A 112,166-nucleotide genomic window follows, 5' to 3' on the forward strand; every position below is an offset into this window, starting at 1 on the left:
CTCCCCCGCCCCACGATAAGGATTGACCATGAATGATCGTCTGAAAATGCAGGACCCGCGCAGCCAGTATCCGCAGCCCCCCTTCCCCGCCCAGCCGCAGCCGGTACCGGGCAAGGCGGCAGACATGGACCCTGTGCCGGACCACGGCGAAACCAGCTACCAGGGTTCGGGCAAGCTGAGCGGACGCCGGGCGCTGATCACCGGTGCCGACAGCGGCATCGGGCGAGCTGCAGCCATCGCTTACGCCCGTGAGGGGGCTGACGTTGCCCTGTCCTACCTGCCGTCCGAAGCCTCGGACGCGGAGGAGGTCTTTGCGCTGATCAAAGCCGAGGGTCGCAAGGCGCTGGCGTTGCCGGGTGACATCACCGACCCGGAGTGGTGCAAGGCACTGGTTGAGCGCACGGTGGAAGCGTTCGGTGGCCTCGACATCCTGGTGGTGAATGCGGGCCGCCAGCAGTACCGGGAAAGCATCGCCGAGCTGAGCGCGGAGGACTTCGACAAGACGATGAAGACCAACCTCTATGCCATGCACTGGATCTGCCAGGCAGCCGTTCCGCACCTGCCGCCGGGCTCAGCGGTCATCACCACTGCTTCGGTGCAGGCGTATGACCCCTCGGCGATCCTGCTGGACTACGCCACCACCAAGGCAGGCATCGTCGCCTATACCAAGGCTCTGTCGGCACAGCTGGTCGAAAAGGGAATCCGCGCCAACGTGGTTGCGCCGGGTCCGTTCTGGACCGCGCTCCAGTCTTCCGGTGGGCAGCCGACCGAGGCAGTGACCAGGTTCGGCACCCAGGTGCCGATGAAGCGCCCGGGCCAGCCGGTGGAAATCGCGCCGATCTATGTGCTGCTGGCCAGCCAGGAAGGCAGCTACCTGACCGGTGAAGTGTTCGGCGTAACCGGCGGTGCAGGTATTGCCTGACCAGTTGCGGAGGCGCAGGCAATCGTCTGCGCTTCCGCGCAGGGCTAGCATTCTGTAGTGATCGAGTGAAGCCCTGAAAGTGCTTTCTGAATTGTTAATGATGAACGCGGTCACAAATTTCTGGTTGTGGCATCGTGTGCGACTTCAAACGCTCCAGCGGTTGGACGGAGCAGATTCCCCGCTGCTAAAGGACGTGCGTGTCGAACGATCAATTCAAGGGCTTTCCATCCCCCTCGGTCAGAAGCCATCAGCAAGCGGCCGTAGGTGACAAGCGCTCGGACATCTTCTTCAGCGCCGTGGAAACCACGCGGATGCCGATGATCATCACCGACCCGCACCAGCCCGATAATCCGATCATCTTCGCCAACCGGGCCTTCGTAGAGATGACCGGCTATGAGCGTGACGAGCTGCTTGGCCGCAACTGCCGGTTCCTGCAGGGACCGGAAACCGACCCTGATGCGATCGCCGAGATCCGCGAAGCCATTGCTGAGACCCGCGAGGCGGCGACCGAGGTTCTGAACTACCGCAAGGACGGTTCGACCTTCTGGAATGCGCTTTTTGTGTCGCCGGTGTTCGATGACGACGGCACGCTGGTGTACTTCTTCGGCTCGCAGCTGGATGTATCGCGCCGGCGTGATGCAGAGGATTCGCTTCGCCAGGCACAGAAGATGGAAGCCCTTGGCCAGCTCACGGGCGGCATCGCGCACGACTTCAACAATCTGCTGCAGGTCATGTCCGGCTATCTGGAGATGATCACCGGGACGTCTGACAAGGAGCTTCCGTCCGACAGCTTCGTCAGGCGCGCCGCCACCCAGGCGCAGTCCGCCGCCAACAAGGCCGCGGTGCTGACCCAGCAGCTGCTGGCGTTCTCGCGACGGCAGAAACTGGAAGGCCGTACGGTCAATCTGAATTCCCTCGTGTCCTCCACGGTGGAGCTGGCCGCGCAGCGGGTCGGTGCGGACGTGGAGCTGCAGATGAACCTCGCCCCCGCGCTGTGGAACTGCAGGATCGATACGACCCAGGCCGAGGTGGCCATCCTCAACCTGGTCATCAATGCGCGCGATGCGCTGAAGGGTCGCCCGGACCAGCGCGTGCTGCTGAGTACGCGAAATGTGGAGGTCTCCAAGGCTGCGGCCGCCAACGAGCTCGATCACCTGCCCGCAGGTCGTCTGGTCTGCATCTCGGTGCAGGACAACGGCAGCGGGATGTCGCCCGACATTGTTCGCCGGGTGATGGACCCGTTTTTCACCACGAAGGAGGAAGGCGAAGGTACCGGGTTGGGCCTGTCGATGGTCTATGGCTTCGTCAAGCAATCCGGCGGCACCGTGCGGATCGCCTCTGAGCCAGGCGCCGGCACCACCGTCAGCCTGTACTTCCCTGCCACGACCGATGCGCTGACCAAGGATGCCGCGCCCTCCAATATGGCCATGGATCGGGGTGGCAGCGAGCGCATCCTGATTGTCGAAGACCGAGATGATGTCGCTGAACTGGCGCAGATGCTGCTTGAAGCCGGCGGCTACCAGACCCGCATCGCCAACGATGGGGCATCGGCGCTGGCGCTGCTGGAACAGGGTGAGGTGTTCGACCTGCTGTTCACCGATCTGATCATGCCCGGCGGCATGAACGGCGTACTTCTTGCCCGCGAGGCCAAGCGCCGCCTGCCGAAGCTGAAGGTGCTGCTGACGACGGGCTATGCCGAAGCCGGGATTGAACGTACAGATGCAGGTGGTTCGGAGTACGAGGTGCTGAACAAGCCCTTCAACCGGCAGCAGCTGTTGCGCAAGGTGCGCCTGGTTCTGGAAGGGCCGACCGGCGTTGGTTGAGTGATCATGCAATCTGCGTGGGGCAACCTGCGCTGAACTCCGGCACCGAAGTCCATTGCAAGCGCGCCGTGCGGCACCCACCTGATATTTGCGCCCGAGCATGGGCGCTCTCAGGAGAAATACATGCCGCACCATGAAAAGATCGCCTTGTCCGGCGTTGTTGAACACGTGTTCGCCCACCGCTTCACTCTGCTCGCGGACGGCCAGCATTACCTGGCCGATCTGGGCCCGAAAGGCGCTGAAGCTTTCGCCATCAAGCCCGGCTTGGCCGTCACGCTGGAGGGCGAACGTCGCCCTTCGGAGATCAAGGTACTCAGCATTGCCCGCACCGGTGGCAAGCGGGTGCAGATCGAGCACAAGAAACCGCACCATGGGCCGGGCCATCATGGCGAAAAGCACCTTCAGGCAGATCCGGCCCTCGTTCTGGCTGCCGTGAAACAGGCAGGCTGGACATCTGCAGGGCAACCGCAGCGTCACCCCAAGCACTTTGAAGTGCTGGCCCGCCAGAAGGGTGGCGACTGGATGGAGCTGCACGTGGACTTCGCCGGCGGGATCTACAAGCAGAAGCCCGCCGCTGCGGACAAATGGGATATTGCGTAAACAACAGAAGCCCCGCGAAAGCAGGGCTTCTTTGCATGGCTCAGCCGGCTGCCGCGGCCCCGCAACGGAAGACGGTGAGACTGCGCGGTGGGGCGAGGAAGTGACCGGCGCCCAGCACGTCCTGCTCACCCGCAAGCCCAGCATCGGTGGACAGCAGCATCGACCAGCTGAGCGAGGCCCCCTCGTCATCAGGGAGCGCGAAATCCACACCCTCGTGGTAGGCGTTGATCACCACCAGCAGGCTGGCGTCGCTGGCATGCTCGCGCACGCCAGATGCCTGTGCCCTGCCCTCCAGCAGCAGCCCGACCGAGCGCGCACCCGCGTCATTCCAGTCCTCATCGGTCATCTCCCTGCCTGTGGGATTCAGCCAGGTCAGGTCGCGTACATCGGCCTGTTCGTTGTACTGGCCGTTGAGGAAGCGGCCGCGGGTCAGGATCGGATGGCTTTGGCGCAGGGCCAGCACATCGCGGACGAACTGGGCCAGCCGGCCCTCGGTGGTGTCGCGTTCCCAGTCAATCCAGGCCGTGTCGTTGTCCTGGCAATAGGTGTTGTTGTTGCCGCCCTGCGTCTGCGCGCGCTCGTCGCCGGCCAGCATCATCGGTGTACCCTGCGAAAGCAGCAGCGTGGCCAGCAGGTTGCGCATCTGCTGCTCGCGCAGCGCGTTGATACCTGGATCGTCGGTTGGTCCCTCGGCGCCGTGGTTGCAGGACGAATCGTTGTTGGAGCCATCACGATTCTCTTCGCCGTTGGCATCGTTGTGCTTTTCGTTGTAGCTGACGAGGTCGTTGAGCGTGAACCCGTCGTGCGCCGTGATGAAGTTGACCGATGCCCACGGCCGGCGGCCGCGTCGGTCGAACAGGTCCGCCGAGCCGGTCAGCCGGGTAGCAAACTCGGCAAGCTTGCCTTCGTCACCCTTCCAGAAGCTGCGCGCGGTGTCTCGGAACCTGTCGTTCCACTCTGCCCAGCCCGGCGGGAAGTGCCCGACCTGGTAGCCGCCGGGGCCGCAGTCCCACGGCTCGGCAATCAGCTTGACCTGGCTGAGCAGCGGATCCTGGCCGACTGCATCGAGGAAGCCGCCACGCTGGTCGAAGCCCGTGGGCTCCCGCCCCAGAATGGTCGCGAGGTCGAAGCGGAAGCCGTCGACGTGCATTTCCTGCGCCCAGTAGCGCAGGGAGTCGCAGACGAAGCGGATGGCCTGCAGGTTGCTCAGGTTGAACGTGTTACCAGTGCCGGTATCGTTGATGTAGTAGCGCTTGTCCTCGGCCAGGCGATAGTAGCTGGCATTGTCGATACCCTTGAACGACAGCGTCGGACCGAGCTCGTTGCCTTCGGCGGTGTGGTTGTAGACCACGTCCATGAAGACCTCGAGGCCTTTCGCGTGCATGGCCTTGACCATGTCGCGGAATTCGTCGCGGTGGCCACTCGCCAGATAGCGGCGCTTGGGCGCGAAGAAGGCCAGCGTGTTGTAGCCCCAGTAATTGCGCAGGCCCTTTTCCAGCAGGTAGTTGTCGTCCAGATAGGCGTGGACCGGCAGCAGCTCCACGGCGGTCACACCCAGGCCGTGGATGTAATCCAGCACGGCAGGCTGGGCGAGGCCGGCACAGGTTCCACGCACGTCCGCGCCTACCTCGGGATGGCGCTGGGTGTAACCGCGCACGTGGGTCTCGTAAACGACCGTGCGGTTCCAAGGCGTGAGCAGGCGCTCATCCCCTTCCCAGTCATAGGTGTCTTCCACCACCACGGCTTTGGGCATGAACGCTGCGCTGTCACGTTCATCAAAGCTCAGGTCACCGTCGGGGTGGCCGATGGTGTAGCCGTAAAGCTCATCCGCCCAGGTCAGATCGCCATCGATCTCGCGTGCGTAGGGGTCCAGCAGCAACTTGTGATGATTGAAACGGTGGCCGTCGGCCGGGGCGTACGGTCCGTGCACCCGATAGCCGTAGCGTTGGCCGGGTTTTACCTCGGGCAGATAGCCGTGCCAGATCTCGTTGGTGTACTCGGGCAGCTCGATGCGCTGCTCGTTGCCCTGGTCGTCGAACAGACACAGCTCGACTTTGGTGGCGTGCGCGCTGAAGAGCGCGAAGTTCGTGCCTTGGCCATCGAAAGTGGCGCCTTGGGGGAACGGACGCCCTTCGCGGACGCGGGACGGGGTGGCGTAGCGTGTGGATCTGACCTGGTCGCGCATGGGGGATGCTCTGTGTTCCGGTTGCGGGCTTGCAGCCGGGGAGTCGGGAGCATCCCGGTCCGTCTGTAGAGGCCGTGTGGCGGCGGCATCACGCGGATTTGCAGTGGATCCAGATTGCTGAAGATTTCAGGATCCCGATTCTCCCGATGCCGATGGACGCCCAGAGGTGGGCAGGCTGTCAAAGACGCCCTGGCCTATGGCCTGGCGATTGCTGCAATGGGTGCAGCTGATCACGGCGCCACCGGAAATCGTGGTCAATCCAAGGGGCTCGCGCGCGACGAAGTCGCTGTCGCAGGTATGGCAGTGTGCGTGCACCTGGACGATACGTTGTCCGGCCCCGCGCTCTGTATCCCCGCATTCGACGCGATCCAGTCGAAACCGGCCTGTTTCGCCGGCTGCACCGCAGCTGTAGTATCCCTCTCGTTCGCACATATGATGTCCAGCCGTGATGTTTGGCGCAGCATCCCGGTTATGGGGAGAACGTGGCGTGCTGCATCGTTGATCCCCGTGTGAAACCGGGTGGAGCGAAAGCGGACCGTTGAACGGAAATAGACAAGCGTGGCCAGGCAGGAAGGAGTACCTTGATTCCTCGAACCTGACCGGACTGATCCATGCTACGTGCTGTTGCCTATCGAAGCTTCGCTGTGCCGGGCATTGATGCCCCCCGCCTTGAACGCATCGTGCACGGCGCCCAGCGCTTCAACCGGATGGCGGGCGTCACCGGTGCAATGCTGTTTGATGGCGCACGGTTCCTTCAGTACGTCGAAGGGCCAGTGGACGGCATCGAGGGTGCCATCGGCCGTATCAGGGCCAGCAGTGCCCATGAGCGTCTGCATATGCTGGGTGACAGTGTGATCGAAACCCGTCGATTCCCAGCCTGGGATATGAGCTGCCTGATGCAAACCAATACCGTACTCGATCGCCTGTTCGTTGCGCCTTGGGGAAGCATGGACCGTTCGCTGGATCCCGCAGGTAACCCGGTCGGCGGTCTGCTGCTTCTGCGTCAGTTGCTGGGATGATCCTCGACCGGTAGAGGCAGATCGACGTTCTCGCCGTATGCCAGTCCCACGATCGCGGCGAGAGCGTCATTGGTAGGGATGCGCTCGCCATTGGTGGAATAGGCGATGGCCGTGCCGTCATCCGGGTTGTAGATGACCCGCGAGTGCGAGCCCAGCACATCGCCGCCATGGCCGAGGAAGTGGCGCTCGCCATAGGGAAATGCTGCCAATCCCCTGCCCCACCCCTTGCCGGGCGAAGGAATCATCTGCTGCAGCGATGCCTGGCGGAGGATCTTCTGCTGGAAAAGGCCGGTGATCAGCTGGTTCAGGTCATGGGGTGTGCCTGCGATATCTCCTACCCCCACGACATTGGAGTAGTCGATGTCCTTGATGGCGGCCCAGCCTCCCTTATACGCATAGGAGAGGAACCTGTCGGGCTGGGGAATGCCGGCTGAAACAAAATTTCTGAGGCCCAGTGGTCCTGCAATGTCCTGGGCCACCATCTCGGCGTAGGTGCGACCGGATTGCTTCTCAAGGATCATCCTCAGCAGCAGGTACGCGGAATTGGAATAGGCCGTGTCCTGCCCCGGCGCAAATGAAACGCCCTGCTCCCTGATCTCATCAAGAATCGCCGGCTCGCTGACCCTGCCCAGCACCCAGACCGTGCCGTCCTTGATGGCGAAGTTTCCCAGGCCGCTGGTGTGCTCGAGCAGATTGGCGATGGTGATTGCCTGGGCCGACGGCATGTCCGGGAACCACTTCGAGAGCCGGTCATCCAGACTGAGACGCCCCTCTTCAATCAGTTTGAAGGCGAGGATCGCCGTGACCATTTTGGTGACGGACGCGATTTGATACTTGGTGTCGGCGCTGTAGCTGACGCCCGTCAGCTGCTTCTGGCCGAAGCTGCGCGCGTAGACCTCACGGCCATGCCTGAAAATGGACACGCTGCCGATACCGGCGTTGCTGTCTTCCACCTGGTCGAGGAATGCGTTGAGCCGTTCCGCGTGCACCGCCTGCGATGCTGCGGGCGCGGCGCCGACTGCACCGGCAAGCAGGAGCGCAGGGAGAAGCAGCAGGGCGGCCAGTCTTTTCATGGTGCTCGCTTTGGGGGCGGCGGATGCCGCGCAGAGTTGCTGAATGTACGCGCAAACGGGTTCCGCAGAGCATACGGTGTTGAAGTGTCGCCTCCGGCCGCACGCAGCGCCCTACACTCTTGAAGCAGCACTTTCACTGCCACGCCTGAGCGCCCCATGCCCTTGAAGACCTATCTGCACACGCATTTCGTCACCAAACCCGCACTTGCCGCGTTGTGCAATGTATCCGGGGAACGGCTCGATGCGCTCATCACCCGCGGCGCCGCGCCTCAGGCCACCTACGTCTGCGGCAGCGGCCGTATCCGCTCCGCCGTGTTCGGTGAGCTCCCCGCGGATGAAGGTATCGAGGGTGAGTACTTTCGCCCTGAGTATGCCCGGTGGATCAGCATCGCTGACGCCGCTCCTCCCGGCCATGAGCGCGACGCACTGGTCACAGCGCTGTGCAGGGAGCTGGAGGCAGCGCTTGCCCCTGCACTGGATGATCCGGCCCTGGCCAGCCAGAAGGCACAGGCCTTCCTTCCGTACTTCTTCAACGGCACCTTCGGTCTCTGTGTCGCAGATCCTTCCTCGGGTGCAGGCATCGCGGAGAAGGAGCTGTTGCAGGAGCGTCTGGTGGAACTGACCGGAAATGGCAGCAGGGTTGCGGACACGGCTGACGAAAACCACAAGCTGCTGGCGCTGATTGACGCCTATGCCCGGTCGTCCATGCCCTTCTCGCCTGCCGAGTACCCCCGTAGCAGCAGGAAGCGGCTGGTGGATGATCTGCGCCTGAAGGTGCGGACCGCTACCGAATCGGTGTAATGGCTGCGTTCGCAGTCCATGGGCCGAATAGCGGCTCTATTCGGCTCACCGGATGAGCCGAATACCTATTGCCCCGCCCTAACCCTATTGAGAATGCGGGCAAGGACGAGTCCCCGCTCGGGCGGGGCCTCATTTCACAAGCAGCTGCTCGGCCATGCCGCGATAGATCGGCACGGGGCAGACCAGCCCGGACACGGCGCGGGCGATCAGCACCGTGGCCAGGATCGGCAGCAGCAGGTCACCGCTGTCGGTCAGTTCAAGCGAGATGACCGCCGACGTCAGCGGCGCCTGGGTCACGCCGGTGAGATAGGCGCACATGCCCAGCAGGACAAACGCGCGTGGGTCGACCGCGGGCATCAGTGCGGCCAGGTTGTGGCCGATGCCGGCGCCCACGGCCAGTGCCGGCGAGAACAGGCCGCCGGGAATGCCCGCAATGTATGAGGCCAGGTTGGCGAGCAGTTTCATCAGACCAAACTCGTGGCCCACCTCGGCGTGGCCCTGCACCAGGCTGCGTGCCTGCTCATAACCGGTGCCATACGCACCATCGCCGAATGCCGCAGCCAAGCCAACCACCACCAGCCCGCAACCTGCGGCGAGGAGCACCGGGTGCCGTTGCCGCAGCGTGCCCAGCCAGCGCGGGCGACCGGCAACACTGGCAAGCACCATGCGGGCGAACACCCCGCCCAGCAGACCGGCCACCACCCCGCACATCAGAATGGCCAACCAGGCCTGGCCCAGCGGCATGCGCGCGGTCACGTGGCCGAAGTAGGTGTAATTGCCCAGCAGGCCCAGCGAAACTACGCCGCCCACGATGACCGCGGTCAACAGCGTGCCCGAGAACCGGTGCTCGAAGCGCCCGCTCAACTCTTCAATGGCGAACACGATGCCCGCCAGCGGGGTGTTGAAGGCCGCAGCGATACCGGCCGCACCGCCTGCAAGCAGGAAGTGCGACAGCTCCTTCGGGTCCTTGAAGCCGAACCAGCGGCCGAACAGATACATCAGGCTGGCGCCGACGTGGACGGTGGGCCCCTCGCGGCCGACCGATGCGCCACCGAGCAGCGAAAGCGAGGTCAACAGGAGCTTGCCGGCGGAAACGCCGGGCGAGAGATTGATCTGCCGGAAGGTCTCATCGGGCTTTTCCAGCGCGGCGATGACCTGGGGAATGCCGCTGCCCCGGGTCGGGCGCAGGGCGCCGCTCGTCAGCCAGGCCAGTAGCGCGAAGATGCCCGGCGTAAGCAGCAGCGCCCACCACGGCGAGTGGTCGATGGCGCGCTGGAACAGGCCGACCGCTGCATCGCTGGCCTTGGCGAACAGGATGGCGACCAGCGCGACGGCTACTGCGCCGATCCACAGCGCGGCGCGGCGACGCCAAGCCTCGCTGCGCAGGTGGCCGGCCAGAGAGGCCTGGATGCGGCGAAACGGGTTCATGCGGACCAGTATGGTCAGTCTGGCGGGCCCGGGAAAGCTGCCGCCGTGGCGGATGACCTTGCGGCATGCGGCGGCTGGGCCGGGTTCGGCTTGCGCACCGGCATTGCAGGTGTAGAGCCGAGCCTACGCTCGGCTGCTCAACACAATAAGCAGCCGAGCACGGGCTCGGCTCTACAGGAGCGATGTGTCGAGCAGGCTCAACTCTACCCGCGCGTTGATCCACTGCTCTAGCGCGTCCTTCGGCATCGGCTTGGCAAAAAGATAGCCCTGGAAGTGATCACAACCCAGACCCACCAGCAGGTCACGCTGCGCGCTGGTTTCCACGCCTTCGGCCAACGCGCTCATGCCCATCACCTGGGAAATCTCCACGATCTTGCCCAGCAGGTGCTGCGCGCGCTCCTGGGTGGTGGCCTCGTCAACGAAGTTGCGGTCGATCTTCAACTTGCGTACCGGCAGCGTGCGCAGCGTGGACAGGCCGGAGAAACCGGTGCCGAAGTCGTCCAGCGCCCAGGTCACGCCGAGTGCTTCCAGCGCCTTCATCTTCTCGATCGTTTCAGCGGTCTCCGCCGACAGCGCGGACTCGGTCAGTTCCAGCTCGATCAACGACGGGTTTACCCCCGCATCGCGGATGACGGCGCTGATGGCTGCGACGAAGCCGTCGTCCAGCAACTGGATGGGGCTGATGTTGACCGCGACCCGCAGGTCGCGGGTCTCTGCCTGGCCAGACCACTGCGCCAGCAGGTCGCAGGCCTGGCGCAGCACTTCAAGCCCGATGTCACGGATCGCGCCGCTTTCCTCGGCCTGCGCAATGAACGCACCCGGCGGCAGCAGCTCGCCCGACGGACGCCGCCAGCGCACCAGCGCTTCCACGCCGGTCACCACGCCATTGCCGCGCACCTGCGGCTGGTAGTGCACTTCGATCTCACCGTTGCGCACTGAACGGCCGAGCTCGCGCTCCAGGCGCAGCCGGTTGCCGATGTCCTTGCGGTAGATCGCAAAAATCGCGGCCAGCAGGGTCATCGAGATGACCGTATTGGAGCGGGCGCCCCACACGCGCACTTCGATTGGCGGCGAGGTGCCGGGGGCCAGGAAATCCAGCGCGCCGATGGCAAACGCTGCGAACGTGGCCAGGCAGACCAGCGGGAACACCAGTGAGCCATAGCGCTCGCGCGCATCGAAGGTGAAAGCTGCACCCGCCGCAAGCGGCAGCAGGAACAGGTGCCCCGAGCGCGGCACCCAGGCAATCGGGGCATCGATCACCGCCACGCCCACCACGGACAGGAAGACGCCATGGGCGACGATCAACAGGGACGTGGCATCGGCACGACGGCTGCGGGCCAGGGCGAGAACGCCGACCGCCATTACGCCAAGGAAGGGCGCGGCCAACTCGGCGCGGTCAACGTAGAGGTAGCACGCCGTCCAGCCCAGTCCCAGGAGAATGCATGAGACGCCGGCCAGCTTCAAAATAGTGCCGATCTTCCTGCGGCGCGGTGCCTCCTGGAACTTCGGCAGGCCCTGCCATTTCCGCGCTGCTCTGTTGGGCATCTACCGAAGCATCCTCTTGGCATCCGGAGCGCGCGTGGTCGCGCCCCGGACGAAGGGTAGCAAAGCCCGCGCCCGGGCCAAATAGTGTCGATTTTCTGGCGCGGCCCCGCCCTGCGCCCGCTGATTCTCGTCACGCCTCGTCAACGTCGTTGAACCATTCAAAAGACGCTTGAAATCCGCCGCATCCAACCGGCCTCGATGACACGTAGAGGTAGGCACAACGCGCTGCAACAGCTGCCACTGGCGCGTTATCCGCAGGCACCCCTGCATTCATCAAGAGGCCAAACGGCCTCGTCCAGTGAGGATACGAACATGCGTAGCCAGATCCAGCGTCTTGCCATTGCCGCGGGTATCGCGGTCGCCTGTACCGCACCTGCAGTGTTTGCCGCCGACAACCCGATGGTGGGCGGTGCACCGATGTATGCCAACAAGACCATCGTGGAAAATGCCTCCACGGCCAAGAACCTCAGCACTCTGGTGGCTGCGGTGAAGGCTGCCGGCCTGGTCGATACGCTGAGCGGCAAGGGCCCGTTCACCGTGTTCGCACCCGCCAACGAAGCCTTCGAAAAACTGCCGGCCGGTACCGTGGATACGCTGCTGAAGCCTGAAAACAAGGCCAAGCTGACCAAGCTGCTGACCTACCACGTGGTATCGGGCACCTACACCTCGACCCAGCTGACCGCCGCCGCCCGCAGCCACGGTGGCACCAGCACGCTGAAGACCGTGCAGGGCGAGCCGCTGACGGTGAAGCTGCAGGACGGCAAGGTTTGGGTGATCGATGCCAAGGGCGGCAAGGCCTCGGTGACGACCGCTGATGTCATGCAGTCCAACGGCGTGGTGCATGTGGTCGACAGTGTGTTGATGCCGAAGTGACACCTGCCGGCGGGGCCCATGCTCATGCATGGGCTCTGCTCTTCGGCAACCGCGCTCAGTGCGCCTGCTGCGGCCGGCGCGCGTCCAGTGCTTCCTTGATGCGTGCAATATCGCGTCCGCCCGCGTCGGCAAGACGACGTACCTGCTGCCGCTCTTTCGGCGGCAACGGCGCTGCCTGATCGTGCGGGGCGGCTTCCACCAACCTGGCCACCGCTTCGCGCAACGGCAGCTCGGGGTACAACCGCGCGGCACACCAGCGCTCGGCGAAGCGTTTGCCCTGGCGGATGCTGGCGGCACGCACATCCTTGGTCTGCCACATCTTCTGCCCCTTCATCCAGAGCCGGACGCCCGGCCGCCCGTCCGGAATGACCGCAGCCACCTCGCGCGCGTTCCACCACAGCGCCCAGCGCTCGCCGGTCTGCACCCAGCCGGATGGGGTGGGTGCGCGCTGGAAGCCGTGATGTGCGGAGGAGGTAAGCATGGCCCAGAGAATACGGAGGGCGGTCTCACGGTCTGCGACGTCTGCGCTACGGCTGCATTTTCCGCTGCAGCGCCTGCCGGACCCGCTGCGCCGGCACCGCATCCACGCGCGCCTCCAGGGTGTCCGCCAGCTCGGCCAACGCGCCCTGCTCGACGCCGATGTTCATGCTCATCCCGATATGGGCGAATACCTGCGCCTCCGCGCCCTCGATCATGGACAGCATGCTGAGCGTTGCCAGTTCGCGGCTCTGCCAATCCAGGTTGTCGCGCACGAAGAGGTCGCCGAACAGGTGGGTACGCAGGTACGTATTGGCCTCGGGCGCGAAATCGAACAGCGGACCCGCCACCGGGGCACCCGCCAGCCGCGTCTGGTTGTCCGTGCCGACCTTCAACAAGACCTCGCCCTGCGGCGCGGCTGTGCTCGGTTGGCGCCCGGGGTCGTCGTGCAGGCCACGCGCCGCGCGTGCCTGCACGACCTCCATCAACTGCCCCAGTGCGTTGAGGCTGCGGGGAAAGCCCGCGTAGGCGTACAACTGCAACAGCACCTCGCGCACCTCACTGATGCTGAGGCCCGCATCCAGTCCCTCGTTCAGCGCCGGCTTCAGGCGTTCGAGATTGCCTGAGGCCGCGAACGCTGCAATCGGAACCAGCGCCTGCTGCCGGGGGCTCAGCGACGCAAGGGCCGGCATTTCGTTACGGGTCGGGTTATTCATGGGCAATGGCTCCCGTGCGTTCGTGGCGGGCAGCCCCGCCAGGATGAGGGTGGCGAGCAGCAGCCACGCGGTGGTTCTAGCGGGCGTTGTACTGCGCATCGTCCACCTTCTCCATCCACTCCACGTTGCGGCCGTCGATCGTGCCGGTCACGGCCAAGTGGGTCATGGCGGTACCGGGGGCGGCGCCGTGCCAGTGCTTTACGCCCGGCGGGCACCAGACAACGTCGCCGGGACGGATGACCTGTACCGGCTGGCCCCACTCCTGCACCAGCCCCACCCCGCTGGTGACCAGCAGCCGCTGGCCGGCCGGATGAGTGTGCCAGGCCGAACGCGCGCCCGGCTCGAAGGTGACCAGGCCGCCGGATGCAGGAATGCCGCCCTCGGCCGGCCAGACCGGATCGATCCGCACGCGGCCGGTGAAGTACGCCTCTGGGCCGGGCTGCGACGCCTGCTCGCCAGCGCGGGCGATGGTCTGCTGGCCCGCGTCGGCTGCGTCGGCATGCGCGGCAGGCAGCGCGGTGGCGCCAAGGGCGAGCATGAGGAAGGGAGTGTTCATGGTGTTGGCTCCTGCGTGGAGGATTCAGCCTGAACGTTCAGGCGGGCTCGGATTGACTGCGGGTTACATGTGGCGACAGCCGGCGTTGACCCGCCGCGGTGCGCCAGGCCAGGACGGCGGCCACGCCAAGGACGCCGGCGCTGGCGGTAAAGGTGCTGCCGTGGCCGCCGTGGTCGTACAGTGCGCCGCCCAGAGTGGAGCCCACTGCGATGGAGCACTGCACGACCGCCACCATCAGGCCGCCGCCGGCCTCGGCGTCGTCCTTGAAGGTGTCCGCCAGCCAGCTCCACCAGCCCACCGGTGCGGCGGTGGCGAGCAGGCCCCACACCGAGAGCAGTGCGGCCACCGGCCAGAGCTTGGCGCCGAACGGCACCAGCAGCACGGCGATGGCCGCCATCAGCATGGGAGTGGCCACCAGCGTGCGGTACAGCCCGTGCGCGAGTGCGCGGCCGACCAGTACGGTGCCGATGAAACCGGATGCCCCGATGGCCAACAGCACCATCGATACCGCGGTGGCGCCCGCGTGGGTGACGGTTTCCAGGAACGGACGGACATAGGTGAACAGCGCGAACTGGCCCATGAAGAAGGCACCACAGGCGGCCATGCCCCATCGCACCGGCCGGCGCCGCAGCAGTGCCAGCACGTTGCCTGGCGCGGCGGCGGTGCGTGCAGGCATGCGCGGCAGGCTGGCCCACTGCCAGGCGAACGCCAGCACCGCGACCGGAAGCAGGCACAGGAACGCACCGCGCCAGCCGATGATCCCACCGAGATAGCTGCCCAGCGGCGCCGCGACCACCGTGGCCAGCGCATTGCCGCCGTTGAAGATGGCCAGGGCCCGTGGGACCTGTGCGGGGGGAACCAGGCGCATGGCGGTCGCCGCCGACAGTGACCAGAAGCCGCCGACGACCACGCCGATGAGCGCGCGCCCGGCCATGTACTCCGCGTAGCTGTGCGCTGTGGCCACGACTACGCCGGACACCGCCATCAGCGCAGTGAGCAGCAACAGGACCGTACGCCTGTCCAGCCGCCCTGCCAGGCGCGGAATCGACAGGCTGGTGAGCACGGCAAACGCGCCGGAGATGGCGATGCCATAGCCCGCCAGCCCCTCGCTCACCCGCAGATCGGCGGCCAGCGGCGTGAGCAGGCTGACCGGCATGAACTCCGAGGCGATCAGTGCAAACACGCACAGGGTCATCGCGAAGACGCCACCCCAATGTGCGCGTGCCGGTGCGTTCTGGGCGTCGGCCATCACGGTGCCGCCAGTCCCTTCTGGAAGAACGTGGCCAGCCGGGTGAAGGGAATCAGCTGGGTGCGGTCGTAGAGGTCCACATGCCCTGCCCCTTTCACCCAGTAGAGCTCCTTCGGCTCGCCCGCACGGCGATACGCGTCTTCGCTGAACTCACGCGAGTGGGCCTGGTCGCCGCTGATGAACAGCATCGGGCGCGGCGCGATGGTTTCGATATCGTTGAACGGATAGAAGTTGAGGAACTTCACCAGACTGCTGAACAGCGGCATGGTGGTCTGGTCCGCCTGCTGCCCCGGCGGGGTGTAGGCGCCCCGCGGGGTCCGGTAGAAATCGAAGAACTCACGCTGTACGTCCGGCGTATCCGCGCTGATCTCGGTGACCGTGCCCGGCACATAACGTGGTTGGGCACCATTGAATTCCGCCTGGCGCTGTTCGATGGCGGACTGGATCATCGCCTGGCGCTGGGCAAGGCTCTGCGATGCATTGAGGCCGTTGCGCATGGCCGCGCCCATGTCGTACATGCTGACGGTGGCGATGGCCTTGATGCGCGGATCGATCTTCGCCGCGCTGATCACGAAGCTGCCGCTGCCGCAGATGCCCAGCGCGCCGATGCGGCGGGCATCAACGGTCGACTGGGTCGCCAGGAAGTCCACGGCTGCACTGATGTCATCGGCGTAGATCTCCGGCGCGACCATATGGCCCGGTGCCCCTTCGCTCTCGCCCCAGAAGGAAAGGTCGATGGCCAGGGTGACGAAGCCCTGCTCGGCCAGCCTCTGCGCATAGAGATTGGAGCTCTGCTCCTTCACCGCGCCCATCGGGTGGCCGACCACGATGGCCGGGTACTTCGTGCCGGGTGTGCGGTCCTTGGGCAGGAACAGGTTGCCGGCCACCTTCATCTGGTACTGGTTGTGGAACGTCACCTCCTGCGAGGTGACGCGCTCGCTGCGGTAGAAATTGTCGGCGCCGCGGGAGAGGTCCTGCGCGGATGCTGTCATCGAGCCGGCCAGCAGGCCGGCAAGGAGGAGGAAGTGCTTCATGGTCGGGGTCTCTTCAGGCCGAAAGCGTGGCGGTGTCCATCACGAAGCGGTACTTCACGTCGCCCTTGAGCATGCGTTCGTAGGCGTCGTTGATCTCATCGGCACGGATCAGCTCGATATCGGCGACTACGCCGTGCTCGGCGCAGAAATCAAGCATCTCCTGCGTCTCGGCGATGCCGCCGATCATGGATCCGGCCAGCGTGCGGCGCTTCATGATGAGGTTGAACACCGCCGGCGACGGATGCGGGGTTGCCGGTGCACCGACCAGCACCATGCCGCCATCGCGCTTGAGCAGGACCAGGTAGGCGTCGAGATCGTGTGGGGCGGCCACGGTGTTGATGATCAGATCGAACGATTTCGCGTGCCCGGCCATTTCGTCCGCCGAACGGGACACGACCACTTCATCGGCACCGAGCGCCAGGGCCGCTTCGCGCTTGCTTTCCGAGGTGGTGAACGCCACGACGTGTGCACCCAGCGCATGGGCCAGCTTCACGCCCATGTGGCCCAGGCCGCCGATGCCGACGATGCCGACCTTGCTGCCCGGCCCGGCGTTCCAGTGCTTCAGCGGTGACCACGTGGTGATGCCGGCGCACAGCAGGGGGGCGACGGCGGCCAGCTGGTCTTCCGGATGGCGGACGTGCAGCACGTAGCGCTGGTGCACGACGATCTGCTCCGAGTAGCCACCGAGGGTATGGCCCGGCGCGTCGGCGGTGGCGCCGTTGTAGGTGCCAACCATGCTGTCGCAGTAGTTCTCCAGGCCATCGCCGCAGTCCTGGCAATGCCGGCAGCTGTCGACGATGCAGCCGACGCCGACCAGATCGCCCGCTTTGAAGCCCTGCACCTGGGCGCCCACGTCGACCACGCGGCCGACGATCTCGTGCCCGGGCACGCAGGGGAACAGGGTGCCGGCCCACTCGGCGCGGGCCTGGTGCAGATCCGAGTGGCAGATGCCGCAGTAGGCGATGGCGATCTGGACGTCATCGGCGCCGGGTGCGCGGCGGCTGATATCGATGGCTTCAAGGGGGCGATCGCCCGCGTGGGCGCCGTAGGCTTTGACGGAGAGGGTCATGGCCGGTGCATCCTGGGATGGGGAGTGGTCACCATTCTGACCAGACCCCATTGCCTTGATTAGCCAATGGAACCTTTTAGGGTCTATTAGCGCTCCTAATCAATTCGTCATGCCACACTGGCCCCATGGCCAGACGCAACCTCAACGATCTCCTTGCCTTCGTCACCGTCGCCCGGGAAGGCAGCTTCACCCGCGCGGGGGCCGTGCTGGGGGTCTCCCAGTCGGCGCTGAGCCAGGCCATCAAGGCGCTGGAGGAGCGGCTGCAGATCCGACTGCTGACCCGCACCACGCGCAGCGTCTCGGCCACGCCCGCGGGCGAGCGCCTGCTGGAGGCAATCGGAAATCGCTTTGATGAAATCGAGGCCGAGCTGGATGCGTTGACCGAGCTGCGCGAGAAACCCGCCGGCACCGTGCGCCTCACCTGCGGCGACCACGTGCTGCGGACAGTGCTGCTGCCGCGGCTGCTGCCACTGATGCAGCGCTACCCGGACGTGAACATCGAATTCGACGTGAACTACGGCCTGCGTGACATTGTTGCCGATCGCTTCGATGCCGGGATCCGCCTGGGCGAGAGCATCGACCGCGATATGGTCGCACTGCCGATCGGGCCACCGCTGCGCATGGCCGCGGTGGCGACGCCGGACTACTTCAACCGGCACCCGGCGCCGAAAGTGCCGGCTGACCTGACTGCGCACAACTGCATCAACATGCGCTTCCCCACCACTGGCGGCCTGTACGTCTGGGAATTCGAGCGCCGCGGCCGACAGGTGAATGTGCGGGTGGATGGACAGGCGACCTTCAACAGTTCGCCGCACATCGTGCTGGCAGCGCTGCAAGGCCTCGGCATCGCCTTCCTGCCCGAAGAAGAGTTCGCGCCGCACCTGCAGGAAGGGCGGCTGGTGCGCACGCTGCAGGATTGGTGCCCGCCCTTCTCCGGCTACCACCTGTATTACCCGAGCAGGAAACAGCACTCCCCGGCTTTTGCGCTGGTCATCGAGGCGCTGCGGGTTGCGGCCGATTGACAGACCGGGCCCCGGCAGAACCGGGGCCCCTGTCGCTTACTTTTCCTGCAGGAAGGTCAGCAGGTCCTGGTTGACCTTGTCCTTGTGGGTATCGGTCAAGCCGTGCGGCGCACCCGGGTACACGATCAGCTTCGCACCCTTGATGAGCTTGGCCGACTGGCGGCCGGAGATGTCGATCGGCACGATCTGGTCGTCATCACCGTGGATGACCAGGGTCGGCACGTCGAACTTCTTCAGGTCGGCGCGGAAGTCGGTGGCCGAGAACGCAGCGATGGAGTCGTAGGTGTTCTTGTGGCCACCCTGCATGCCCTGGGCCCACCAGGCGTCGATCAGGCCCTGCGAGACCTTCGCACCCGGGCGGTTGAAGCCGTAGAACGGGCCCGACGGGATGTCCTTGTACAGCTGCGCGCGGTTGTCCATCTGCGCCTTGCGGATGCCGTCGAACACTTCGATCGGCAGGCCGTTGGGGTTGTCGGCGGTCTTCAGCATGAAGGGCGGCACCGAGCTGATCAGCACGGCCTTCTTGACCCGGCCGGTGCCGTGGCGGCCGATGTAGCGCGCCACTTCGCCGCCACCGGTGGAGAAGCCGACCAGGGTCACGTCGTGCAGGTCGAGGGTGTTGATCACCGTGGCCAGGTCGTCGGCGTAGTGATCCATGTCGTTGCCATCCCAGGGCTGGCTGGAACGGCCGTGGCCGCGACGGTCATGCGCGATCACCCGGTAGCCATGGTTGGCCAGGAAGATCATCTGCGATTCCCAGCTGTCCGAGTTCAGCGGCCAGCCGTGGCTGAAGGTGACGACCGGGCCGTCCTTCGGACCCCAGTCCTTGTAGTACAGCTGCACGCCATCGGCGGTGGTGATGTAGCTGGCGGTGCGCGCGATGCTGGTGACGGCGGCCGGCGTGGCCGGTTCGGCAGCCTGGGCGGACAGGCCGGCCTGGACCGACAGGGCCAGCGCGGCAGCGGCCAGGGTGCGGGTGATCGTTTTCATGGGGGAGCTCGCTTGGGTGGGTGGTGTGGGACGTACTTTGCGCCGATGCTCGGGCGTTTCGGTGATGTATGGTCCGTAATACTTGATAAAGCGTCTTGCACCGATGTGCGGATCAGCGCCGCGTGCAGGCGGCTGCATCGCAACCACTGGCGGCGATGCGCCCCCTCTCCAGCACCAGGATCCGGTTGGCCGCCCACAGCGCGCACGACATCGCGATGCAGGTGCAGCCGGCAGGCGCCTTCGGCTTTTCCCAGAGCAGTTCAAAGTAGCCTTCGCCGATCCGCCCGCGGATGGTGCCGGCGTCTTCGTGGTGCACCGACCCACTGCAGGTCAGCCCACGGTGCAGGCCCCAGGTCTGCAGTTCGGGCAGTGACTTCGAGCGCAGCGCTTCGTCGACCAGCTGCGTGAGGCCTGTGGATGAGTGGATTGCCAGGGACTGCATCGGAGAATTCCGGAAGGGCTCATGTGCGCAAGGCGTCCATTGGGGCGCCCTGCGGTCTAACGCATTGCTGCAGACAACGGCGTTGTCAGATGTCCTGGTGGTGGTGTGCCAGCGGGGTCACCGGTGCATCGCCGCCGCCCACGAAGTGGCGGACCACGGGAGCACGTTCGCCCTTGTGCAGTGCCCGCAGCGCTTCCTGGATCTGCTTGTCGTCGGCGGTGATGCGTTCGTGCTGGCGCAGGTGTTCCAGCCAGGACGCCGCAACGAAATACTCCAGGTGGATGTCCGGGCTGGCGACATCCTCGACCACACCCCAGACCACCGCACCATCGCGGCGGCGGATGATGCCCAGCTGATGCATGTGCTTGTGGAAGGCCGCGCGGTCTGCATCGTCGATGCGGTACTCGAGGGTGACCAGCACCGGGCCGCGATCATGCGAGACGGCCACCGACAGCTCCGGTGCGGGCCAGTGCCCGGCCGGACGCAGGTTCAGTTCCTCGGTGCCGGCAATGCGCACGCGCCACACCAGCAGGCCACCGACCGCCGCACCGATGGCGGCCACCAGCAGGGCCAGCTCCGGCGAGGTCTGCTGCGCCAGCGCGCCCCAGCTCAGGCCACCGGCGGCCATGCCGGCCGAGAAGATCATGATGTACAGCGCCAGGGCGCGCGCACGCACCCAGGCCGGCACCGACGTCTGCGCTGCGATCTGCAGCGAGGACAGCACGGTGATCCAGGCAAAGCCATTGATCATCATCACCGGCGGCAGCAGGTACCAGCTGCGCAGCAGCGCCAGGCCCACCAGGCTGCCTGCCAGGGCGAGCGTGGCCAGCAGCACCAGCATGTCGCGGTCGAGTTTGGCACGCAGCTTGGGCAGCAGCAGTGCGCCACCGACCGCGCCGATGCCGATGCAGCCCAGCAACATGCCGTACTGCCCTGCCCCGCCGTGCATCTGGCCGCGCACCACTACCGGCAGCAGCGCGTTGGCGGCGGCGGCAAAGAAGAAGAAGCCGACCGACTTGATCAGCACCGCCTGCAGCTTGCCGGCCTTGGTGGCGTAACGGATGCCTGCCTTAAGGCCGGCACCGAAGCCTTCCGGCGGCAGGCTGGACGCGGTCGCGTCGCGCTTCCACGCCCACACCACCGCCAGCATGGCGGCAAAGGTGATGGCGTTGAAGGCAAACGCGTACATGGCACCGAGCTGGGACACGATGACGCCGCCGATGGCCGGGCCGATCGAGCGCGCGATGTTGATGCCGATCGAGTTGAGTGCCACCGCCGACGCCAGCATCGGCTGCGGCACCAGTTCGGACACGATCGCGGCCTGGGCCGGCATCGCCATCGCCGCGCCGCAGCCCATGCAGAACGTCAGCAGTACCAGCAGTTCCGGGCTGAGCATCTGCAGGTGGGTCAGCACGGCCATCACCAGTGCTACCAGCAGCATCCAGCCTTGGGTGAATATCAGGTACCTGCGGCGGTCGACGATGTCGGCAAGCGTGCCGGCGGCCAGCGCCAGCAGCACGATCGGCACCGTGGTGGCTGACTGCACCAGGGCCACCATCAGCGGCGAGCCGGTGCGCTCGGCCATGACCCAGGCCGCAGCCACGTCATTGACCCAGGTGCCGATGTTGCTGGCCAGGATGGCCAACCACAGCGATCGGAACATGCCGATCTTCAGCGGGGACCAGGCACCGGCCTGGGAAGAGTTCTGTGATGCGGCTGCAGTCACCATTGCCATGCTCCAACGATTGAGGCGAACAGCGTGTCCTGGCCGCCGGCCTGCTTCAGTGCAGGACCCGCATCCATCCAGGCCAGCTGCAGCTGCCATTGCCAGTGTTCGCTGGCCTGCCAGCGTGTTTCGGATTTGTATTGATTGCCGATGCGACGGGGGCCGCCTGCCGTACCGGGCAGTGCCACCAGCGGCGCCGGCGTGGTGTAGACCGCGTCAGCGCGACGGTGCTTCCAGGCCAGCTGCACGCCCAGTTCGGTGGTCACCTTTTCATGCAGGCGCAGGGCCAGCGTGGGTTGGATGTCCATCAGGTTGGCCGGCGCCAGCAGGCTGGCTTCGCTGAAGTACGCCGACTTCGGGTACAACGCGTTGAACGTGCCCAGGCGACCATCGTGCAGGTTGCCATCGCCGCTGGCGATATCCGCCTTGACGCCCAGCCGCGGCTGCAGCGGCACGTTCTGCCACTGCCAGCCGGTGTCGGTGGCGACCGTCCAGGCACGGATGTCCAGGTCGGCCGCCGCCGTACGCAGTTCACCGCCCTGGGCGACCAGTTCGGTGTTCCAGTCCAGGGCGCCTGCATGGCCGAACCAGCGCGCACCCACGGTCTGCCGGCGCTCGATGCCGCTGCCGGCGGCGAAGCGGCCTGCCTCCCGGCGGTAGTCGAGCAGGTACAGGTCCCACTGGCCCGGGCCGTGGCCGGGGGCGGTGGTGGCGTAGGCGCCCCACAGATGCGCACCGTGCTCGCCACGGTCATCGAAGGCACCGGGGCGGTTCTCGACCGCGCGCAGCGCCATCAGGTCCAGCTTGCCCAGGCGACCGGCCCAGCCGACGCGTGCACCGTCGAACGCAAGGCGGATGTTCGGCCCGTCTCGCACCGACAGCAGCCGCGAGCTGCCATAGCCGGCTTCCTGACGGCCGAGCTGCACGTGCATGCCGTTGTTTTCCCAGCGCCAATAGGCCTGCTGGATGTCCAGTGCGCCGCGGTCGGTCTTGCCCGGGCCGCCGGCCTTGCCCTCTTCGGCATGGGCGCCCAGCTGCAGCATGGCCTGCCAGTTGTCCTGGCGGTACCGCGCCGATGCGAGGGCGCGCAGCAGTCCATAGCCGTCCTCGCTTTCGCCGATGCCGAACCGGGTCGGGTCGTAGTACATGCCGCGCAGGCGCAGCGAGGCATCCAGCTGCAGCTGGCCATCGCCGACGTCGGTGCAGGCGCCGCCATCACAGGCCAGGGCCAGTGACGGCGTGGCCAGCAGGGCCAGGGGCAGAAGTACCGCACACTGGCGGGCAGCCTTCGCTGGCCGCGTGGCTTCGGAGGGAACGGTGTGGGCCATCGACCGCAGGGGTTCGTGGGGGCAGCACAGCTTGACGGTGCTTCGCGTGGCGGCGTAGCCCTGTTGGATGGCCGCGTTGATTACTCTTTCGGGTTACGTGCGGCGCCAACCAGGTCGATCACGCGCCGGCCAAAGGAGCAGGCATCGAGGGAATACGCGCCCGGCCCAAGCAGCAACAGGCCCAGCGGAAGCAGGACCAGAGCGGTCAACGGCCCGCTCCAGAGCATCACGCCGGTTGCCAGCAGCAAGGCGAACAGGGTGAGCCATCCGGCCGCGACCAGCGCCGAGACCAGCAGCGAGACGGCGGTGTGCCACGGGTCATCGCCGATCGACAGGCACAGCGACGCGGCCAGGCACAGGCGCATCCAGAGCAGCCCGATGCCGGGCGCCCTGTCAGGGAACATCACGTAAAGCCGCTGCAAGATCGCTCCCCCTGAGCCATGAAGCGCATTAGTAGCCGGTGTAATCGGTTTCCGCCTGCCCCGAACGGGGTATATCGCGCCCATGCGCGGCACCGGCAGCTACTGCCAATGCGTTATGGCTGCCCTCTGCAACCGGGTGCTAAGCTCGCCCCGCTCCTGCTGGCTGGCCGCTGTCCGCGCACCGGGAGCCCTCCCCTACCTCGCCGCATCCCCGCAGTATTTCCGCATGATCCTCTGCCGCGCCGTCACCCGCCGCGCCATCCGGGTGCTCATCCTGAGCGCGCTGCTAGCCGTGTGTTCCGTTGCCTGGGCCACGCAGCATCCGCCGGTCCACGTAGGTTTCAGCGGTTACAACCACACCGCGTGGCGGGCCGGCCAGGGCGCACCGGGCGATATCTGGGATATCCAGCAGGACGAAACCGGCAAGCTCTGGCTGGCCACGGGCTCGGGTCTCTACACCTTCGATGGCCAGCGCTTCGAGCGTCAGGAAAGCGTGGCCGGGGCCGACGCGCCCTCGCTGAACATGATCACCCTGTTTGCCGACCGCCCGGGCAGCATGTGGATCGGCTACTACCACGCCGGCATCGGCCACCTCACCGGCGGGCGACACCTGAAAACGTACCAGCGCGCCGAAGGCGTGCCCCCCGGCGTGGTCTCCAGCTTTGCTTATGACGACCAGGGTGTGCTTTGGGCCGCCGTGGAACAGGGCCTTCGCCGCTTCATCAACGGCCGCTGGGAGAAGCTGCCGGCCTCGATGGGCGTGCCCGAGCGACGTGGCCATTGGCTGCTGAATGACTCACGCGGCACCTTCTGGGCACTGGTGGGGCAGCAGGTCTGGTACATCCCCAAGGGCGGCGCGCGATTCATCGCCACCGGCATCGGCGTTGCACAGATGTCCACGCTGGCCGAGAGTCCGTCCGGCGAAATCTGGCTGGCCGACCGCGGCCGCGGCACGATGCCGATTGCCGATGCCCACGGCATGCTGCCGGAGACCGAGCGTGAGGCGCGCCGCCTTCCCGATATCGTTGCCAGCCGCCTCGTCTTCACCTCCGATGGCGTGATGTGGGCGCCGATGCGCGGCATCGAAGGCATCGGTGGCACCGCACGGGTGATCTTCAACGGCAAGACCGCGGTGTCGATGGAAACCTTCAACGTCGCCCAGGGCCTGACCTCGCCGGCTGCGGTGCCGGTGTTCGAGGATCGCGAAGGCAACATCTGGATCGGCACCAATCTCGGCCTCAGCCGCTTCCGCGCGCAGAGCGTCCGCACGCTCACCGAGGGGCCGAATGATCCGTATCGTGTGGTCAGCCGCAATTCCGCGGGCGACCTGCTCGGTTATGGCGAAGATCCCGTGCCTTACGCGCTGCAGCGGCAGACGGTGGGCTTGTCGCGCGCCGGCCTGCAGGCCGCGGCGCTCGGCAATAGCACACCGTTCTGGCAGTTTGAATGGACCAACCTGGTACTGCGGCGCGGGCGCGAACTGCAACGCATCCCGTTCCCGGGTACGGCCGGAGGCCTGCAGCCGCAGGCGCTGTATTTTCCCAATGCGCACGAAGCCTGGGCCTGCGTGCAGGGCACTCTGCTCAGCCACTACGACAATGGTGCGTGGCGCAGCCCGGTAGACCTCCAGCGCAACAGCTGCAGCGCCTTGGCGCCGGATGGTCGCGGCGGCCTCATCGCCGGGTTTGCCGATGGCGCCGTCGCGCTCTACGACGGTACGCGGCTGCAGACCCTGGGCAAGAAGGACGGCTTGGATGTCGGACCGATCACTGCGATCCTGGCGGAGGGTGAGCTGCTGCTGGTCGCTGGTGAAAAGGGTCTGGCCATCCGCCGCGGCGCTTCGGCATTCGGCGCGGTCCGCACCGATATTGCCGGCGTGCTGGAAGGCATCACCGGCATCGTGGTGGATCGGTCACGGCAACTCTGGCTCAACGGCGGCCGCGGCCTGGTGCGGCTGGATCTTTCCACCGCACTGGAAAGCGCGACCCAGGGCATCGTGGTCTCCCCGCGCCTGTTCGATGATGTCGATGGCATGCCGGGCGTTGCGCTGCAGAGCGGGCCGCTGCCCACCGCCCAGCTTGCGCCGGATGGCCTGCTGTGGCTCGGCACCAACCAGGGCCTGGCGTGGCTGGATACCTTGAAGCCCAACCGCAGCCGCTCGGCACCGGTCACCAGCATTGGCAACGTCCACTATGGCGACGAGCAGGCGCCGCTGGCGGACGGTGCGACGATCCCCGCAGGCATCACCCAGCTGCAGATCGATTTCATCGCCCAGTCGCTCGCGCGGCCGGAACGCAACCGTTACCGCTACCGCTTGTCGCGCGTCGATGCGGGCTGGCGCGATGCCGGCAGTGCCACCACCGCCTACTACACCAACCTCGGCCCGGGCACGTATACGTTCGAGGTCATCGCGGCCAGCGAGGATGGCGTCTGGGGCACCGCACCGACCACTGCCAGCTTCACCATCGAACCGCTGCTGACGCAGACATTCTGGTTCCGCAGCCTGGTGGCCATCGCCCTCATCCTGCTGATTGCCGCGGCTGCGCGCATGCGCGCACGCAACATCACCGCGCTGGTGAAGGCGCGCTACGAGGAACGCCTGCATGAGCGCGAGCGCATCGCCCGCGACCTGCACGACACGCTGCTGCAGGGCAGCCAGGGCCTGCTGCTGCGCCTGCATGCCATCAGCGTGATGCCTGCCCTGCCCCCCGGCGCGCAGGAACGGCTGGAGTCGGCCATGCAGGCCGCCGAAGACAGCCTGCGCGAAGGTCGCGACCGGGTCACTGCGCTGCGCCAGGAGGCGGACAATCGCGCCGACCTCGCCACAGCCCTGTCGGAAGTCTTCAGCCAGCACACGCAGCCCGATGACCGCCGGCTGCGCGTGACCGTGGAGGGCGAACCCACGCGCATCCGCACCGAGGCGCTGGAAGAGATCTACCTGATCGGTCGCGAGGCGATCCGCAACGCCATCGAACACGCGCACGCGTCTGCGATCGAGGTCGAGATTGCCTACGGCACCACTTTCCGCCTGCATGTGCGTGACGATGGCCAGGGCATGGAGCCGGACCGGGTACGCGAAGGCCATTGGGGACTGCAGGGCATGCGTGAACGTGCCCTGCGCCTGGGCGCTGCGCTGAAGATCTGGTCGCGGCCGGGGCTGGGCACCGAAGTCGCGCTGTCCATTCCCACGCACCGCTTGAACCAGACCCGCGCGGCGACGCCGTGGTCACGCCTGCTGAAACGGCTGAGGAGCTGACATGAACACCCCGATCCGCATCCTGGTGGTGGACGATCACCCCCTGCTGCGCGAGGGCCTGCTGGCCCTGCTGCAGAGCAGCCCCGACATGGAACTGGTGGCCGAGGCCGGTGATGGCGTGCAGGCCGTCAGCGCGTACCTGGAGCACCGCCCGGACGTGGTGCTGATGGACCTGCAGATGCCGCGCATGGATGGCATCGAGGCGATCGCCCGCATCCGCGCCACCTCGCCGGAGGCCCGCATCATCGTGCTGACCACCTACAGCGGCGATGCCAAGGCGGTGAAGGCACTGCACGCCGGTGCAAGCGCCTACCTGCTGAAGGACATGCTGCGCCACGAACTGCTGTCGACCATCCGCCTGGTGCACTCGGGAAAGCGCGTGCCGCTGCCGGCCGAGGTGGCCACCAATATCGCCGCGCATATCACCCACGACGCGCTGTCACCGCGGGAAATCGAGATCCTGGTGCTGGTGGCTGCCGGCAGTTCCAACAAGCGGATTGGCGATCAGCTGGGCATTTCCGAGCAGACGGTGAAGGCCCACATGAAGAACGCCATGAGCAAGCTGGGCGCGCGCGATCGGACCCATGCCGTGACGTTGTCGCTGCAGCGCGGGATCCTCAGCCTGGGTGAGGACAGCGTGGATCAGGGCTGAGCGGCGGATGGCAGCGAGCGCCTCGTCAATCCGAATACCAGTAACGATTGAACCGTCTGGTCTTCCGGTCGTACACGAAGTAAGAGGCAGCACTGCCGAACCTGAAATAGTCCAGCACCTGGGCGCGGCTGCACACCTTGGCCTTGACCTCGGGCCCATCGTTCAACGCGAAGTAGTCGTAGCATCCTGCGGGCTCGACCAGCAATCCCATCACGTCGTATCCCAGTGCGTCGTCGACCACGGCCAGCACGTGGCACTCGCGGGACGCCTTCGGGTGCTTCGATGCAAGGCAGATACGCAGCCCTGAGCGATGGCCGACAGGATCGGTGACAAGCATGGCTTCGTCCATGAGGCCGTCGCCATTCATGTCGAGCGTTGCGCTGGCAAAGGCGGTAGGTAGATCGTTGCGCCATGCGTCCTGCCTGAGGTGGTCAAGGTCGGCTGGCATCCAGGCGTCGGCGCGGGTTGCGGGCGGGCCCGCCGCAGCGGATCCCGCAAGGAGGATGGCGGAAAGAAGCACGATGCGCGTTCTGGACATTGCCTTTCCATTCCCTGGACGGTTGTGCGGATTCTGCGCCGTTTTCCGTCGGTCTATGGGGTAGGAAAACTACCCATTCGAGAGTAGGAAAACTCTGATCTACGTCGTTCCGGCGAAGCGGGGGGTGCGATCCCTTTATAGTTCCACCCCTCAGAGCGAACTGCCGGCACACCATGCCCTACATCGGAATCGGACTCCACTTCATCGCGGCCATCTACTTTGCCGTGCATGCCATCCGCTCAGGCCAGAGCCTGTACTGGCTCCTGCTGCTGTTCTCGTTCCCGTTGCTGGGCAGCCTGGTCTATTTCGTGGCGATCTATCTGCCGGAAATCCGCCATTCGCGCGGCGCCCGCCAGGTGGTTCATTCGGCGAAGCAGTTCATCGACCCGGGGAAGGGCCTGCGCAATGCGAGGGCGGAACTTGACCGCACGCCGACCGTGCAGAACCGCGTGCGCCTTGGCATGGAACTGCTGGGGTCCGGCCAGCCCGATGAAGCCAGGACGCTGCTGGAGCAGGCCGCCAGTTCCCCGCTGGGCGATGACCCCTACATCCTGACCGGCCTGGCACGTGCTCGCCTTGAATCCGGGAACGCCGCGCTGGCCGTGGAGACGCTGGAAGGTCTGTTCGCCCGACACCCGGATGTCCGCCGCAAGCCCGAGCAGACCCTGCTGTACGCGCAGGCCCTGGCTGACAGCAACGCCCCGGCCGCCCGGGCGGCCTTCGAACGTGCCGTGGAATGCGGCAATGATGCTGCGGCGCGCTGCCTGTACGCCGAGTGGCTGCTGGCCCAGCCGGATGCGGCGGACCGCGAGAAGAGCCGGAGTCTGTTTGCCAGCATCCTGGACGATGCCCGCCATTGGTCGCGCCATGCGCGCAGCCACAATGCGCCGTGGCTGGAGCGCACCAAGGCGAGGATGAAGGAGCTGGAACGGGCGCGATGAGTGCCCTTACCTGCGGCCCCGATAGGGCTCGCACCCTACCCCGTCATTGTCGCGGTCCAGATGGGGGCCGTAGCCTGGGTCACCACGGCGCACGGGCGCTGCGCCTGCGGCACGGGCTTCGGCGCAGTTGGCGAAGGGGCGTGATCTGCCTGCGGGGCTCGGCGTGAGATTGTTGCGCGCTGGTTGAACGTTCCGCGGCGCGGCAACCGGTGCGCCGCGATGGCAGTGGTAGTCGCCGGTCTTGCGATTGGTGTGGCAGCCGTTCTTATCGAGACCGCCGCCGTGGGCGACGGATGTCATTGGCACGACCAACGCGACGAATGCGAATGACAGTCGCGCGATGAGTGCGCGGGTACGGATATCCATGCCTTCCCCCTGTCAGGCGTGTTTTCCTGGTGGGGAGGCTAGCATGGAGGTGTCGTATCGGTGGCTCTGGTCGAGCAAGCTCGACCGCTACCAAAACCATGCGCCAGTGCGGAAGCATGCGGCCGCCGCACTGGCGATGGTCCCCCAGCCTTTCGTCTCGCAAAAGCCAGTCGAGCATGGCTCGACTCTACAAATTGGCGTCAGCGCTGGTTGTCCTTGAGGAACAGCCAGGTGATCAGCGTGGCATCCGGCCCCTGCGGGTCGGTGAACGGCAGGCCGGACTGGCTGCCGCTCCAGGCATGGCCCATGCCCTGCACCACGTAGTGCTGGGCGAGGATCCTGCCGTTGTAGGCGTAGGTATCCACCGTGTACGCGCGGCCGCCCGGCACCTGGCCGTGGTACGTGCTGGTCGGCACGTGCTTCACCGAGTCGTTGTCCACGCCATCGTCGGCCAGGTCATTGGTCTGCAGGAACTGGCGCACCGCCTGCTGCCCGTTGATCGGGTTGACCGTGGAATCGGCCGTGCCATGGAACACCAGCACCGGCAGCGGTCGCGGCTTCGGCGAGCCCGAGCACTGCCAGGCCAGCCGCCCGTTGCTGTCCGGCGAGTAGATGCTGCCGGCCAGCAGCGCATACGCACTGCCGGAAATGGTGGTGGCGCCCTTGTACATGCCACCGGAATGGATGGCACCGGCCGCGAACACATCCGAGTAGCAGGCCAGCATGATCGAGGTCATCGCCCCGCCGGCGGAAATGCCGGTCACGTACACCCGGTGCGGATCGACCGCGTAGCCGGCTTTCACTTCATCCACGATGCCGGCCAGGATCGATGCCTCACCACTGCCCCGCGCCTGGTTGACCGGCAGCTGCCAGTTCCAGCAGCGCGTGGGGTTGGCGGTGACGTTCTGCCGCGGGTAGACCACGATGAAGCCTTCGGTGTCGGCCACGTCGTTGAAGCCGGAGGCTTCGCCCATCAGGTTCGGGCCGGTCACGCAGCCGTGCAGCACCAGCAGCACCGGCAGCGGCTGGCTGGGTTGGTAGTTGGCGGGCACCCACACCTGGTACTCGCGGGCGCCATAGGCGTTGCCATACAGGCCGAAGTCCCAATGCCCCGGCGTATCCGCTGCGAACGCGGTGGCGCTCAGCGCCAGCCACGTGCACAGTCCCACCAATGCTGCCCTGATCGATTCGATTCCAGAGTTCATGCCCAGATCCTCATGCGTGAGTCGTGGATGAAGTGGTAGCTGGAAGCGGCGCCGTACGGCACCGTCGTGTGGGGATGGGGCCAGTATCCGCATCTGCGCGGCCGTGCCGACTGGACCTAGGTCCACTCGCGGCGGGGGCAAGGGCGCGGCTAGCCTAGGGTCATGGGTGGCAATGGGCCACCTGCAATGGACATGCCCTCTGGGGGGGAATGAATGAAACGGAATTGCTTGAGCCTGATGATCGGCGTGCTGCTGGCCTCCGGGCCGGTGCTGGCACAGGACGCGCCGCAGCCCGCATCGACGGCCGGCAAGGCCGCCGCGGCCACCAACCTGGACAGCATCGTGGTGACCGCGCGCAAGCGCGAGGAAACCCTGCAGGAAGTACCGGTGGCGGTCACCGCGTTCACCTCCGAGGCGCTGGACAAGTTGAACGTACAGGACATCAGCGCGCTCGGCCCGCAGGTGCCCAACATGACCATCTATGCGGCGCGTGGTGCCAGCAGCACGGTCACCGCCTACATCCGCGGCGTCGGCCAGTCTGATCCCACCTGGGGCTCCGACCCGGGCGTGGGCATCTACCTCGATGACGTCTACATCGCGCGGCCGCAGGGTGCGCTGCTGGACGTGTTCGATGTCTCGCGCATCGAGGTGCTGCGTGGCCCGCAAGGCACGCTGTACGGCAAGAACACCATCGGCGGCGCCATCAAGTACATCTCGCGCGGCCTGCCCACCGAAACCGAGGGTTTCGCCCAGATCACCGTGGGCAACTACAGCCAGCTCGATGCCAAGGCGGCCATCGGCGGCCCGATCGGTGGCGCCGACAGTGGCCTGCGCGCCCGCGTGGCAGTGGCCAGCCTCAACAATGATGGCTTCGGTGAGAACACCTTCAACGGCCAACCGGTCAGCGACAAGCAGATCAGCGCGGCGCGCTTCAACCTGGCCGCCTATGCCGGCGACGACTTCGACGTGCAGTTCGCACTGGACTGGACCGACGACAAATCCGGCATGCGCGGCTCGAAGATGCTGGCGCCGAACCCGTTCCTGCCCGGCTACCCGCCGATGGACAGCCGCTACGACATCCGTTCGGGCATGCGCAACCTCAACAACGTGGAGAGCAAGGGCGCCTCGGCCACGGTGAACTGGCGGCCGAACGAAGACGTTGCAGTGAAGTACGTGATCGCCAAGCGCGAATCGGACAGCCAGGGCAACGTCGACTTCGACACCACGCCGGTGAAGCTGGCCGACGTCAGCGGTACCTACGACGACAACCAGGTCAGCAACGAGCTGCAGCTGAACTACGATGCCGGCGGCCGCGTGCGCGGCGTGGTGGGCCTGTACCAGTTCAAGGGCGAGGCCGGTGGCCAGATCCAGAACAACTACTTCAGCGTGCAGTTCGCCGACAACCAGGGCAAGGTGCTGACCGACAGCATCGCGCTGTATGCCGACTGGACCTTCGACCTCACCAACAAGCTGAAGCTGGACGTGGGCGCGCGCTACACCGACGAGGACAAGCGCGCGATCGTGCTCAACCGCCTGTATGCCGACCCCGGTTTCACCCGGCCGGTGGCGGTGACCGCGGACTTCGACAAGAAGACCAACTTCAGCAACGTCTCGCCCAAGGTGTCTCTGGACTATCAGATCACCCCGGACGTGATGGTCTACGGCCTCGCCACCCGTGGCTTCAAGTCGGGCGGCTACAACATCCGCGCCAATGCCGTGGCGGTGCCGCGCTCGGCTGAGCCCTTCGATGACGAGACTGTCGACAGCTTCGAGATCGGCAGCAAGATGGGCTTCTTCGACCAGCGCCTGTTCCTCAATCTGTCGGCATTCCACAACAAGTACAAGGACATCCAGTTGTCGGTGTTCACCGGCATCGACACCAATGGCGATGGTATCGACGATTCCTTCTTCGGCGACTTCACCAACGCCGGCAAGGGCACGGTCAATGGCCTGGAGATCGAGTACCAGTACCTGCCAACGAAGCACTGGCTGATCTCGGGCAACCTCGCCTGGCTGGACGCCAAGTACGACGAGTACATGGACCGCGGCATCAACGTGGCCAAGCAGATGAAGTTCACCAATGCGCCGGAGTACTCGGGTGCGGTGAACCTGGAGTACCGCACCGACCTGGCCAACGGCGGCAACCTGTCCGCGCGGGTGAGCTACAGCTACCAGAGCGAAGTGTGGCCGACCACCGACCTTAGCCCGGTGATCCGCCAGGGCGGCTACGGCCTGGTGAATGCCGGCGTGGTCTGGCGCGTGGACGATGCCTGGACGCTGTCCCTGCAGGGCACCAACCTGGCCGACAAGGAATACCGCACCACCGGCTACAACATCCCCGCGGTGGGCACGCTGATCGGTTTCTACGGTGCGCCGCGCCAGTATAGTCTCAGCGCCCGTTACGATTTCTAGGAAGCTTCTGCATGACGCAGTCTTACGACGATCTGTACTGGAACAGTGATGATGGCCTGCGCCTGCACGCGCGCGACCATGCACCGGTCGCGGGGCAGTCGCCCCGCGGCGTGGTGGTGTGCATTCCGGGGCTGACCCGCAATGCGGCCGATTTCGATGCGCTCGCGCAGACCCTGACCGACGAGGGCTGGCGGGTGATCGCCGTCGACCTGCGCGGACGCGCCGGCTCGGAGCGCGCGCACGACCCGACCAGCTACAACGCACGCACCTACGCCGATGACATGGTGGCGCTGCTGCGCTCGCAGGGCATCCCCAAGGCGGTGTTCGTGGGTACGTCACTGGGCGTGCTGGTCACCCTCACCGTGGCCTCGCGTGCACCGGACCTGGTCGCAGCGGCAGTACTGAACGATGCCGGCCCACGGGTGCCGCGCGAAGCACTGGCGCGCATCGGCAAGTACGCCGGCAAGCCGGTGCCGCCGATGGACCTGCAGCAGGCCGCGGCCTACATGGGCACGATCGGCAAGGCCGCATTCCCGCGCTATACCCCGGACGACTGGCGGGCGATGGCGCTGCGCACCTTCCGCCACCGCAGCGATGGGCTGATGGAGCTGGACTACGATCCGGCCATCATCCGCACCACGCGGCCGTGGGTGCTGTGGCTGCTGCGCCCGGTGCTGTGGCGCGCGGTGCGCAAGCTGACCGCACGGGCCCCCGTGCTGGTGGTGCGTGGCGCGCTGTCGGACATCCTGCCGGCCGACGTGGCGCGGCAGATGGCGGCCACCTCGCCCAGCGCCAGCCTGGTGGAAGTGCCGGATGTCGGCCACGCGCCGATGCTGTCCGAGCCCGAAGCCCGCGGCGCGATCCTGGGCCTGCTGGCGGGCGTGCGGTGACGACGGCTGCCGCAAGCGAAGCGCTGCCGGCCGCCCTGCGCCCTCTCCAGCACTGGGCGGCCGGCGAGCGGCTGGGTACGCCGACGCGTATCTCGCAGGCGCGCATCGATGCCTTCGCCGAGGCCACCGGTGATCACAACTGGATCCATGTCGATCCGGCCCGCGCACAGGCGCAGCTGCCGGGTGGGAAGACCATCGCCCACGGGTTCCTGCTGCTGTCGATGACCGTGGACGAGGATGTGGCCGCGCTGACCGGTTTTGCGGGCATTGCGCATGTACTGAACTATGGTTTGAACAAGGTGCGCTTCCTGGCGCCGGTGCCCAGTGGCACGCAGGTGCGGGTGCGCTCGCAGCTGGTTTCGCTGGAGCCTCGCGGGCCTGGCCAGTGGCTGCTGACCCAACGCAAGGCCGTGGAGTGCCTGCCCGACGGCGAGGTGGCACTGGTAGCCGAGCAGCTGGCGCTGGTGGTGCTGGCGGCCTGACCGCGCGCCGCCTCGCTGCACGCAGGCGGCGGTTCTCTCTACACTGGAGCGATGTTGACGCCTTCCATCGTCCTGTTCGCCTGTATTGCGTGGACCGTTCTGCTGTTTGGCGTGGCCCTGTGGGGCGAGCGCCAGGGGCACCGGCTCGCGCGCGTGTGGCCGGCCATCTATGCGCTGTCACTGGCCGTGCACTGCACCGCCTGGACCTACTACGGTGCGGCGTCGCAGGGCGTGCAATGGGGCTTCCCGATTCCGCCGACGCTGGTGGGCATGGCGCTGATCTTTGCCTTCGGCCTGCCCTTCCTGGCCCGTCTCGGCCGCCTTGCCAAGCAGCACAACAGTGCCACCATTGCCGATCTGGTGGTGGCACGGCTGCGCGCCGACCAGGGCCTGGGCGTGACCATCACTGTGGTCGCTCTGTTCGGCATCATTCCGTACATCGCGCTGCAGTTGAAGGCGGTCAGCCAAGGGCTGGGCGCACTGCTGGGTGACCGCTTCACGCCGGCCGGCTGGCAGCTGGACATGTCGTTCTGGTTCGCGCTGACAATGGCGGCGTTCACCCTGCTGTTCGGCGCACGCAAGGCCTCGGCCACCGAACACAACCGCGGCATCGTGGTGGCGCTCGGGCTGGAATCGGTGTTGAAGCTGGTCGCCCTGCTGGCCATCGGCCTGTACGCGGGGCTGTCGGTGCAGCAGGCCGGTGGCCCGCTGCTGGAGAAGATGGCCACGCTGCCGCCGCCGGCGGTGGTGCCTGATTATCTGACCATGGTCGCGCTGGGTGCGATCTCCGCCTTCACCCTGCCCCACCAGTTCCATGTGGGCGTGGTCGAGCTGCGCCAGCCGTCGGACCTGAAGACGGCGCGCTGGCTGTTCCCGATGTACCTGCTGCTGATCGGCCTGCCGTCGGTGCCGATGGCCCTGTACGGCGCCTCACAGTTGCCGGCGTTGGTATCGCCGGACCTGTACGTCCTTGCCCTGCCGCTGGCCGGCGGCCACCACCTGCTGGCCCTGGTGGCCTACCTGGGCAGCTTGAGCGCGGCCACTGGCATGATGATCCTGTCCGGCCTGACGCTGTCGATCATGCTGGGCAACCACGGCGTGGGCGCGCGCCTGCTGGGCGGTATCGACGGCGGGCTCGCGGCAGGCGATCTGCGCCCGCGCGTGCTGGCGTTCCGTCGCGCCGGCATTCTTGCGGTGTTCCTGATGGCCTGGCTGTACAGCCGGGCGATGAGCGATACCGAAGCGCTCAGTGACTTCGGCCTGATGTCGTTCACCGCGCTCTCGCAGCTGGCACCGGCGGTGCTGCTGGCGGTGTACCGGCCGCGCACGCCGTCACCGGCGATCATTGCCGGCATCGTGGTCGGCTCGCTGGTGTGGCTGTGGCTGGTGCTGCTGCCGATGATCGTGCCTGCCGTGCCACACGGGGCGAGCACCGATGGGGTGCACTGGCTGGCCCTCCTGTCGATGCGGCTGCAGCCGGGGCATATCGCCATCAGCATGGGCGCCAGCCTCGCTGCCAACCTGCTGGCGGTGGTGCTTGTGGCACGCGCGGTGCGTCCGTCGCTGCCGCGGCAGCGCGATGCGGTGGCAGCAGTGTCGCTGCGCAAGACCGCCGGCCGCTTCCTTGGCCCGGAGCGGGCCCGGCAGCTGATGGATGGCCACGCCGGGCAGGTGCTGGATGACGAGCGGGTCACCGCCATCGAGCGCGAGCTGACCGCTGTGGTCGGTGCCGGCATGGCACGGCTGCTGGTGGAGGCGGCACGCGATGGCGGTGCGGCTCCGCTGGACGCGGTCACCCGCGCGGTGGGCGAAGCGACCCAGGTGCTGCGTTTCAATCAGCGCCTGCTGGAAGCAGCATTGGAGAATATGAGCCAGGGCATCAGCGTGGTCGATGCGCAGCTGCAGCTGGTGGCCTGGAACAGCCGTTATGCGGCGCTGTTCAAGTTCCCGCCGGAACTGCTGCAGGTCGGCCAGCCGGTCGCCAACCTCACCGCATGGGCGCTGGGCCAGCTGCGAATCGGCCATGTTCCCGGCGACAGCCCGGAGAAGGCCCTGCAGCGCCGCGTGGTGCACATGCGCCGGGGCACCCCGCACCTGTCCGAACGGATCTTCCCGGACAACACCATCGTCGAGATCCGCGGCAACCCGATGCCGGGCGGTGGCTACGTGGCCACCTTCACCGATGTCACCGCCTTCCGCCGTGCCGAGGATGCGCTGAAACGCAGCAACGAAACCCTCGAGCGCCGCGTGCAGGACCGCACTGCGCGGCTGGAACAGGCGGTGCATGAGGCCGAACGGGCCAACGTGGCCAAGACCCGCTTCCTCACCGCGGTGGGCCACGATCTGATCCAGCCGCTGCATGCGGCCCAGCTGCTGACCGATGCGATGTCGCAGCACATCGAATCGGAGTTCCTGGACAGTTTCCTGCGGCAGATCCGTGGCGCGCTGGATTCCACTGACGACCTGCTCTCCGGCCTGCTGGACATTTCGCGGCTGGAAGCCGGCGGCCTGGTTGCCGATCCTCGCCCGTTCGCGCTGTCCAGCGTGCTCGATCCGCTGGCGCAGGAGTTTGCGGTGCTGGCCGCCGCGCGTGGGCTGCACTTCGGCTATGTCGGCACCCGCGTCTGGGTCCACAGCGATCCGCTGCTGCTGCGCCGCGTGCTGCAGAACTTCCTGGCCAATGCCATCCGCTACACGCGCAGCGGCGGCGTGCTGCTCGGTGTACGCCGCCATGGCGATCGGCTGTCGATCGGCGTGCATGACAGTGGTCCCGGCATCGCACCGGAGCAGCAGGCGGTGGTGTTCGAGGAGTTCCACCGGGTCGACCGCAGCAACGGGCAGGGCCTGGGATTGGGCCTGACCATCGCCCACCGCATTGCAGCGCTGCTGCATGCACCGCTGCAGCTGCGCAGCGTGCCCGGCCGTGGGTCGGCCTTCTCGATCAGCGTTTCGCGGGCAACGCCGCCGGAGGTGCCGCGCAGCACGCCGGTGAGCGGCGGCAGCAGCACCATCAAGGGCCTGCGCGTGCTGGTGGTCGACAACGATGCCGAAGCACTGGAGGCCATGCGGCAGATGCTGCTGGCCTGGGGCTGCGATGTCGTTGCGGTGGCCGATGCCGCTGCGGTGCAGGATTCGGCCGGGGACGCGGCGCTGTGGCTGTTCGACTACCACCTCGATGACGGCGACACCGGTGTGGCGCTCTGGCAGCGCCTGGTCGCGATGCATGGGCCGCAGCCGACGGTTATCCTCAGCGCCGATACCGGCAGCGACACGCGCGAGGCGGTTCGCGGCGCCGGGCTCTCGCTGTTGAACAAGCCGTTCAAGCCGCTGGCGCTGCGCTGGGCGATCAACCACCTGCTGGCGGCGCCGAACACCCTGCCCGCCTGATCGCTCAGGCGTCCTGCGCGTCTTCGATATGCCGGGAAGGGTCGCTCAGGCCCATTTCATGCAGCACACGAATGGCCTGGGCACGATTGCGCACGCCCAGCCGCTCCATGATGCGGGTCATGTGCGCCTTGACCGTGCGCAGCTGCACGCCAAGGCGGTCGGCGATCTGCTTGTTGAGGAGGCCCTCGGCCACCAGCCCCAGTACCTTGTACTGGTGCGCGGACAGGCTGGCCAGGCGCGCGGCCAGGTCGGCATCCTTGCTGAAGGGCGCCACGCGTGCGACCGGCTCACGCAGGATCGCGGGAATCCAGCGCTCCCCCTCCAGCACCGACTGCAGGGCCAGCTGCAGTTCGCTCAGCCCTGAGCTCTTGGGCAGGTAGCCGGCGGCCCCCAGATCGATCGCGCGGCGGATGACCTGCGGTTCCTCGTTGGCCGAGACGATGATGATCGCAAGCCCCGGCTGCAGGGCGCGGATCGTGGCCAGCCCGGCCAGGCCGTGGTTGCCCGGCATGTGCAGGTCCAGCAGCATCAGGTCGATCGACTGGCGTTCCAGGGTCTCCAGCACGCTGTTCAGCGAATCGGCTTCGCTGATCTGCAGATCCGAGACGGCTTCTTCGGCCGCGCGGTGCAGCGCAGCGCGGAACAGGGGATGGTCGTCGGCGATAAGCAGGGTTGGCATGTTCAAGCGAGATTAGCAAAACATCCGCGGCCGGGCACGGGTACCTAGGTACGCTGGTGCGCGTCTACCGGGTTGCTAACGTGGCCGCATGAAAAACGGCCGCTGATGCGCCACCCACAAGGACCGTCCATGTCATCGACCCCCGCCGCACACCCGTCCGCCATCGAGGCCCACGCCTACCCGCTGCTGATCAAGCAGCTGCTGCTCACGCCACTGGCGGTAAACCCCGGGCAGGAAATCGTCTACGGCGACAACGTGCGCTTCGACTACCGCACCCTGCAGGCGCGCATCGGCCAGTTGGCCGGCCTGCTCACCTCGCTGGGGGTGAAGCCCGGCGACACCGTGGCGGTGATGGACTGGGACAGCAACCGCTACCTGGAGAGCTACTTCGCGGTGCCGATGATCGGCGCTGTGCTGATGATGGTGAACATCCGCCTGGCGCCGGAGCAGATTGCCTACACACTCAACCACAGCGGTGCGCGGGTGATCCTCGCCAACCGCGAGTTCCTGCCGATGCTGGCCGCCATCGAGGAGCACCTGCCCGACCTGCGCACCCGCATCCTGCTCGACGATGCCGAGGGCGAACTGCCCGCCGGTTTCGTGACCGAGTACGAGGCCGGCCTGCGCGCGGCCACGCCCGTCACGGCGTTCCCGGATTTCGACGAGAACACCCGCGCGACCGTGTTCTACACCACCGGCACCACCGGCCTGCCGAAAGGCGTGTATTTCAGCCACCGGCAGCTGGTGCTGCATTCGCTGGCGGCAATGGCGGCGCTGGGCAGCGCGGCCAGCCAGGGGCGCATGCATCGCGGCGACGTGTACATGCCGATCACCCCGATGTTCCATGTGCATGCGTGGGGCGTGCCTTACGTGGCGACCCTGATGGGCATCAAGCAGGTCTATCCGGGCCGCTACCTGCCCGGCAACCTGCTGGCCCTGATCGACCGCGAGAAGGTGACGTTCTCCCACTGCGTGCCTACCATCCTGCACATGCTGCTGGAACACCCCAGCGCGGCACAGATCGACCTGAGCCAGTGGAAGGTGATCATCGGCGGCGCGGCCCTGCCACGGGCACTGGCGCAGCGTGCGCTGGCGCTGGGCGTCGACATCTTCGGGGGGTATGGCATGTCCGAGACCTGCCCGCTGTTGACGCTGGCGCAGATCGATGTGGACGCGCTGGACGATGCGGAGGAGGAACTCTCGCTGCGGACCAAGGCGGGCATTCCGGTGCCGCTGGTGGACCTGCGCATCGTCGATCCAGAGATGCAGGACGTGGCCCACGACGGCGTCGCCACGGGTGAGGTGGTGGTGCGCGCGCCCTGGTTGACCCAGGGCTACCTGCACAACCCTGATGCATCGGCCGCGCTGTGGGCCGGTGGTTACCTGCACACCGGGGATATCGGCAACATCGATGCCGGTGGCTACCTGCGGGTGACCGACCGCATCAAGGATGTGATCAAGACCGGTGGCGAATGGATCTCTTCGCTGGCACTGGAGGACATCATCGCCCTGCACCCGGCGGTGAACGAGGTGGCGGTGATCGGTATCGCCGACACGAAATGGGGCGAGCGTCCCCTGCCCCTGGTGGTGCGGCATGCGGGACGCGAGGTGAGCGAAGCCGAGATCATCGAGCTGATCGCCGCGCGCAGCCGTGCGGGTGATCTTTCCCGCTATGCGATTCCCGAACGGGTTGCGTTCGTGGAGTCGCTGGAACGAACCAGCGTGGGCAAGATCAACAAGAAGAAGCTGCGCGGGCTGCATGACCCAAGCACCGTCTGACGCCAACCAAACCGCGTGGACCGGCCGGTTCATCCACGCATGGCGTGGATCTACCAAGGCGGAACTCCCTCAGTAGATCCACGCCGTGCGTGGATGCGTTCCGTGCAACGGGGTCGGAGCCCTTTCCTGCGGAAAGGGATCCGACCCCTGCCCTGCTTACAGGAAGTCGTAGCTCAGGGTGAAGCGCACGTTGCGGCCCGGCTGCGACCAGCGGCCGATGCCATCAGGGCTGGTTGCACCCTGGAAGATCGCGGTACCTGCACCCGCCGTACGCACGCGGTTCCACAGGTAATACTCCTTGTTGAACACGTTGTAGACGCCGGCCGTCAGGTTGATCTTCGGGGTGATGGCGTAGCTGCCGAACACATCCAGCAGCGTGTACTCGCGTGCCTTGTAGGCGTAGACCGGCACCACTTCAACGCCGTAGCTGCCGTTGGTGATGCTCTTGCCGTAGTCCGACGGGTCCTTGCGCTGCTGGTGGGTGATGTTGGCGGTGACGCTCCAGCGGCGCGACGGCGCGTTGTAGGTCAGGCCGCCCACGGCCTTGGCCGGGATGATGCTGGCCAGCGGCTCACCGTCGTTGTCGGTGCCTTCGTTGTACGAGTAGGCCACGCGGGCCAGCCAGTCGTCGGCCAGCAGCCACATGCCCTCGGCTTCCACGCCCTTCACTTCCACGTCGCCGCGGTTGATCGGCATGGTGTAGGTGTAGCCGTTGCTGACCACGCCGCGGCTGTTGCGGTACTGGATGCCTTCGTCGGCCAGGTACTGGGCGGTGTCGATGAAGTTGCTGTACTTGTCACGGAACACCGACACGCCCACGCGCAGGCGATCGCTCTGGAAGCGCCAGCCCATTTCCAGGTTCAGGCTGCGCTCGGCGTCCAGGTCCGGGTTGCTCCTGCCATCGGGCAACGACACGGTGGCGCCGTCGGACACGCGGGTGTAGTCGGTGCTGGATGCGCTGCCGTACATGTCATTCACGCCCGGCGCGCGGAAGCCGCGGCCGCCCTGCACCCACAGCGACTGGGTATCGGTGAACTTGAACTCGGCGCCCAGGTTCCAGGTCGGCGAAGAGAACTTGGAGACGCCGACGCTGCCTGCGTCGTCCTCGTAGCCCGACTGGCCATTGCCACCGGCCGAGGTCTCCGGGGTGTACTTGTAGCTGTCGTAGCGCAGGCCGCCGGTCAGGCTGAGGCGGTCGTCGAGCAGGCGCACGCGGTCACGCACGTAGGCGGTCAGGTCGGTCTCGCGGGTGTCCGGCCACAGCGACGGATCGGTATCGCGGGTGAACAGGCTGCCATCGTTGCCCCAGCGCGAGTCCACGGAGTTCCAGTGGATTTTCGCCTGCTGCCAGGCGGCACCGTAGACGATGTCATGGCGCAGGCCGGCGGCTTCAAGGCTCTTGTCGAAGTCCAGGGCGACGCGGTTGCGCTTCTGCGTGTCCCAGCGGTTTTCCTGGCGCGAGCACGGATCGGTGGTCGAACAGCGGGTGCCATAGGTGGCCGCGGTGCCGTTGGCCACCAGCACGTTGGTCTGGCCCTGGATGTAGTTCTTCTGGTAGTCGGCGGTGGCTTCCATGCTGTCGAACAGCGCGTTGTCCGCGCGCCAGGTGTACTTCAGGCCGTAGCGGTCGCGATCGCTGCGGTCTTCGGCGCTGCGGAAGAAGTACGAGCCGGTGCCGTCGCTGCGGGTCCAGTTGTCGACATCGTTGGTGGAGCGCGCGCGCTCATACACCACGCCCAGGGTCTGGGTGTCGGTGGCCAGGAAGTTGACCTTGAACAGCAGGTTGTCGCTCTCGCGGTCGACCGGATCAGGCGTGCGGCGGCCCGGGCCAAGGCGGTCGATGGTGGTGTCGTACCAGGATTCGGTCTCGTGGCCATCGCGCTTGGTGTAGACCAGCAGCGATTCGAACCTGCCGGTGCGGTTGGCCAGGGTCAGCGAACCCATGTTCTCGTCGCTGGAACCGGTGTAGCCGTACTTCACCGAACCGAAGCTGTCGTTGCCGCTGGCCTTGAGGAAATCGGCCGGGTCCTTGGTGGTGAACATCACCGCGCCGCTGAGCGCACCACTGCCGGCAGTGATCGCGTCGGCACCCTTGATGATCTCCACCGTCTTCACCGCTTCCAGATCGACGCTGCCGCGGCCGGAACGGAAGAATTCATAGGGCTGGTAGGTGCCCGGGTCCATGCTCTGCGGGAAGCTCAGGCCGTCCAGGGTGATGGACACGCGGTCGGCTTCCATGCCGCGGATGTTGAAGCCATTGAAACCGGCGCGACCGAGATCGACCATTTCCACGCCGGGCACGTACCGGATGGCGTCCTCCATGCTCTGCGCGCCCTGCTGCTGCAGGTTCTTGGCCGACAGCGTGGTGACGTTCTGGTTGTCGGACTTCTTGCGCGTCTCGGTCACCTGGATGGTGTCGAGGGTGCTGTCGGCTTCAAGCGCGGCCGCACGGGCGAGGGCCGGCACGGCGAGGCTGGTGGCGACGGCCAGGGCCAGCAGTGAGGGTTGCAGTTTCATCGGGAACTCCGCAGTTGTGGAAGGTGGTTGTGCCCTTGGGCGATGTGGCCCGGGGCGTTCCTGGCTGCGGAGCGCCGGGGTGCGGCGCGGTCTGCGTTGCTGGGAGTAAACGGGAATGGGGTGTGGCTAGGGCCTTGAGACCTGCAGGCTGCCGATCTCGCTGCTGCCCTGCGCCTTGGCGGGAAGACCGCCGCCCTGGCCGGTATCGATCGGCACGGACAGGAATTCGTGCCCCCCGCCCTGCCGCGCGGCCTCGATCTGCACGCGGTACGCACCCGGCGGCAGCGCCTGGCCGCGATCATCGCGACCATCCCAGGCCACCGAATAGCGCCCGGGCATGCGGGTCGGCCGGGCGATGCCCTGGATGGCCGGCAGATCGTCGCGGCCGTAGCGGCGCCACCACTGCGGCAGATCCTGCAGATAGCGGGAGCGCCCGCCCAGCACCAGCAGCTGGCGCACCGGGCTGCCATCCTCGCGGGCGATCCACATCGCCAGATAGGGCGCGTGATAGCGCTCGCTGGCGAGGTTGGGCACCTGGTAATCGATGACCAGCTGCTCAGGCGCAGTGGCTGCACCGTCGGTGGCCGCCAACAGGGCCGGCCAGCGCTGCGAGGCGAAGGCGGTACCGGTGTCGCTGAGGATGAGTGCGGCGACGTCCGCCATCGCATCCGCCAGCTCCAACCCGGAACGGATCGGCATCACCGACAGCGCGGTGGCCAGCGCATCGGCGCTGCTGGCATCGGGCGCCACCACCGTCGCCGACGGTGCGAACTGCATGGGCCAGCCCGACCAGGGGTCGAGAATGTGGCTGTACTGGCGACGGCCGACCGTGTAGCCACGGGTGGCATGGCCGCTCGCAGCGATGGCCCGCGAGCGCAGCGCGACGGTGGCGAGCGCGGGCCGGTTGTCACGCGGTGCGCGGGCATCGGCCACACCCACCGGCCAGGGCTGCCCTGCCCCGCTGGCCTGCCAGTAACGGGCATCGCCGCCGATATCCAGAGCGATCGCGGTGGCGGCAGGTGCCGCTGCACGTGCAGCCGCCATGGCGTGATCGATGATGTAGCCCTTGGCCAGGGCATCGACATCGAACACCACCGCCTGCGGACGGGTCACCGGCGCGCGGTCATCAAGGATGACTTCCGCACTGGCGGCAGCCGATGCCAATCCACGCAGCTCCTCGCGCGTCGGCAGCACGCCGCTCTCCTGTGCCTGCCGCCAGCGCTGTGCCAGCGCACCCAGGCGGCAGCTGAAAAGCCCTTCGGTACGTACCCGCCATTCCTCGCACAGACGCAGCACGGCGCGCAGATCGCCGGTCAGTTGCTGGGGTCCAGTGGAGGCATTGAAGCGACTCAGCTCGCTGTCCGCGCGCCAGCGGCTGAGCACGGCATCCAGCCGCTCGATCTCGGCCAGCGCCGCCTGCTGGGCAGCCGCCGCCTGCGCTGCAGGCCCGTCGATGCGCAGGTCCAGCGAGGTGCCGAGCACATCATCGCGGTGCAGTTCGGCAGCGCTGGCGCTGCCGGCATGCAGTCCGCACAGCGTTACGCAGGTCGCCAGCAGCAGGTTGGAAAAGGACGTCATCGAGGGCTCGATCAGGCACGGGGCCTCCCGGACCACCTGATGCAGCCGGCCCGGTCAGCAGAAAGAACAACGGTTGCAACGACGGGTCACCCGCGCGGGTGACCCGGGCAATCAACGGCGCGGTGCGGGTGCCGGCACCTTGGCGTCGGCCGCATCGACCACGCCATCCTTGTTGCGGTCGGCGGTTTCGAACAGTCGCTTGCCCGACACCTGGTACTCGGCGAAGGTCATGTGGCCATCCTTGTCACCGTCCAGCACGCCAAAGCGCACGTGCACCTGGCGGTCGCCGCCCTGGTCCAGCGCATCGATGCGGCGGTCCACGCGGGTCTCGAACTCGGCAAGGTACTCATCCAGGCTCAGCTGGCCATCGCCACTGCTGTCGGTGCGGGCGAACTGCGCATCGCGCACGCGCTGGTATTCGGCGCGGTCGACCTTGCCGTCACCGTTCTCGTCGTACAGCTCCAGGAAGCCGGCCGCGGTGTGGCTGGTCGGCATGCCCAGGCGGCTGCGCTGCTGGTTGTCGAAGCGCTGCGCGCCGGCCGCGGTCTTCGCTTCGCGCTGCGGTGCGGCCTTGGCATCCGCGCCCTTGCTGGCCAGCGCCTTCTGCCCACCCTGCCAGGTCTTTTCACCGGCGGCATCGAACTCGGCGCGCGAGACCTGGCCATCCCTGTCGGTGTCCAGCGCAGCGAAACGGGCCTTGGTCTGCTCGACCTGGGCGGCGCGTTCGCGCTCGATCTCGGCGGCCACGCGGGCATCGAACTCGGCCACGTACTCGGCTTCTTCGATAGTGCCGTTGCGGTCGGTATCGGTGGCGTCGAAGCGGGTGCGACGGAAGGTCTCGAACTCTTCCCAGGTCACCCGGCCATCGCCGTTGTCATCGTGCTCGGCGATGAAGGCCAGCACGTTGTTGCCGTGGCCTCCCACCAGCGGGCGCGGGCCGGGCGCGGTCTGTGCGGAGACAGCGGAAGAAAGCAGCAGCGCGGCAACGCACGCACTGGCAAGCACGGTGGTTTTCATGTCGACCTCGAAGGCGGTGTTACGGGGAAATCAGGGATTCAGCACGCGGAACGAGAGCGTGACGCTGTTGCTGTACTCGGCCACCGGCGCGCCGGCGGGCGCAGCGGTGCGGTGGCGGGTCAGCGCGATCCAGGTGCCGGCTGCGGACAGCGGCAAGCGCACGTGCCCGGCGGCATCACTCTTCAGGTTGACCACCTGCGGCGTGCGGTCCGAGCTCCACACCGCCTCGGTGACTTCCACGGCCTGGTCGGCCAGCGGCTTGCCGTCGTACTGCACGATGAAATCGAAGGTCTCGCCCACGTACAGATCGTTGGGATGGGTGACCGGTACCAGCTCCACGCCCTTGTTGCGCGGCGCCAGCGCGGCGCGGTCGGGATTGCCGACGGTGACGTAGCTGTCGGCCTGGGTGAGCGACTGGAAATCGGAGATCACCTTGGCACCGGCCGGAATCTTCACCGCCGGGTCGCGCGAACTCTCGCGCTTGCCATTCTGTTCCCAGGTGCGGAACAGCGCGCCCAGGCGCTGGCCCGTACTGAGGCGGTAGGTGCCCGTGCCTGCTGGCAGCGTGTACTCGGCCACGGTGCGGGTCTTCATCACCTGCGAGGCCAGCGGCGCCTGCTTGCCATCCGGGCTGGTCACGGTGAACTGGCTGTCATCGAACGCGGTTTCAGGGACGAAGAAGGTCTCGGCGAACGAGGCGTCGATGGCAACGGTCTGCCTTGCCCGCGGCGCGAAGTTGCTGGGCACCAGGTAGGGCGTATGGGCGTGTGCCGGCAGGGATGCAGCCATCGCCAGCGCGGCGGCGGCGAGCAGGGAAAGAGTCTTCATGGGGCCTTCGTGTCGGTGAGCGTGGGCGCTGGCGAGACGAAGGTCCGGGGCTGGCGGACGGAATGCTATGCCAAATGAGATTAGTTATCAATTGGTGAAATCTGGCGAAATGTATCGCCGGGCATCGCAGTTCACCGCCCCCCCTCAGCGCACGTTGCCGAGGGCGACCAGGAAACCGATCAATGCCAGCCCGTAGCCGGCCAGCAGTACGCCGGCGAATAGCCTTCGCCTGGGCCCGCCCACCGCAACCGACAGGATGACGCAGGCGATGGACGCTGCCACGCCGAGCAGAAATGCCTGGAACAACCCGGCGCTACCGACCGACCCGCGCCAGGCCAGAAATCCGGCGCATGCCAGTGCGATGGCGGCTGCCAAGGCCCAGAGAATCTTCATGGGGTCACCTGGGATTCGCTCCGGACGGCTATGCGCGCACCAGCGCCATCCACCGGTAGCCCACGTACACGGCACCAGCGGCAATGGGCAGCAGGCTGATCCAGCCCGGCAGCTTCAGCACGAAGAACAGCACGACGCTGGCGACCAGTACCACGACCGAGACAGCGATCACCCAGCCGTTGAACACCACGACATCGGCCGCGTCCTCATCCCAGCGGTTCGACGGCCGCCCCTTCACGGCGCGATGGCGGCGCAGCATCCAGACATCGATGAAGAAGTCCGCGATGCCTTCCAGCAGGTCCCCGATGAAGCCAGACATGTTCAATCCTTGAGCGTCGGCGCGTGGTACCGATCTTCAGCGTCGACTGCGCTGGCCGTCAAGCGTGACCGCGCCGCCGCCCCTCAGCGAACATTGCCGACGGCGACCAGGAAGCCGATCAATGCCAGCCCGTAGCCGGCCAGCAGCAGGCCGGCGACAAGCCTTCGCCTGGGCCCGCCCATCGCAACCGACAGGATGACGCAGGCGATGGACGCTGCCGCGCCGAGTAGAAATGTCTGGAACAGCCCGCTACCGCCGACCGACCCGCGCCAGGCCAGGAACCCGGCGCATGCCAGTGCGATGGCGGCTGCCGTGGCCCAGAGAATGTTCATTGGATCGCCTCGGCCCAGATATGGAGCGCTACGCGCGCAGCATCCAGACATCGATGAAGAAGTCCGCGATGCCTTCCAGCAGGTCCCCGATGAAGCCAGACATGTTCAATCCTTGAGCGTCGGCGCGTGGTGCCGATCTTCAGCGTCGACTGCGCTGGCCGTCAAGTGTGACCGCGCGCCTCACGTCGATCCGCCACATACAGCAGCAGCGCCCCGCAGCCCATCAGTACCGCCGTGGCCACCAGCGCGCTCTGGTAGCTGCCGGTCGCCCTGGCCATGTACCCGGCGATGACCGGCCCGATGATCTGCGCCATACCATAGCCGAGGGTAATGCGTGCCATGGCCTTGGAGGGATTGGACGGCACATGGCGCCCGACCAGCGCCAAGGTGAGACTGACGATGCCGACGAACGTGGCGCCGAACAGCCCCGCCGACAGCAGATTGATGGCCGTGCTGGACGATACCGCTGGCAGCAGCATGCCCGCGCCCTGCAGCAGGTAGGCCAACAGCAGCGCCCGGGTCGCACCGAAGCGGCGGGCGATGCGGTCCCAGGCAAAGGTGGACGGCAGCGCGGCCACGCCGACGACAACCCAGACCCAGCCGCCCCTGCCCTGCAGCACGGGCAGCTTTTCAAGGATGGCGACAATGAAGGTGGCGCCGATGACGAAGCCGAAGCCCGCACAGACATAGGCCGCGTTGAGCAGGCGCATCCACGCGACTGACGTGGCCGGTGGTGGTGCACCCTGCTCGACCGCGGTGCTGGGCGCGGATGCCGGCGCGGGCATCCACAGCCAGGCCGGCACGAAGAACAGCAGGCCCAGCACCCCCAAGGCGATCCACTGCCCCGACCAAGTCAGCGCAGGCAGGGTCAGCACCACCGCCGCACCGGACACCACGATGCCCAGCCCCATGCCGGTAAAGTGCAGGCCCAGATCCGGGCGTCGTCCGCGCTGCAGCAGCCAGTTCAATACCAGGCCAGATGCCAGCAGCAGCCCAGCCACGCTGGACAGCCCGGACAGGAACCGCAACACGCCCCAGGCCACCGGGTCGCGGGTCAGGCCCATGGCCACGGTACTGGCCACCGCCACCACCAGGCCGATGCGGTAGAGCACGTACTTCCGGCGAAGATCGCCCGCCGATGCCGCCAGCAGCGTGCCGGCCATATAGCCGGCGTAGTTGATGGCAGCCAGCCAACCGGCGGCGACGTAGTCCAGGCCGGCCTGCGCCTTCATGATCGGCAGCATCGGCGTGTAGGCGAATCGGGCGAGGCCGACGGTCAGCACCAGCGCGCAGATGCCAGCGAAGATGACCCGAAACGGCGTGGTGTTTCCATCAACAGCAGCTTGGTTCATCGCATCGTGTGCCGTCTTCGCCGGATCCGGGGGCGCTGCCGATGGTACAGCGCTGGGCCGCAGCCGATGCCATGCCATTTCGATATGGGATGACTGCATTATGTGTATTGGATGCATGGCTGGCGGGCGACCACACTGGCCATCCCACCCCACGCAGCTGCTGAAATGAACCGCCCGCTCTCCCCTGCTCCCTGCTGGATCCAGCACCATTACGCCGGCCTGCTGCTGACGGCCGCCGTCGCCGCCGTCGCACTCATGCTGGGGCACTGGCTGCCACTGGTCGGCGGCCCGGTGTTCGGCATCGTCCTCGGCATCGTGCTGAAGAACCTGCTCGCGCCGGGCAGCCGCTTCGATGCCGGCATCCGCTTCGGCGGCAAGCAGGTGCTGCAGTGGTCGATCATCGCGCTGGGCTTCGGGCTCAGCCTGGGTGAGGTGCTGAAGACCGGCATGTCATCACTGTCGGTGACCCTGGTGACGATGTCGGTGGCTTTCCTCAGTGCCTGGCTGCTCGGCCGCTGGCTCCGCGTGGACGGCAAGATGACCGTGCTGATCGGCGTGGGTACGGCGATCTGCGGTGGCTCGGCGATTGCGGCGGTCACGCCCATCCTCAAGCCCGACGATCACGAAACGGCGTTCTCGATCTCCACCATCTTCCTGTTCAACCTGGTGGCGGTGCTGCTGTTCCCGCTGCTGGGCCACCTGATGCACATGAGTGACCAGGGCTTCGGCCTGTGGGCGGGCACGGCGATCAATGACACCTCGTCGGTGGTCGCTGCCGGCTACGCCTACAGCGATCTGGCCGGCGGTTACGCCACCATCGTCAAACTGACCCGCTCGACCCTGATCATCCCGGTCTGCCTGGTGCTGACCGTGGTGATGGCGGCCTTCGCCAAGCGCCGCAGCAACACGGCAGGCAGTGCGGGCGGCTTCAATCTCGGCGCGATCTTCCCGTGGTTCATCCTGTGGTTCCTGGTGGCTTCGGGCCTGCGCACCGCCGGTTGGGTGCCGGACGCCGCGCTGCCGCTGCTGCAAACGCTGGCTGAAGTGCTGATCGTGTTCGCGCTGTCCGCCATCGGTCTTTCCGCCAACCTGCGGTGCATGGCCGCCACCGGCGTCCGCCCCAGCCTGCTGGGCCTGGGCGTATGGGTGGCCGTGGCGACCAGCAGCCTCGTGGTGCAGTACTTTATCGGGCAGCTCTGACCGAAACCCACGCACATGAACCTCCATCACCTGGCCATCTTCCACGCCATCGCCGAGACCGGCAGCATCTCCGCCGCTGCGATCCGCGTGCGGGTGTCCCAACCGGCGTTGTCGCGGGAGCTGAAGGATTTCGAGGGGCGCCTTGGAGTGGTGCTGTTCGAGCGGCTGCCGCGCGGCATGCGGCTGACCGAACCGGGCAAGGTGCTGCATGCCTACTCGGCGCGGTTGTTCGCGGTGGCCGACAGCGCGCAGGCGGCGATGCGTGATTTCGCCGATGCCCGCGCCGGGCAGCTGTCGATGGGCGCCAGCAACACCATCGGTACCTATGTGCTGCCGCGTTTCGTCGCGCAGTTCCGCACCCTGTTCCCGCAGGTGGGCATTTCCCTGTTCGTCGGCAACACCGAACAGGTTGCACAGGGCGTGGCGGACCTGCGTTTCACCGTGGGTTTCGTGGAAGGCCCGATCCGCGTCGAAGGCGTGGTTGCGGAGGAATTCAGCCGCGACGAACTGATTCCCGTGGTGGGTGCGCAGCATCCCTTGGCCAGGCGCAGACGCGCCAACCCGGCCGACATCAACGGATTGCCGCTGCTGATGCGTGAGCCCGGCTCGGGCACCCGCGAGCTGATCGGCGAGCTGCTGCAGCAGCTGGACGTGCAGACCGGCAGCATCGTGGAGTTCGGCAATACCGAGGCGCTGAAGCAGGCCGCGATCCATGGCGGCGGCATCGCCTGGCTGCCCAGCATCAGCGTGGTACGTGACCTGCAGGACAGCAGCCTGGTCCGGCTTCCGGTGCGGGCGCTGGGCCTGCAACGGCCGCTGAGCATCCTGCGCCGCGAGGGAGCCTACCAGGTGCCGGCGGTCGAGGCCTTCCTGCAGAGGGTGCGCAAAGGCTGATCTGTAGAGCCGAGCCCATGCTCGGCTGCAGGGCCTGAGTCGAGCATGGCTCGACTCTACATAAACTGGGCAAGCGCACGCGCTTGAGACGGCACTAGACGACCGGTCTAATCGGGAGTATCGTCGCTTCCATGAACCCCGCCCCCGACATTGCAGGCACCGACGTCCGCCAGAAGATCCTGGCCAGCGGCCGCCGCACCATGGGCGGCAAGGGCTTCTCGGCGGTCGGCCTGAACGAGGTGCTGACCGCAGCAGGCGTGCCGAAGGGCTCGTTCTACCACTACTTCGGCTCGAAGGAGGCCTTCGGCGAAGCCCTTCTGCAGGACTACTTCGACGAATACCTGGCCGAGATGGACCAGATCTTCGGCAGCGCCGGCCAGAACAAGGCCGAGCAGCTTGAGCGCTACTTCGCCGCCTGGATGGAGAGCCAGTCCTTCGAGGACTGCCAGGGCAAGTGCCTGGCGGTGAAGCTGGGCGCCGAAGTGGCTGACCTCTCGCCAGCCATGCGTGCGGCCCTGCGCAGTGGCACGGCCGGCATCATCGAGCGCCTGACCCGGGCGATCGAAGGTGGCCAGGCCGACGGCTCTCTGGCCAGCAACGGTGATGCCGCCGCTCTGGCACAAAGCCTCTACCAGCTGTGGCTGGGCGCCAGCATCATGGTCAAGATCGTGCGCGGTCCGCAGCCCTTCGAGAACGCGCGGCTTACCACCCGACAGATCCTGCATCCCTCACGCTGAGCGAGGGATGCATCCGACACACTCCCTGCGGAGTGTTTTTTTACGATCAGCTGCTAGACGACCGGTCTACTGCATCACCCTTCCAACAGGAGCACCCCCATGAAAGTCCTCATCGTTCTGACCTCGCACGACCAGCTTGGCGACACCGGGCACAAGACCGGCTTCTGGCTGGAAGAACTGGCCGCCCCCTACTACGCCTTCAAGGATACGGGCGCGGAGATCGTGCTGGCCTCGCCCAAGGGTGGCCAGCCGCCGCTGGACCCGAAGAGCAACGAGCCGGCGTTCCAGACCGAACTGACCCACCGCTTCGAAGCCGACGCAGACGCCAAAGCGCAGCTGGCCGCCACCGTGCGCCTGGACAGCGTCAACGCTGCCGACTTCGACACCGTGTTCTACCCCGGCGGCCACGGCCCGCTGTGGGATCTGGCCAATGACGCCCACTCCATCGCGCTGATCGAATCGCTCGTTGCCAGCGGCAAACCGGTCGGCCTGGTCTGCCACGCACCGGGCGTGCTGCGCCAGGTCAAGGCGCCCGATGGCAAGCCCTTGGTCGCCGGCAAGCAGGTCACCGGCTTTGCCAACACCGAGGAGGACGCAGTGGGCCTGACCAAGGTCGTGCCCTTCCTGGTGGAGGACATGCTGAAGGACCTGGGCGGTAACTACAGCAAGGGCCCGGACTGGGGGTCGTACGTGCGCCGCGATGGCCTGCTGGTGACGGGCCAGAACCCGGGCTCGTCGACCGAGGCTGCCACGGTGCTGATCCAGGCAGTCGCCAAGGCCTGAGTGCCACGAAGGAGCGATCCGGCGCACACGCCAGGATCGCTCCACTTGGCCGTGCTACGGTGCGCACACAGGCACGCTGCGTATTTCCCAGAGCCTTCCCCACACCGGGCAGTTCCCATGAAGCGCACCCAGGCGACACCCAAGGCGTCCACCGAGACGGTGCCGCCCGATCTGTTCAGCGCCCTGCGCCAGATGCTGCTGCGTCATCGCGATGGCCTGCTCGTGGTCCACGACACGGATCAGCACTTCTACGCCAACTGCCGCACGCCGGGCGCCAACGGCAAAGCACAGTTCTTCGGCGCGGTGAAGGTGTCCGGGCGCAAGCACGCCTTCCACCTGATGCCCATCTATGACCATTCCGAACTGCTGGCGGGCATCAGCCCTGCGCTGAAGCAGCGCATGCAGGGCAAGTCCTGCTTCAACTTCGACCGCTGGGATGAGCCACTGCTGCAGGAGCTGCAGACGCTGGTGGACCAGGGCGCCGCGCGTTACGCGGCCGAAGGCAGGCTCTGACGCCTGCCGGCGCGCCTAGCGCTCCCGGCAGCGCAGCCACCCGCCCGACGGCGAGGCCACCTGTTCCCAGCCATTGGCCAGCCGCCGGAAGGCCTGGCCACCAATGCAGGCGGTGCCGGTCCGCTTGGCTTCGGCCGAACCCAGCGCAGGCAGTTCGCTCACCTCGGTGGAGGGGCCGGGACGACCAGCTTGGCGGGCTTCGTTCTGCAGCGTATTGGCCTCGACCCCATCGCAGTACGCCTTGGCCGCCGGATGCGGATGATTCGGCCACGCGTACTGCGCGCAGTTGAAGGGCGTGGTGCTCTTCGCCATCGAATTGTGGGCCGGCCGTGGCGCGGCCGGCAGCGGTTTGCGCGCGGGGCCGGTCGCGGAGCGGATCTGCTGCGCGGCGGCCGGCAGTGCGGCGACCAGCAGCCACGCCAGCACCAGGGGGCGAACTTCCATGACCTGTCCTCGTTCCTTGAGTCTGCACTGCGCTGGCGCGAGCGTGTGACGCGTCACGCTTCCCATGGATCAACGCGCTGATTCGGCCGCAAACCCCCCGCCTGCCGATACCGGCCCGCGCGCCTGCCATGCGCACGTTTCACCCTGCGGTCTGCGATCTGACACACGCAGGACGCTTGCGCCGGGTCACAACTCCGGACATCCAGCGTTGACCTGAAAGCGACACGCGCTGACGCTTACGACACCGCGCGCCACCTCGGTGGCCAGGGGGCGCGGTCGAGTTCCTCCTGCATGACCGGCATCCGCCGGGTTCCAACCGCAGTCCTCACCCACCCACACGCGCAATGCCTCCGCATGGCGAACGCTTTCGCCGTGAGGGCGTCCTGCGTCCTGGAAAAACCTGACGGAGACACTGCAATGCGCCTTGCCACGTTCCTGTTCGCCCTGGTCCTCAGCGCCTTTGCCGGCGCCGCCCACGCGGAAACGGTCACCCTCAACAAGGGCGGCTTCGTGCTGACCTACGACTGCAGCATCCACAGCGCCACGCGGTACGAATACACCCTGCTGGCCGATACCGGCACGGCCAAGCGCCCGTCCAGCTTCTACAAGGACACGGACCTGCCCACCGGCTGCCTGGGCCAGAACAGCACCGCCTCGTACGCCAGCATCCATGCCGGCTATGACCGCGGGCATCTGGTCACCTCCAACCACATGGACTACGACACCACCTACATCCGCCGCGCCAACTTCATGACCAACATCGTCCCGCAGGTGTCCAGCTTCAACCAGGGCATCTGGGTGAAGGCCGAGAACGTGGCCGAGTGCTACCGCGACATCGCGCCGGTGGACGTCTATGGCGGCGTGGTCTACGGCGATGCCGCCAACGATTACTTCCTGGCCAGTCACGGCATTCCGACGCCGGAGTTCTTCTGGAAGACCATCATCACCCGCGACCCGCAGACCGGTACCGCCAAGGCGATCAGCTGGATCATTCCCAACGAGGCCAACCTGGGCAGCCTGGACAACTACCTGGTGACCATCGCCGATCTGGAAGAACTGCTCGGCGCCAGCTACGTGGCGATCAACGCACCGGTGTCACTGAAGAACATGCTCCCCGCCACCACCTGGCCGCAGCCTGCAGGTTGCGACCTGGGCTGAGGCCCGCACCCTGCCCCGGCCATGCGCCGGGGTACGGGCCGGATGCGGCGGTGGTTCATCCACTGGACGCGGGCGTGCTCTAGCATGAGCGACGACCTTTGACTGCCCAGGATCATCATGACGGATCATTCTTCTGCCGCATTCACTGAAACCGAACGCCAGCACGCGCTGGATGCGCTGCACGTGGTCGGCAGTCTGCCCGAGCCGGCCTACGACGATATCGTGAAGGTGGCGGCCGCCGTCTGTGGTACGCCGATGGCCCTGGTGACCCTGATCGATCGTGATCGCCAGTGGTTCAAGGCCCGCATCGGCGTGGATGGCACCGAAACCGACCGCGACGTGGCGGTGTGCGACCATGCGATCCGCCAGCCCGAGCAGCTGCTGGAAGTGGGCGACCTGAAACAGGACAGCCGCTTCGTCGACAACCCGGTGTTGAACGAGATGGGGGCGCGCTTCTACGCGGGCATGCCGCTGGTCACCCGCGAAGGCGCGGCGGTCGGCAGCGTCTGCGTGGTCGACCTGACCCCGCGCTCGCTCAGCCAGGAGCAGCGCGAGGCCCTGCAGGCCCTGGCCCGGTTGACCATGAACCTGATGGAAGCGCGCAGCCGCGAGCGCGAGCAGGAAGTGGCGACCATCCTCGAACAGAGCCCGCTGGTGGAAGCCGCGCACGCCACAACCGGCACGGCCTGCACCGTGGTCATCCTCGAGCTGCAGGACCTGGCCGGCCTGGCCGAACAGATGGGCGAGCGCAGCCTGGAACGCCAGCTGCAGCAGCTGGACGTGGCGCTGGAGCAGTGCCTGGATGCCGGGCGCGGCGACAGCATCAACCGCGTCACCGGCAGCGGCGAGTTCATTGCGGTGCTGGGCAGCGACCAGGCCACCGCAACCCTGGCCGCCCTGCAGGCCGTGGCCGACGATGCCTCCGCGCGACTGCCGCGGCCGCTGCTGCTGGGCGCAGCGGGCGGCACCGGCGAGGAGAGCACCAGTGCGGTGTTCCTGCGCGCCGACCGTGAGCTGAGCGCGCGCAAGGACGAGCAGCGCTGAGGCTGCGCAGGTCTCAGTCGAACCAGAGCATCGTGGCCGGCCCGCTGCAGTCTGCAGGCAGGGGGTCGGCCAGGCTGCCCGGCAATGCGGACAGTGCGCCGCTGCCAAAAGTATGCGTCGTGCCGAAGGCCACACCCTTGCCGCTCCGTGTGTAGCGCACGCCCACGGCCACGCCGTCCTTTCTTTCCAGCTCGAAGCCGTCCGGCCACAGCGCCAGAAGGCGCTGACCCGATCCAGTAACGAAGTAGACGCACGAGCCGATGGGCTCGATGGTGCCGATGGAAGCCGCGGTCAACCAGACCGTCGACGCTTCAGGCGTCAGCGTTACCGCCCGCAGCTGTGGCGAAGGATGGCGATCACCGCCCCCCGTTGTGCTGCAGCCTGCCACTGCGGACAGCAGCAACAGCACAAGGCTGTTGCGGAGTGTCCGTGCCTGGGTCATCGGTCCCATCTGCCCTCCTGGCTGACTTCGTTGACTGGAGCTTACCCTGCCGCGAACGTGCAGTCTGCGCTGGCGACGAGGCTGACAAACGCCCCGCCCAGCGTGGCGTTGTGATGCTCGACGATGGTCTGCGCCTCAAGCACGGCCGAATCGGTGGTGGTGTGCGCGTCGGCCACCAGCACGGCCGCAACGCCGAGGTCGCGCGCGGCGCGGCAGGTGGTATCCACGCAGTAGTCTGTCTTCATGCCGACGATGACCAGCTCCTCGACGCCGGCCGCGGCCAGTCGCTCGGCCAGGCCGGTCTCGAAGAAGCAGCTCGGCCGCGTCTTCTCGAACATGGTGTCGAGCGCGGGATCGATGGCGAGGTCGGCCAGCAGCTGCGACAGCGGGCTGTCGCTGGCAAGCGGCGAGCCTGCGGGGCCCACGTGCCGTGCGGCAAACACCGGGGCATCGGCGGCATGTGCGCGGTCGATCAGCGCATTGATGTTGACCAGGACTTCGTCAGCGCGGTAAGGGCGATGCGCGCCGTTGAACAGGCCGTGCTGCATGTCGATGACCAGCAGGCCGCGGCGGGGGATTCGGGATGGGCTCATGGTGTTTCTCCTGTGGGGTGGGCACGGACGGAGAAACAGAAGACCCCGTCCATGACTGGCGGGGTCCTGCGGGGTGGCGCTACATCACGTCAAGTAACGACCTCACGACCTGCCAGCGGCAGTCGTGGTGGTAGTGGTGACGGTGGCGGCGCGGAGGACCATGCATCCGATGCTGCGTCACCGCGTTGTGGTGGTCAAGCCCTCATGCCGGCGACAGCGCCTGCAGTGCATCGAACACCGGGGTTTCGCCCTCCGTGAGTTCGATGATGCAGCGGCGCAGCTGCGGGTGTTCGATCAATGCCAGCAGCGTGGCAGCGACGTCGGCGCGGGCGATGTTGCCGTAGGGAATGGCCAGGCCGGCACGCACCCGGCCCGTGCCCGGTTCGTCGGTGAGCGTGCCCGGGCGCAGGATCACCCAGTCCAGCGCGCTTTCTGCGAGGTGCACGTCGGCACGCTTCTTCACCACCATGTAGTTCTCGAACGTATCCGACAGGTGCTTGCCACGACCGGCTTCCGGGAAGGCCGACACCAGCAGGAAGCGCGGCACGGCCGCGGCCTGTGCGGCGGCCACGGCCAGTTCCAGTCCGCGCCCATCGATGGCGTCGGTCATCGACGCGCCGCCCTTGCCGCCGGCACCGGCCGAGAACACCACCACGTCACAGCCTTTCATCAGTGCCGCCAGCGCGGCGACATCCAGCTGCAGCAGGTCGCCCTGAACCGGGCGTGCGCCGAGGGCGGTGAGTTCGGCGGCCTGTTCCTGCGCGCGATGCAGGGCCAGTACGCGGTGGCCGCGTGCGCTGGCCTGCTCGACAAGGGAACGGCCGACCTTGCCGGCTGCGCCGACGATGAATACCTGGCTCATGCTGGATCCTGTGAAGGGGGTGGTCCAGTGTGGCGCGCAGAAAACCAACACAGCGTGATCGCCCGCGATGGCTCCGGTAGATGCCAACCGTGGTTGGCGCCCCGGAAACGCCCGATCTTCGCGCCGCGCACACGGCAGCGAGCCGCTGGCTTGATGCCCGGAAGCGGAACATGGGGGCAACATGAAAATACGAGCACGACCTGCGTATGCAGAAGTACGGAAATGAACAGACGCAGGAGCACTGCCTGTTATTGGTGGAGGATCAGCTGGATCTGGCTGAACTGGTTGAGGATGCGCTGTCCAACGAGGGGAACACCATCACGCACGCTGAAAGCGTATTCGAGGCACTCAGCCTGCTGCGCAACGAGCAGTTCGATGCCGCCATCCTAGATATCGAGCTCGGCGACGGCGTGGTGTTCCCGGTCGCTGACCGGCTGGCGGAGCTGGGCGTGCCCTTCCTGTTTGCCTCCGCCGTCTACGATCAGGTCGTTCCGGCCCGCCACCAGAAGGCGCGCTTCGTCGCCAAGCCGTTCCACATCCCGCAACTGCAGGAAGCAGTGAACCAGACGCTGGCCCAGAGCCGTGCCGGACAACCGTTACAGCGCTGATACCGCACCTGCTGCAAGGAACTCCTTCGATGAGCAAACTACCGTTCAACCCTACGGGCGACGCCAGCGACCAGGACAAGGCGCATACGCCGGACAAGGTCCGTACCGACCAGAGCTGGAAGAAAGGCAAGGACATGCCGGAACAGAACGAGACGGCACATCCGGACGACTACGAGCGACCTGAGGTCGATCCGACGGGAGGTCGTCGAGGGTCGAAAGACTGAGCTGCCTCCCTCCCCTTCAAAGACCGTCGAACCAGCTCGCGTACGGCGTGTTCTTTACCAGGTAGCGGTTGTAGTCCTTGCCACCATCTGTCCACCACACCGGGCCACGCTCGCCGAGACCTCGTTTGGCAGCATCCACTGCGCGGCGCGCACTGCGCAGCGCAGTCGCCTCCCCGCTCCTCATCGCGACCTGCACTGCGCGCCGCGCGTCCATCAGTGCTGCCACCCATCGCGCACGTTCGGTGGCGGTGAGATCCGGATTGGTCGCGCGCCAGAGCCGGCCGCGCACCACGATGTAACGCTTGTCAGGGGTCAGCCGAGCAGCGCTCGCGTGATCGCTTGTCACGGGGTCAGCACGATCTTCCGGCAGTCATCGTCCTTCGCATCGAACATGGCATAGCCCTGCGCGGCTTCGGCCAAGCTCATCCGGTGCGAAATGATGTTGCCGGGGTCCAGCTTGCCCTCCAGGATGGCGGTCAGCAGCTCGGGCATGAGGCCCTGCACATGGGTCTGCCCCATCTTGAAGGTCAGGCCCTTGTCGAATGCATCCCCCAGAAGGAAGCCGTGTATGAAGCCGGCATACACACCAGGAATGCTGACGATGCCGCCGCGGCGAGCGGCAGCAATGCACTGGCGGATCGCCACGCCGCTGCTGCCTTCAAGCTTCACTGCGGTCAATGCAGTTTCAAGCGAACTGCCCTCCGCCTCGAACCCGACCGCCTCGATGCAGGCATCCACGCCTCGCCCGCTGGTCTGGCTGACGATGTAGTCGGCCGGATCGTCCACCTTGCCGAAATCGATCGGCGTGATGCCATAGGTGCGTTGCGCGAAGTCCAGTCGATACGGCAGGTGATCGACCATGAAGATGGTTTCCGCACCCAGCAGGCGGCAGCAGGCAGCGCTCATCAATCCCACCGGGCCTGCACCGAAGATGGCTACCGTCGAGCCCGCCTTCACCCCGGCGTTGAGTGCGGCCTGGTAGCCGGTCGGCAGGATATCGGACAGGAACAGCACCTGTTCATCTGCCACGCCTTCAGGAATGCGCAGTGGACCGACGTTGGCCTTGGGCACCCGCACGAATTCCGCCTGGCCGCCAGCGACCCCACCGTAGAGGTGGCTATAGCCAAACAATGCGGCCGGCGGCATCAATCCCTTCGCATTGAGCGCCGCGCCTTTGCCGGGGTTGGTGGTCTCGCACGCGGCATACTCCGCCAGCTGGCAGTGGAAGCATTCACCACAGGCAATCACGAACGGGATGACCACGCGGTCACCGGGGCGCACCTGGGCCACGCCCCTGCCAACCTCTTCCACGATGCCCATGAACTCATGGCCGAGTACATCTCCGGTGTGAAGGTCCGGAATCTTGCCCCGGTACAGATGCAGGTCGGAGCCACAGATGGCGGTGGCGGTAACGCGCAGGATGAGATCATCCTCGGCGGCGAGCACCGGATCGGGCACGGTCTCAACGCGGACATCCTTGCGGCCGTGATAGGTCAGCGCCTGCATCGTCGTTCTCCTGCCGTTGGGGACTGCAGGGTTGCATGGGCACGGCTGTGCCCACGGTGACCTTGTCGTGTGCGGCGTGTGGATTCCACTGTTGCAGCTTCAGCGGCCTTCGGCATCCACGGTGATCTCTCCCGAGGTTTCCAGCATGGCCAGTTCGATCTGGTGATGGCCATCGCAGCCTGCCTTGCGCATGGCCACGTCCAGGTCCTCCGGCGCCACATTGCAACGGCGCAATTGCTCCCAGAACACCTTGCCGTTGCGCACCAGCACTACCGGCGCGCCCTCCACCCAACGGTGCAGCCGACGATTGCGCGCGGTCACGAAACCGACCAGCCAGTTCAGACCCAGCAACGTGGCGGCAAGGATGAGTCCGCCAAGCAGTGAGGTGTCCTCACCGATCAGCGAGTTCTGCACTGCCGTGCCCAGCAGGACGATCACCAGCATGTCGAACGGTGCGGACTGCCCGATCGATCGCTTGCCACTGAGGCGCGTCAACAGCAGCACCACCACGTAGACGGCGGTGGCCCGTAATACGAACTCGAACCACGGCATGCCCAGCTCGAACAGATCGGTCACGGTATTCTCCCTGCATGGCCTGCCCGGAGGGATACAGAACAGGTCGTCCACGCTGCGTGACTCCGCCTGTGCGGCCTGCTAAAGCGGGTGCAGGGCCCATTGGCCCAACGACAGCCCCTTGCGAAGGATCCGGTACGCGTCGCGGTCGAACACCGGATCACTCCGACGCACGCGCCGGGCAGCGGCCAGGGTCTTCGCGCTGCCGTGATAGAACCATCCATCAACGACGTGGAACTGCCGCATCGCTTCGCCGCGTTCCTCGATGGCCACGGGGCCGGCGTAGGGCCATTCGGCAATCTCCAGCAGCATGAGCGCATCGGCCAGCCGCTGCTGATGCTCGGCAAGGGTCTCGCCGCCGCAGCAGGCACCGGCACACTGGCGCAGCATCGAGCGGAAGCACGGGCGTCCAGAGGGAAGCCGCTCCAGGCCCAGCAGCGAATAGCAGAGCCGATTCTCATCCGCCACGCGGCGCAGTGACTCACGCGCGGCGCGGGCACTCGAATAGATGCCGTACAACATCGGCGTGGTCGTCAGATCCACCTCTGACGAGTTCACCACACTGATCTCGCCCCGGTACAGACGCAGGCTGAACTGACGCGGCAACCGCCGCAGCAGCCGGTTGTACAGCGGGCGCTGTTCTTTCACCATCGCCGCCTCCAGCAGCTGCGCGCCCAGATCGCCCGCCATCGGCAGATGACTGATGCGCTCTGACTGGCGCAGCATCGCAGCCTCCTCAGCCGTCCGCAGATGGTCCATCACCCGCGTGCGCAGGTTGATGCTCTTGCCGATGTAGAGCGGCAGGCCGCCCTCGCGGCCATGGAACGTGTAGACGCCCGGTTGTGCAGGGAGCGCCTGCGCCTGCTCGCGCAGATGCTCAGGAAACACATACCCGGCGGCGCGGGCGGAACGTCGCGCGGCCTGCGCATTGGAAGGCATGAAGGGCAGCAGTCAGGTGCAGTGGAACCAGCGGTGCATGATAGGCAAGCGCCGCAGGACGGCCAACGCGTAGCGGCACACGCCACTGAACGCTTCATGTTGATACCGTGGACACCTGCCATGCACGCCCTCGACGCGGTCGCCTCGACCACTCTGGTGGACCCCCGTAAGGAGAGAGACCATGACGCAGGACAACCCCGGCGCCCTCGGGCGCACGCGCTGGGCCATTGCCGAGGGCTACATTCCCGGTTGGAGCAACGGGCCTGAGCCCGAGCTGCAGAGTCACGAGACCTGCTGCATCCTCAATGCCGGCAGCACCGATGCCCGTATCAGCCTGATGCTGTACTTCGAGGATCGAGCGCCGCAGGGTCCCTACACCTTCACCGTTGCTGCCCAGCGCACCTGCCACAAACGGTTCAACGACCTGCAGGAACCGGCCCCTGTGCCGCTGGGCGTTGGCTTCTCCTGCGTCATCGAGTCCGACGTGCCCGTGGTGGTGCAGCACACGCGCCTGGACTCGCGCCAGGCGGCGAACAGCATCATGACCACCATCGCGCACCCGCTGTGACCCACGCCGTGCACGCCGTGCCGACATTGCTGGGCCACGGCGTTTACTGCGGGGTGCCCACACTGGCAGCTCTCTTCCCCCACACAGGACGCACGCATGCCAGTCCCCAACTACCCGAAGCCGCCATTCAAGGCGCAGCAACAGTCCTTCCCTGGCAAGACCAACAAACTTGACCCGAAACCGGACCACGGTGAACAGAGCTACAAGGGTCACCGCCAGCTTGAGGGCAAGAAAGCACTCATCACCGGTGGCGACAGCGGCATCGGCGCAGCCGTGGCCATCGCCTATGCACGCGAAGGTGCGGATGTGGCGATCGCCTTCCTGGAAAGCGAAAAGGACGATGCCGCCGCCATCGGCAAGCTCATCCAGGAGGCCGGCCAGAAGGCGCTTCTGGTCCCCTGCGATATCAGTGACGAGGCGCAGGCCGAACAGTTGATCCAGCGCGTCGTGCATGAGCTGGGCGGCTTGGACATCCTGGTCAACAACGCCGCCTACCAGCGCTACTACGAGTCGTTTGACGAAATCACGATGGACGACTGGCGCAAGACGTTCGATACCAATGTCCATGCGCTGTTCAACCTGACCCGCCTCAGCGTTCCGCACCTGAAGGACGGCGGCTCGGTCATCAACACTGCGTCGGTGAATTCGAAGAAGCCGACGCCGAACATCCTGCCGTACTCCGCCACCAAGGGTGCGGTCGCCAACCTCACCATCGGCCTGGCAGGACTGCTGGCCGAAAAGGGCATCCGGGTCAACGCGGTCCTGCCGGGCCCGATCTGGACGCCGTTCATTCCTGCCGGCATGGCCGCGGACAAGGTCGAAAATTTCGGCAGCCAGACCCCATTCGGTCGCCCCGGACAGCCCGCCGAGCTTGCGTCCGCCTACGTGATGCTGGCCGCTGACAGTGCCAGCTATACGTCGGGCGCGCTGCTCACCATCTCCGGTGGCGCCGTCACCCTGTAATCCGCTACTCATCTCCCCCAAAGAAACCCCATGAGCCGCAACCAGTACGACATGCAGAACCCCCTCACCCAGTTCCCGCAACCGACCTACCCGGCCCAGGTGCAGACGCCACCGGGTACGGTGCACGAATTGAATCCCAAGGCCGATCACGGCGAGAAGAGCTACGTCGGTCTGGGGCGCATGAAGGGCCGCAAAGCGCTGGTCACCGGCGCTGACTCCGGTATCGGCCGCGCGGTGGCCATCGCCTTCGCTCGGGAAGGCGCGGATGTGGCGCTGAACTATCTGCCTGAGGAAGAGAAGGACGCGGCGGAAGTCGTCGCCCTGATCGAAGCGGAAGGCCGCAAGGCCATTGCCCTGCCCGGCGATCTGCAGGACGAGGCGTTCTGCCGGGACCTGGTGAAGCAGGCCGTGGACGGGCTGGGCGGACTGGACGTGCTAGCGAATGTCGCTGGCAAGCAGCTGGCCGTGGAGAAGATAGAGGATCTGGACACCGAGCAGTTCGAGGCGACGTTCCGCACCAACGTGCACGCGCTGTTCTGGGTCTGCAAGGCCGCCCTCCCGCATCTGCCGGCCGGCGCAACGATCATCAATACCGCTTCCATCCAGGCCTACCAGCCCTCGCCGAACCTGCTCGACTACGCGCCCACCAAGGCCGCCATCGTCAACTTCACCAAGTCGCTGGCGCAGCAGGTGGCCGAGCGCGGCATCCGCGTCAATGCGGTTGCGCCGGGCCCGATCTGGACGCCGCTGCGGCCCGCAGGTGGCCAGCCGCCGGAGGCGATCCCCGATTTCGGTTCGCAGACACCGTTGAAGCGCGCGGGCCAGCCGGTGGAGATGGCGTCGGCCTATGTTCTGCTGGCCACCCAGGAATCGAGCTACATCACCGGTGAGGTGATCGGCGCCACTGGCGGCATGCTGCTGCCGTGACCGAGGACGCAGTGGAAGGAGTGAGCATCGCGCGTGACCGTCAGGGTCACGCGCCAATCAACGCATACGCGGCCATCGGTGACGGGCGGTCTGCCGCACTGATCGCGCCCGATGGGAGCATCGACTGGTGGTGCGCACCCTCCCTGGATGCACCACCCCTGTTCGACCGCTTGCTGGACGCGGCTGACGGCGGCCGTTTTGTGCTGCAGGCGCGCAACATCGAGAACGTCTCCCGCCGCTATCGGCCGGACAGCAATGTGCTGGAAACCGAGGTGCATACCGCTTCGGGCCGTGCACGCCTGACCGAGTCTCTGAACAGCGGGCCGGCCGGACGACTGCCGTGGTCAGAACTGGCGCGTCGCATCGAGGGACTCGACGGACAGGTGACCTTCGACCTGCACTACCTGCCGGGTACCCGCGCCGGCAGCTGCACGCCCTGGATGAGCGATACACCCAACGGCTGCGTGCACCACGTCGGCCCGGTGATGACCATGCTGCGCTATCCCGAGCAGACCCGCATCGAGCAGTGTGATGATCGCGAGGTCAAGGGCAGCATCCAGGTTGCATTGGGCGAGCGGGCGATCATCGCCCTGCTGGCCTCGCAGGACGAAGTGCTGCCGGTACCGCCCTTGCAGGACATCGACACCCGCATCGACCGTTCCGACCGTGAATGGCAGCAGTGGGTGGCCGATCTGCACTGCGAGAGCCGCCAACGCAGCGAAGTCATGTGTTCGGCGCTGGCGCTCAAGTTTCTCTGGTTTGCACCCACCGGGGCGATCGCCGCCGCTGTGACCGCCTCTCTGCCGGAACGCCTGGGGGGAGACAAAAACTGGGACTATCGGTACGGCTGGGTGCGCGATGCGGCGTATGTCATCAAGGCATTCCTGCGCGTCGGCGCCCTGCCCGACGCGAAGGCAGGTTTCAGCTGGCTGATGACCACCATCGGCCGCCACCGTCCAGGCATTCCACCGTGCTACACCCTGCGCGGGGAGCGCGTGGAGCAGGAGCGCTACATCGACATCCCGGGCTACAAAGGCAGCCAACCGGTGCGGGTCGGCAACACCGCCACCGACCAGCTGCAGACCTGTGTCTACGGCGATGTGCTGGAGATGGCCAGCCGCATGATCGAGGCCGGACACATACTGGATCCCGCTACCGCGCGACTGCTGTTCGAACTGGCCGACGAATGCGCCGACCAGTGGATGCGCAAGGACTGCGGATTCTGGGAGCTGGAGGACCTGCAGCACTACACCATGTCCAAGGTGGAATGCTGGATGGCCCTCCGACGCGCCTGCGAACTCGCTGAAAAGGGCCACATTACCCGTGCACGTCTGCCACGCTGGCAGCGCGAGAAAGAGCGCATCCTGGACTGGATCGATGCGCACTGCTGGGATGAGGTAAGACAAGCGTACGTGATGCACGCCGGCAGCGAGCGGCTGGATGCCAGCCTGATGCTGGCCTCGCGGTTCGGCCTCGCCAAGGTCCGCCGTGAGCGCTTCATCGCTACCCGTGACGCCATGCGACGCGAGCTGTGCGATGCCAGCGGCGATCTGCTGTGGCGCTACAGCGGCATGCAGGACTGCGAAGGCACCTTCATCAGCTGCGCGTTCTGGATGGTGGAGGCGTATGGCTTGCTGGGCGAACGGGACGAGGCCGAGCGCCTGTTCCATTCACTGCTGGGGCGGGTACGCAACGATGTCGGGCTGATGCCGGAAATTGTGGGACCCGTCTACTGGACAGGGTCTGGGCAACACACCGCAGGGCTTGAGTCATCTGGCGCTGATCCATGCCGGGTTTGCGGTGGACGGCCATTAGATCTGCGCGGGAGGGTCCCTCAGCTGGCGAGGGCCAGCTGGGGAGTCGGCAACGCCTCAAACGCAGCCAGGCTTGCCAGATGATCGGCAAAGCCACCGACGGCGCGGCCTGACAACCGGCCACTGGTGGTCACCACAGGCGCGCTGGCCCAACGGATCGACGCACCCGCCACCTCCAATCGGCGCACCAGGTCCACATCTTCGGAGCATCGCTGCGCCGCAAATCCGCCTGCCCGCCGGTAGGCGGCGGCGGAGACCCCAAGGTTGGCCCCGTGCACGCGACCATGCCCTTCACCCCAGCGCTCACCGCGCTGGAAGCAGCTGCGCAGCCACGCCTGCTGCGGCGCCAGCTCGCCGAGATCGACGACGCCACAGAATACGTCGGTGCCTGCGGTGCGCTGGGCCACCAGCCAATCGGCTGGAACCTCGCTGTCTGCATCGGTGCTGGCCAGCCATGCGGCGCCGCGCTCGAGCAGCACGCCCGCCGCGGCCGCGCGCGCAGCGCCCACACACCGCGCCTGCAGGCTTAGCGTCTCCGTCGCCATCCGCGCACAGACCTTGGCACTGCCATCCGTGCAGGCATCCAGCGCAACGATGATCTGCACCGGCTCGCCAGCCAGCCCCGGATGCGCTGCAGCGATGGCCAGCGAGCGCAGGCATGCGGCCAGGTGCTCAGCCTCGTTGTGCGCCGGCACCAGCACGCCGATCATCTCAGGCCCTCGTTGCTGGCCAGGGAGAGCGGCCTGCGCGTCCAGCCCTGCAGGATGAAATCGCTGTCGCGGTAGCAGAACGCCTCCTGCAGACCATGCCCGAGCCGCTCGTGGACCAGCGCACTGCGACTGGCCCGGCCCGGGAACGAAGGCAGCCAATGGCAGGCAACCAGCAGGCCGTCGTCCTTCATCGCGGCGTGCAGCCCATCGCGCAGTTCGACCAGCGCTTCCGGACCCAGGTAGTAGCCCATCTCGCCACACACGATCAGATCGAAGCGACCGGCCGGCCACTGCTGTGGGTGCTGCGCACAATGCACCTGCACATGTGGCAGATGGGCCAGCCCGCGACGCGCCTGGAAGGCGGCGCGCGGACTGATGTCGGTGGCCAGCAGGCGCTCGCAGCGGCCGGCCAGGCGCTCGGTGAGCACCCCGTTGGAGCAGCCCAGTTCCCAGCCGCGCTGGAAGGTGGGCTGGGTCAGACTGGCCATCAGCAGGTCGCGTTTGCGCTCTTCGTACCAGCGGGTGCGGTAGCCGAACGGATCTTCGTTGGCATGCAGGTCATCAAAGTACGGCTGGGCGCTCATGCGAAGTAAACCTCGTGATTTCTATAGAAGCGGGTGAGTACGTGGGCCGGCAGGATGGGCTCGGCGTGCAGCCTCGAGACATCGCCGGTCTGGGTGCGGAACTGTGCGATCGCTTCGCGCTTGTGCGCGGCGACAGCGGAAATGTCGAGCAGCTTCGGCTGTTCCCACGCCATGTGGGCGCAACCGGGGTCCAGCCAGTGCCAGCCCCAGACGGGGTACTCAAGACGTCTGCAGCCGACCGCCCGGGCCGCACGCCAGGCGGCGCGGCCGGCCGCTTCGTGATCGGGATGGCCATCGAAGCGCCACGGTGCCAGCACCAGGTCGTCTTCGCGCAGGGTCTGCCAAAGCCAGTCTTCGAGGCCGGCTTCGTGGTCGGTGACGCCCCCATCGGCAATGCCAAGATGGACAATGGCGCCGGCATCAATGGACAGCGCACCCAGCGCATCGCGCAGCTCTTCACGGCGTGCCTGGCGCAGGCGCTGCGGCGTCCACCAGCGCTCGCCCGGGTAGCAGGCCTCACCGTCGGTCACCGCAACGACCTGTACTTCCAGGCCGATGCCTGCGGCCGCACAGAGCAGCCCGCCACACGCGAGCACCTCGTCATCCGGGTGCGGCGCGACCACTACAAGCCGGCAAACGCCTGCACACAGGTCCGCAAGCGCGGTTTCAGGTTGTTGCCAGAGCCAGTCGCAGTGTTCCCACGCACGCTCCTCCGAACCCTGGCCGTGGATGGTGGCTACAGCGACCATGGCATCACCTGTCGGGCGCACTGCTCACCCAGCCACTGCCAATCCTTGTCGGCGTGACTCTGGCGCATGAACACCGTCAGGTCGGCCCAGCGCCGGGCATGGGCATCTTCCATGCACATCGGTGCTGGCCCAAGCGCGCGGCCGGCCAGATCAAGCACGTGCGTGGCGGCGCGCTCGACGACGCTGCGCACGCGTACCACCTGCACGCGGTGTGTCAGCTGCGGTGCTGCGTCGATGGCCATGGCCAGTTCCCGCAGCAGCGCGGCTGCCGGTGCCAACGCCAGATCGACCTTGCCCAGCAACCGCGCGCGCAGGCCCTCGCTGCAGCCGTGCTGCATGCGCTCGGCCAGGGCTGTCGCCGCACCGAACCATACTGCCGCGATGCCGGCGCCGCCGTGCCAGAAGCCCGGTCGTTCCAGATAGCCATCGATCGGACCCACCACTTCGGCTTCTGCGTCATCAAAGCGCACCGTGGTGGACGGCACACCGGCCATCCCAGCGGCCGGCCACGGCTCGCCATCCATGCAGTGCCACTGCGAGGCGTCCACCTTGTAAAGCTGCACGCCCGCCTCGCCGCGCACGGTCACCAGCGCGGTGTCGACCAGATTGCTTCCCGAGCACCACGGCTTGTCGCCGCGCAACCGGCCGTCGTGCTCCGCCCGCAGCGTGCAGGCCGGGCCCTCTGCCGCCCACACCGCCAGAAGTTGTTCTGAAGGCACGGGCACGCGCAATTCGTGCAGGATCGCGATCGCATCGTGATGGGCTTCCAGCACTTTGGCCAGGCACAGGTCTTCATGACCCAGTGCTGCCAGTGCACGCCAGCGTTCAAGGGTGCGGCCCTGGCCCGGAAGCGGAAGATCAGGCACCTGCAACAGGCGCTGCCTGGCAAGGTTGGACAACGGGGGAGGCAGGACGGGAGCAAGCATTTCGTGAACGTCGCAGGGGACAGAACTGGAACGTAGGCCTTCCCCGGTCACGTTGCTGTCTTGCCGATGTATCCGCTGGATGATTGCCGTGGATATGCATCGTCACGGCCGCTGCCCAACGTCACGATGAAGCATTCAGCTGCTGACTGTGATCCAGGTCGGCGCGTGATCGCTGGCCTTGTCCTGCAGGCGCACCCAGCGATCGACCCCGGCATCCTTCAGCCGCGACGCAAGCACCGGATTGAGCAGAAGGTGATCGATGCGCAGCCCGCGGTCGCGCTCGGCATGCTGGCGGAAGTAATCCCAGAACGTGTAGATGATCTTCTCGCCGTGCACCTTTCGCAGCGCATCGGTCCAGCCCTGCGCCAGCAATCGCTCGAACGCATCGCGGACCTGGGGTTGGAACAGCGCGTCACGTTTCCACGCCTTGGGGTCATACACATCCAGCTCAGTGGGGATGACATTGAAGTCGCCCATCAGCACCGCCGGGTGTGGAAGGTCGACCAGCGAGCGGGCATGGTCCAGCAGGCGCTGCATCCAGCGCAGCTTGTAATCGAATTTCGGGCCGGGCTGCGGGTTGCCGTTGGGCAGGTACAGTGCGCCCACGACGATGCCATGCACGGCTGCTTCCAGATAACGGCTCTGGCTGTCCTTGGGATCACCCGGCAACCGGCGACGGCTTTCGATCGGCATCGCGTCGCGCGCGAGCACTGCGACACCGTTCCAGCGCGCTTCGCCGCTCCAGATCGCGCCATAGCCCGCCTGCTCCAGCTCCGCCGCTGGAAACGCTGCATCCGTGGCCTTCAGCTCCTGCAGCGCGACCACGTCCGGCGCTTCACGGTCCAGCCATGCCAGCAGATGCGGGAGCCGCGGGCCGATCCCATTGACGTTGAAGGTCACGATGCGCAACGTTTTCCGACGTGGCATGGCGGAGGCCCCGGCTGGCCCAATGCACGATTCAAGGGTTGCCAGTATCCGCGCGGCCAGATGCACGCGCGGTGCACGGCCATTCACCCCCTGTCAGCGCCCTGCGCGGTAATCCATCGCCTGCAGATCCTGCAGCAGCGTCGGGCCACCCGGCTGCCAGCCAAGGCGTTGCCGGGTCAGCCCACTCGATGCCGGCAGATCCATCCCGGCGAACAGCGCGAACCAGCCAAATATCGCAGCTGCTTCTTCCTGCGTGATGCTGCGCACCGGCACGTCCAGCCCAGCAGCCACAACCTCGGCGATGCGTCGTGCGCTGATGCCTTCCTCGGCCACCGCGTGGTAACGCTCGCCGGTGTGACCGCGCTCCAGCGCCAGGCAGTACGCACGGGCGACGTCGTCCACATGCGCCGCCGACCAGCGGTTTGCACCTTCGCCCACATAGGCGGCCACGCCCTGCTGCCGGGAAATATCGATGAAGTAGCTGATCAGCCCTTGGCGGACGGTATCGTGCACCTGCGGCAGGCGCATCACCCGCACGTCCACGCCAGCCTCCAACAGCCTGTTGCCTGCGCGTTCGGAGGCGATGCGCGGGTTGCCATGGCCCGGATTGAACACGGTCTCCAGCGCCGGCTGGCCGGGCTCCGCTTCACCCATGCCGACGCCGGAGGTGATCAGCAACGGTCGCGCCGAACCCTTCAGCACCTCGCCCATCGCGCCGATCACCGCGGCATCCTGCTCGCAGTTGGCCGCAAAGCGGCTGAAATCGTGATCGAAGGCGGTGTGGATCACCGCATCGGCCGCCTCGGCTCCGGCGCGCAGGCTGGCGAGGTCGCCCAGTTCGCCATGCTGCACGTCGGCACCCGCTGCACGCAATGCCTCCGCACCCGCATCCGATCGGGTCAGGCCGATGACCTGGTGACCTGAAGCCTGCAGCTGTTGGAGTACGCGGCTGCCGATGAAGCCGGTGGCACCGGTCAGGAATACACGCATGAGGTCTGCCTCCACTGGAAAGTTTGCCCAGTATCCCGCTCGCCGCATCCTGTTAAAGTAGTGACGTTATACAGGTATAGCCACTGACAGGCAGGCGGTCACCGGCATGAACCAGCATTCGCTTGGCGAATTCCTCAAAAGCCGTCGCGCGCGGCTGGATCCAGCCAGTTTCGGCTTCGAAACCGGTCGCCGACGCACGCCCGGCCTGCGTCGCGAAGAAGTCGCGCAGCGCGCCAGCATCAGCCCGACCTGGTACACCTGGCTGGAACAGGGCCGTGGCGGCGCGCCGTCCGCCGAGGTGCTGGACCGCATCGCCGCCGCTCTACGGCTGACCGACGCCGAGCGCGAACACGTGTACATGCTGGGGCTGGGCCGTCCGCCGGAAGTGAAGTACCGCAGCGGCGACAGCATCTCGCCGCGCCTGCAGCGGGTGCTGGACGCCCTGCCCTACAGCCCGGCGCTGATCCGCACCCCGACCTGGGACGTGGTCGCCTGGAACCACGCCGCCACGGTGCTGCTGACCGACTACGCGCAGGTGCCGGCCCGCGAGCGCAACATCCTGCGCTTCATCTTCAGCAACAGCCGGGTGCGCGCGGCGCAGGACGACTGGAGCAGCGTCGCCCGCTTCGTGGTGGCGTCGCTGCGTGCCGATGCCATCCGTGCCGGGGCCGAGACCGAAGTGGCCGAACTGGCCGCCGAGCTCTCGGCCAGCAGCCCTGAATTCGCCGCGCTCTGGCGCAGCAACGACGTGGCCAGCGAAGGCGATGGCAGCAAGCGGCTCAAGCACCCGGAGCTGGGCCTGCTGGAGCTGGACTTCTCGACCTTTGCCGTGGAAGCGCGCCCGGACCTGTCGATGATCGTCTACACCGCCGGCACCCCGGAGACGCTGCAGCGGATCGCCGCATTCATCGAGGCGCGCCGATAGCCGTAGAGTCGAGCTTGCTCGACTGCCTTTGCCGCGGCATTGCGTGCAGTCGAGCAAGCTCGACTCTACCGGCAAGCCGGATTGCGGCGTTCATCGAGGCGCGGGGTGCCCGCCCCCGCCCTGTGGGAAAATAGCGCGCAGCTTCCCCCCGTTGGTTGTTGCAAGGAGTTCCTGATGTCCCCCTTCCCCTTCGATGCCGCGCTGTTCGACTGCGACGGCGTCCTCGTCGATTCCGAGCCGCTGGTGGCCCGCGTGCTGTCGGAAATGCTGAGCGAGCGCGGCTGGCCGCTGACCCAGCAGCAGGCCGGTGAAATCTTCCTCGGCAAATCCGTCGCCGGCCTGGCCGGCCTGATCGAGGAGCGTACCGGCAAGCCCTTCACCGATGAATGGCTGGATGAATTCCGCCGCCAGCGCAACGTGGCGCTGGAACGTGACCTCACTGAAATTCCCGGCGCCCCGGCCGCCGTGCGTGCAATCCAGGTCGCGACCGGCGGCAGGATTGCCTGCGCCTCCGGTGCCGACCTGCTGAAAGTGCGCCTGCAGCTGGGCAAGATCGGCATCCTCGATGCCTTCGCCGGGCAGATCTTCAGCGGCCAGGACCAGCCGCGCACCAAGCCGCACCCGGACGTGTACCTTGCAGCCGCCGCAGCACTGGGCGTGGACCCGACTCGCTGCGCGGTCATCGAAGACACCGTGACCGGTGCCACCGCAGGCGTGGCCGCGGGTGCCACGGTGTTCGGCTACAGCCCGGGCGGCCAGTACCACAGCACGCCCGAGGCCCTGCGTGCAGCCGGTGCGCATGTGATCTTCGAATCCATGCACGAGCTGCCGGCCGTGCTGGCCGCGTACGCCGCCAACGCTGCGGCGTGATCGGCGCTGCCGCCGCCCCCACCCGGGCGCGGCGGCATCACGTCACTAGGTGGGCATTACCAAGTGAACCGCGCCGTCGCAGTCACCGTGCGGCCAGTGCCGTAGTAGCACGACGACACGCCGGTGCAGGTCGACACGAAACGCTTGTCGGCCAGGTTGCTCACGTTCAACGACAGCTGTGTCCCCACCGCGCCGTACAGGCCGATGTCATAGCGGATGGCGGCATCCCACAGGGTGTACGACGGAATGCGGTACAGGTTGGCGCTGTCGCCATAGCTCTTGCCGTTGTAGCGCATGCCCGCCGCCAGGCTCAGGCCTTCCAGTGCACCGCTCTGGAAGGTGTAGTCACCCCACAGCGAGGTGGTCCAGTCCGGCACCATCGCCAGCTCGTTGCCGGCGTAGCCGTTGTTGCTGCGGGTCACTTCCGATTCCATCCACGACGCAGCACCGATCACGCTGAAGCCCGGCAGCGGGGTGACGCGGCCTTCCAGTTCGACACCGCGCACGCGCCCTTCGCCATCCTGCACCTGGCACTGGCTGGTGCCGGTGGTGCCGCAGGTGTTGTGGCTGCTGTCCGGGTCGTCGGTCAGCACGTTCTGCTGCCGCAGGTCGTACGCCGATACGGTGATCAGGCCATCAAAGCTGGCCGGCTGGTACTTCAGGCCCACTTCCCACTGCTTGCCGGTGATGGGATCGAATGCCGTGCGCTCGAAGGACTGCGTGGCCGTGCTGCCGGCCGGCTGGAACGATTCGGCATAGCTCAGGTACGGGGTCAGACCGTTGTCGGCCACGTACAGGATGCCGGCGTTGCCGCTGAAGGCATCGTTCTTGATATGGCTCGGCGCACGCGCGCCGTAACGATCGGTGGCCACGGTATAGGCCTGGGTCCAGGTGTCATCCTTGGTCCAGTCGTAGCGGCCACCAACGGTGAAGCGCCACTTGTCCAGCGCGATCTGGTCCTGCAGGTAGGCACCGGTCTGTCGGTTGATGCCGCCGGAATAGCCGATCGAGGTGGTGGCCGGGATGTAGCCGCTGTAGACCGGGTTGAAGATGTCGATCGCGGTTGGCGTATCGGTGGTCGTGCCCATCGCGCCGCGCGCCGCGGTCCAGTCGGCCTTCTGCCAGTCCACGCCCAGCAGCAGGGTGTGCTCGGCGGCGCCGGTGCTGAACTTGCCGGTCAGGCGGGTATCGGCGGTATCGCCGCGCGAATCGCCCTCGCCCCAGGTGGCACGGCGCTTCTGTGTGCGGCCATCGGCATTCAGCGCGCCATTGGTGACCACGCTGCGGAAGGTCGACTCCACGTTCAACCGGCGCGCGCTCTGGCTCAGCGTCCAGTGCTCGTTGAAGGCGTGCTCGAACAGCCAGCCGCCCGACCAGATCGTGCGGTCGTAGGTGTTCCAGGTCGGCTCGCCGATGAAGGTGCTGTTCTTCATGTGCCCGTAGGGCGTGGCCACCAGGGTGCCGGCCAAAGGCAGGAACTGGTAGGTCGAGCCGCCATCGTCGCGCTGGTACAGGCCCAGCAGGGTCAGGCGCGTGTGCTCGGCCATCTGGAAGGTGTAGCTCGGCGCCAGGAACCAGTGCTCCTGGTCGGTGTGCTTGATCTGCGTGTCGCCGTCACGGTACAGGCCGACCAGGCGGCCCAGGTGGCGCTTGTCATCGCTGCCCGCGCCGACATCGAAGGCGGTGCTGTACTGGCCGTTGCCATCCACGCCCAGCTGCAGCACCTGCTGCTGGTCCGGGGTGGGCGTCTTGCTGACCTGGTTGACCATGCCGCCCGGAGCCACCTGGCCATACATCACCGCCGAGGGGCCCTTGAGCACTTCCACGCGGTCCAGGTTCCAGCTGTCGACCATCGTGCGGTTCCACTGGCCGCCCTGCGGCGCGCGCATGCCATCGACGGTGACGTTGTTGCTCCAGCTGCCGGCATCGAAGCCGCGGATGCGGAAGTCGTCGACACGGTTGTCGATGCCGGTGCTTTCCAGCGAAACGCCGGCCACATAGCGCATCGCCTCGTTGAGGTTCTGCACGCCGCGCGCGTCTAGTTCCTCACGTGCGATGACCGACACCGACCTTGCCATCTCGGCCACTGGGGTATCGGTCTTTGTCGCGCCGGAAGTGTGACTAATGGTGCGGTAGGCGTTGACGTGCACCGCGTCCAGATCGGTGGGCGTGGCGCCATCGGGCATCGCCGACTGGGCCTGCGCGGCCAGCGGCAATGCCAGCAGCGTGGCAACGGACACGGACAGCAGCGAGCGCATCGGCTCGCGGGAAAGGGAACGGGCGTTGGACATGGGGGACCTGCTTCTGGGAGCCGCGCCTGGGGCGGCGGCAGCGGCGCTGGTTAAGGGCGCGTTAAATCATAGCAGATGCGAATGGTTCCCACTACTATTGGAGCGACAATCGGTCGCAGCCTGACACGATGACAGGCCGAGCACGGTGCCTTAACCGGCCTTCCCTATCCTGTCTGCGCGCCGCACGCCTGCGGCGCATCCGCAATGGAACGCCCGAGGAGAATGCATGACCCGTCTGCACACCCTGATCGTCACCGCCGGCCTGCTGGCCATCAGCCCGCTCGCCCTCGCTGAAACAGTGAACCTGACCAACAGCGCCGACGGCGCCAACCGCGATGCCGGCATCACCGCGGTCAAGAAGAAACTCAACGACGCCTGCACCGAGCGCAAGGGAACGCCGAAGGCGGACTCATTCGAGGTGGTTTTCGAAAAGACCAGCGAGAACCCGAACGTTCCCAAGCCGTACTACGTGGACGGCAAGATGCAGTGCGAGCTTCCGGGCTGACACGCCTGCCCGGCTTCGCAGACCACTGCACCCGGGGTGGCCACAGCCACCCCATCCACGCAGCCGCGACGCGCACGCCGTCTCAGTGCGCCACCCGCTCCTTCGCCGGCCGCTCGATCATTTTCCAGCCATTGCCCGATGGATCACGGAATCCGGCGTCGACTGCGCCGTAGCGCTCGACCGGTTCCTGGGTGAACTCAACGCCTTTGGCCAGCAGCTGCGCATGGCTGGCGCGACAATCCTCGACAGCCAGCACCAGGGGCGGCATCGCGCCCTTGGCGACCAATTGCTGCAATGCCTGTGCGGTCGCCGTGTCGTGCACCGGCGGCCCTGGCTTGAACAACCCGAGCTGGAAGCCCTCATCGCCCGCGGCCTGCACGGTAAGCCAACGATACTCACCGCTGCCGACATCGGTATGCACCCTGAAGCCCAGGATCCTGACGTAGAAATCGAGTGCTTCGTCCTGGTCACGCACATAAAGGCCCACCACGTTCACGGTACCGGTCATAACCCCTCCTCTGTAGTGGGGCTCACGCTATCAAGCGCGGCGCGGCGTCGCTTCTCCAAAACTGCGGTCTTCAGGTCGGGGCGCTGCGCGGCACGGGCATGGCATTCCGGCATCGGCGCACGGGCATCCAGCTTGCTCCGCTCGCGCTCGCGGACCGCCCCTGGGCTGTTGCCCGCAATGTCGCGAAAGATGCGCCCGAACGTGCCGAGGCTGACCCAGCCGGTAAGTGCCGCGATCTCGGTGACAGGAAGATCGGTCTCCCGCAACAGGGCTACCGCGCGCTCGATGCGGCGGCTGAGCAGGTAGCGGTGAGGAGGTACGCCGAAGGCCTGCTTGAACGCGCGTGCAAAGTGGGCCACCGAAACCGCGCTGACTTCGGCCAGGCGCGCCACCGGCCAGTCTTCGTGGCTGGCCCGGTCGATCTGGTCCTTGGCGCGCAGCAGGCGACGCAGCAGTTCTGGGCTCTGGGACATGCGTCAAGCGTAGCCCATGCAGCTACAGCGCGGCACGCACCGCGCCCATCAGCTCCAGCAGGCTGAACGGCTTGGGCAGCAGGCTCATGCCGGTACCGAGGAAGGACTCACGCACCGCAGCCCGTTCGGTGTAGCCGGTGATGAACAGCACCGGCAGCACGGGATTGATCTCGCGCGCGGCATCGGCCAGTTCGCGACCGTCCATGCCGGGCAGACCGACGTCGGACAGCAGCAGGTCGAAGGCCGGGTCCTGCCGCAGATGGCGCAGGGCCTGGCGCGCATCCGCCGCCAACGTCACCTGGTAACCCGCTTCGGACAGCATTTCACCGACCATCATCCGCACCGAATCGGTGTCATCGACCAGCAGGATGCGCTCGGACTGGCCACGCGGCGGCGCGACCTGCTCGGCGCTCGTTTCCGCATGTGTCACTTCACCGGCGGGCAGCAGCAGCTCGACCTCGGTCCCTTCGCCGGGCTCGCTGGCGATGCGCGCCAGCCCGCCCGACTGCCGGGCGAAACCATAGGTCATCGACAGGCCCAGGCCCGTGCCCTCGCCCTGCGGCTTGGTGGTGAAGAAGGGTTCGAAGACCTTCGCCACCAGTTCCGGTGGAATGCCCGGCCCGTTGTCGATCACCTTCAGGCTGACATAGCGGCCCGAGGTCAATTCGTTCTCGCGCTGGACTTCGCAGGCCTCCGCGCGCAGACGGATCAGGCCACGGCCGCCCAAGGCATCGCGTGCGTTGATGACCAGGTTCAGCACCACGTTCTCGAACTGGTTGACGTCGGCGACGGCAACCAGCGGTTCCTCGCCGAGTTCGAACTCCAGCTCGATGTTCTCGCCGATCGAGCGGCGCAGCAGGTCTTCCAGCGAGCGCGTGCGCGCCACCAGGTCGAAGGGGCGCGAATCCAGCGGTTGCTTGCGGGCGAACGCCAGCATGCGCTGGGTCAACGCGGCGGCACGCTGGGCCGACGCGGCAGCGATGCTGCTGTACTGCGGAACTTTCTCAAGTCGCGACGACGACACGGCCAGTTCGATCATGTCCAGGCCGGAGATGATGGTGGTCAGCAGGTTGTTGAAGTCGTGCGCGATGCCGCCGGTCAACTGGCCCAGCGAATCCATCTTCTGCGCCTGCAGCAGCTCAGCTTCGGTACGGCTGCGCTCGGCGATCTGGTGGGCAAGCTCGGTGTTGGCGGTCTCCAGTTCGGCACGCTGTTCGCGGGCGCGCACATGGTGCTCGGTCACGTCCTCCACCACCACCAGCCCATGGCCGGTGCGGCGGTCAGGCGTCAGCCGCCACTGCGTGTTGCGCACGCCCTGGCGGCCCGCGATGGACAGCGCGCCCTGCCAACGCTCCTGCCGGGCCAGTGCGTCCTGCAGGTCCAGCACGAATTCCTTGTTGCTGCCCAGCAGGGCAAACAGCGAGCCATTGGCATCGGCCTCGCTGAGCAGACGGGCGAACGCGGAATTGCTTTCGCGGATCTGCAGCTGCTCATCCAGCACCGCAATGGGCGCGTTGACCTGGCTGAAGATCTCCTGGAACCGCGCATCCGCTTCACGCAGGGCTTCCTCGGCGCGTCGCGCGCGCAGCAGGCTGCGCAGCGTGGCCAGCAGCACATCGGGGTCCACCGGATGGATCAGGTAGCCATCGGCACCGTTGTCCAGACCGGTGATCATGTCGCCGGTGGCGATGGACGCGGCCGAGACGTGCACCACCGGCAGCAGCTGGGTGCGTGGCTGGGTGCGCAGCTGGCGCACCACGTCGAAGCCACTCATGTCCGGCAGGTTGACGTCCAGCACCACCGCGCCGAACTCCGAGTCGGCCAGCCGGTCCAGCCCCTCCTGTCCGGTGGCCGCCTCGCTGACACTGTAACCATGATGTTCCAGCACGCGCCGCACGGAATAGCGGGTGGCTGCGTTGTCATCGACCACCAATACGCGATCAGAGTGCGGCATGGGCGTCCTCCGTCGCCTCGTTCAGTGCTACCGGCAAGACTACATGGAAGGCCGAGCCGCTGCCGGGCAGGCTTTCCACCGCCACCCGGCCGCCCAGCAGTTCGGCAAACCGCTTGCACAGCGACAGGCCGAGGCCGGTGCCACGCAGGCGTTTCTGCAGCGGCGAATCGACCTGCACGAAATCCTCGAACAGCGCGGGCAGGAGCTCCGGGGCGATGCCGATGCCGGTATCGCGCACGGTGAAGCGGACCTCCGCATCGCTTTCCATCATCGCCGACACCACCACCTGCCCTTCCGGGGTGAACTTGATGGCATTGGAGATGTAGTTGCGCAGGATCTGCGCCAGCTTCTTGTCGTCGGTATAGAGCATCGGCAGCGGCGGCGGGTCCTCGAACACCAGCTCGATGCGCTGGTTGCTCTCCACCAGTGGCCGGAACATGCCGCGCAGGGCGGCGAACAGGTCCATCAGGTCGAACCAGCCCGGTGAAATGGTGATGCGCCCGGCCTCGATCTTGGCCAGGTCCAGCAGGTCGTCCACCATCTCGCGCAGCTCCGATGCCGAAGCGCTGACGAAGCGGACCTGGCGCAGCTGCTCATCGTTGAGCGGGCCGTCAAAACCGTCTTCCAGCAGCCGCGTCATGCTGAGGATGGAGCCCAGCGGCGTGCGGAACTCGTGGCTCATGTAGGACAGGAACCGGCTCTTCAGGTCGGAGACCTCGCGCAGCTGCACCGCCTGCTGGTCCAGCTCGGCATACAGCGCCAGCACGCCCTGGTTGGTCTCCTCCAGCTCGGCGCGCAGGGCGGCATTCTCGGCCGCAAGGCGGGTGTTCTCTTCCTGCATCTGTTCCTGCCCCATCACTACGCTCCCATGCGCAGGGCAACGATGCTGGCATCGTCACGACCACGGTCGAAATCCCGTTGCAGCACCGCCACCACCAGCGCCGGGTGCCGATGGACCAGGCCCGGATAGTCCTGCAACCGCCAGCGCCCCTGCAGGCCATCGCTGTGCATGATCAGCAGAGTGCCGTGCGCGGCGTGAACGTTGAATGCCTGCGCCTTGCGGTACTGCACGCCGACGATGCCCGGCATCGACGCCAGGCCGCGATAGGTCGTGGCATCGGCGATGCCGGCATTGATGTTGCCGATGCCGGAGAACTGCAGCTCGCCCCCGGCCAGCGGCAGGGTCGCCACGGCAACGGCACCGCCGCGGGTGCCGGACATGGCCTGGTGCAACGCTTCAATCAGCTGGCCAGGTGCATCCACGCCCGCTTCCGCGGCCCGGCGCGTGCCCTCCTGCGCCGCATCGGTGGCAGGCAGGCCATGGCCGAGGCCGTCGATCAGGGTCAGTGTCGCCTGCTCTTCCCGTACCGACAGGTGCCAGGCATCGCCGCAGGCTTCTTCGCCTCGCATCGCAAGACGCAGGGCACCGTAGGCGAGATCAATGCGTGGGCCGGCACGTTCGGGGTAGATTCGGGCCACCACGATCGTGCCACGCGCATCGGACCAGCTGTCGAGGAGCGATGCCTGGCGCTTTACCGCGCCCAGTCCCAGGCCCTGGCTGCCGCCGGTGGAATAGCCTTCCATCAATGCCTGCGACAGCACGAAGCCAGGGCCGGCATCCACGGTATACAGCTCGACACCGCGGGCGTCGCGCCCTTGTACGACCGAGAGATACACCTTGCCGCCGCCACCATGGCGCAACAGGTTGCTGGCCAGCTCGCTGGCGGCCAGCGCGACCCGTCCACTGTCCGTTTCATCGAAACCGATCCGCGCGGCCAAGGCCAGCGCCTCGCGACGCACCTGCCCGACCTGGGTCGGTTCCTCCACGGCCACGACGCGGGTGACGTGGCCGGAGAAATTCACGTCCATTTGGTGATGGCGATGCGCGTGCCCTGGCCCGGTGCACTGTCCAGCTCGAAGACATCCACCAGCCGGCGTGAGCCGGACAGGCCCAGGCCCATGCCCTTGCCCGACGACCAGCCATCCGTCAGCGCCTGCTCGATGTTGGCGATGCCGGGCCCCTGGTCGGAGAACACCAGGCGTACGCCACGGCGCAGCCCTTCATCCAGCAGTTCCCAGTCCATCTGCCCGCCACCGCCGTAGATGACGGTGTTGCGCGCCAGCTCACTGGCCGCGGTCACCAGCTTGGTCTGGTCGACCAGCCGCAGCCCACAGGCCACTGCCGCCTGCCGCACGACCTGGCGTGCCAGCACCACGTCCTGCTCGACCCGCACGGGTAACGTCCCCTGGCGTGCGGTCATGGCAGTTCATCACTCTGGCGCAGCAGTTTCATGCCGCGCTCCACGTTCAACGCCGTGCGCACGCCGCTCAGGTCCAGGCCGAGTTCGACCAGGGTGATGGCCACGGCCGGCTGCATGCCCACCACCACGGTGGTCGCGTCCATCACCCGCGACAGCGCGGAGATGGTGGCGATCATGCGGCCGATGAAGGAATCGACGATGTCCAGCGAGGAGATGTCGATCAGCACGCCGCGCGCGGAGGTGCTGCGGATACGCTCACTGAGGTCGTCCTGCAGGTTCAGCGCCAGCTGGTCGTGCATGTCCACCTGGATGGTGACCAGCAGCAGGTCGCCCATCTGCAGGATCGGGATGCGGTCCATCAGCGGTTGGCCTGGCTGACGGTCAGGCCGTTCCGCTTCAGGGCCAGCGCCAGGGCGTCGGCCAGGTTGGCCTTGGTGACGATGCCCTGCAGGTCCAGGCCCAGGTGCACGATGGTCTGCGCGATCTGCGGACGCACGCCGCTGATGATGGCGTCGGCGCCCATCAGGCGGATGGCGGTGACGGTCTTCAGCAGATGCTGGGCGACCAGCGTGTCCACGGTGGGCACGCCGGTGATGTCGATGATGGCGATTTCCGAGCCGGTGTCGACGATCCGCTGCAGCAGCGATTCCATCACCACCTGGGTACGCTGCGAGTCCAGCGTGCCGATCATCGGCAGTGCCAGCACGCCTTCCCACAGCTTCACTACCGGGGTGGACAGCTCCAGCATCTCTTCCTGCTGGCGCTGGATGACATCCTCGCGGGTGCGCTGGAAGGCTTTCACCGTGTGCAGGCCGAGCACGTCCAGCAGCTCGGAGATCGACCACAGCTGTTCGCCGAGCGCCTGCGGATCGCCACTGTGGTGCTGCTGCAGCAGCTGGAACAGCGGCCGCTTCAGCGAAAAGATGAAGGTGGCCGTCTCCGAGGACGTGAAGCCCTTGATCGCGCGGTCGCGCGAGAGGTCTTCGAGGAAATGGCGGATGGCCTGCCATTCGGCGCCGTGCAGGTTGCCTGCATCGGCGGCCGACAGCGAGGGCAGGAGCAGCTGCCAGAATTCATTGACCTGGATGTCCAGGTCGCGCGCACCGATGCGGCTGTCATCGTTCTGGCCGGCGGCATTGAGGTTGTCACGCCACTGCGCGATCAGGGTCGACTGATGCTCACGGATGAGATCGATGGTGCGCTGCTGCAAAGCCGCCATGGGTACGGTCCAGGTAGTTGGAAACGCCGGGAGCCGTCCTGTCAGACAAGCTCCCTACTCGTCAGGAAGCGTATTAAGCACTGTGAAGACGTTTTCGTCATGTGAAATTGCCGGGCATTCCGTCCTTACAGCGCTCAGCGCGCCATCGCTCGATTGGCCTGCTCCTGCTGCACCTGCTGTTCCTGCTGCCCGGCCTGTGTGTGCTCCGTGCCGCGCTCGGCAGGCTGGGGCAGCTCGCGCACCTGCTCGCTCACCGGCGTGGCGACGGCCTTCGCGGTGTCCGCGCAGGCGATCTGCCGATCAGCCGCATGCGCTTCACCCTGCACGGCGAACGCGTAGCGGCCATCTTCGCTGAGCACGGCTTCATCGATGCGCTCCATGCCGTTGCGCCGCGCCGCCACCAGCAGAGCCATGCTCAGGCGCTCGCTCATTTCGTCCGGGGTGCGGCCCATGGCCTGATCCAGGCTGCGGACCGCGCCCTGGCTCTGGCACCACATCGTGTGGTCCGGGCTGCTGGCATGCCGCGGGTCCTGTTGCGGCAGCAGCGGCGACGGCGGCGGCAGGTCCTGCAGGTGGTCACCGCGCACGGTGGCGTCGATCTTCTGCAGGTCCTGGCCGCCGGCGGCGGCGACGTGGAACAGGCGCTCGGCCATGCCATAGGCCGAATGCCCCTGGTTGCGCGCCAGCGCCACAGCGAAGGCATCGACATCCTGCTGCGGCCTGCCCTGTCCGTCCTCGGCCAGCAGATGCCAGGCCGGGCCCATCATCGGGTTGTCCTTGACCATCGCCTGGGTGCGCTGCATCAGCCCGCGCATCTGGCCCTCGTCCAGCACCAACGTGTTCACTTCGCCGGCTTTCAACGGCCCGTGCACATCGTTGCCGGCCCGCCCGGCCAGCGCACTGTTGGCCAGGCTGGCGATCTGCTCGCCATTCGGGTTGTCCTTCAGGTCGAAGGTGAATTCGTAGCGGCGCTGCGCAGGATCTTCCTTGCCGTCGGCACCGTAGGCGCTGATGCGGCTCATCGGCAGGTTGCCGCCGTACTCCAGGTTCATCCGCTCGGTATAGCTGCCATCCTCGCGGCGCACGCGGACGATATCGCCGGCATTGCGCTGGCCGGCCAGGTCGACGCCCAGCTTGTCGTTGTAGTCCAGCTTCAGGCGGGTCTGCGAATTCATGCCGATCCGCTCGATGGTGGCCAGGTCCTGCACGCCCGGCGTGGCGGCCTGCATCCGCCCGGTCTCGACGAACTGCGCGTAGGCCGCGCGGCCATCGGCCTGCTCCAGATCGAACGTCGCACTGCGCACCGACGACTGCCCCAGTCCATCCTGGCGGCCGGCAACGGCGCTGAACCTGCCTGCCGAGAAGCCCACGCCATTGAAAGCCTCCACGGCCTCGTTCGGGCCCGTGCTGACGCGCACCCGGCCATCGCTGAGGCGATCGACGCGGTAACTGGCGCCCTGCGCTTCGGTCAGCTGGCTCTCGACGGCCATGTTGCGGAAACGCGCTTCCATCTGCGTGCCGGTGAATTGCTGGCCATCGAGGATGACGCTGCCACCGCGCGGGATGGTGGTCGGGTCCAGTGGGCTGACCTCGCGCGGATCGGTGGCGTCGTTCTGCGGCAGGGCCACCTTGTAGCGTCCACGGCCACCGGCGGTCACCCCACCTTCGACGATGCCCGCCTTCAGCTGGCTGCGAGTGGCATTGGCCACCTCCAGCTGGAACTCGTTGCGTCCATCGACGACCGTTTCAGTGACGGCGGCGCTGGCATCGACGAACTGTCCCGCAAACTTCGTCCCGGCCAGTTTGCGTTCGGCGCTGGACTTAACCCCGGTCTCGGAGACCGTCACGCTGCCGTCGCGCGACGTCCGCCGCGCTTCGTGCACGCTGGAGGTGTAAGTGGGATCGAAGGCCGCCTTGTCCGCGGCGTCGTAAGCGGTGGTGCTGTCCTTGCCAGCCTGTGCAGTCATGCCATGGGCTCCTTGTACGTAGCCCGCGATTATAGACAGGCGATATCGGCAGGCATTCACATCATCACGCAGTGATGTTCGGGATAGTGACGCACGTCCCACCCGTTGAAGAGCCCGGATGCCCGCATTTCCCGCACGTTTCACCCACTGGCCGCGCCGCTGGCGGCTGCTGGCCTGGAGCGTTGCCGGCGTTTACGCGCTCTATCTGCTGGCAGGCAATATCTTCCTCAACACACCGCTGTTCGACCTTGCCACCAACCGCAAACCGCAGAAGTTCGTGATGCGCACCGGCCCGGCCATCACCCTGCTGCCGGGGCATGTCATTGCCTGGAACGTGCACATGCGCGGCCATGTGAACCACACGGTCTATGTGCTGCACGCCGACCGTGCCAGTGCCCGTCTGGCGTTGTGGCCGTTGTTCCACCGCGAAGTGCGCGTGCCGCACCTGCAGGCCAGTGGCGTGTCGGCCGAAGTCACCCGTGTCGACGATGTCGTGCCACCGCCACCGCGTGGCAACCAGGGCTGGACCCTGCGCTTCGATGCCATCCACAGTGATTCCATCCAGCACGCGCGCTTCGGCAAGCTGCTGATCATCGGCCAGGGCCAGGGCACGGTCGGCTTCCGCAAGCAGCTTCGTGGCGGCCCCTCGGAACTGTACGACTCGCAGGTGGCCTTCAGCGATGCCAGGGCCAGCTATGACGGCGTGCAGCTGCTGAACGCGATGAAGGTCGAGGCAACGTTCGGCTACCCGTGGCATTACCGCGACCAGGCGCCCGGCCTCGCCAAGTTCGAGATCCTCCGCGGCGCATTGAAGGTGGATGCCCGCAGTCACGGCATCCGGGTGGACACCGACGCTCGCACCTTGGCGGTATCCAGCTCACCCAGCACGGGCCAGCTGCAGGCCGACATCACGCTCGACCGCGGCACCCTGCAGCCGGGCAGTCGCGCGGTGTGGCGGGTGCCGTTGCAGGCCGGCGCCGGCGCCCCCGATCGCGGCACGCTGGCCCTGCAGTTGAACGCCGCGCAGGACATCCGCCTGCAGGCGCGGCTGCCGGCGCGCAAGGACACGGGCGCCTCGCTGGATGCCGACCTGCACATCACGGGGCGGAAGATTCCCTTCCGCGAACCCGGCCAGCTGATCGAGCGCACCTCCGGTCGGGTACAGGGCGAATGGACCTTTACTTCGCTCAACTGGATTCCCGCTCTGTTCCTGCGCAAGCCCTGGGTGCAGCTCGACGGTGGCGGCACCGTGCGGGCCGATCTGCAGTTGAAAGCGGGTGAGCTTGCGGCCGGCAGTACGGTGGATATTCCCGAAGCGGCAGCGACCGCGGAGGTGGCCGGCGTGCGCATGACCGGTACGGCCAGCGCGCACGGCGAGCTGGCGCCCGGTACGCCGACCCGCGCCACGCTGGATGTGCGGGTGCCGCGCTTCAACGCACGCGCTGGCGGTGAGAAAGGAGACACCTTGTTCGACGGTCGCGACCTGTCGCTGGTGCTCAGTGGGGATGGCCGCCTGCGTGAGTTCCGCAAGGACATGCGTGCGCGCCTGCGTTTCAGCAATGCCACCATTCCCGACCTGACCGCCTACAACCGCTATCTGGGCAAAGGCCAGGCCCGGCTGCTGGGTGGCACCGGCACGCTCACCGGCGATGTGGAGCTGGATACCGACGGCCGGGTCGGCCATGGCACCGCCACCCTGCTCGGCAACGGCGCGCGCCTGCAGGTGGCCGGCCTCGACCTGCTTGGCAATGCACAGGTCGACGCCACTTTGCGCCGCGCCGACTTCAAGCAGCGCTACTTCGACCTGTCGGGCACGTCGGTGCAACTGCGCAACGTGCGGGTTGGCCAGCAGCAGCGCAAGACGCCCTGGCAGGGACGCGTGCAGTTCAGGCAGGGCCGCATCGATGCGCAGGCACCGTTCCGGGTCGATGCAAGCGCGGCGCTGACCATGAGCGATGCCGCGCCCCTGCTGGCGGTGTTCGCCGAGCGTGGCGACTACCCGCGCTGGGCGCTGTCCCTGCTCGATTCCGGGCAGGTGAACGCAACCACCCGCCTGCGCTGGCAGGCAGGCCATCTGGTGCTCGACGGCCTGGAAGCCGAGAACGAGCGGCTGTCCCTGCGTGCGCGGCTGGATCTGCTCGAGCAGAACAAGCGCGGCGATCTCTACCTGCGTTGGGGGCTGCTGGGTGCCGGCATCGAGATGAAAGGCAAGCAGCGCCAATGGCATCTGGCGGGTGCGCGCGAATGGTTCGACGGCCGCCCGGCCCTGCTGCCTGCAGACGGCGCAGCCGGCACCGCGGACTGAGCGTTGCGGGGCCTGCATCCAACACGCGCCGGTCTGCGTAGACCGGGTGCGATGGCAAATGTTCGAGAGGATCAGTGATGAATCACAGAAGACAGCTGTTCGGCCTGGCGGGTTGGCTGGCACTTACGCTCGCTGCAGCGGCATTGGGCGCGCGCGCCTCGATCACCGCCGCGCAGTTCTACGGGCAGCTGGTCCAGCCCAGCTGGGCGCCGCCGGCCAATGTGTTTGGACCGGTCTGGACACTCTTATATGTATTGATGGCGCTCAGCGCGTGGCTGATCTGGCGCCAGGGCGGTTGGCGCAGCAATCGGACGGCGCTCGGATTGTACGTCGCGCAACTGGTCGTCAACGTGCTCTGGAGCTGGCTGTTCTTCGCATGGAAGCTCGGCGGCGCGGCGTTCGCCGACATCCTGCTGTTGCTGGTGCTGATCGTGGCCACGATGCTGGCGTTCGCGCGCCGCAGAGCACTGGCGGCGTGGCTGCTGCTGCCTTACCTGGCCTGGGTCAGCTTCGCCACCGCACTCAACCATGCGGTCTGGCAGCTCAATCCTTCGGTGCTCTGAGCGCGGCTCAGGCGGCGGGTACGGCCGCCGCCCGCCAGTCCCGCAGCGCGGCGCCGGTGAACGACTGCTGGCCACAGCCCGACGGGCAGCGCACCACGCGGGCGGACGAGGTGCTGACCAGGCCAGCGCCTTCCTCTGCCCTGAAGACTGTCTCGCACGCCGTGCAGCGCGCCACCAGCGCATAGAGATGGACGATGCGGCCGCTGCAGGGATCCTGCAGGGCACTGACGTCGAGCAGTTCGAAGTGGGCACTGTCCGCCATCGGTCGACGCGGGAAGGAAGGATGACGATCGAAGGAAGGAACGGAAGGCTGCAGGTCCACGCGGCGTCGCCATGAGGGGAGTGGCTTTACTGTATGCAGCCGCGCGTGCAGCACGCGTGCAGTGCCGATGCAGCTGCTGCGAAGGCGCGCTGTGCCTTCACCCGAAGCTTGCTGAATTGTTCAGCGTTTCAGTCCTGAGTCTTCACATTAAAGAGTGGTATGCGAATCACGGTTTTTGCTTCACCATGTAGCGATGGCTTTTTCTTCCGACTCAGACGTGCGTCGTGGCGTGCATTCCGGCGCTGCCTACCTGCCCCGAACCGCGAGTACTGCTGCTGATGTCATCTGCTGAAACCGCGCAGGACACCGCGCTGGACCTCTGCGCGCGTGAGCCCATCCACACGCCGGGTGCCATCCAGCCTTACGGCGTGCTGCTGGTGGTCGACCCGCACTCGCTGCAGGTCCTCGAGCGCGCGGTGAGCGAGCCAGCCCTGCTTGAACGCTTCGGCGACCCGCTGGGACAGTCGCTGGCCGACGTGCTGGGCGGCGCGCTGGCGGGCTGCATCGCGCCGGTCGGCCAGGTGGCCATGGACAGTTCGGTGCACCTCGGCTCCATCGAGCTGCCGGACTACGGGCGGCACCAGGTGCTGGCCCATCGCTCGCCGCAGGCGCTGCTGCTGGAGCTGGAATCACCGGTGGCGGGCCAGCCGACCTCGCTGGAAGCCCTGTATCCCGCCATCCGCCAACTGATGGCGGCCATCGAGACCGCCAGCACGGTCGAGGCGCTGTGCCAGATCGCCGCCGAGCACATGCGCGCGATGACCGGCTTCGACCGTACTCTGGTCTATCAGTTCGACAGCGGCTGGAACGGCATCGTCATTGCCGAGGATGGCAACGGGGTACTACCCTCCTATCTCGACCTGCGCTTCCCCGAGTCGGACATCCCGGCGCAGGCGCGCGAGCTGTACCGCCGCAACCGCGTGCGCCTGATCGCCGATGCCAACTACAGCGCGGTGCCGCTGGTTCGCGCTGCGCAGCATGCCGATGCGGCGCCGACCGACCTGAGCCTTTCCGTACTGCGCAGCGTCTCGCCGGTGCACCTGCAGTACATGCGCAACATGGGCACCGGCTCATCGATGTCGGTGTCACTGATCCACGAAGGCCAGCTGTGGGGCCTGGTGTCCTGCCACAGTGCGGATGCCCGGCGCCTGCCCTACCCGGTGCGCACCGCCTGTGAGTTCATGGGCCAGATCGCCTCGCTGCAGATTGCCCTGAAGGAACGGGCCCGTGCGGTGGAAGAACGCATCAACCGCCGCTCGGTGCTGGTCCGGCTGCTGGGGCGCATGGCCGGTGACGAAGAGTTCATGGCTGCGCTGCGCCAGGATCCGGCCAGCCTGATGTCGCTGACCAACGCCGCCGGCGCTGCGATCGTGCACAAGGGCGACTGCCTGCTGGTCGGGCACTGCCCCGCCCGCAACGAGGTGCTGGATCTCGCCCACTGGCTGGCCAGCGAGCACGCCGGCGACGAGGTCTATGCCACCGATCACCTGGCCAGCACCTGGCCCGCGGGCGAAGCCCTGACCGACACCGCGAGCGGCCTGCTGGCGGTGTCGATCTCCCAGCTGCACGACAGTTTCCTGATGTGGTTCCGCCCCGAAGTGGTGCGCACCGTGCGCTGGGGCGGCGACCCGCGCAAGACCGCGACGCCGGGAACCGTGCTGTCACCGCGCAATTCCTTCGAAGCCTGGAAGGAGACCGTGCAGCAGCGCAGCCTGCCCTGGAATGATGCCGACCGGGATGCCGCGCACGAGATGCGCACCGCCATCGTCGACATCGTGCTGCGCAAGGCCGAGGAGATGGCCGAGCTCAACGAGCAGCTCCTGCGCAGCAACAAGGAGCTGGAGGCGTTCTCGTACTCGGTCAGTCATGACCTGCGTGCGCCGTTCCGGCACATCGTCGGCTATTCCGAGCTGCTTGGCAGTTCCGCCGCCGAACGCCTGAACGCCACCGAGCGCCGCTTCCTGGACACCATCGTCGAATCGGCCAAGTCGGCCGGCACGCTGGTCGATGACCTGCTGAGCTTCTCGCAGATGGGCCGCTCGACACTGGGCCGCATGCGCCTGGACATGGGCGCCCTGGTCAGCGATGTGCGCCGCACCCTGGCCTTCGACTATGCCGGGCGCGAGGTCGAGTGGAAGGTCGGCGCGCTGCCGGTCATCGAGGCCGACCCGACGATGATGCGCCTGGTCTGGCAGAACCTGCTGTCCAACGCCGTCAAGTTCACCCGCGAACGTGAGCACGCCCTCATCGAGATCGGCTGTGAACGCACCGACGAGGAGAACGTTTTCTTCGTCCGCGACAACGGCTGCGGTTTCGACATGCGTTATGTGGACAAGCTTTTCGGCGTTTTCCAGCGCCTGCACCACGTCGAGGAATTCGAAGGCACCGGCATCGGCCTGGCCAATGTCCGCCGCATCGTCGGCCGCCATGGCGGCCGCACCTGGGCCGAGGGCGCGCTGGGCAAGGGCGCCACGCTTTACTTCACCCTGCCCCATCAAAACGGAGAACACCCATGAGGGATCTGCGGCCCATCCTTCTGGTTGAAGACAGCCCCAAGGATGCCGAGCTGACGATGGCAGCACTGGCACGCTGCCAGCTGCTGAACGACGTCATCCATGTGCGCGACGGTGCCGAGGCACTGGACTACCTGCGCTGCGAAGGCGCCTATGCCGGGACGCAGCATGGTGGCCCGGTGGTGGTCCTGCTCGACCTGAAGCTGCCCAAGATCAATGGCCTGGAAGTGCTGGAACAGGTGCGCAACGACGCGACGCTGAGCAGCACGCCGATCGTCATGCTCACCTCGTCGCGCGAGGAGCAGGACCTGGTGCGCAGCTACCAGCTGGGCGTCAACGCCTTCGTGGTCAAGCCGGTGGATTTCAAGGAATTCTTCGACGCCATCCAAGGGCTGGGCATGTTCTGGGGCATCACCAACCAGCCGCCACCGCACCCGTCCGTCGGAACAGGCCCCCGCGATGCGTGATGCCACGCGCCGTGCTTCGCACCTGCGCATCCTCATGCTGGAGGACAGCGCGCTCGATGCGGAGCTGATCACGGCGCAACTGCAGCGGGGCGGGCTGGATTTCGAGATCGAGCGCCTGTGGACCCGCGACGCCTTCATTGACGCGATCGAGAGCGATCGTTTCGACGTCATCCTGGCCGACCACGTGCTGCCAGGCTTTGACGGCGATGCCGCGCTCGACCTCGCGCGCGAGCGCGCGCCGCACATCCCCTTCATCTTCGTTTCCGGCACCCTGACCGAAGAACTGGCGGTGCAGGCGCTGACACGTGGCGCGCGTGACTATGTGGTCAAGCAGCGCCTGCAGCGGCTGCCCGACGCGATCCGTCGCGCGCGCCAGGAAGCCAGCGAGCGCAACCAGCTGACCCAGGCCCGCGCGGCGCTGGACGAAAGTCAGGCGCAGCTGCAGCAGATCACCGATGCCGTGCCGGCGCTGATCGCCCACCTCGGCACCGACCACCGCTACCGCTTCGCCAACAAGGCGTTCCTCGACTGGCACGGCACCGACCTGCAGAGCATCCTCGGCCGGACCGCCGCGGAGGTTGGCGGCGAGGAGGCCTTCACCAACGCCCTGCCCAGCCTGCAGCGGGTACTGGCTGGCGAACGCGCCAGCTTCCAGGTCACCCTGGTGCACCGCAGTGGCGAGTCGCGGTTCCTGCAGATGGACTGCGTGCCCGAGCGTGCCGCCGATGGCAGCGTCACCGGCTATACCTGCCTGGGCAGCGATGTGTCCTCGCTGAAGCGTGCCGAGCTGGCGCTGCGCGAGGACAATGAATCCCTGGAACGGCAGGTGCAGGCGCGTACCGCCGAACTGCAGGCCAGCAAGCGGCGCCTGCAGGCCATCTTTGAATCCAGCTTCCAGCACCAGGTGCTGCTGGACCGCAGCGGCCGCATTGTCGATGCCAATGTCGCCTCGCTCGCCGCGGTACTGGCCGAGAAGGACGATGTCATTGGCCTGCCCTTCTGGGAATCGCCGTGGTTTGCTGCGACACCCGAGCTGGCCGGCGTGGTCGAACAGGCCGTGGCCGATGCCGCGCGCGGCCGCAGCGCGGTGCAGGCGATGGACCTTGAACTGCCCACCGGTCGCCGCAGCTTTGATTTCACGTTCCGCCCGCTGCAGGGTGCCGAGGGCACGGTGACCGCCGTGGTCTCCGAGGCCGTGGAAACCACCGCCCGCATCCAGGCCGAGCACGCGCTGCGGCAGGCCCAGAAGATCGAGGCCGTGGGCCAGCTCACCGGTGGCATCGCCCATGACTTCAACAACATCCTGACCGTGATCGCCGGCAACGTCGAGCACGCGATGCTGCTGAACCAGCGTGACGGCCAGCCCGGCAACATGAGTGCGCGTGCGCTGGACAATGCCCTGAAGGGCGTCGGCCGAGCGGCCAGCCTGACCCAACGGCTGCTGGCGTTTGCGCGCAAGCAGCCGCTGCGCAGCCAGGCGGTCAACCTCAACGACGCGCTGCTGGGCATGCATGACATGCTGCAGCGGGCACTGGGCGAACTGGTCCAGCTGGACATCCGCACCGGCGAAAGCATCTGGTGCGTCGAACTCGACGTCAGCCAGCTCGAGGCTTCGGTGCTGAACCTGGCAGTGAACGCGCGCGACGCGATGCCCGGTGGCGGGCGCCTGGTGGTGGAGGTCGACAACAGTCACCTCGACCATGACTATGCCGCGCTGTTCCCGGACGCGACGCCGGGCGAATACGTGATGCTGCGCGTGCGCGACAACGGCCACGGCATGTCCGCCGATACGATGGCCAAGGTGTTCGAGCCCTTCTTCACCACCAAGCAGGTGGGCCGTGGCACCGGCCTGGGCCTGTCGATGGTGCACGGCTTCGTCAAGCAGTCCGGCGGCCACGTCCTCATCGATTCGGTGGAGGGCGGCGGCACCAGCATCACCATGATGTTCCCGCGCTCCATGCTGGACCTGCCCTGCGAGACCGCCGTGGCGGCCACCGGCCTGGCCGGTTACGAGCCGCGCGAAGAGACGATCCTGGTCGCCGAGGACAATGACGATGTGCGCGCCTACACCGTCGAGGCGCTGCGCCAGCTCGGCTACCGCGTGCTGGAAGCGCACGACGGGCCGTCCGCGCTGCGCCTGCTCGAGCGTCCGGATGCGAAGATCGACCTGCTGTTCTCCGATGTGGTGATGCCGGGGATGTCCGGCTGGGCGCTGGGCCGTGAAGTGCGCGAACGCTGGCCGGAGGTCGCCGTGCTGTTTACCTCGGGCTATCCGCGCGACCACGATGCGGCCGGCAGCAAGGGCCGTTCGGCACCGCTGCTGTCGAAGCCGTTCACCCGCAGCGATCTGGCCGAGTCGATCATCAGCGTGCTGAAGGATCGCGCGCCAGCGCGTTGATCTGCGCGCATTCCACGACCATCGGCGGTGACGGCATCCGGGCCAGCGCGATCATCGCCTTGCCGATGCTGCGGTTGCTGGTGGTCAGCGCCGGCAGCAGCCCCTCCGCCATGGCCATCAGCGGGCGGGCCAGCAGATAGAACGGCTTGAGCAGCGTGTGTCGCGTGCCGGTGCCGGACACCGGCCTCACGCCGGCCGGTCGCAGCATCACCGTGCGCACCGGCAGATCGGCAAGCGCCTGCTCGGTCTCACCCTTCACCCGCAGCGGCATGATCCGGCTGTCCGGGTTGGCATGTGCACCCGATACATACAGGAAGCATCCACCGGGATTGGCTGCCGCCCACGCCTCAGCGACGGCGCGGGTCACCTGCAGCGTCACCTGGCGGTATTCGGGCTCGGCCGTGCCCACCGGTGGTGCGCCCGCACAATAGAAACAGGCGTCGAATCCAGCGAGCGCATCGCCCAGGGTGGCGGCTCGCTGGAAGTCCGCCAGTACGATCTCGTCGACGTTGCCCGGCACGCTGCCCGGGCGGCGCACCAGCGCGGCGACGTGGCCGACATCCGCGGACTGCAGGCAGGCCTGCAGCACGCCCTGCCCGACCAGCCCGGTGGCGCCACCAGCAGCACCCGCATTGCATTGCCATTGCCATTGCCCATCGGGCTTTCCTCAAGCGTTCTAGAGCTTTACGAACCGCTGGATCTTGCGCGCCAGCCAACCGCTGAACACCAGCGGTGCATCCAGCGCCGATACGCAGATGCAGGGCACGCCCGGTGCGGTGACCGGCTGGTGCTCCACGTCTTCATCCAGATCAGCCACATCGCCTGGCGCGAACAGACCCAGCGCATCATTGTAGGCGCCGCGCAGGATATGGGTGAGCTCGCTGCGGCCGTGGCTGTGCATCGGCAGGCACTTGCCCGGCGCGATCTTGAGCATGATCAGCGAGGGCATTTCCGCAGAGCGGATGCAGTGCACGCCCGGTGCGATCCAGCGCCAGTGAAGCGCAGCCAGCGAGCGACCGAAGTACGGGTGCAGGGACGCCGGCAGATGGTCCGCGCTCACCTCCGGCCGCTCCACCGGCGGCGCGGCCGGCCGCGCGACGGTCATGGCAGCCACCGCAGGCTCGTCACGCTCCAGCTCGGCCAGCATGGCCGCACGCAGCGCCTGGCTGCGGCCGCCAACCACCATCGGCTGGGTCTGTTCGATCAGCGCCGCACCGATGGCCTCGGCCTCGCGCAGGCGCTGGCGGCAATGCGGGCACTGCTCCAGGTGGGTGCCGGCAACCACGCTCAGCGGCGCCGGCAACGCGCCGGCCGCATAGCTCAGCAGGGTCGATTCGTGCAGGTGGTGGTGCGGGTTCATGGCATGCCCCCCACCTTTGCCTGCAGTTGCAGGAAGGCCCGACGCAGGTGTGATTTCACCGTGCCCAGCGGCATGGCCAGCGCCTCGGAGATCTCGCCGTGGCTCTTCGCCTCGAAATAGGACATGCGCACCAGCCGCGCCTGCACTGCCGGCAGTTCGTTGATGCGCTGGCGCAGGCGCGCCTGGTCGGCATAGTGCTCGGCGCTGCTGTGAGACTGCGCGTCGCCGCTGGCAGCCTCCTCCACAGCAGCCTGCACCTGCATCCAGCTGCGCTCGTGGCGCACCCGGTCGATCTGCAGGTTGCGCGCGATCCGGTACAGCCAGGTGCTCAGCGCACCCTGCGCCGCATCGTAGTCGGCCGCACGCAGCCACAGGCGCAGCAGGCATTCCTGCGCAAGCTCCTCGGCCACCGCTTCGGGCGCGCCGAGCCCGCGCAGGTAGACACACAGGCGCGGCATGAAATGGTCATAGATGCGCATGAAACAGGTGCGGTCGCGCAGGCGCGCCACACCGTCCATGTCACCGGTCCAGTTCGTCGGCTCGCTGCTTGGCTGCTGGGAACTGGACACGATGCGTGCGGCGTCGAAGTCAAAGGAAGGGCTGGCGGCGTCAGGGTACATCCGGGCGGCGATCAGGCAGGTGAAGGGGTCTGTGTGCTGTACGCACCAGAGCCCGGTTTGGATGCAGCGCACCGCCCTGCATCCAGCTGGGCCTGTGGTGCGTATGTTCAGCAGGCCAACCTGCCAGGACCCCCATGCATACCGCCGGGCTGCTGCTGTACCTGTCCACCGTGGCCAGCGCCACGCCCCTGCTGCGCAGCGAAGGCGTTGCCAGCCTGGCCGACGGCACCCCCGCCTACCGCGAGGTGCACTGGCGGCGCGGGGAGCCCGAAGGTGCGGCGCGCTGGGTGCAGTACCTGTGCCCGGACGGTCGCCCGTTCGCACGCAAGGAGCTGCCGGGCACCGCCCAGCCGCAGGCGCGGGGCTACCTGCTGCAGGACAGACGCAGCGGCCAGGCCGCCAGAGTGGTGGTGGCCGGCGGAAAGGTGAACATCGACTGGAAGGAAAGCGCGCCCGACGCGGAACGGCGTGCGCAGGTGCCACTGCCTGCCGACGCGGTGATCGACACCGGATTCGACGCCGCAGTGCGCGCGCACTGGCCTGCACTGATGAAGGGCGATGAGGTCCGCCTGCCCTTCCTGGTACCGGGCCGGCAGCGCTTCTACCCGGTCAGCGTGCGCCGTACCGGTGCGCTCACCTGGCAGGGTGCACCCGCACAGGCCATCGAGGTGCGCTTGGCCACCTGGTACGGCGCGGTCGCTCCGCGGCTGTCCCTGGTCTACGCCGATGATGACCGCCGCCTGCTGGAATTTCGCGGCACCAGCAACCTGCGTGATGGCCATGGCGCCTATCCGGCCGTCATTGTCCGCTTCGCCTCACCCGCGACGACGCAGCCGCGGACGCAGTGGCAACAGGCCTGGGCACAACCATTGGTGGCGTCCTGCGGCGTGAGCAGCAGGTGAGGTCGTCACGCAATGCCGATTGAGTGCATCCAATCCACGCCGTGCAGCGTAGAAAGGGACAGACACGCCCTTGAGACCTCGCCCATGTCCGCTGCCGCGCCCCTTCCACGCCGACGTGAGCGACTGCTGCGCACCCTGCGTCGCTGGTTCGATACCGAGGCTGTGGCGCCGCAGGCCGACCCAACCCAGCGCGGCCGCATCGACTGGCTGCGGGCCGTGCCGTTCGTCCTGCTGCATGTGGCGTGCCTGGGGGTGATCTGGGTCGGCGTGTCCTGGACCGCAGTAGCGGTCGCGCTGGCGCTGTACGCGGTGCGGATGTTCGCTATCACCGGCTTCTACCACCGCTACTTCTCGCACCGCACCTTCCAGGCCTCGCGCCCGGTGCAGTTCATGTTCGCGGTGATCGGCGCGTCCAGTGTGCAGCGCGGCCCGTTGTGGTGGGCCGCCCACCACCGCCATCACCACCGCCATGCCGATCAGCCGCAGGACCCGCATTCCCCGGTCAGCGGCGGATTCTGGCGCAGCCACATGGGCTGGTTCCTGACCCGCGAAGCCTTCGCCACGGATCTGGCGCGCGTGCCCGACCTGGCCCGGTTCCCGGAACTGCGCTGGCTGGACCGCTTTGACATCGCCGTGCCGGTGTTGCTGGCCGCGGGCCTGTACGGCCTCGGCGCGCTGCTGGAACGGGTGGCACCCGGCCTGCACACGACGGGCCCGCAGCTGCTGGTCTGGGGCTTCTTCATCTCCACTGTGGTGCTGTTCCATGCCACGGTCACCATCAATTCGCTGGCCCACCGCTTCGGCAGCCGCCGCTTCGACACCCGTGACGACAGCCGCAACAACCTGTGGCTGGCCCTGCTGACCTTCGGCGAAGGCTGGCACAACAACCACCACTTCTTCCCCGGCACCGCCCGCCAGGGCTTCCGCTGGTGGGAAGTGGACCTGACCTGGTACGGCCTGCGCCTGATGGCCGCCATCGGCCTGGTCAGCGGACTGAAGCCGATACCCGAGTGGGTGCTGGCCAAGGCGAAGGACTGAGCATGCGCATCGCGGTCATCGGTTCGGGCGTTGCAGGGCTGGCCAGTGCGTACTGGCTGGACGGCGAGCACGAAGTCACCCTGTATGAAGCCAACGACTATCTGGGCGGGCACACCCACACCCATCGGGTGCAGGTCGACGGCCAGCAGATGTCGGTCGACACCGGCTTCATCGTCTTCAATCCGCAGCACTATCCGCTGCTGACCGCCCTGTTCGACGAGCTGGGCGTGGCGTCACAGCCCACCACCATGAGCTTCTCGATGCACAGCGACCGTAGTGGCGTGGAGTACAACGCCACCTCGCTGGACGGGCTGTTCTGCCAGCGCCGCAACCTGGTCTCGCCGCGCTTCTGGGGCATGCTGGCCGACCTGCGCCGCTTCTACCGCGACGCACCGCTGCTGCTGGCCGAGGCCGAAGGCCCGACGCTGGGACAGTACCTGCGCCAGCAGCGCTTCGGCGATGCCTTCGTGGAGGAGCACCTGCTGCCGATGGCCTCGGCGCTGTGGTCTTCGCCGACCGCCACTGTGCTGGATTTCCCAGCGCGCTACCTGGTGCAGTTCATGGCCAACCACCAGATGCTGCAGATGACCGGCCGCCCGCCGTGGCGGGTGGTCAAGGGCGGATCGGCGCGCTACGTCGATGCGCTGCGCGGCCGCTGGCGCGTGCATGAGCGGCTGGAAACACCGGTGCAGGCGGTCGAGCGCATGCCGTGGGGCGCGCGCGTGCACAGCTCGGCCGGTATTGAAGGCTTCGACGAGGTGATCCTGGCCTGCCACAGCGACCAGGCCCTTGCCCTGCTGGCAGACGCCGATCCGGTCGAAAGCGCGGTGCTGGGCGCGATCCGCTACCAGGCCAATGAGGCCGTGCTGCACACCGATGCCTCGCTCCTGCCCGCCAACCGCAAGGCCTGGGCCGCCTGGAACGCACATGTTCCGGAAGATCCTTCGGCGCCCTGCACGGTGAGCTACTGCATGAACCTGCTGCAGGGCCTGCCCGGCGAGACGCCGCTGGTGGTGACCCTCAACCGCAGCGATGCCATCGATCCGGCCAAGGTGCTGCGCCGCCTGCGCTATGCGCACCCCGTGCACGACCATGCCGCCGTGCGGGCACAGCAGCGCTGGGGCGAGATCCAGGGCCACCGCCGCACCTGGTTCGCCGGTGCCTACTGGGGCTGGGGTTTCCATGAAGACGGCATCGCCAGCGCACGGCGCACGGTCGACGCGCTGCGCGCCCGCACCGGCATCGCGTCGCCGCTGCGGCCGACCGAGATCACGGCATGACCGCCAGTGCGCTCTATGTGGGGCAGGTGCAGCACCGCCGGCACCATCCGCACGGGCACGCGTTCCGCTACCCGGTGGCGCAGCTGCTGCTGGATCTGGACGAGTTGGACACGATCTTCGCCGGGCGCTGGCTGTGGTCGGTCAACCGACGCAACCTGGCCGAGTTCCGCCGCAGCGACTACCTGGGCGATGCGAAGGTGCCACTGGCCGATGCCGTGCGCGACCATGCCGCCACCGTGCTGGGCCGTCGCCCGGAAGGACCGGTGCGGCTGCTGACCCACCTGCGTTTTGGCGGCCACGTGTTCAACCCGGTCAGCTTCTACTACTGCTACCAGGCCGACGGCAGCACCCTGGACTGCATCGTCGCCGACATCACCAATACGCCGTGGAAGGAACGCCACGCCTACGTACTGCCGGTCGAGCAGGCGCAGCACGAAGGTGGCAGCCTGCGCTGGCAGTTCGACAAGTGCTTCCACGTGTCGCCCTTCATGCCGATGGACTGCCGCTACGACTGGCGCTTCAACGCTCCCGGCGATGCGCTGCGCGTGCACATGCAGGTCTGGCGCGAGGGCGTGCGCCAGTTCGATGCGACCCAGTCCATGCAGCGCCATCCGCTGGACGGCCGCGGCCTGGCGCGGGTGCTGCTGGGCTACCCGCTGATGACCGTGCAGGTGGTCGCCGCCATCCACTGGCAGGCGCTGCGCCTGTGGCTGAAACGCAACCCCGTGCACGACCACCCTTCCCTTGCCGAGAAACCGCGATGAACAATCTGACGCCTTCGGTGGCCCTGCCCCGTGCCGGTGCACTGGACGCCTTCCTGCGCCGTCGCCTGCTGGCCCAGCTTGCCCCGATGCACGACGGCCAGCTGCGCGTACGCGATGCCTTCGGCGAGGTGCTGCTGGGCGATGGCCAGGGCCCGCTGCAGGCCACGGTGACCATCGACGACCCGGCCTTCTACCGCAAAGTGGCCGCGCAGGGCAGCGTCGGCGCCGGCGAAAGCTACATCCACGGCGACTGGCGCTGCGATGACCTGGTGGCGCTGGTCCGCCTGCTGGTGCGCAACCGCGATCTGCTGGACGGCATGGAGCGCGGCCCGGCACGCGCCGCCGGCTGGCTGCTGCGCGGCTGGAACCGCCTGCGCCGCAACAGCCGCGAGGGCAGCCGCCGCAACATCGCCGCCCACTACGACCTCGGCAATGATTTCTTCGCGCTGTTCCTGTCGCCGGACCTGATGTATTCCTCGGCCCTGTACGCGCAGGCAGACGAGCCGCTGGAAGTGGCCTCGACCCGCAAGCTGGACCGCATCTGCCAGCAGCTGCAGCTGCAGCCGGGCGACCGCGTGGTCGAGATCGGCACCGGCTGGGGCGGCTTTGCCGTGCATGCGGCACGCCATTACGGCTGCCACGTCACCACCACCACCATTTCCGCCGAACAGCACGCACTGGCCGTGCAGCGCGTGCAGGACGCCGGCCTGCAGGAGCGCGTGACCGTGCTGATGCAGGACTACCGCGACCTGCAGGGCCAGTTCGACAAGCTGGTCTCCATCGAGATGATCGAGGCCATCGGCGCCGAGTTCCTCGACACCTACATGGGCACCCTGCAGCGCCTGCTGAAGCCCGATGGCGTGGCCCTGCTGCAGGCGATCACCATCGAAGACCACCGCTACGAACAGGCCCGGCGCAGCGTCGACTACATCAAGCGCTTCGTGTTCCCGGGCAGCTTCATTCCTTCGATCAACGCCATCATGGCGGCCAAGACCCGGGCCAGCGACCTGCAGCTGATCGCCCAGCAGGACTTCGGCCATTCCTACGCGCTGACCCTGCGCGCCTGGCGCCAGCGCTTCCTGGCCCAGCGCGCCGCCGTGCAGGCACAGGGGTTCGACGAGCGCTTCTGCCGCCTGTGGGAGTTCTACCTGGCCTACTGCGAGGGTGGTTTCCTGGAGCGCTCCATCGGTGTGTCGCACCTGCTGCTGGCGCGGCCGGGCCATTGCACCGACGTCCCCACCGGCCGCGAGGCCTGAGATGGGAGGCCTTATATGAAACGGACCTGGGCCAACCTGATCGGCAACCAGCTGGTCTGGCTGTGCGCGGTGGCTGGCGCGGGCCGGGGCTGGCAATGGCCGGCACTGCTGGCCGCAGCGCTGTATGTCGCCAGCCAGCTGCTGACCAGCCCGGTGCCGCGCATTGACCTGCGCCTGCTGCTGCTCGCCCTCGCCTGCGCCTGGCTGGTGGATGGCATCGCCGCCGCCAGCGGCACCGTGCGCTATGCCGCCGCGCCGCTGGGCTGGGCACCGCCGCCGTGGATCATGGCGCTGTGGGCGGCGTTCGCGATGACCCTGACCAGCTCGATGACCTTCCTGCAGCGGCACCGCCTGCTGCCGGTGCTGTTCGGCCTGCTGCTGGCACCGCTGGCCTATCTGTCGGCGGCGCGTGGCTTCCAGGCCGTGCAGTTTTACGCACCCGTGTGGCAGGGCGTCCTGCTGCTGGGGGTGGGCTGGAGCATCGCCCTGCCGCTGCTGTGCGCGCTGGCACGCCGAGGCACTGACAAGGCAACCGCACACACAGACAAAGGAGTACGCGCATGAACCTGCTCGGCTGGGTGCTGCTCTACGCAGTGCTGGTGATGTGCTGGGGCTGGGTCTGGCAGCGCCGCCACCGCAACATCGGCGTGGTCGACGTGCTGTGGGCCAAGGGCGTGGCCGCGGGTGCACTGCTGCTGGCCTGGCTGGGTGACGGCGGCCTGCAGCCGCGCATCGCCTTGGCAGTGCTTGGCGGCCTGTGGGGCAGCCGGCTGGCCCTGCATCTGTGGCACCGCGTGCGCAGTGAAGACGAGGACGGTCGCTACCGCTATCTGCGCGAACACTGGAACGGTCACCAGGGAAAAATCTTCGGCTTCTTCATGGCCCAGGCGCTGCTGGTGGTGCTGTTCGCCCTGCCGTTCCTCGCTGTTGCGCGCAACCCGGCCACCGACCATGCCGGCTGGATCGCCGCCGCCGTGGCGGTATGGCTGCTCAGCGTCGGTGGCGAAGCCGTGGCCGACCGCCAACTCGCACGCTTCCGCGCCGACCCCGCCAACAAGGGCCGGACCTGCCGGCAGGGGCTGTGGCGCTACTCGCGCCATCCCAACTATTTCTTCGAGTGGCTGCACTGGTTCACCTACGTGCTGCTGGCCGTCGGCTCACCGCTGTGGTGGCTGGCGTGGTCGGGACCGGTGGTGATGTACCTGTTCCTGCGCTACCTCAGCGGCGTTCCCTTCACCGAAAAACAGGCTTTGCGCAGCCGCGGCGAAGACTACCGTGAGTATCAGCGCAGCACCCCGATGTTCTTCCCGTGGTTCCCCCGCACCTCCCCTTCCAAGGACCGCCAGCCATGAACGCCACCACCACGCTGTACCCACCCGTCGAGATCGAAGGCGGCCTGACCGGCTGGGCCGAGCGCGGCTGGATCCCGGACGCGGCCCTGCGTGCAGGCATCCGTCGCCTGTGCGCGCAGCGCCTGCAGGAAGAGGACGAAGGCGGCCAGGAAGCACAGTCGGTGCGGTTCCAGCGCCGCATCGCCGAACTGGCCGGCAGCCCGCTGGCCCTGCACGTCGATGCCGCGAACCGCCAGCACTACGAGGTGCCGGCCGCATTCTTCCAGGCCTGCCTGGGCAAGCGCCTGAAGTACAGCAGCTGCTACTATCGCACCGGTCACGAGACGCTGGACCAGGCCGAAGAGGCGATGCTGGAGCTGTATTCGCAGCGCGCCGAGCTGCGCGATGGCCAGGATATCCTCGAACTCGGCTGCGGCTGGGGTTCGCTCACCCTGTGGATGGCAGAGCGTTACCCGAATGCACGCATCACCGCGGTCTCCAATTCAAACAGCCAGCGCGAGCACATCATGGGCCAGTGCCAGGCACGTGGCCTGCGCAACGTTGAGGTCCTCACCCGCGACGTGAACCAGCTGGAGCTGCCGAGCGCGCGTTTCGACCGTTGCGTGTCGGTGGAGATGTTCGAGCACGTGCGCAACTACCAGCAGCTGCTTCAGCGCATTTCTGGCTGGCTGCGGCCGGACGGCGCGCTGTTCGTGCACATCTTCGCCCACCGCACACTGATGTACCCGTTCGAGACCGAAGGTGATGACAACTGGATGGGGCGGCACTTCTTCACCGGTGGCCTGATGCCGGCCGCCGACACCCTCCTGCATTTCCAGCAGCACATGCAGCTGGACCAGCGCTGGCTGCTGGACGGCACGCACTACCAGCGCACCGCCAACCACTGGCTGGACAACCAGGACGCGGCCCGTGCGCAGCTGATGCCGATCCTGCAGGCGACCTACGGCGAGGCCGCCGCGCGCATCTGGTGGCAGCGCTGGCGCATGTTCTGGATGGCCTGCGCCGAGCTGTTCGGCTATGACCAAGGCCAGCAGTGGCTGGTCGCCCACTACCTGTTCCGCCCCCGCTGAAGGAGCCACGGCCATGCGTATGCCCCCCTTGTTCACCCTGCTGACATTGGCCCTGTTCGGCACAGGCTGCAGCAGCCAGGACACCCGGCCACTGCCACGCGAAGCGTCGGTGGACGTGCCTCGCTTCATGGGCGACTGGTACGTGATCGCCCACATTCCCTCCCGGCCGGAGCGCGAGGCTTTTGACGCCGTCGAGAGCTATTCCCTGCGGCCGGATGGCCGCATCCAGACCACTTTCACCTACCGTAAGGGCAGCTTCCAGGCGCCATACAAGAGCATGCACCCGGTCGGCCGGGTGGAAGAGGAAGGCGCCGGCGCGGTGTGGGGCATGCAGTTCATCTGGCCGATCCAGGCCGAGTACATCATCGCCTGGCTGGACGACGACTATCAGCAGACGATCGTCGGCCGCAGCAAGCGCGACTATGTCTGGTACATGGCGCGCACGCCGCAGGTGTCACCGCAGGAGTATCAGGCTGCGGTCGAGCGCATCGCCGCGATGGGCTATGACACCTCGAAGCTGAGGAAGGTTCCGCAGTCCGTGCGTTGATCCCGCCATATGAATGGGCACCACCGGTACCGGTGGCGAGGCACCGCCCCGCTCCTCTATAGTCAGCCGGGCACGACAGGCACGGTGCCTGTCCGGTAACCACAGGGAGCAGGTCATGGGTCTGGTACAGGCGGTCAAGGGTGCAGTGGGCGGTGTTCTGGCCGACCAGTGGAAAGACTTCTACACCGTGCCGACGGGCCTGCCGTCGACCGCGGCCCTGTTCGCGGCCGTGCCGCAGGGCACCAATGCCGGCCGTGGCTCGAACACCAGCGGCTCGTCCAACATCATCAGCAACGGCTCGAAGATCGTCGTGCCCGAAGGCTACGGCCTGCTGCTGTTCCAGGACGGCGCGATCACTGCCTTCGTCGCCGAGCCGGGTGGCTACGAGTGGCGCTCGGACGACCTCAACTCGCAGTCGATCTTCGCCGGTGACGGCCTGGTCAGCACCTTCATCAAGCAGAGCTGGGAACGCTTCAAGTTCGGCGGCCAGCCGGGTTCGCAGCAGGCCGCCTTCTTCGTCTCGCTGAAGGAACTGCCGGACAACCGCTTCGGCACCCAGTCGGAAATCTACTGGGACGATGCCTTCCTCAACACCCAGGTCGGCGCGGTCACCCGTGGTTCGTACACGCTGAAGATCGTCGACCCGATCCTGTTCGTGAAGAACTTCCTGCCGGCCAGCTACCTGCGCCCGGGCCAGGTGTTCGACTTCACCGACATGGACAATGCCGCCGCCACCCAGCTGTTCAATGAAGTGGTGGGTTCGCTGGCACCGGCCTTCAGCCTGTACAGCAACGACCCGTCGAAGGGCAACCGCATCACCAAGCTGCAGCAGGATTCGATCGGCTTCGCGCAGAGCCTGTCGGCGGCCGTCGAGCAGGCCTACCAGTGGAAGTCCGACCGTGGCCTGGCCATCGTCAAGACCGCCATCGTCTCGATCGAATACGACGCCAACACCCGTGAACTGCTGAAGACCGTGCAGCGCGCCGATGCGCTGTCCGGCTCGCGCGGCAATTCCAACCTGCAGGCCAGCGTGGCCCAGGGCATCCAGTCGGCCGGCGAGAACGGCGGCGCGGCGGGCCTGGTCGGCGTCGGCATGGCCTCGGGCATGTTCGGTGCGGGCAGCCTGCAGCAGCCGACCGCGCCGGCCGCCGATGATCCGGTGGCCAAGCTGAAGAAGGCCAAGGAAATGCTCGACCTGGGCCTAATCACCCAGGGCGACTACGACGCGCTGAAGGCCAAGGCGCTGGGCCTGTAAGCCGGCGGACGCGCAGACCCATGTCCGACCCCAGAAACGGTCCTCCGCCGCTGCCCCAGGCCGCCCCCGCTTCGCCCCCGCCCTTGCCGGCGGCGAAGCTGGATGGTCCGGGTTCGCCGCAGGACGTCCCGCCCCTGCCTGGCAGCTTCCCGCTGGATACCAGCACCCTGCCGCAGGCCATCCGTGATGAGGTCGAGGCGCCCGATCCGCTGGCCATCGACACCTCGGCCAGCGAACTGAAGGACGGCCTGAACCGCTGCCCGAAGTGTGGCAGCACCGACATCCGCCCCAGGCTCGGCACCGACGTCCTGGTCTGCCTGTACTGCCGTCACGAATGGCATGGCGCGCGGGTGGAGGAGGAATTCGGGTTGGGCGAAGCGCTGGACCAGCTGCAGGGCACGGTCATCGCCTCCGGTGCACGCGACATCGACGCCGACACCTCGGCGCTGATGACGTTCAAGTGTGGCGGCTGTGGTGCCGAGGTCACGGTCAACACCGAAAGCACGATGACCGCGCGCTGCCACTGGTGCCGCCACGTGTTCGGCGTCAACGAACAGATCAGCAACGGCGCCGTGCCCGATGCCGTGTTGCCCTTCCACATCAAGAAGGACGATGCGGTTGCGCGCATCCGCCAGTTCGTCGGCAAGCGCCGGATGTTCGCGCTGAAGGCCTTCAAGGACCAGTTCACCCCGGAAAACGTGGTGGGCGTGTACCTGCCCTACATGATCGTGGACAGCAATGTCAGCGCAGCCGTCGCCGGCAAGGGCGAGATCAAGACCCGCGAGTACACCAGGGGCACCGAGAAAAACAAGCAGACCTACTACGACGCGGACATCTACCAGGTCGAGCGCCAGGTCGAATTCACCGTCGACGACCTGCCGCTGGAATCCTCGGCCGAGCGCGGCAACCTCGACACGCGCACCAATACCAACAACATCATCAACACCATCCTGCCGTTCGATACCAAGAACGCGGTGAAGTGGAACGCGTCCTACCTGGCTGGCTTCACCTCCGAGAAGCGCAACGTGGATGTGGAGAAGCTGCGCCCGCGGCTGGAAGACCAGCTGCTGTCGATCGCCCGCGCGCAGGTGGAAGCCAGCGTGCGCCGCTACGACCGCGGCGTGCGGTGGGAGCAGGAACAGCTGGACGTGCACGGCAGCCGCTGGGTGTCGATGTACCTGCCGGTCTGGCTGTACTCCTACCACCAGCCCGGCGCCAATGGCGGCATGCTGCACTACATCGCGGTGAATGGCCGTACCGGTGAAACCATGGGCAGCGTGCCGGTGCAGCAGTGGAAGATGCTGCTGGCCGCCCTGGCGACCGGCACGGTCATCGAAGCCCTCGCAATTGCCTTCCTGGTGGCGACAACATGAGTGACGACAGTGGTCTCTGGTTGCTGGCGGCCGGCCCGGCCGGTGCTACGGCGCTGTACTGGGCGCTGTACCGCTATTACCGCAACACCGACAAATCGCATTCGTTCGAACACGAAACCGCGATCGACGCCAAGCCGGTCACCGGCTCGGACCGTCGCGTCGATTCGATCACCGGTACGCAGGAACGCCGCGTGCGTGGTGACAACGTGTACGAGTACCGCAAACGGGTGATGCGGGTGAAGCCCGGTGGCGATTGACACGGCACCACGCTGCCGTGACGCGGCGGTGATCTAGACTGAAGGCCCATGTTCTGCCTGCCCTTGCCTGGGGCGGGCAACGCCCCGCCGTTCGAGATCGACCGTGAACCAGCCTCCCGTTCCCCAGCCGCAAGCCGCCCATGCCTCCGACAGCGTGAACATGGCGCTGGCAGCCGGTGCCATCGTCGGCACCTGGTTCTGGGATGTGCCGAACGACCAGCTGACCGTCGATGAAGCCCTGGCCCGCGCGTTCGGGCTCGACCCGGCGCTTGCGCAGCGCAAGCTGCAGCTGCACGAGGTGCTGGGCACGGTGCACCCCGATGACCTGGCCGGGCTGACCTCGGCCATCGAGCATGCCGTGCGGCACGGCGGCCGCTTCGCGCATCAGTACCGCACGCGCGGCGCCGATGGCGGTTACCACTGGCTGGAAAGCATCGGCCGCGTCGACCTGGACGAGAACGGCCGGGCACTGCGCTTCCCTGGCGTCCTGATCGACATCGACGAACGGCTGCGGGTGCAGGCCGAGCGTGACCAGGCCCAGGCCCTGCTGCGCTCCTTTGTTGAGGCCGCGCCGGGCGTGATGTATGCCAAGGATCGCCAGGGCCGCCTGCTGATGGGCAACAGCGGCACAACGGCACTGATCGGGCGCCCCCCGGCGGAGTATCTCGGGCGGACCGATGCCGAGCTGTTGGCCAACCCCGCTCAGGCTGCAGCGGTGATGATTACCGACGAGCGGGTAATGTCCAGCGGCCGCAGCGAGCAGTTGGAAGAAGAAGTCAGCTTTCCAGACGGCCGCCGGGCCTGGTGGCTGTCGACCAAGGCGCCGCTGCGCAACGATGCTGGCGAAGTGATCGGCCTGGTCGGCACCTCGCTGGACATCACCGACCGCAAGTCGGCCGAGGCCGAGCGTCTCGACATCGAGGAACGCTATCGACTGGCCGCACAGGCCACAAACGATGCGATCTGGGACTGGCGCATGGTCGACGGGCACGTCGTCTGGAACGAGGCGCTGTCCAGCCTGTTCGGTCACCCGGTGAAGGAGACCAGCGCGCAGTGGTGGCTCGACCACATCCATCCCGAAGACCGCGAGCGCATCGATCGCAACATCCACGCCGTCATCGACGGCGACGGCATCACCTGGACCGGCGAGTATCGCTTCCGTCGCGCAGATGGCAGCTATGCCGCCGTGCTTGATCGTGGTGCGGTGCTGCGCGACGTTGATGGCCGCCCGCAGCGGATGATCGGCGCCATGCTCGACCTGTCCGGACGCAAGGCGGCCGAAGCAGCGCTGGCCGAGGGTGAGGAGCGCCTGCGCCTGGCCACGGAAGCAGGCGAGCTTGGGTTATGGGACCTGGACCTGGTGCAGAAAGTCCTGCTCTGGCCCGCGCGCATGAAGGCGATGTTCGGCATCTCCCCCGACGCGGAGGTGGACATCGAGGATTTCCGCAACGGCCTGCATCCGGACGATCGTGCCGCGACGCTGGCAGCACTCGATGCATCTGCCGATCCACAGCGGCGCGCCAACTACGATGTGGAGTACCGTACCGTCGGCAAGGAAGATGGCGTGGTGCGCTGGGTCGCGGCCAAGGGCCGGGGCATCTTCGAGGCCGGGCGCTGCGTACGCCTGCTGGGCGTGGCCATCGATATCACCGCACGCAAGGCGGCCGACGAGCGCCTCCGCGAGTTGAACGAGCAGCTGGAAGCGCGGGTGCGTGCCGAAGTGGCGGAGCGCATGCGGGTGGAGGACGCGCTGCGGCAGAGCCGCAAGATGGAAGCCGTCGGCCAGCTCAGCGGCGGCATCGCGCACGACTTTAACAACATGCTGGCCACGGTGATCGGCCCGCTGGACCTGCTGGCGCTGCGTATCGGCAACAGTGATGCACGCGCGGTGCGCTACATCGAGATGGCCCTGGACGGTGCCCAGCGTGCCGCCCAGCTGACCCAGCGGCTGCTGGCCTTCTCACGCCAGCAGCCGCTGCAGCCGGTTGCCCTGGACGTGAACCATCTGGTGGCCGGCATGACCGATCTGCTGGTGCATTCGCTCGGCAGCAGCGTCATCCTCGAAACCGTGCTGGGTGGCGGCCAGTGGTGGACGCACGCCGATGCCAACCAGCTGGAGAACGTGATCCTCAATCTGGCGGTGAACGCGCGCGATGCCATGCCGGGCGGCGGTCGCCTGACGCTGCAGACCAGCAACTGCCCGATCGGCCTGGCCAGCGTGGCCGAGCACGGCGGCGTCCCCACCGGCGATTACGTGCGCATCGCCGTGACCGACACCGGCGGCGGCATGGCGCCCGAGGTGATGGCACGCGCGTTCGATCCGTTCTTCACCACCAAGCCGGTCGGCCAGGGCACCGGCCTGGGCCTGTCGCAGGTCTATGGCTTCGTGCAGCAGTCCAACGGGCACGTCCGCCTGCAGTCCGCACCCGGCACGGGCACCACCGTCATCATCTACCTGCCGCGCCTGCTGGCCGAGGTGGACGCCCTGCCGCCGGCCAAGGCCGATGTGGCGCCGCTGTTCGGCGGTGGCGCCGAGCAGATCCTGGTGGTGGACGATGACGCAGCGGTACGCGCGTTCTCGGTCGATGCGCTGTCCGAACTCGGCTACCGCGTGCTGTCGGCCGATGGCGCTGCCAGCGCCCTGCCCCTGCTGCAGGCCCACCCCGGCATCGCGCTGCTGTTCACCGACGTGGTGATGCCCGGGGTCAACGGCCGCCAGCTCGCCGACAAGGCCCTGGCGCGGCATCCGCACCTGAAGGTCCTGTTCGCCACCGGCAACAGCCGCAATGCCCTGGTCGACGACGGCGTGCTGGACGCGCATGTGCAGCTGATCGGCAAGCCATTCACCATCAGCGAACTCGCCACGCGCGTCCGCGCCGTCCTCTCCGCGGAACGCTGAGCCTGAGTGCTTCCCGGCGGGCAGCGAAGGCAGCATCGCCACCGCACCGCGGATCAGGGCCAGCATGCCGAGCTCGAACTCGGCCTGCGCGGCCGCCGGTTCGAACCCGCGTCGCAACAGACTGAATGGGCGGCCGTGAGGGACTTCACCACCTGCCTACCGCAGCACAGCCATGCTGACACGTAATCCCGTCAGCCGACTGCAGCCAGCGGAGTCACGATGAATCCCCCTTCCAAGCTTCCGCTCACGCGGCGCGACATGCTCAAGCTCAGTGCGGGCTCGGCCACCACCATGGCCATGCCCGCCGCTGTCGCTGCCGCCGCCGAGCCCGACCGCTCCTCCGCACGCGCCCCGGTCACCACGCAGGTGACCTTCAAAGTGAACGGTGCAAGCCGCTCACTGCTGCTCGACACCCGGGTCACCCTGCTGGATGCGCTGCGTGAGCACCTGCAGCTGACGGGCACAAAAAAGGGCTGCGACCATGGGCAGTGCGGTGCCTGCACCGTCCTGCTGGACGGCCGTCGCATCAATGCGTGCTTGACCCTGGCGGTGATGCATGAAGGCGCCAGCATTACCACCATCGAGGGCATGGGATCACCTGGCAACCTCAGCGACATGCAGGCCGCCTTCGTCAAGCATGATGGTTTCCAGTGCGGTTACTGCACGCCGGGCCAGATCTGCTCGGCCGTGGCGGTGCTCGACGAAATCCAGCGGGATGTCCCCAGCCACGCCACTGCGCGCCTGGACGAGCCTGCGGCACTGACACCTGAAGAGATCCGCGAACGGATGAGCGGCAATATCTGCCGCTGCGGCGCCTACTCCAACATCATCGAAGCGATCCAGGATGCAGCGGGGAAGCGCTCATGAGGGCTTTCACCTATGAACGCCCTGCCAGCGCGGCCGATGCCATTGCCGCCGCCACGCGCGCACCGGGCGCACGCTTCATCGCAGGGGGCACCAACCTGCTCGACCTGATGAAGCTGGAAGTGGAAACGCCGTCGCATCTGATCGATGTGAACGGGCTGGGCATGGACGGCATCGAAGCGACGGCCGACGGCGGCGTCCGGATCGGTGCACTCGTGAGCAATACCGATCTGGCCGCAGACGCCCGCGTCCGTCGCGACTACGCCTTGCTGACCCGGGCGCTGGTGTCGGGTGCCTCCGGACAGCTGCGCAACAAGGCAACCACGGCAGGCAATCTCCTGCAGCGCACGCGCTGCCCCTACTTCTACGATACGGCCCAGGCCTGCAACAAGCGCCTGCCGGCCAGCGGGTGTGCCGCAGTTGAAGGCGCAAGCCGGCAGCTGGCGATTATCGGCGGCAGCGCAGACTGCATCGCCACGCATCCCAGCGACATGGCAGTGGCCATGATGGCCCTGGGCGCATCGGTGGAAACACTGCGTGCCGACGGCACGCGGCGGCTCATTGCGCTGGATGCCCTGTACCGCCCGCCGGGAGCAACGCCACACCTTGAGACCACGCTGCTGCGAGGCGAGCTGATCCAGGCTGTGATCCTGCCACCCCCGGCAGGTGGCACCCATGTCTATCGGAAAGTGCGTGACCGCGCCTCCTATGCGTTTGCGCTTGTTTCGGTTGCTGCCATCGTGCAGGCCGATGGCAGCGGGCGCATCGCCCTTGGCGGCGTGGCCTACAAGCCATGGCGCAGCGACGCCGCCGACGCCGCGCTGCCGCAGGGCGCTTCGGCCGTCATCTCGACGCTGTTGCAGGGTGCGTCACCCACCGGCCAGAACCACTTCAAGGCGGTACTGGCCGAACGCACGCTGGCATCCATCCTGCAGGATCTGAGGGCGCGCGCATGAAGTTCACTACGCCTGCTGGCACCAATCCCATCGATGCAAGGAAGGTCGTCGGACAACCGCACCCCCGAATCGACGGTCCATTGAAGGTTTCAGGAAAGGCGACCTACGCCTACGAGTGGCATGACGCGCTACCGGAAACGCCGGCTTACGGCGTGGTCGTCGGCGCAGGGATCGCCACCGGAACCGTCGCGTCACTGGATCTTGAGCCCGCTCGCCGCTCGCCAGGTGTCCTGGCCATCGTCACTGCCGACACTGCCGGGCCGCTGCAGCGCGTGAAGCGCAACGCTGCGCCACTGCTCGGTGGCCCGACGATCAGCCACTACCATCAGGCGCTGGCGGTGGTGGTGGCCGAGACCTTCGAGCAGGCACGCGCGGCGGCCGCCAGGATCCGCGTGCGCTACGCGCCCCGGCACGGTTCATTCGACCTGGCTGCGGCCCGCAAGGATGAGGCGTCACTGAAGGCGCCCGAACCCGATGCCCGGGTGGGCGATTTCGAAAAGGCGTTCCAGCAGGCCGACATCACCCTCGACGCGACGTACCACACCCCTGACCAGTCACACGCCATGATGGAGCCGCATGCAACGCTGGCGGCCTGGGACGGTGACCACCTGACCGTGTGGACATCCAACCAGATGATCGACTGGGGCCGGACCGACCTGGCCAGGACGCTGGGCATACCGAAGGACAATGTACGACTGGTATCGCCTTACATTGGCGGGGGCTTCGGCGGAAAGCTGTTCCTGCGCTCCGATGCCCTGCTTGCAGCGCTCGCGGCACGTGCGGCGAAGCGCCCGGTGAAGGTGGCGCTGCAACGCCCGCTGGTCGCCAACAACACGACTCACCGACCCGCCACCATCCAGCGCATCCGGCTGGGCGCATCCCCGAACGGAACGTTGACCGCCATCGGACACGAATCCTGGTCAGGCAACCTCGCGGGCGGCTCGCCCGAGGAAGCCGTGCAGCAGACCCGTTTCCTGTATGCCGGCGCGCATCGGCTGGCCGCCCTGCGATTGGCTGCGTTGGATCTTCCCGAAGGCAACGCGATGCGCGCACCTGGCGAGACGCCCGGGCTGATGGCCCTGGAAATCGCCATGGATGAGATGGCTGAGAAGGTCGGGCTGGATCCGATCGAGTTCCGCATCCGCAACGATACGCAGGTCGACCCCAGCGATCCGTCTCGTCCGTTTTCGCAGCGACAACTGGTGCAGTGCCTGCAATCCGGCGCCTCGCGCTTTGGCTGGGAGCGTCGCAGCGCCGTCCCGGCCGCCAATCGCGATGGACGATGGCTGGTCGGCATGGGTGTGGCAGCGGGCTTCCGCAACAACCTGGTGATGAAGTCCGGCGCGCGCGTGCGCCTGGCCACTGATGGGCACGTGACCGTCGAGACCGACATGACCGATATCGGCACCGGCAGCTACACCATCATCGGCCAGACCGCCGCCGAAATGCTGGGCGTTCCCCTCGAGCAGGTCACGGTGAAGCTGGGCGACTCGCGCTATCCGGTTGCCGCCGGCTCCGGCGGACAGTGGGGTGCCAACAGTTCTACTGCAGGCGTCTACGCGGCCTGCATGGCATTGCGGACCAAGGTCGCCAGCGCGCTGGGGATGGATGCTGCCGTGGCACGGTTTGAAGACGGCCATGTCATCGATGGGCAACGACGCGCTGCCCTGACAGAGGCAACTGGCAGCGGGGAAATGGTTGCCGAGGACAGCATCGAGTTCGACACCCTGCAGGAGAAGTACCAGCAATCGACCTTCGCCGCGCATTTCGTGGAGGTCGGCGTTGATGTCGCGACGGGCGAAACGCGCATCCGGCGGATGCTGGCCGTCTGCGCTGCGGGACGCATCCTGAATCCCACGACGGCGCGCAGCCAGGTCATAGGCGCGATGACGATGGGCATCGGTGCTGCGCTGTCGGAGGAACTGGTCGTCGACCCGCGCCTGGGCTTCTTCGTCAACCATGATCTGGCAGGCTACGAGGTTCCGGTGCATGCCGATGTGCCCCACCAGGAGGTGGTGTTCCTCGACGAGGCCGATGCCGTGTCATCGCCCATGAAAGCCAAGGGCGTCGGCGAGCTGGGCTTGTGTGGTGTCAGTGCCGCCATCGCCAACGCCGTCTACAACGCAACCGGCGTACGGGTCAGGAATTACCCGCTGACGCTGGACAAGCTGCTGGCAGGCCTGCCAGACCTCGCATGACGACGTCGTTCTTTCCCGCACCGCTGGACCTTGAAACGGGCAATGCGCGGCCCGCCCTGCGTGCTGCTGCCGATGCCGCACGCAATCGCTCTCCGGCGGTGCTGGCCATCGTGGTGCAGACCGAAGGATCAACCTACAGCCGTGCGGGGACCTGCGTGTTGTTTGCCGGCGACGAACAGATCGGCTGGCTCAGTGGCGGCTGCCTTGAGCCGGAGCTCGCACGTGCGGCCTGCAGAGTCGCAGCGGAAGGGCAGCTCTGCTGGGTAAAGATTGATACCCGCGATGATGCTGCGCTGTTTTCCGGCAACGCCGTGGGCTGCCGCGGCTGCCAGTGGATCGCGCTGCTGCCGTTGCACGAGTTGCCGGGCCTGGCAGACTGCCTGGATGTCTGGCTGCAGGGCCGTGACACCCTGCGCCTGTCCCTGGCGACCAAGGGTCTTGTTGAAGGTCGCTGCGCCGGATCTTCGTTCCGCACCCAACTGCCGGTGCTCAAGAGCGACGAGGCCATCGAGACCAGCGCATGGCGCCTGCAATGGCACCGGCCACCGCTGGTGCAGCTGCATGGCGCCGGACCTGAGGCCTTGACGCTGGTGCCAATGCTGGAACATCAAGGCTGGCTCATACAGATCGTGGAGCCGCGAAGGGCGTGGCAGGCGCGCCTGCCAGCACTGCAGCAGACGAACGAGGAACAAGCAGACCGCCAGGTGGATGCGGCACTGGTCATGCACCACAA

107 protein-coding genes and 1 pseudogene (1 of these 108 running past the window's edge) are annotated in these 112,166 nt (G+C 66.9%); 53 read left to right on the forward strand and 55 right to left on the reverse strand.

Annotation, left to right across the window (positions count from 1 at the left end; genetic code table 11):
* The first annotated feature begins 28 nt into the window (after nt 1-28).
* The 3 genes from IAE56_RS00540 to IAE56_RS00550 all read left to right on the forward strand — a co-directional run bounded on the left by IAE56_RS00540 (nt 29) and on the right by IAE56_RS00550 (nt 3,345).
* Nucleotides 29-922 carry an SDR family oxidoreductase gene (locus IAE56_RS00540; protein ID WP_200751041.1) on the forward strand — a complete coding sequence of 298 codons (894 nt, stop codon included), beginning with the start codon at nt 29-31 and terminating at the stop codon, nt 920-922.
* Between the two features lie 281 nt (nt 923-1,203).
* Complete coding sequence (locus IAE56_RS00545; RefSeq protein WP_325167152.1) at nt 1,204-2,745, forward strand: histidine kinase famiy protein; 1,542 nt, start codon at nt 1,204-1,206, stop codon at nt 2,743-2,745.
* 123 nt (nt 2,746-2,868) lie between these two features.
* Nucleotides 2,869-3,345: a hypothetical protein gene (locus IAE56_RS00550; protein ID WP_200751043.1), complete on the forward strand. Its 477-nt coding sequence runs from the start codon at nt 2,869-2,871 to the stop codon at nt 3,343-3,345.
* A 40-nt stretch (nt 3,346-3,385) separates the two neighbouring features.
* Here IAE56_RS00550 and glgX read toward each other — a convergent pair whose 3' ends face one another.
* The gene (glgX, locus tag IAE56_RS00555; protein WP_200751044.1) at nt 3,386-5,530 is read right to left on the reverse strand and encodes a glycogen debranching protein GlgX; all 2,145 of its coding nucleotides are present in this window, start codon (nt 5,528-5,530) and stop codon (nt 3,386-3,388) included.
* A 611-nt stretch (nt 5,531-6,141) separates the two neighbouring features.
* Here glgX and IAE56_RS00560 point away from each other — a divergent pair.
* Nucleotides 6,142-6,549, forward strand: a complete 408-nt coding sequence (locus IAE56_RS00560) for a BLUF domain-containing protein (RefSeq protein WP_200751045.1) — start codon at nt 6,142-6,144, stop codon at nt 6,547-6,549.
* Here IAE56_RS00560 and IAE56_RS00565 read toward each other — a convergent pair.
* Complete coding sequence (locus tag IAE56_RS00565; RefSeq protein ID WP_200751046.1) at nt 6,534-7,622, reverse strand: serine hydrolase domain-containing protein; 1,089 nt, start codon at nt 7,620-7,622, stop codon at nt 6,534-6,536. The genes IAE56_RS00560 and IAE56_RS00565 overlap by 16 nt on opposite strands.
* Before the next feature lie 156 nt (nt 7,623-7,778).
* Here IAE56_RS00565 and IAE56_RS00570 point away from each other — a divergent pair, with 156 nt between their 5' ends.
* Nucleotides 7,779-8,423 carry a DUF6058 family natural product biosynthesis protein gene (locus tag IAE56_RS00570; RefSeq protein WP_200751047.1) on the forward strand — a complete coding sequence of 215 codons (645 nt, stop codon included), beginning with the start codon at nt 7,779-7,781 and terminating at the stop codon, nt 8,421-8,423.
* A gap of 129 nt (nt 8,424-8,552) precedes the next feature.
* Here the strand turns inward: IAE56_RS00570 and IAE56_RS00575 are convergent, their stop codons facing one another.
* Together IAE56_RS00575 and IAE56_RS00580 are read right to left on the reverse strand one after the other, a co-directional pair.
* Nucleotides 8,553-9,851: a chloride channel protein gene (locus IAE56_RS00575; RefSeq protein WP_200751048.1), complete on the reverse strand. Its 1,299-nt coding sequence runs from the start codon at nt 9,849-9,851 to the stop codon at nt 8,553-8,555.
* Nucleotides 9,852-10,022: 171 nt separating this feature from the next.
* Nucleotides 10,023-11,396 carry an EAL domain-containing protein gene (locus tag IAE56_RS00580; protein WP_200751049.1) on the reverse strand — a complete coding sequence of 458 codons (1,374 nt, stop codon included), beginning with the start codon at nt 11,394-11,396 and terminating at the stop codon, nt 10,023-10,025.
* Nucleotides 11,397-11,708: 312 nt separating this feature from the next.
* Here IAE56_RS00580 and IAE56_RS00585 point away from each other — a divergent pair, with 312 nt between their 5' ends.
* Entirely contained in the window at nt 11,709-12,269 is a 561-nt protein-coding gene (locus IAE56_RS00585) for a fasciclin domain-containing protein (RefSeq protein WP_200751050.1), read from the forward strand.
* Nucleotides 12,270-12,324: 55 nt separating this feature from the next.
* On the opposite strand, the gene IAE56_RS00590 is transcribed toward IAE56_RS00585, so the two are convergent.
* From IAE56_RS00590 to IAE56_RS00615, 6 genes are all read right to left on the reverse strand, one after another.
* Nucleotides 12,325-12,750, reverse strand: coding sequence for a hypothetical protein (locus tag IAE56_RS00590; protein WP_200751051.1), 426 nt, complete (start codon nt 12,748-12,750; stop codon nt 12,325-12,327).
* Nucleotides 12,751-12,796: 46 nt separating this feature from the next.
* On the reverse strand, nt 12,797-13,462 hold the full coding sequence (locus IAE56_RS00595) for a carboxymuconolactone decarboxylase family protein (RefSeq protein ID WP_234455804.1): 666 nt from the start codon (nt 13,460-13,462) through the stop codon (nt 12,797-12,799).
* A 76-nt stretch (nt 13,463-13,538) separates the two neighbouring features.
* Nucleotides 13,539-14,018, reverse strand: a complete 480-nt coding sequence (locus IAE56_RS00600; protein WP_234455805.1) for a cupin domain-containing protein — start codon at nt 14,016-14,018, stop codon at nt 13,539-13,541.
* A 37-nt stretch (nt 14,019-14,055) separates the two neighbouring features.
* Complete coding sequence (locus IAE56_RS00605; RefSeq protein ID WP_200751052.1) at nt 14,056-15,267, reverse strand: MFS transporter; 1,212 nt, start codon at nt 15,265-15,267, stop codon at nt 14,056-14,058.
* Nucleotides 15,267-16,301, reverse strand: a complete 1,035-nt coding sequence (locus IAE56_RS00610) for an alpha/beta hydrolase (protein ID WP_200751053.1) — start codon at nt 16,299-16,301, stop codon at nt 15,267-15,269. The genes IAE56_RS00605 and IAE56_RS00610 overlap by 1 nt, the downstream gene beginning before the upstream one ends.
* A gap of 13 nt (nt 16,302-16,314) precedes the next feature.
* A complete protein-coding gene (locus IAE56_RS00615) occupies nt 16,315-17,370 on the reverse strand; it encodes an NAD(P)-dependent alcohol dehydrogenase (protein ID WP_200751054.1) in 1,056 nt (351 codons plus the stop codon).
* A gap of 125 nt (nt 17,371-17,495) precedes the next feature.
* Between IAE56_RS00615 and IAE56_RS00620 the strand changes: the two genes are divergently transcribed.
* On the forward strand, nt 17,496-18,392 hold the full coding sequence (locus tag IAE56_RS00620; protein WP_200751055.1) for a LysR family transcriptional regulator: 897 nt from the start codon (nt 17,496-17,498) through the stop codon (nt 18,390-18,392).
* Nucleotides 18,393-18,428: 36 nt separating this feature from the next.
* On the opposite strand, the gene IAE56_RS00625 is transcribed toward IAE56_RS00620, so the two are convergent.
* From IAE56_RS00625 to IAE56_RS00645, 5 genes are all read right to left on the reverse strand, one after another.
* Nucleotides 18,429-19,382 carry an alpha/beta hydrolase gene (locus IAE56_RS00625; RefSeq protein ID WP_200751056.1) on the reverse strand — a complete coding sequence of 318 codons (954 nt, stop codon included), beginning with the start codon at nt 19,380-19,382 and terminating at the stop codon, nt 18,429-18,431.
* Nucleotides 19,383-19,494: 112 nt separating this feature from the next.
* Entirely contained in the window at nt 19,495-19,824 is a 330-nt protein-coding gene (locus tag IAE56_RS00630) for a hypothetical protein (RefSeq protein ID WP_200751057.1), read from the reverse strand.
* Between the two features lie 85 nt (nt 19,825-19,909).
* The gene (locus IAE56_RS00635; protein ID WP_200751058.1) at nt 19,910-21,553 is read right to left on the reverse strand and encodes an MFS transporter; all 1,644 of its coding nucleotides are present in this window, start codon (nt 21,551-21,553) and stop codon (nt 19,910-19,912) included.
* Complete coding sequence (locus tag IAE56_RS00640; RefSeq protein WP_200751059.1) at nt 21,547-22,878, reverse strand: alginate export family protein; 1,332 nt, start codon at nt 22,876-22,878, stop codon at nt 21,547-21,549. The genes IAE56_RS00635 and IAE56_RS00640 overlap by 7 nt, the downstream gene beginning before the upstream one ends.
* An 80-nt stretch (nt 22,879-22,958) precedes the next feature.
* Nucleotides 22,959-23,300 carry a hypothetical protein gene (locus IAE56_RS00645; protein ID WP_200751060.1) on the reverse strand — a complete coding sequence of 114 codons (342 nt, stop codon included), beginning with the start codon at nt 23,298-23,300 and terminating at the stop codon, nt 22,959-22,961.
* A gap of 226 nt (nt 23,301-23,526) precedes the next feature.
* Between IAE56_RS00645 and IAE56_RS00650 the strand changes: the two genes are divergently transcribed.
* Entirely contained in the window at nt 23,527-26,556 is a 3,030-nt protein-coding gene (locus tag IAE56_RS00650; RefSeq protein WP_200751061.1) for a sensor histidine kinase, read from the forward strand.
* 1 nt (nt 26,557) lies between these two features.
* On the forward strand, nt 26,558-27,208 hold the full coding sequence (locus IAE56_RS00655; RefSeq protein ID WP_200751062.1) for a response regulator transcription factor: 651 nt from the start codon (nt 26,558-26,560) through the stop codon (nt 27,206-27,208).
* A 25-nt stretch (nt 27,209-27,233) separates the two neighbouring features.
* Here the strand turns inward: IAE56_RS00655 and IAE56_RS00660 are convergent, their stop codons facing one another.
* Nucleotides 27,234-27,746 (reverse strand): hypothetical protein, encoded by a 513-nt coding sequence (locus IAE56_RS00660; RefSeq protein ID WP_108768899.1) that lies wholly within the window; start codon nt 27,744-27,746, stop codon nt 27,234-27,236.
* 173 nt (nt 27,747-27,919) lie between these two features.
* Between IAE56_RS00660 and IAE56_RS00665 the strand changes: the two genes are divergently transcribed.
* Nucleotides 27,920-28,687, forward strand: a complete 768-nt coding sequence (locus tag IAE56_RS00665) for a tetratricopeptide repeat protein (protein WP_200751063.1) — start codon at nt 27,920-27,922, stop codon at nt 28,685-28,687.
* Nucleotides 28,688-28,693: 6 nt separating this feature from the next.
* On the opposite strand, the gene IAE56_RS00670 is transcribed toward IAE56_RS00665, so the two are convergent.
* Nucleotides 28,694-29,053 carry an excalibur calcium-binding domain-containing protein gene (locus IAE56_RS00670; protein ID WP_234455806.1) on the reverse strand — a complete coding sequence of 120 codons (360 nt, stop codon included), beginning with the start codon at nt 29,051-29,053 and terminating at the stop codon, nt 28,694-28,696.
* A gap of 200 nt (nt 29,054-29,253) precedes the next feature.
* Nucleotides 29,254-30,258, reverse strand: coding sequence for a PHB depolymerase family esterase (locus IAE56_RS00675; RefSeq protein ID WP_200751064.1), 1,005 nt, complete (start codon nt 30,256-30,258; stop codon nt 29,254-29,256).
* A gap of 237 nt (nt 30,259-30,495) precedes the next feature.
* On the opposite strand from IAE56_RS00675, the gene IAE56_RS00680 reads away from it, so the two are divergent.
* From IAE56_RS00680 to IAE56_RS00695, 4 genes are read left to right on the forward strand one after another with little or no spacing between them, the layout of a single operon-like run.
* On the forward strand, nt 30,496-32,670 hold the full coding sequence (locus IAE56_RS00680; RefSeq protein ID WP_200751132.1) for a TonB-dependent receptor: 2,175 nt from the start codon (nt 30,496-30,498) through the stop codon (nt 32,668-32,670).
* An 11-nt stretch (nt 32,671-32,681) separates the two neighbouring features.
* Entirely contained in the window at nt 32,682-33,560 is an 879-nt protein-coding gene (locus IAE56_RS00685; RefSeq protein WP_200751065.1) for an alpha/beta hydrolase, read from the forward strand.
* Complete coding sequence (locus IAE56_RS00690) at nt 33,557-34,042, forward strand: MaoC family dehydratase (RefSeq protein ID WP_200751066.1); 486 nt, start codon at nt 33,557-33,559, stop codon at nt 34,040-34,042. Before IAE56_RS00685 ends, IAE56_RS00690 begins: the two co-directional genes overlap by 4 nt.
* Nucleotides 34,043-34,093: 51 nt before the next feature.
* Nucleotides 34,094-37,429 carry a PAS-domain containing protein gene (locus IAE56_RS00695; RefSeq protein WP_200751067.1) on the forward strand — a complete coding sequence of 1,112 codons (3,336 nt, stop codon included), beginning with the start codon at nt 34,094-34,096 and terminating at the stop codon, nt 37,427-37,429.
* Between the two features lie 4 nt (nt 37,430-37,433).
* Here IAE56_RS00695 and IAE56_RS00700 read toward each other — a convergent pair whose 3' ends face one another.
* Entirely contained in the window at nt 37,434-38,108 is a 675-nt protein-coding gene (locus IAE56_RS00700; protein WP_200751068.1) for a response regulator transcription factor, read from the reverse strand.
* Nucleotides 38,109-38,237: 129 nt separating this feature from the next.
* Here IAE56_RS00700 and IAE56_RS00705 point away from each other — a divergent pair, with 129 nt between their 5' ends.
* Complete coding sequence (locus tag IAE56_RS00705; protein WP_200751069.1) at nt 38,238-39,887, forward strand: fatty acid--CoA ligase; 1,650 nt, start codon at nt 38,238-38,240, stop codon at nt 39,885-39,887.
* A gap of 156 nt (nt 39,888-40,043) precedes the next feature.
* Here the strand turns inward: IAE56_RS00705 and IAE56_RS00710 are convergent, their stop codons facing one another.
* The 8 genes from IAE56_RS00710 to IAE56_RS00745 form a co-directional block, all read right to left on the reverse strand.
* Nucleotides 40,044-42,404 carry a TonB-dependent hemoglobin/transferrin/lactoferrin family receptor gene (locus IAE56_RS00710; RefSeq protein WP_200751070.1) on the reverse strand — a complete coding sequence of 787 codons (2,361 nt, stop codon included), beginning with the start codon at nt 42,402-42,404 and terminating at the stop codon, nt 40,044-40,046.
* A 126-nt stretch (nt 42,405-42,530) separates the two neighbouring features.
* Nucleotides 42,531-43,982: a DUF2271 domain-containing protein gene (locus IAE56_RS00715; protein WP_200751071.1), complete on the reverse strand. Its 1,452-nt coding sequence runs from the start codon at nt 43,980-43,982 to the stop codon at nt 42,531-42,533.
* 111 nt (nt 43,983-44,093) lie between these two features.
* On the reverse strand, nt 44,094-44,999 hold the full coding sequence (locus IAE56_RS00720) for an EF-hand domain-containing protein (RefSeq protein WP_200751072.1): 906 nt from the start codon (nt 44,997-44,999) through the stop codon (nt 44,094-44,096).
* A 30-nt stretch (nt 45,000-45,029) separates the two neighbouring features.
* A complete protein-coding gene (locus tag IAE56_RS00725; RefSeq protein ID WP_200751073.1) occupies nt 45,030-45,827 on the reverse strand; it encodes a DUF4198 domain-containing protein in 798 nt (265 codons plus the stop codon).
* A gap of 144 nt (nt 45,828-45,971) precedes the next feature.
* Complete coding sequence (locus IAE56_RS00730) at nt 45,972-46,220, reverse strand: hypothetical protein (RefSeq protein ID WP_200751074.1); 249 nt, start codon at nt 46,218-46,220, stop codon at nt 45,972-45,974.
* 28 nt (nt 46,221-46,248) lie between these two features.
* On the reverse strand, nt 46,249-46,539 hold the full coding sequence (locus IAE56_RS00735; protein ID WP_200751075.1) for a hypothetical protein: 291 nt from the start codon (nt 46,537-46,539) through the stop codon (nt 46,249-46,251).
* Nucleotides 46,540-46,622: 83 nt separating this feature from the next.
* The gene (locus IAE56_RS00740) at nt 46,623-46,871 is read right to left on the reverse strand and encodes a hypothetical protein (RefSeq protein WP_200751076.1); all 249 of its coding nucleotides are present in this window, start codon (nt 46,869-46,871) and stop codon (nt 46,623-46,625) included.
* A gap of 161 nt (nt 46,872-47,032) precedes the next feature.
* On the reverse strand, nt 47,033-48,223 hold the full coding sequence (locus tag IAE56_RS00745) for a YbfB/YjiJ family MFS transporter (protein ID WP_200751077.1): 1,191 nt from the start codon (nt 48,221-48,223) through the stop codon (nt 47,033-47,035).
* Nucleotides 48,224-48,388: 165 nt separating this feature from the next.
* On the opposite strand from IAE56_RS00745, the gene IAE56_RS00750 reads away from it, so the two are divergent.
* The 5 genes from IAE56_RS00750 to IAE56_RS00770 all read left to right on the forward strand — a co-directional run bounded on the left by IAE56_RS00750 (nt 48,389) and on the right by IAE56_RS00770 (nt 52,350).
* Nucleotides 48,389-49,423: a YeiH family protein gene (locus IAE56_RS00750; protein WP_200751078.1), complete on the forward strand. Its 1,035-nt coding sequence runs from the start codon at nt 48,389-48,391 to the stop codon at nt 49,421-49,423.
* Nucleotides 49,424-49,438: 15 nt separating this feature from the next.
* On the forward strand, nt 49,439-50,317 hold the full coding sequence (locus IAE56_RS00755) for a LysR family transcriptional regulator (protein WP_200751079.1): 879 nt from the start codon (nt 49,439-49,441) through the stop codon (nt 50,315-50,317).
* Nucleotides 50,318-50,448: 131 nt separating this feature from the next.
* Entirely contained in the window at nt 50,449-51,054 is a 606-nt protein-coding gene (locus tag IAE56_RS00760; RefSeq protein ID WP_200751080.1) for a TetR/AcrR family transcriptional regulator, read from the forward strand.
* A 99-nt stretch (nt 51,055-51,153) separates the two neighbouring features.
* Nucleotides 51,154-51,837: a type 1 glutamine amidotransferase domain-containing protein gene (locus tag IAE56_RS00765; protein ID WP_200751081.1), complete on the forward strand. Its 684-nt coding sequence runs from the start codon at nt 51,154-51,156 to the stop codon at nt 51,835-51,837.
* Nucleotides 51,838-51,954: 117 nt separating this feature from the next.
* Nucleotides 51,955-52,350 carry a hypothetical protein gene (locus tag IAE56_RS00770; RefSeq protein ID WP_200751082.1) on the forward strand — a complete coding sequence of 132 codons (396 nt, stop codon included), beginning with the start codon at nt 51,955-51,957 and terminating at the stop codon, nt 52,348-52,350.
* Between the two features lie 15 nt (nt 52,351-52,365).
* On the opposite strand, the gene IAE56_RS00775 is transcribed toward IAE56_RS00770, so the two are convergent.
* A complete protein-coding gene (locus tag IAE56_RS00775) occupies nt 52,366-52,794 on the reverse strand; it encodes a hypothetical protein (RefSeq protein ID WP_234455807.1) in 429 nt (142 codons plus the stop codon).
* Between the two features lie 417 nt (nt 52,795-53,211).
* Here IAE56_RS00775 and IAE56_RS00780 point away from each other — a divergent pair, with 417 nt between their 5' ends.
* Together IAE56_RS00780 and IAE56_RS00785 are read left to right on the forward strand one after the other, a co-directional pair.
* Nucleotides 53,212-53,952, forward strand: coding sequence for a DNA/RNA non-specific endonuclease (locus tag IAE56_RS00780; protein ID WP_200751083.1), 741 nt, complete (start codon nt 53,212-53,214; stop codon nt 53,950-53,952).
* Between the two features lie 117 nt (nt 53,953-54,069).
* Nucleotides 54,070-54,996, forward strand: a complete 927-nt coding sequence (locus IAE56_RS00785) for a GAF domain-containing protein (protein WP_200751084.1) — start codon at nt 54,070-54,072, stop codon at nt 54,994-54,996.
* A 13-nt stretch (nt 54,997-55,009) separates the two neighbouring features.
* On the opposite strand, the gene IAE56_RS00790 is transcribed toward IAE56_RS00785, so the two are convergent.
* From IAE56_RS00790 to IAE56_RS00800, 3 genes are all read right to left on the reverse strand, one after another.
* A complete protein-coding gene (locus tag IAE56_RS00790; RefSeq protein WP_200751085.1) occupies nt 55,010-55,447 on the reverse strand; it encodes a hypothetical protein in 438 nt (145 codons plus the stop codon).
* 32 nt (nt 55,448-55,479) lie between these two features.
* Entirely contained in the window at nt 55,480-56,031 is a 552-nt protein-coding gene (locus IAE56_RS00795) for an isochorismatase family protein (protein WP_200751086.1), read from the reverse strand.
* 202 nt (nt 56,032-56,233) lie between these two features.
* Nucleotides 56,234-56,893 carry an NAD(P)H-binding protein gene (locus IAE56_RS00800; protein ID WP_200751087.1) on the reverse strand — a complete coding sequence of 220 codons (660 nt, stop codon included), beginning with the start codon at nt 56,891-56,893 and terminating at the stop codon, nt 56,234-56,236.
* Nucleotides 56,894-57,099: 206 nt separating this feature from the next.
* On the opposite strand from IAE56_RS00800, the gene IAE56_RS00805 reads away from it, so the two are divergent.
* Both IAE56_RS00805 and IAE56_RS00810 read left to right on the forward strand, forming a co-directional pair.
* The gene (locus IAE56_RS00805) at nt 57,100-57,501 is read left to right on the forward strand and encodes a response regulator (RefSeq protein ID WP_200751088.1); all 402 of its coding nucleotides are present in this window, start codon (nt 57,100-57,102) and stop codon (nt 57,499-57,501) included.
* 29 nt (nt 57,502-57,530) lie between these two features.
* Entirely contained in the window at nt 57,531-57,725 is a 195-nt protein-coding gene (locus tag IAE56_RS00810) for a hypothetical protein (protein ID WP_079221965.1), read from the forward strand.
* 16 nt (nt 57,726-57,741) lie between these two features.
* Here IAE56_RS00810 and IAE56_RS00815 read toward each other — a convergent pair whose 3' ends face one another.
* From IAE56_RS00815 to cho, 4 genes are all read right to left on the reverse strand, one after another.
* Complete coding sequence (locus IAE56_RS00815; RefSeq protein ID WP_325167149.1) at nt 57,742-58,071, reverse strand: hypothetical protein; 330 nt, start codon at nt 58,069-58,071, stop codon at nt 57,742-57,744.
* A complete protein-coding gene (locus IAE56_RS00820) occupies nt 58,068-59,231 on the reverse strand; it encodes a zinc-dependent alcohol dehydrogenase (protein WP_200751089.1) in 1,164 nt (387 codons plus the stop codon). Before IAE56_RS00820 ends, IAE56_RS00815 begins: the two co-directional genes overlap by 4 nt.
* Nucleotides 59,232-59,330: 99 nt before the next feature.
* The gene (locus tag IAE56_RS00825) at nt 59,331-59,807 is read right to left on the reverse strand and encodes a YetF domain-containing protein (protein ID WP_108768928.1); all 477 of its coding nucleotides are present in this window, start codon (nt 59,805-59,807) and stop codon (nt 59,331-59,333) included.
* Between the two features lie 78 nt (nt 59,808-59,885).
* Nucleotides 59,886-60,743, reverse strand: a complete 858-nt coding sequence (gene cho, locus IAE56_RS00830) for an excinuclease Cho (protein WP_108768929.1) — start codon at nt 60,741-60,743, stop codon at nt 59,886-59,888.
* Between the two features lie 181 nt (nt 60,744-60,924).
* On the opposite strand from cho, the gene IAE56_RS00835 reads away from it, so the two are divergent.
* The 4 genes and pseudogenes from IAE56_RS00835 to IAE56_RS00850 all read left to right on the forward strand — a co-directional run bounded on the left by IAE56_RS00835 (nt 60,925) and on the right by IAE56_RS00850 (nt 65,016).
* Nucleotides 60,925-61,311 (forward strand): sensory rhodopsin transducer, encoded by a 387-nt coding sequence (locus IAE56_RS00835; protein WP_200751090.1) that lies wholly within the window; start codon nt 60,925-60,927, stop codon nt 61,309-61,311.
* A gap of 96 nt (nt 61,312-61,407) precedes the next feature.
* Nucleotides 61,408-62,274: an SDR family oxidoreductase gene (locus tag IAE56_RS00840; RefSeq protein WP_200751091.1), complete on the forward strand. Its 867-nt coding sequence runs from the start codon at nt 61,408-61,410 to the stop codon at nt 62,272-62,274.
* Between the two features lie 30 nt (nt 62,275-62,304).
* Complete coding sequence (locus IAE56_RS00845) at nt 62,305-63,201, forward strand: SDR family oxidoreductase (RefSeq protein ID WP_200751092.1); 897 nt, start codon at nt 62,305-62,307, stop codon at nt 63,199-63,201.
* An 11-nt stretch (nt 63,202-63,212) separates the two neighbouring features.
* Nucleotides 63,213-65,016 (forward strand): annotated as a pseudogene (locus IAE56_RS00850) (glycoside hydrolase family 15 protein).
* 19 nt (nt 65,017-65,035) lie between these two features.
* Here the strand turns inward: IAE56_RS00850 and IAE56_RS00855 are convergent.
* From IAE56_RS00855 to IAE56_RS00880, 6 genes are all read right to left on the reverse strand, one after another.
* Nucleotides 65,036-65,725: a glycosyltransferase gene (locus IAE56_RS00855; protein WP_200751093.1), complete on the reverse strand. Its 690-nt coding sequence runs from the start codon at nt 65,723-65,725 to the stop codon at nt 65,036-65,038.
* Nucleotides 65,722-66,309 carry an SAM-dependent methyltransferase gene (locus tag IAE56_RS00860; RefSeq protein WP_200751094.1) on the reverse strand — a complete coding sequence of 196 codons (588 nt, stop codon included), beginning with the start codon at nt 66,307-66,309 and terminating at the stop codon, nt 65,722-65,724. The genes IAE56_RS00855 and IAE56_RS00860 overlap by 4 nt, the downstream gene beginning before the upstream one ends.
* Nucleotides 66,306-67,058: a PIG-L family deacetylase gene (locus IAE56_RS00865; protein ID WP_200751095.1), complete on the reverse strand. Its 753-nt coding sequence runs from the start codon at nt 67,056-67,058 to the stop codon at nt 66,306-66,308. The genes IAE56_RS00860 and IAE56_RS00865 overlap by 4 nt, the downstream gene beginning before the upstream one ends.
* Nucleotides 67,046-67,984, reverse strand: coding sequence for an acyl-CoA dehydrogenase (locus IAE56_RS00870; RefSeq protein ID WP_200751135.1), 939 nt, complete (start codon nt 67,982-67,984; stop codon nt 67,046-67,048). The genes IAE56_RS00865 and IAE56_RS00870 overlap by 13 nt, the downstream gene beginning before the upstream one ends.
* A gap of 135 nt (nt 67,985-68,119) precedes the next feature.
* Entirely contained in the window at nt 68,120-68,911 is a 792-nt protein-coding gene (gene xth, locus IAE56_RS00875; protein ID WP_200751136.1) for an exodeoxyribonuclease III, read from the reverse strand.
* A 93-nt stretch (nt 68,912-69,004) separates the two neighbouring features.
* Nucleotides 69,005-69,901, reverse strand: coding sequence for an SDR family oxidoreductase (locus IAE56_RS00880; protein WP_200751096.1), 897 nt, complete (start codon nt 69,899-69,901; stop codon nt 69,005-69,007).
* A gap of 106 nt (nt 69,902-70,007) precedes the next feature.
* On the opposite strand from IAE56_RS00880, the gene IAE56_RS00885 reads away from it, so the two are divergent.
* Nucleotides 70,008-70,826: a helix-turn-helix transcriptional regulator gene (locus IAE56_RS00885; protein WP_200751097.1), complete on the forward strand. Its 819-nt coding sequence runs from the start codon at nt 70,008-70,010 to the stop codon at nt 70,824-70,826.
* Nucleotides 70,827-71,000: 174 nt separating this feature from the next.
* The gene (locus tag IAE56_RS00890; protein WP_200751098.1) at nt 71,001-71,696 is read left to right on the forward strand and encodes an HAD family phosphatase; all 696 of its coding nucleotides are present in this window, start codon (nt 71,001-71,003) and stop codon (nt 71,694-71,696) included.
* Nucleotides 71,697-71,752: 56 nt separating this feature from the next.
* Here the strand turns inward: IAE56_RS00890 and IAE56_RS00895 are convergent, their stop codons facing one another.
* Nucleotides 71,753-73,987, reverse strand: coding sequence for a TonB-dependent siderophore receptor (locus tag IAE56_RS00895; RefSeq protein WP_234455808.1), 2,235 nt, complete (start codon nt 73,985-73,987; stop codon nt 71,753-71,755).
* A 226-nt stretch (nt 73,988-74,213) separates the two neighbouring features.
* Between IAE56_RS00895 and IAE56_RS00900 the strand changes: the two genes are divergently transcribed.
* Nucleotides 74,214-74,492, forward strand: coding sequence for a hypothetical protein (locus IAE56_RS00900; protein ID WP_200751099.1), 279 nt, complete (start codon nt 74,214-74,216; stop codon nt 74,490-74,492).
* An 82-nt stretch (nt 74,493-74,574) separates the two neighbouring features.
* On the opposite strand, the gene IAE56_RS00905 is transcribed toward IAE56_RS00900, so the two are convergent.
* From IAE56_RS00905 to IAE56_RS00945, 9 genes are all read right to left on the reverse strand, one after another.
* Nucleotides 74,575-75,000 carry a VOC family protein gene (locus tag IAE56_RS00905; protein ID WP_079221977.1) on the reverse strand — a complete coding sequence of 142 codons (426 nt, stop codon included), beginning with the start codon at nt 74,998-75,000 and terminating at the stop codon, nt 74,575-74,577.
* Nucleotides 74,997-75,473 (reverse strand): AraC family transcriptional regulator, encoded by a 477-nt coding sequence (locus IAE56_RS00910; RefSeq protein ID WP_200751100.1) that lies wholly within the window; start codon nt 75,471-75,473, stop codon nt 74,997-74,999. Before IAE56_RS00910 ends, IAE56_RS00905 begins: the two co-directional genes overlap by 4 nt.
* A gap of 22 nt (nt 75,474-75,495) precedes the next feature.
* Nucleotides 75,496-77,427, reverse strand: coding sequence for a response regulator (locus tag IAE56_RS00915; protein WP_200751101.1), 1,932 nt, complete (start codon nt 77,425-77,427; stop codon nt 75,496-75,498).
* Entirely contained in the window at nt 77,414-78,283 is an 870-nt protein-coding gene (locus IAE56_RS00920; RefSeq protein WP_200751102.1) for an ATP-binding protein, read from the reverse strand. Before IAE56_RS00920 ends, IAE56_RS00915 begins: the two co-directional genes overlap by 14 nt.
* Nucleotides 78,284-78,285: 2 nt before the next feature.
* Nucleotides 78,286-79,296 (reverse strand): ATP-binding protein, encoded by a 1,011-nt coding sequence (locus tag IAE56_RS00925; protein ID WP_200751103.1) that lies wholly within the window; start codon nt 79,294-79,296, stop codon nt 78,286-78,288.
* A complete protein-coding gene (locus IAE56_RS00930) occupies nt 79,287-79,688 on the reverse strand; it encodes an anti-sigma regulatory factor (RefSeq protein WP_200751104.1) in 402 nt (133 codons plus the stop codon). The genes IAE56_RS00925 and IAE56_RS00930 overlap by 10 nt, the downstream gene beginning before the upstream one ends.
* The gene (locus IAE56_RS00935) at nt 79,685-80,047 is read right to left on the reverse strand and encodes an STAS domain-containing protein (protein ID WP_200751105.1); all 363 of its coding nucleotides are present in this window, start codon (nt 80,045-80,047) and stop codon (nt 79,685-79,687) included. The genes IAE56_RS00930 and IAE56_RS00935 overlap by 4 nt, the downstream gene beginning before the upstream one ends.
* Nucleotides 80,047-80,907, reverse strand: coding sequence for an STAS domain-containing protein (locus tag IAE56_RS00940; RefSeq protein ID WP_164072751.1), 861 nt, complete (start codon nt 80,905-80,907; stop codon nt 80,047-80,049). The genes IAE56_RS00935 and IAE56_RS00940 overlap by 1 nt, the downstream gene beginning before the upstream one ends.
* A 134-nt stretch (nt 80,908-81,041) precedes the next feature.
* On the reverse strand, nt 81,042-82,874 hold the full coding sequence (locus IAE56_RS00945) for an XVIPCD domain-containing protein (RefSeq protein ID WP_200751106.1): 1,833 nt from the start codon (nt 82,872-82,874) through the stop codon (nt 81,042-81,044).
* Between the two features lie 118 nt (nt 82,875-82,992).
* Here IAE56_RS00945 and IAE56_RS00950 point away from each other — a divergent pair, with 118 nt between their 5' ends.
* Nucleotides 82,993-85,179 (forward strand): hypothetical protein, encoded by a 2,187-nt coding sequence (locus IAE56_RS00950; RefSeq protein WP_200751107.1) that lies wholly within the window; start codon nt 82,993-82,995, stop codon nt 85,177-85,179.
* Nucleotides 85,180-85,256: 77 nt separating this feature from the next.
* On the forward strand, nt 85,257-85,742 hold the full coding sequence (locus IAE56_RS00955; RefSeq protein ID WP_200751108.1) for a TspO/MBR family protein: 486 nt from the start codon (nt 85,257-85,259) through the stop codon (nt 85,740-85,742).
* A 7-nt stretch (nt 85,743-85,749) separates the two neighbouring features.
* Here the strand turns inward: IAE56_RS00955 and IAE56_RS00960 are convergent, their stop codons facing one another.
* Nucleotides 85,750-86,004, reverse strand: a complete 255-nt coding sequence (locus IAE56_RS00960; protein ID WP_200751109.1) for a hypothetical protein — start codon at nt 86,002-86,004, stop codon at nt 85,750-85,752.
* A gap of 338 nt (nt 86,005-86,342) precedes the next feature.
* On the opposite strand from IAE56_RS00960, the gene IAE56_RS00965 reads away from it, so the two are divergent.
* Genes IAE56_RS00965 through IAE56_RS00975 form a run of 3 tightly spaced genes read left to right on the forward strand, consistent with a single transcriptional unit; the run spans nt 86,343 to nt 91,442 of the window.
* Nucleotides 86,343-88,580, forward strand: a complete 2,238-nt coding sequence (locus IAE56_RS00965) for an ATP-binding protein (RefSeq protein ID WP_200751110.1) — start codon at nt 86,343-86,345, stop codon at nt 88,578-88,580.
* On the forward strand, nt 88,577-89,044 hold the full coding sequence (locus IAE56_RS00970) for a response regulator (protein WP_108768952.1): 468 nt from the start codon (nt 88,577-88,579) through the stop codon (nt 89,042-89,044). The genes IAE56_RS00965 and IAE56_RS00970 overlap by 4 nt, the downstream gene beginning before the upstream one ends.
* The gene (locus tag IAE56_RS00975; protein ID WP_200751111.1) at nt 89,037-91,442 is read left to right on the forward strand and encodes a response regulator; all 2,406 of its coding nucleotides are present in this window, start codon (nt 89,037-89,039) and stop codon (nt 91,440-91,442) included. The genes IAE56_RS00970 and IAE56_RS00975 overlap by 8 nt, the downstream gene beginning before the upstream one ends.
* On the opposite strand, the gene IAE56_RS00980 is transcribed toward IAE56_RS00975, so the two are convergent.
* From IAE56_RS00980 to IAE56_RS00990, 3 genes are all read right to left on the reverse strand, one after another.
* Entirely contained in the window at nt 91,408-92,031 is a 624-nt protein-coding gene (locus tag IAE56_RS00980) for an oxidoreductase (protein ID WP_325167150.1), read from the reverse strand. The two genes, IAE56_RS00975 and IAE56_RS00980, sit on opposite strands and share 35 nt — an antisense overlap.
* Before the next feature lie 87 nt (nt 92,032-92,118).
* On the reverse strand, nt 92,119-92,802 hold the full coding sequence (locus IAE56_RS00985) for a ChrR family anti-sigma-E factor (RefSeq protein ID WP_200751112.1): 684 nt from the start codon (nt 92,800-92,802) through the stop codon (nt 92,119-92,121).
* Nucleotides 92,799-93,422 (reverse strand): sigma-70 family RNA polymerase sigma factor, encoded by a 624-nt coding sequence (locus IAE56_RS00990; RefSeq protein ID WP_200751113.1) that lies wholly within the window; start codon nt 93,420-93,422, stop codon nt 92,799-92,801. The genes IAE56_RS00985 and IAE56_RS00990 overlap by 4 nt, the downstream gene beginning before the upstream one ends.
* Nucleotides 93,423-93,556: 134 nt before the next feature.
* Between IAE56_RS00990 and IAE56_RS00995 the strand changes: the two genes are divergently transcribed.
* The 17 genes from IAE56_RS00995 to IAE56_RS01075 all read left to right on the forward strand — a co-directional run.
* Complete coding sequence (locus IAE56_RS00995; protein ID WP_200751114.1) at nt 93,557-94,324, forward strand: hypothetical protein; 768 nt, start codon at nt 93,557-93,559, stop codon at nt 94,322-94,324.
* Between the two features lie 84 nt (nt 94,325-94,408).
* A complete protein-coding gene (locus IAE56_RS01000) occupies nt 94,409-95,362 on the forward strand; it encodes an acyl-CoA desaturase (RefSeq protein ID WP_200751115.1) in 954 nt (317 codons plus the stop codon).
* 2 nt (nt 95,363-95,364) lie between these two features.
* Complete coding sequence (locus IAE56_RS01005) at nt 95,365-96,642, forward strand: FAD-dependent oxidoreductase (protein WP_200751116.1); 1,278 nt, start codon at nt 95,365-95,367, stop codon at nt 96,640-96,642.
* Nucleotides 96,639-97,406, forward strand: coding sequence for a DUF1365 domain-containing protein (locus tag IAE56_RS01010; protein ID WP_200751117.1), 768 nt, complete (start codon nt 96,639-96,641; stop codon nt 97,404-97,406). The genes IAE56_RS01005 and IAE56_RS01010 overlap by 4 nt, the downstream gene beginning before the upstream one ends.
* Nucleotides 97,403-98,662 carry a cyclopropane-fatty-acyl-phospholipid synthase family protein gene (locus IAE56_RS01015; RefSeq protein ID WP_200751118.1) on the forward strand — a complete coding sequence of 420 codons (1,260 nt, stop codon included), beginning with the start codon at nt 97,403-97,405 and terminating at the stop codon, nt 98,660-98,662. Before IAE56_RS01010 ends, IAE56_RS01015 begins: the two co-directional genes overlap by 4 nt.
* A gap of 15 nt (nt 98,663-98,677) precedes the next feature.
* Complete coding sequence (locus tag IAE56_RS01020; RefSeq protein WP_200751119.1) at nt 98,678-99,226, forward strand: DUF2878 domain-containing protein; 549 nt, start codon at nt 98,678-98,680, stop codon at nt 99,224-99,226.
* Nucleotides 99,223-100,014: a DUF1295 domain-containing protein gene (locus tag IAE56_RS01025; protein ID WP_200751120.1), complete on the forward strand. Its 792-nt coding sequence runs from the start codon at nt 99,223-99,225 to the stop codon at nt 100,012-100,014. Before IAE56_RS01020 ends, IAE56_RS01025 begins: the two co-directional genes overlap by 4 nt.
* Entirely contained in the window at nt 100,011-101,084 is a 1,074-nt protein-coding gene (locus IAE56_RS01030; RefSeq protein ID WP_200751121.1) for a class I SAM-dependent methyltransferase, read from the forward strand. The genes IAE56_RS01025 and IAE56_RS01030 overlap by 4 nt, the downstream gene beginning before the upstream one ends.
* A gap of 13 nt (nt 101,085-101,097) precedes the next feature.
* Nucleotides 101,098-101,631: a lipocalin family protein gene (locus IAE56_RS01035; RefSeq protein WP_200751122.1), complete on the forward strand. Its 534-nt coding sequence runs from the start codon at nt 101,098-101,100 to the stop codon at nt 101,629-101,631.
* Nucleotides 101,632-101,746: 115 nt separating this feature from the next.
* Nucleotides 101,747-102,886 (forward strand): SPFH domain-containing protein, encoded by a 1,140-nt coding sequence (locus IAE56_RS01040; protein WP_200751123.1) that lies wholly within the window; start codon nt 101,747-101,749, stop codon nt 102,884-102,886.
* Nucleotides 102,887-102,906: 20 nt separating this feature from the next.
* Nucleotides 102,907-104,259 (forward strand): TFIIB-type zinc ribbon-containing protein, encoded by a 1,353-nt coding sequence (locus IAE56_RS01045; protein ID WP_200751124.1) that lies wholly within the window; start codon nt 102,907-102,909, stop codon nt 104,257-104,259.
* Complete coding sequence (locus IAE56_RS01050; protein ID WP_116862384.1) at nt 104,256-104,516, forward strand: hypothetical protein; 261 nt, start codon at nt 104,256-104,258, stop codon at nt 104,514-104,516. Before IAE56_RS01045 ends, IAE56_RS01050 begins: the two co-directional genes overlap by 4 nt.
* A 103-nt stretch (nt 104,517-104,619) precedes the next feature.
* Nucleotides 104,620-107,415 carry a PAS domain-containing protein gene (locus tag IAE56_RS01055; protein WP_325167151.1) on the forward strand — a complete coding sequence of 932 codons (2,796 nt, stop codon included), beginning with the start codon at nt 104,620-104,622 and terminating at the stop codon, nt 107,413-107,415.
* 219 nt (nt 107,416-107,634) lie between these two features.
* A complete protein-coding gene (gene paoA / locus IAE56_RS01060; protein WP_108768970.1) occupies nt 107,635-108,282 on the forward strand; it encodes an aldehyde dehydrogenase iron-sulfur subunit PaoA in 648 nt (215 codons plus the stop codon).
* Complete coding sequence (locus IAE56_RS01065) at nt 108,279-109,235, forward strand: xanthine dehydrogenase family protein subunit M (protein WP_200751125.1); 957 nt, start codon at nt 108,279-108,281, stop codon at nt 109,233-109,235. Before paoA ends, IAE56_RS01065 begins: the two co-directional genes overlap by 4 nt.
* A complete protein-coding gene (paoC, locus tag IAE56_RS01070) occupies nt 109,232-111,433 on the forward strand; it encodes an aldehyde oxidoreductase molybdenum-binding subunit PaoC (RefSeq protein WP_200751126.1) in 2,202 nt (733 codons plus the stop codon). The genes IAE56_RS01065 and paoC overlap by 4 nt, the downstream gene beginning before the upstream one ends.
* Nucleotides 111,430-112,166 carry the 5' portion of an XdhC/CoxI family protein gene (locus IAE56_RS01075; protein WP_200751127.1) on the forward strand. Its footprint extends 253 nt past the window's final position, so the window shows 737 of its 990 coding nt (coding positions 1-737); it begins with the start codon at nt 111,430-111,432; the stop codon falls past the right edge of the window. The genes paoC and IAE56_RS01075 overlap by 4 nt, the downstream gene beginning before the upstream one ends.

Origin of the sequence: Stenotrophomonas sp. S41, assembly GCF_016624625.1 — a bacterium.
In the GTDB taxonomy this organism is placed as follows: Bacteria; Pseudomonadota; Gammaproteobacteria; order Xanthomonadales; family Xanthomonadaceae; genus Stenotrophomonas.

Excerpts from the sequence above, each read along its gene's own strand:
- IAE56_RS00680 (WP_200751132.1), top strand. The coding sequence starts at position 30,496 with ATGATCGGCGTGCTGCTGGCCTCCGGGCCGGTGCTGGCACAGGACGCG.
- IAE56_RS00860 (WP_200751094.1), bottom strand. The coding sequence starts at position 66,309 with ATGAGCGCCCAGCCGTACTTTGATGACCTGCATGCCAACGAAGATCCG.
- IAE56_RS00805 (WP_200751088.1), top strand. The coding sequence starts at position 57,100 with ATGCAGAAGTACGGAAATGAACAGACGCAGGAGCACTGCCTGTTATTG.
- IAE56_RS00625 (WP_200751056.1), bottom strand. The coding sequence starts at position 19,382 with ATGAAAACGATCACCCGCACCCTGGCCGCTGCCGCGCTGGCCCTGTCG.
- IAE56_RS00920 (WP_200751102.1), bottom strand. The coding sequence starts at position 78,283 with ATGGGGCAGGAACAGATGCAGGAAGAGAACACCCGCCTTGCGGCCGAG.
- IAE56_RS00790 (WP_200751085.1), bottom strand. The coding sequence starts at position 55,447 with ATGGGACCGATGACCCAGGCACGGACACTCCGCAACAGCCTTGTGCTG.
- IAE56_RS00705 (WP_200751069.1), top strand. The coding sequence starts at position 38,238 with ATGTCATCGACCCCCGCCGCACACCCGTCCGCCATCGAGGCCCACGCC.
- IAE56_RS00880 (WP_200751096.1), bottom strand. The coding sequence starts at position 69,901 with ATGCGTGTATTCCTGACCGGTGCCACCGGCTTCATCGGCAGCCGCGTA.
- IAE56_RS00840 (WP_200751091.1), top strand. The coding sequence starts at position 61,408 with ATGCCAGTCCCCAACTACCCGAAGCCGCCATTCAAGGCGCAGCAACAG.
- IAE56_RS00745 (WP_200751077.1), bottom strand. The coding sequence starts at position 48,223 with ATGAACCAAGCTGCTGTTGATGGAAACACCACGCCGTTTCGGGTCATC.
- IAE56_RS00630 (WP_200751057.1), bottom strand. The coding sequence starts at position 19,824 with ATGCAGTCCCTGGCAATCCACTCATCCACAGGCCTCACGCAGCTGGTC.
- IAE56_RS00810 (WP_079221965.1), top strand. The coding sequence starts at position 57,531 with ATGAGCAAACTACCGTTCAACCCTACGGGCGACGCCAGCGACCAGGAC.
- IAE56_RS00785 (WP_200751084.1), top strand. The coding sequence starts at position 54,070 with ATGACGGATCATTCTTCTGCCGCATTCACTGAAACCGAACGCCAGCAC.
- IAE56_RS00550 (WP_200751043.1), top strand. The coding sequence starts at position 2,869 with ATGCCGCACCATGAAAAGATCGCCTTGTCCGGCGTTGTTGAACACGTG.
- IAE56_RS00720 (WP_200751072.1), bottom strand. The coding sequence starts at position 44,999 with ATGAAAACCACCGTGCTTGCCAGTGCGTGCGTTGCCGCGCTGCTGCTT.
- IAE56_RS00670 (WP_234455806.1), bottom strand. The coding sequence starts at position 29,053 with ATGGATATCCGTACCCGCGCACTCATCGCGCGACTGTCATTCGCATTC.
- IAE56_RS00725 (WP_200751073.1), bottom strand. The coding sequence starts at position 45,827 with ATGAAGACTCTTTCCCTGCTCGCCGCCGCCGCGCTGGCGATGGCTGCA.
- IAE56_RS00945 (WP_200751106.1), bottom strand. The coding sequence starts at position 82,874 with ATGACTGCACAGGCTGGCAAGGACAGCACCACCGCTTACGACGCCGCG.
- IAE56_RS00565 (WP_200751046.1), bottom strand. The coding sequence starts at position 7,622 with ATGAAAAGACTGGCCGCCCTGCTGCTTCTCCCTGCGCTCCTGCTTGCC.
- IAE56_RS00605 (WP_200751052.1), bottom strand. The coding sequence starts at position 15,267 with ATGGCCGACGCCCAGAACGCACCGGCACGCGCACATTGGGGTGGCGTC.
- IAE56_RS00855 (WP_200751093.1), bottom strand. The coding sequence starts at position 65,725 with ATGATCGGCGTGCTGGTGCCGGCGCACAACGAGGCTGAGCACCTGGCC.
- IAE56_RS00570 (WP_200751047.1), top strand. The coding sequence starts at position 7,779 with ATGCCCTTGAAGACCTATCTGCACACGCATTTCGTCACCAAACCCGCA.
- IAE56_RS00905 (WP_079221977.1), bottom strand. The coding sequence starts at position 75,000 with ATGACCGGTACCGTGAACGTGGTGGGCCTTTATGTGCGTGACCAGGAC.
- IAE56_RS00930 (WP_200751104.1), bottom strand. The coding sequence starts at position 79,688 with ATGACCGCACGCCAGGGGACGTTACCCGTGCGGGTCGAGCAGGACGTG.
- IAE56_RS00740 (WP_200751076.1), bottom strand. The coding sequence starts at position 46,871 with ATGAACATTCTCTGGGCCACGGCAGCCGCCATCGCACTGGCATGCGCC.
- IAE56_RS00735 (WP_200751075.1), bottom strand. The coding sequence starts at position 46,539 with ATGTCTGGCTTCATCGGGGACCTGCTGGAAGGCATCGCGGACTTCTTC.
- IAE56_RS01005 (WP_200751116.1), top strand. The coding sequence starts at position 95,365 with ATGCGCATCGCGGTCATCGGTTCGGGCGTTGCAGGGCTGGCCAGTGCG.
- IAE56_RS00750 (WP_200751078.1), top strand. The coding sequence starts at position 48,389 with ATGAACCGCCCGCTCTCCCCTGCTCCCTGCTGGATCCAGCACCATTAC.
- IAE56_RS01010 (WP_200751117.1), top strand. The coding sequence starts at position 96,639 with ATGACCGCCAGTGCGCTCTATGTGGGGCAGGTGCAGCACCGCCGGCAC.
- paoC (WP_200751126.1), top strand. The coding sequence starts at position 109,232 with ATGAAGTTCACTACGCCTGCTGGCACCAATCCCATCGATGCAAGGAAG.
- IAE56_RS00730 (WP_200751074.1), bottom strand. The coding sequence starts at position 46,220 with ATGAAGATTCTCTGGGCCTTGGCAGCCGCCATCGCACTGGCATGCGCC.
- IAE56_RS00835 (WP_200751090.1), top strand. The coding sequence starts at position 60,925 with ATGACGCAGGACAACCCCGGCGCCCTCGGGCGCACGCGCTGGGCCATT.
- IAE56_RS01050 (WP_116862384.1), top strand. The coding sequence starts at position 104,256 with ATGAGTGACGACAGTGGTCTCTGGTTGCTGGCGGCCGGCCCGGCCGGT.
- IAE56_RS00870 (WP_200751135.1), bottom strand. The coding sequence starts at position 67,984 with ATGCTTGCTCCCGTCCTGCCTCCCCCGTTGTCCAACCTTGCCAGGCAG.
- IAE56_RS00765 (WP_200751081.1), top strand. The coding sequence starts at position 51,154 with ATGAAAGTCCTCATCGTTCTGACCTCGCACGACCAGCTTGGCGACACC.
- IAE56_RS00955 (WP_200751108.1), top strand. The coding sequence starts at position 85,257 with ATGAATCACAGAAGACAGCTGTTCGGCCTGGCGGGTTGGCTGGCACTT.
- xth (WP_200751136.1), bottom strand. The coding sequence starts at position 68,911 with ATGCCACGTCGGAAAACGTTGCGCATCGTGACCTTCAACGTCAATGGG.
- IAE56_RS00700 (WP_200751068.1), bottom strand. The coding sequence starts at position 38,108 with ATGCCAACCCTGCTTATCGCCGACGACCATCCCCTGTTCCGCGCTGCG.
- IAE56_RS00780 (WP_200751083.1), top strand. The coding sequence starts at position 53,212 with ATGCGCCTTGCCACGTTCCTGTTCGCCCTGGTCCTCAGCGCCTTTGCC.
- IAE56_RS00695 (WP_200751067.1), top strand. The coding sequence starts at position 34,094 with ATGTTGACGCCTTCCATCGTCCTGTTCGCCTGTATTGCGTGGACCGTT.
- IAE56_RS01015 (WP_200751118.1), top strand. The coding sequence starts at position 97,403 with ATGAACAATCTGACGCCTTCGGTGGCCCTGCCCCGTGCCGGTGCACTG.
- IAE56_RS00660 (WP_108768899.1), bottom strand. The coding sequence starts at position 27,746 with ATGTCCAGAACGCGCATCGTGCTTCTTTCCGCCATCCTCCTTGCGGGA.
- IAE56_RS00755 (WP_200751079.1), top strand. The coding sequence starts at position 49,439 with ATGAACCTCCATCACCTGGCCATCTTCCACGCCATCGCCGAGACCGGC.
- IAE56_RS00615 (WP_200751054.1), bottom strand. The coding sequence starts at position 17,370 with ATGACCCTCTCCGTCAAAGCCTACGGCGCCCACGCGGGCGATCGCCCC.
- IAE56_RS00985 (WP_200751112.1), bottom strand. The coding sequence starts at position 92,802 with ATGAACCCGCACCACCACCTGCACGAATCGACCCTGCTGAGCTATGCG.
- IAE56_RS00910 (WP_200751100.1), bottom strand. The coding sequence starts at position 75,473 with ATGTCCCAGAGCCCAGAACTGCTGCGTCGCCTGCTGCGCGCCAAGGAC.
- paoA (WP_108768970.1), top strand. The coding sequence starts at position 107,635 with ATGAATCCCCCTTCCAAGCTTCCGCTCACGCGGCGCGACATGCTCAAG.
- IAE56_RS00950 (WP_200751107.1), top strand. The coding sequence starts at position 82,993 with ATGCCCGCATTTCCCGCACGTTTCACCCACTGGCCGCGCCGCTGGCGG.
- IAE56_RS00590 (WP_200751051.1), bottom strand. The coding sequence starts at position 12,750 with ATGCTTACCTCCTCCGCACATCACGGCTTCCAGCGCGCACCCACCCCA.
- IAE56_RS00655 (WP_200751062.1), top strand. The coding sequence starts at position 26,558 with ATGAACACCCCGATCCGCATCCTGGTGGTGGACGATCACCCCCTGCTG.
- IAE56_RS00940 (WP_164072751.1), bottom strand. The coding sequence starts at position 80,907 with ATGGCGGCTTTGCAGCAGCGCACCATCGATCTCATCCGTGAGCATCAG.
- IAE56_RS00585 (WP_200751050.1), top strand. The coding sequence starts at position 11,709 with ATGCGTAGCCAGATCCAGCGTCTTGCCATTGCCGCGGGTATCGCGGTC.
- IAE56_RS00600 (WP_234455805.1), bottom strand. The coding sequence starts at position 14,018 with ATGAACACTCCCTTCCTCATGCTCGCCCTTGGCGCCACCGCGCTGCCT.
- IAE56_RS00865 (WP_200751095.1), bottom strand. The coding sequence starts at position 67,058 with ATGGTCGCTGTAGCCACCATCCACGGCCAGGGTTCGGAGGAGCGTGCG.
- IAE56_RS00675 (WP_200751064.1), bottom strand. The coding sequence starts at position 30,258 with ATGAACTCTGGAATCGAATCGATCAGGGCAGCATTGGTGGGACTGTGC.
- IAE56_RS00640 (WP_200751059.1), bottom strand. The coding sequence starts at position 22,878 with ATGGCCCACACCGTTCCCTCCGAAGCCACGCGGCCAGCGAAGGCTGCC.
- IAE56_RS00965 (WP_200751110.1), top strand. The coding sequence starts at position 86,343 with ATGTCATCTGCTGAAACCGCGCAGGACACCGCGCTGGACCTCTGCGCG.
- IAE56_RS00970 (WP_108768952.1), top strand. The coding sequence starts at position 88,577 with ATGAGGGATCTGCGGCCCATCCTTCTGGTTGAAGACAGCCCCAAGGAT.
- IAE56_RS00845 (WP_200751092.1), top strand. The coding sequence starts at position 62,305 with ATGAGCCGCAACCAGTACGACATGCAGAACCCCCTCACCCAGTTCCCG.
- IAE56_RS00890 (WP_200751098.1), top strand. The coding sequence starts at position 71,001 with ATGTCCCCCTTCCCCTTCGATGCCGCGCTGTTCGACTGCGACGGCGTC.
- IAE56_RS00575 (WP_200751048.1), bottom strand. The coding sequence starts at position 9,851 with ATGAACCCGTTTCGCCGCATCCAGGCCTCTCTGGCCGGCCACCTGCGC.
- IAE56_RS00925 (WP_200751103.1), bottom strand. The coding sequence starts at position 79,296 with ATGGACGTGAATTTCTCCGGCCACGTCACCCGCGTCGTGGCCGTGGAG.
- IAE56_RS01030 (WP_200751121.1), top strand. The coding sequence starts at position 100,011 with ATGAACGCCACCACCACGCTGTACCCACCCGTCGAGATCGAAGGCGGC.
- IAE56_RS01040 (WP_200751123.1), top strand. The coding sequence starts at position 101,747 with ATGGGTCTGGTACAGGCGGTCAAGGGTGCAGTGGGCGGTGTTCTGGCC.
- IAE56_RS00685 (WP_200751065.1), top strand. The coding sequence starts at position 32,682 with ATGACGCAGTCTTACGACGATCTGTACTGGAACAGTGATGATGGCCTG.
- IAE56_RS01000 (WP_200751115.1), top strand. The coding sequence starts at position 94,409 with ATGTCCGCTGCCGCGCCCCTTCCACGCCGACGTGAGCGACTGCTGCGC.
- IAE56_RS00710 (WP_200751070.1), bottom strand. The coding sequence starts at position 42,404 with ATGAAACTGCAACCCTCACTGCTGGCCCTGGCCGTCGCCACCAGCCTC.
- IAE56_RS00800 (WP_200751087.1), bottom strand. The coding sequence starts at position 56,893 with ATGAGCCAGGTATTCATCGTCGGCGCAGCCGGCAAGGTCGGCCGTTCC.
- IAE56_RS00775 (WP_234455807.1), bottom strand. The coding sequence starts at position 52,794 with ATGGAAGTTCGCCCCCTGGTGCTGGCGTGGCTGCTGGTCGCCGCACTG.
- IAE56_RS00610 (WP_200751053.1), bottom strand. The coding sequence starts at position 16,301 with ATGAAGCACTTCCTCCTCCTTGCCGGCCTGCTGGCCGGCTCGATGACA.
- IAE56_RS00715 (WP_200751071.1), bottom strand. The coding sequence starts at position 43,982 with ATGACGTCCTTTTCCAACCTGCTGCTGGCGACCTGCGTAACGCTGTGC.
- IAE56_RS00595 (WP_234455804.1), bottom strand. The coding sequence starts at position 13,462 with ATGAATAACCCGACCCGTAACGAAATGCCGGCCCTTGCGTCGCTGAGC.
- IAE56_RS00935 (WP_200751105.1), bottom strand. The coding sequence starts at position 80,047 with ATGGACCGCATCCCGATCCTGCAGATGGGCGACCTGCTGCTGGTCACC.
- IAE56_RS00760 (WP_200751080.1), top strand. The coding sequence starts at position 50,449 with ATGAACCCCGCCCCCGACATTGCAGGCACCGACGTCCGCCAGAAGATC.
- IAE56_RS00885 (WP_200751097.1), top strand. The coding sequence starts at position 70,008 with ATGAACCAGCATTCGCTTGGCGAATTCCTCAAAAGCCGTCGCGCGCGG.
- IAE56_RS00995 (WP_200751114.1), top strand. The coding sequence starts at position 93,557 with ATGCATACCGCCGGGCTGCTGCTGTACCTGTCCACCGTGGCCAGCGCC.
- IAE56_RS00560 (WP_200751045.1), top strand. The coding sequence starts at position 6,142 with ATGCTACGTGCTGTTGCCTATCGAAGCTTCGCTGTGCCGGGCATTGAT.
- IAE56_RS00960 (WP_200751109.1), bottom strand. The coding sequence starts at position 86,004 with ATGGCGGACAGTGCCCACTTCGAACTGCTCGACGTCAGTGCCCTGCAG.
- IAE56_RS00900 (WP_200751099.1), top strand. The coding sequence starts at position 74,214 with ATGACCCGTCTGCACACCCTGATCGTCACCGCCGGCCTGCTGGCCATC.
- IAE56_RS01045 (WP_200751124.1), top strand. The coding sequence starts at position 102,907 with ATGTCCGACCCCAGAAACGGTCCTCCGCCGCTGCCCCAGGCCGCCCCC.
- cho (WP_108768929.1), bottom strand. The coding sequence starts at position 60,743 with ATGCCTTCCAATGCGCAGGCCGCGCGACGTTCCGCCCGCGCCGCCGGG.
- IAE56_RS00975 (WP_200751111.1), top strand. The coding sequence starts at position 89,037 with ATGCGTGATGCCACGCGCCGTGCTTCGCACCTGCGCATCCTCATGCTG.
- glgX (WP_200751044.1), bottom strand. The coding sequence starts at position 5,530 with ATGCGCGACCAGGTCAGATCCACACGCTACGCCACCCCGTCCCGCGTC.
- IAE56_RS00620 (WP_200751055.1), top strand. The coding sequence starts at position 17,496 with ATGGCCAGACGCAACCTCAACGATCTCCTTGCCTTCGTCACCGTCGCC.
- IAE56_RS00540 (WP_200751041.1), top strand. The coding sequence starts at position 29 with ATGAATGATCGTCTGAAAATGCAGGACCCGCGCAGCCAGTATCCGCAG.
- IAE56_RS01065 (WP_200751125.1), top strand. The coding sequence starts at position 108,279 with ATGAGGGCTTTCACCTATGAACGCCCTGCCAGCGCGGCCGATGCCATT.
- IAE56_RS00895 (WP_234455808.1), bottom strand. The coding sequence starts at position 73,987 with ATGTCCAACGCCCGTTCCCTTTCCCGCGAGCCGATGCGCTCGCTGCTG.
- IAE56_RS00795 (WP_200751086.1), bottom strand. The coding sequence starts at position 56,031 with ATGAGCCCATCCCGAATCCCCCGCCGCGGCCTGCTGGTCATCGACATG.
- IAE56_RS01025 (WP_200751120.1), top strand. The coding sequence starts at position 99,223 with ATGAACCTGCTCGGCTGGGTGCTGCTCTACGCAGTGCTGGTGATGTGC.
- IAE56_RS00820 (WP_200751089.1), bottom strand. The coding sequence starts at position 59,231 with ATGCAGGCGCTGACCTATCACGGCCGCAAGGATGTCCGCGTTGAGACC.
- IAE56_RS00665 (WP_200751063.1), top strand. The coding sequence starts at position 27,920 with ATGCCCTACATCGGAATCGGACTCCACTTCATCGCGGCCATCTACTTT.
- IAE56_RS00650 (WP_200751061.1), top strand. The coding sequence starts at position 23,527 with ATGATCCTCTGCCGCGCCGTCACCCGCCGCGCCATCCGGGTGCTCATC.
- IAE56_RS00990 (WP_200751113.1), bottom strand. The coding sequence starts at position 93,422 with ATGTACCCTGACGCCGCCAGCCCTTCCTTTGACTTCGACGCCGCACGC.
- IAE56_RS00770 (WP_200751082.1), top strand. The coding sequence starts at position 51,955 with ATGAAGCGCACCCAGGCGACACCCAAGGCGTCCACCGAGACGGTGCCG.
- IAE56_RS00635 (WP_200751058.1), bottom strand. The coding sequence starts at position 21,553 with ATGGTGACTGCAGCCGCATCACAGAACTCTTCCCAGGCCGGTGCCTGG.
- IAE56_RS01035 (WP_200751122.1), top strand. The coding sequence starts at position 101,098 with ATGCGTATGCCCCCCTTGTTCACCCTGCTGACATTGGCCCTGTTCGGC.
- IAE56_RS00580 (WP_200751049.1), bottom strand. The coding sequence starts at position 11,396 with ATGCCCAACAGAGCAGCGCGGAAATGGCAGGGCCTGCCGAAGTTCCAG.
- IAE56_RS01020 (WP_200751119.1), top strand. The coding sequence starts at position 98,678 with ATGAAACGGACCTGGGCCAACCTGATCGGCAACCAGCTGGTCTGGCTG.
- IAE56_RS00915 (WP_200751101.1), bottom strand. The coding sequence starts at position 77,427 with ATGCCGCACTCTGATCGCGTATTGGTGGTCGATGACAACGCAGCCACC.